The organism is Microbacterium sp., from assembly GCF_052099035.1.
Classification (GTDB): domain Bacteria; phylum Actinomycetota; class Actinomycetes; order Actinomycetales; family Microbacteriaceae; genus Microbacterium.
On sequence record NZ_JBQDSX010000006.1, the window covers coordinates 1 to 90,306 of the forward strand.

88 protein-coding genes are annotated in these 90,306 nt (G+C 66.4%); 34 read left to right on the top strand and 54 right to left on the bottom strand.

Going from position 1 to position 90,306, the window contains the following annotated elements:
- The 10 genes from rpoB to ACTIAO_RS03095 all read right to left on the bottom strand — a co-directional run.
- A partial coding sequence (gene rpoB, locus ACTIAO_RS03050) for a DNA-directed RNA polymerase subunit beta (protein WP_441904792.1) occupies window positions 1–3,190 on the bottom strand: 3,190 nt, incomplete at its 3' end.
- 217 nt (window positions 3,191–3,407) lie between these two features.
- On the bottom strand, window positions 3,408–5,246 hold the full coding sequence (locus ACTIAO_RS03055; RefSeq protein WP_441904794.1) for an ABC transporter ATP-binding protein: 1,839 nt from the start codon (window positions 5,244–5,246) through the stop codon (window positions 3,408–3,410).
- A 1-nt stretch (window position 5,247) separates the two neighbouring features.
- Window positions 5,248–6,195 (bottom strand): ABC transporter permease, encoded by a 948-nt coding sequence (locus ACTIAO_RS03060; protein WP_441904795.1) that lies wholly within the window; start codon window positions 6,193–6,195, stop codon window positions 5,248–5,250.
- On the bottom strand, window positions 6,192–7,196 hold the full coding sequence (locus tag ACTIAO_RS03065; protein ID WP_441904796.1) for an ABC transporter permease: 1,005 nt from the start codon (window positions 7,194–7,196) through the stop codon (window positions 6,192–6,194). The genes ACTIAO_RS03060 and ACTIAO_RS03065 overlap by 4 nt, the downstream gene beginning before the upstream one ends.
- Window positions 7,197–7,273: 77 nt before the next feature.
- Window positions 7,274–8,953 carry an ABC transporter substrate-binding protein gene (locus tag ACTIAO_RS03070; protein WP_441904797.1) on the bottom strand — a complete coding sequence of 560 codons (1,680 nt, stop codon included), beginning with the start codon at window positions 8,951–8,953 and terminating at the stop codon, window positions 7,274–7,276.
- Window positions 8,954–9,121: 168 nt separating this feature from the next.
- Window positions 9,122–9,493, bottom strand: a complete 372-nt coding sequence (locus ACTIAO_RS03075) for a helix-turn-helix domain-containing protein (RefSeq protein WP_441904798.1) — start codon at window positions 9,491–9,493, stop codon at window positions 9,122–9,124.
- A 380-nt stretch (window positions 9,494–9,873) separates the two neighbouring features.
- Window positions 9,874–11,352: a glycoside hydrolase family 3 protein gene (locus ACTIAO_RS03080; RefSeq protein WP_441904799.1), complete on the bottom strand. Its 1,479-nt coding sequence runs from the start codon at window positions 11,350–11,352 to the stop codon at window positions 9,874–9,876.
- Complete coding sequence (locus ACTIAO_RS03085; RefSeq protein ID WP_441904800.1) at window positions 11,349–12,185, bottom strand: carbohydrate ABC transporter permease; 837 nt, start codon at window positions 12,183–12,185, stop codon at window positions 11,349–11,351. The genes ACTIAO_RS03080 and ACTIAO_RS03085 overlap by 4 nt, the downstream gene beginning before the upstream one ends.
- Window positions 12,182–13,162, bottom strand: coding sequence for a carbohydrate ABC transporter permease (locus tag ACTIAO_RS03090; RefSeq protein WP_441904801.1), 981 nt, complete (start codon window positions 13,160–13,162; stop codon window positions 12,182–12,184). Before ACTIAO_RS03090 ends, ACTIAO_RS03085 begins: the two co-directional genes overlap by 4 nt.
- A 42-nt stretch (window positions 13,163–13,204) precedes the next feature.
- The gene (locus ACTIAO_RS03095) at window positions 13,205–14,491 is read right to left on the bottom strand and encodes a sugar ABC transporter substrate-binding protein (protein ID WP_441904802.1); all 1,287 of its coding nucleotides are present in this window, start codon (window positions 14,489–14,491) and stop codon (window positions 13,205–13,207) included.
- Window positions 14,492–14,627: 136 nt separating this feature from the next.
- On the opposite strand from ACTIAO_RS03095, the gene ACTIAO_RS03100 reads away from it, so the two are divergent.
- The 3 genes from ACTIAO_RS03100 to ACTIAO_RS03110 all read left to right on the top strand — a co-directional run bounded on the left by ACTIAO_RS03100 (window position 14,628) and on the right by ACTIAO_RS03110 (window position 16,620).
- Window positions 14,628–15,488, top strand: a complete 861-nt coding sequence (locus ACTIAO_RS03100; RefSeq protein ID WP_441904803.1) for a spermidine synthase — start codon at window positions 14,628–14,630, stop codon at window positions 15,486–15,488.
- Between the two features lie 76 nt (window positions 15,489–15,564).
- Window positions 15,565–16,092, top strand: coding sequence for a hypothetical protein (locus ACTIAO_RS03105; protein ID WP_441904804.1), 528 nt, complete (start codon window positions 15,565–15,567; stop codon window positions 16,090–16,092).
- Window positions 16,093–16,131: 39 nt separating this feature from the next.
- The gene (locus ACTIAO_RS03110) at window positions 16,132–16,620 is read left to right on the top strand and encodes a SprT-like domain-containing protein (protein WP_441904805.1); all 489 of its coding nucleotides are present in this window, start codon (window positions 16,132–16,134) and stop codon (window positions 16,618–16,620) included.
- A gap of 99 nt (window positions 16,621–16,719) precedes the next feature.
- Here ACTIAO_RS03110 and ACTIAO_RS03115 read toward each other — a convergent pair whose 3' ends face one another.
- The 8 genes from ACTIAO_RS03115 to ACTIAO_RS03150 all read right to left on the bottom strand — a co-directional run bounded on the left by ACTIAO_RS03115 (window position 16,720) and on the right by ACTIAO_RS03150 (window position 24,709).
- On the bottom strand, window positions 16,720–17,394 hold the full coding sequence (locus ACTIAO_RS03115; RefSeq protein ID WP_441904806.1) for a 2-phosphosulfolactate phosphatase: 675 nt from the start codon (window positions 17,392–17,394) through the stop codon (window positions 16,720–16,722).
- Between the two features lie 32 nt (window positions 17,395–17,426).
- Window positions 17,427–18,887, bottom strand: a complete 1,461-nt coding sequence (locus ACTIAO_RS03120) for an FtsX-like permease family protein (RefSeq protein WP_441904807.1) — start codon at window positions 18,885–18,887, stop codon at window positions 17,427–17,429.
- Window positions 18,884–19,663: an ABC transporter ATP-binding protein gene (locus ACTIAO_RS03125; RefSeq protein ID WP_441904808.1), complete on the bottom strand. Its 780-nt coding sequence runs from the start codon at window positions 19,661–19,663 to the stop codon at window positions 18,884–18,886. The genes ACTIAO_RS03120 and ACTIAO_RS03125 overlap by 4 nt, the downstream gene beginning before the upstream one ends.
- Before the next feature lie 201 nt (window positions 19,664–19,864).
- Window positions 19,865–20,500 (bottom strand): response regulator, encoded by a 636-nt coding sequence (locus ACTIAO_RS03130; RefSeq protein ID WP_441904809.1) that lies wholly within the window; start codon window positions 20,498–20,500, stop codon window positions 19,865–19,867.
- Complete coding sequence (locus ACTIAO_RS03135; protein WP_441904810.1) at window positions 20,497–21,699, bottom strand: sensor histidine kinase; 1,203 nt, start codon at window positions 21,697–21,699, stop codon at window positions 20,497–20,499. Before ACTIAO_RS03135 ends, ACTIAO_RS03130 begins: the two co-directional genes overlap by 4 nt.
- A 64-nt stretch (window positions 21,700–21,763) precedes the next feature.
- Window positions 21,764–22,555 carry a class I SAM-dependent methyltransferase gene (locus tag ACTIAO_RS03140; RefSeq protein ID WP_441904811.1) on the bottom strand — a complete coding sequence of 264 codons (792 nt, stop codon included), beginning with the start codon at window positions 22,553–22,555 and terminating at the stop codon, window positions 21,764–21,766.
- Between the two features lie 111 nt (window positions 22,556–22,666).
- Window positions 22,667–23,803, bottom strand: a complete 1,137-nt coding sequence (locus tag ACTIAO_RS03145) for an AMP-binding protein (protein WP_441904812.1) — start codon at window positions 23,801–23,803, stop codon at window positions 22,667–22,669.
- A 6-nt stretch (window positions 23,804–23,809) separates the two neighbouring features.
- Window positions 23,810–24,709: a 1,4-dihydroxy-2-naphthoyl-CoA synthase gene (locus tag ACTIAO_RS03150; RefSeq protein WP_441904813.1), complete on the bottom strand. Its 900-nt coding sequence runs from the start codon at window positions 24,707–24,709 to the stop codon at window positions 23,810–23,812.
- 63 nt (window positions 24,710–24,772) lie between these two features.
- Here ACTIAO_RS03150 and ACTIAO_RS03155 point away from each other — a divergent pair, with 63 nt between their 5' ends.
- Complete coding sequence (locus tag ACTIAO_RS03155) at window positions 24,773–25,483, top strand: peptidylprolyl isomerase (protein ID WP_441904814.1); 711 nt, start codon at window positions 24,773–24,775, stop codon at window positions 25,481–25,483.
- Between the two features lie 15 nt (window positions 25,484–25,498).
- Here ACTIAO_RS03155 and ACTIAO_RS03160 read toward each other — a convergent pair whose 3' ends face one another.
- Both ACTIAO_RS03160 and ACTIAO_RS03165 read right to left on the bottom strand, forming a co-directional pair.
- A complete protein-coding gene (locus ACTIAO_RS03160) occupies window positions 25,499–26,515 on the bottom strand; it encodes a permease prefix domain 1-containing protein (protein WP_441904815.1) in 1,017 nt (338 codons plus the stop codon).
- Between the two features lies 1 nt (window position 26,516).
- Window positions 26,517–26,849, bottom strand: a complete 333-nt coding sequence (locus tag ACTIAO_RS03165) for a PadR family transcriptional regulator (protein WP_441904816.1) — start codon at window positions 26,847–26,849, stop codon at window positions 26,517–26,519.
- A 77-nt stretch (window positions 26,850–26,926) separates the two neighbouring features.
- On the opposite strand from ACTIAO_RS03165, the gene ACTIAO_RS03170 reads away from it, so the two are divergent.
- Entirely contained in the window at window positions 26,927–28,003 is a 1,077-nt protein-coding gene (locus ACTIAO_RS03170) for a GNAT family N-acetyltransferase (protein ID WP_441904817.1), read from the top strand.
- A 37-nt stretch (window positions 28,004–28,040) separates the two neighbouring features.
- On the top strand, window positions 28,041–29,018 hold the full coding sequence (locus ACTIAO_RS03175; RefSeq protein ID WP_441904818.1) for an o-succinylbenzoate synthase: 978 nt from the start codon (window positions 28,041–28,043) through the stop codon (window positions 29,016–29,018).
- Window positions 29,019–29,091: 73 nt separating this feature from the next.
- On the opposite strand, the gene ACTIAO_RS03180 is transcribed toward ACTIAO_RS03175, so the two are convergent.
- Window positions 29,092–29,721 carry a TetR/AcrR family transcriptional regulator gene (locus tag ACTIAO_RS03180; RefSeq protein WP_441904819.1) on the bottom strand — a complete coding sequence of 210 codons (630 nt, stop codon included), beginning with the start codon at window positions 29,719–29,721 and terminating at the stop codon, window positions 29,092–29,094.
- Window positions 29,722–29,861: 140 nt separating this feature from the next.
- Here ACTIAO_RS03180 and ACTIAO_RS03185 point away from each other — a divergent pair, with 140 nt between their 5' ends.
- Both ACTIAO_RS03185 and ACTIAO_RS03190 read left to right on the top strand, forming a co-directional pair.
- Window positions 29,862–32,729, top strand: a complete 2,868-nt coding sequence (locus ACTIAO_RS03185) for an efflux RND transporter permease subunit (protein ID WP_441904820.1) — start codon at window positions 29,862–29,864, stop codon at window positions 32,727–32,729.
- Window positions 32,726–34,687: a YhgE/Pip domain-containing protein gene (locus ACTIAO_RS03190; protein ID WP_441904821.1), complete on the top strand. Its 1,962-nt coding sequence runs from the start codon at window positions 32,726–32,728 to the stop codon at window positions 34,685–34,687. Before ACTIAO_RS03185 ends, ACTIAO_RS03190 begins: the two co-directional genes overlap by 4 nt.
- Before the next feature lie 140 nt (window positions 34,688–34,827).
- On the opposite strand, the gene ACTIAO_RS03195 is transcribed toward ACTIAO_RS03190, so the two are convergent.
- The 6 genes from ACTIAO_RS03195 to ACTIAO_RS03220 form a co-directional block, all read right to left on the bottom strand.
- Window positions 34,828–35,226, bottom strand: a complete 399-nt coding sequence (locus tag ACTIAO_RS03195; protein ID WP_441904822.1) for an SHOCT domain-containing protein — start codon at window positions 35,224–35,226, stop codon at window positions 34,828–34,830.
- A 102-nt stretch (window positions 35,227–35,328) separates the two neighbouring features.
- Window positions 35,329–36,330 carry a c-type cytochrome biogenesis protein CcsB gene (ccsB, locus tag ACTIAO_RS03200; protein WP_441904823.1) on the bottom strand — a complete coding sequence of 334 codons (1,002 nt, stop codon included), beginning with the start codon at window positions 36,328–36,330 and terminating at the stop codon, window positions 35,329–35,331.
- Window positions 36,331–36,339: 9 nt separating this feature from the next.
- Window positions 36,340–38,094 (bottom strand): cytochrome c biogenesis protein ResB, encoded by a 1,755-nt coding sequence (gene resB / locus ACTIAO_RS03205; RefSeq protein ID WP_441904824.1) that lies wholly within the window; start codon window positions 38,092–38,094, stop codon window positions 36,340–36,342.
- Entirely contained in the window at window positions 38,075–38,830 is a 756-nt protein-coding gene (locus tag ACTIAO_RS03210) for a cytochrome c biogenesis CcdA family protein (protein WP_441904825.1), read from the bottom strand. Before ACTIAO_RS03210 ends, resB begins: the two co-directional genes overlap by 20 nt.
- Window positions 38,827–39,426, bottom strand: coding sequence for a TlpA family protein disulfide reductase (locus ACTIAO_RS03215; protein WP_441904826.1), 600 nt, complete (start codon window positions 39,424–39,426; stop codon window positions 38,827–38,829). Before ACTIAO_RS03215 ends, ACTIAO_RS03210 begins: the two co-directional genes overlap by 4 nt.
- Before the next feature lie 61 nt (window positions 39,427–39,487).
- Window positions 39,488–39,892, bottom strand: coding sequence for a MerR family transcriptional regulator (locus tag ACTIAO_RS03220; protein ID WP_441904827.1), 405 nt, complete (start codon window positions 39,890–39,892; stop codon window positions 39,488–39,490).
- A 55-nt stretch (window positions 39,893–39,947) separates the two neighbouring features.
- On the opposite strand from ACTIAO_RS03220, the gene ACTIAO_RS03225 reads away from it, so the two are divergent.
- The gene (locus tag ACTIAO_RS03225; RefSeq protein ID WP_441904829.1) at window positions 39,948–40,838 is read left to right on the top strand and encodes an NAD(P)/FAD-dependent oxidoreductase; all 891 of its coding nucleotides are present in this window, start codon (window positions 39,948–39,950) and stop codon (window positions 40,836–40,838) included.
- 12 nt (window positions 40,839–40,850) lie between these two features.
- Here the strand turns inward: ACTIAO_RS03225 and ACTIAO_RS03230 are convergent, their stop codons facing one another.
- Genes ACTIAO_RS03230 through ACTIAO_RS03245 form a run of 4 tightly spaced genes read right to left on the bottom strand, consistent with a single transcriptional unit; the run spans window position 40,851 to window position 43,014 of the window.
- On the bottom strand, window positions 40,851–41,474 hold the full coding sequence (locus ACTIAO_RS03230) for a histidine phosphatase family protein (protein ID WP_441904830.1): 624 nt from the start codon (window positions 41,472–41,474) through the stop codon (window positions 40,851–40,853).
- 1 nt (window position 41,475) lies between these two features.
- Window positions 41,476–41,841 (bottom strand): DUF5684 domain-containing protein, encoded by a 366-nt coding sequence (locus ACTIAO_RS03235; RefSeq protein ID WP_441904831.1) that lies wholly within the window; start codon window positions 41,839–41,841, stop codon window positions 41,476–41,478.
- Between the two features lie 32 nt (window positions 41,842–41,873).
- Window positions 41,874–42,176 carry a winged helix-turn-helix domain-containing protein gene (locus ACTIAO_RS03240; RefSeq protein ID WP_441904832.1) on the bottom strand — a complete coding sequence of 101 codons (303 nt, stop codon included), beginning with the start codon at window positions 42,174–42,176 and terminating at the stop codon, window positions 41,874–41,876.
- The gene (locus ACTIAO_RS03245; protein ID WP_441904833.1) at window positions 42,157–43,014 is read right to left on the bottom strand and encodes a hypothetical protein; all 858 of its coding nucleotides are present in this window, start codon (window positions 43,012–43,014) and stop codon (window positions 42,157–42,159) included. Before ACTIAO_RS03245 ends, ACTIAO_RS03240 begins: the two co-directional genes overlap by 20 nt.
- 118 nt (window positions 43,015–43,132) lie before the next feature.
- On the opposite strand from ACTIAO_RS03245, the gene aspS reads away from it, so the two are divergent.
- Window positions 43,133–44,905, top strand: a complete 1,773-nt coding sequence (gene aspS, locus ACTIAO_RS03250) for an aspartate--tRNA ligase (RefSeq protein WP_441904834.1) — start codon at window positions 43,133–43,135, stop codon at window positions 44,903–44,905.
- A 99-nt stretch (window positions 44,906–45,004) separates the two neighbouring features.
- Here the strand turns inward: aspS and ACTIAO_RS03255 are convergent, their stop codons facing one another.
- Window positions 45,005–45,835, bottom strand: coding sequence for a sulfite exporter TauE/SafE family protein (locus ACTIAO_RS03255; RefSeq protein WP_441904835.1), 831 nt, complete (start codon window positions 45,833–45,835; stop codon window positions 45,005–45,007).
- 49 nt (window positions 45,836–45,884) lie between these two features.
- On the opposite strand from ACTIAO_RS03255, the gene ACTIAO_RS03260 reads away from it, so the two are divergent.
- The 5 genes from ACTIAO_RS03260 to ACTIAO_RS03280 all read left to right on the top strand — a co-directional run bounded on the left by ACTIAO_RS03260 (window position 45,885) and on the right by ACTIAO_RS03280 (window position 50,591).
- Window positions 45,885–46,397: a GNAT family N-acetyltransferase gene (locus ACTIAO_RS03260; protein WP_441904836.1), complete on the top strand. Its 513-nt coding sequence runs from the start codon at window positions 45,885–45,887 to the stop codon at window positions 46,395–46,397.
- A gap of 252 nt (window positions 46,398–46,649) precedes the next feature.
- On the top strand, window positions 46,650–47,795 hold the full coding sequence (locus ACTIAO_RS03265) for an ABC transporter substrate-binding protein (protein WP_441904837.1): 1,146 nt from the start codon (window positions 46,650–46,652) through the stop codon (window positions 47,793–47,795).
- Window positions 47,796–47,803: 8 nt separating this feature from the next.
- Window positions 47,804–48,718 (top strand): ABC transporter permease, encoded by a 915-nt coding sequence (locus ACTIAO_RS03270; RefSeq protein ID WP_441904879.1) that lies wholly within the window; start codon window positions 47,804–47,806, stop codon window positions 48,716–48,718.
- Entirely contained in the window at window positions 48,715–49,509 is a 795-nt protein-coding gene (locus tag ACTIAO_RS03275) for an ABC transporter permease (RefSeq protein ID WP_441904838.1), read from the top strand. The genes ACTIAO_RS03270 and ACTIAO_RS03275 overlap by 4 nt, the downstream gene beginning before the upstream one ends.
- A complete protein-coding gene (locus ACTIAO_RS03280; RefSeq protein WP_441904839.1) occupies window positions 49,506–50,591 on the top strand; it encodes an ABC transporter ATP-binding protein in 1,086 nt (361 codons plus the stop codon). Before ACTIAO_RS03275 ends, ACTIAO_RS03280 begins: the two co-directional genes overlap by 4 nt.
- 30 nt (window positions 50,592–50,621) lie before the next feature.
- Here ACTIAO_RS03280 and ACTIAO_RS03285 read toward each other — a convergent pair whose 3' ends face one another.
- The 9 genes from ACTIAO_RS03285 to ACTIAO_RS03325 form a co-directional block, all read right to left on the bottom strand.
- Entirely contained in the window at window positions 50,622–51,377 is a 756-nt protein-coding gene (locus ACTIAO_RS03285; protein WP_441904840.1) for an amino acid ABC transporter ATP-binding protein, read from the bottom strand.
- Window positions 51,374–52,171: an amino acid ABC transporter permease gene (locus ACTIAO_RS03290; protein WP_441904841.1), complete on the bottom strand. Its 798-nt coding sequence runs from the start codon at window positions 52,169–52,171 to the stop codon at window positions 51,374–51,376. The genes ACTIAO_RS03285 and ACTIAO_RS03290 overlap by 4 nt, the downstream gene beginning before the upstream one ends.
- A gap of 34 nt (window positions 52,172–52,205) precedes the next feature.
- Complete coding sequence (locus tag ACTIAO_RS03295; protein WP_441904842.1) at window positions 52,206–53,036, bottom strand: transporter substrate-binding domain-containing protein; 831 nt, start codon at window positions 53,034–53,036, stop codon at window positions 52,206–52,208.
- A gap of 126 nt (window positions 53,037–53,162) precedes the next feature.
- Window positions 53,163–53,465, bottom strand: a complete 303-nt coding sequence (locus ACTIAO_RS03300) for a Dabb family protein (protein ID WP_441904843.1) — start codon at window positions 53,463–53,465, stop codon at window positions 53,163–53,165.
- Window positions 53,462–53,719 carry a glutaredoxin family protein gene (locus ACTIAO_RS03305; protein ID WP_441904844.1) on the bottom strand — a complete coding sequence of 86 codons (258 nt, stop codon included), beginning with the start codon at window positions 53,717–53,719 and terminating at the stop codon, window positions 53,462–53,464. The genes ACTIAO_RS03300 and ACTIAO_RS03305 overlap by 4 nt, the downstream gene beginning before the upstream one ends.
- On the bottom strand, window positions 53,716–54,018 hold the full coding sequence (locus tag ACTIAO_RS03310) for a rhodanese-like domain-containing protein (RefSeq protein WP_441904845.1): 303 nt from the start codon (window positions 54,016–54,018) through the stop codon (window positions 53,716–53,718). The genes ACTIAO_RS03305 and ACTIAO_RS03310 overlap by 4 nt, the downstream gene beginning before the upstream one ends.
- A 104-nt stretch (window positions 54,019–54,122) precedes the next feature.
- Window positions 54,123–54,221 carry a 30S ribosomal protein bS22 gene (locus tag ACTIAO_RS03315; protein WP_003792170.1) on the bottom strand — a complete coding sequence of 33 codons (99 nt, stop codon included), beginning with the start codon at window positions 54,219–54,221 and terminating at the stop codon, window positions 54,123–54,125.
- Between the two features lie 138 nt (window positions 54,222–54,359).
- Window positions 54,360–54,551: a helix-turn-helix domain-containing protein gene (locus ACTIAO_RS03320; RefSeq protein ID WP_441904846.1), complete on the bottom strand. Its 192-nt coding sequence runs from the start codon at window positions 54,549–54,551 to the stop codon at window positions 54,360–54,362.
- A gap of 88 nt (window positions 54,552–54,639) precedes the next feature.
- Window positions 54,640–55,056, bottom strand: a complete 417-nt coding sequence (locus ACTIAO_RS03325; RefSeq protein WP_441904847.1) for an ArsR/SmtB family transcription factor — start codon at window positions 55,054–55,056, stop codon at window positions 54,640–54,642.
- A 94-nt stretch (window positions 55,057–55,150) separates the two neighbouring features.
- Here ACTIAO_RS03325 and ACTIAO_RS03330 point away from each other — a divergent pair, with 94 nt between their 5' ends.
- The 3 genes from ACTIAO_RS03330 to ACTIAO_RS03340 are packed head-to-tail and all read left to right on the top strand — an operon-like array spanning window position 55,151 to window position 58,337.
- Entirely contained in the window at window positions 55,151–56,581 is a 1,431-nt protein-coding gene (locus ACTIAO_RS03330) for a TrkH family potassium uptake protein (protein WP_441904848.1), read from the top strand.
- Window positions 56,574–57,245, top strand: a complete 672-nt coding sequence (locus tag ACTIAO_RS03335; RefSeq protein ID WP_441904849.1) for a potassium channel family protein — start codon at window positions 56,574–56,576, stop codon at window positions 57,243–57,245. Before ACTIAO_RS03330 ends, ACTIAO_RS03335 begins: the two co-directional genes overlap by 8 nt.
- 18 nt (window positions 57,246–57,263) lie before the next feature.
- Window positions 57,264–58,337, top strand: a complete 1,074-nt coding sequence (locus ACTIAO_RS03340; RefSeq protein WP_441904850.1) for an alpha/beta fold hydrolase — start codon at window positions 57,264–57,266, stop codon at window positions 58,335–58,337.
- A 129-nt stretch (window positions 58,338–58,466) separates the two neighbouring features.
- On the opposite strand, the gene proC is transcribed toward ACTIAO_RS03340, so the two are convergent.
- On the bottom strand, window positions 58,467–59,306 hold the full coding sequence (gene proC / locus ACTIAO_RS03345; protein WP_441904851.1) for a pyrroline-5-carboxylate reductase: 840 nt from the start codon (window positions 59,304–59,306) through the stop codon (window positions 58,467–58,469).
- Between the two features lie 78 nt (window positions 59,307–59,384).
- Here proC and ACTIAO_RS03350 point away from each other — a divergent pair, with 78 nt between their 5' ends.
- Window positions 59,385–59,696 carry a hypothetical protein gene (locus ACTIAO_RS03350; protein WP_441904852.1) on the top strand — a complete coding sequence of 104 codons (312 nt, stop codon included), beginning with the start codon at window positions 59,385–59,387 and terminating at the stop codon, window positions 59,694–59,696.
- Between the two features lie 6 nt (window positions 59,697–59,702).
- On the opposite strand, the gene tadA is transcribed toward ACTIAO_RS03350, so the two are convergent.
- On the bottom strand, window positions 59,703–60,158 hold the full coding sequence (gene tadA, locus ACTIAO_RS03355) for a tRNA adenosine(34) deaminase TadA (protein WP_441904853.1): 456 nt from the start codon (window positions 60,156–60,158) through the stop codon (window positions 59,703–59,705).
- A 101-nt stretch (window positions 60,159–60,259) separates the two neighbouring features.
- Between tadA and ACTIAO_RS03360 the strand changes: the two genes are divergently transcribed.
- Window positions 60,260–60,406: a hypothetical protein gene (locus tag ACTIAO_RS03360; protein ID WP_441904854.1), complete on the top strand. Its 147-nt coding sequence runs from the start codon at window positions 60,260–60,262 to the stop codon at window positions 60,404–60,406.
- Window positions 60,407–60,454: 48 nt separating this feature from the next.
- Window positions 60,455–61,087: a uracil phosphoribosyltransferase gene (gene upp / locus ACTIAO_RS03365; protein ID WP_441904855.1), complete on the top strand. Its 633-nt coding sequence runs from the start codon at window positions 60,455–60,457 to the stop codon at window positions 61,085–61,087.
- Between the two features lie 201 nt (window positions 61,088–61,288).
- On the opposite strand, the gene ACTIAO_RS03370 is transcribed toward upp, so the two are convergent.
- Both ACTIAO_RS03370 and nadE read right to left on the bottom strand, forming a co-directional pair.
- The gene (locus ACTIAO_RS03370) at window positions 61,289–64,756 is read right to left on the bottom strand and encodes a TM0106 family RecB-like putative nuclease (RefSeq protein WP_441904856.1); all 3,468 of its coding nucleotides are present in this window, start codon (window positions 64,754–64,756) and stop codon (window positions 61,289–61,291) included.
- Between the two features lie 198 nt (window positions 64,757–64,954).
- Window positions 64,955–65,773 carry an ammonia-dependent NAD(+) synthetase gene (nadE, locus tag ACTIAO_RS03375; protein WP_441904857.1) on the bottom strand — a complete coding sequence of 273 codons (819 nt, stop codon included), beginning with the start codon at window positions 65,771–65,773 and terminating at the stop codon, window positions 64,955–64,957.
- A 104-nt stretch (window positions 65,774–65,877) separates the two neighbouring features.
- Here nadE and ACTIAO_RS03380 point away from each other — a divergent pair, with 104 nt between their 5' ends.
- Window positions 65,878–66,828: an aldo/keto reductase gene (locus tag ACTIAO_RS03380; protein ID WP_441904858.1), complete on the top strand. Its 951-nt coding sequence runs from the start codon at window positions 65,878–65,880 to the stop codon at window positions 66,826–66,828.
- Between the two features lie 122 nt (window positions 66,829–66,950).
- Here the strand turns inward: ACTIAO_RS03380 and ACTIAO_RS03385 are convergent, their stop codons facing one another.
- The 4 genes from ACTIAO_RS03385 to ACTIAO_RS03400 all read right to left on the bottom strand — a co-directional run bounded on the left by ACTIAO_RS03385 (window position 66,951) and on the right by ACTIAO_RS03400 (window position 73,156).
- Window positions 66,951–69,932, bottom strand: coding sequence for an AAA family ATPase (locus tag ACTIAO_RS03385; protein ID WP_441904859.1), 2,982 nt, complete (start codon window positions 69,930–69,932; stop codon window positions 66,951–66,953).
- On the bottom strand, window positions 69,932–71,086 hold the full coding sequence (locus ACTIAO_RS03390; RefSeq protein WP_441904860.1) for an exonuclease SbcCD subunit D: 1,155 nt from the start codon (window positions 71,084–71,086) through the stop codon (window positions 69,932–69,934). Before ACTIAO_RS03390 ends, ACTIAO_RS03385 begins: the two co-directional genes overlap by 1 nt.
- A gap of 58 nt (window positions 71,087–71,144) precedes the next feature.
- Window positions 71,145–72,656, bottom strand: a complete 1,512-nt coding sequence (locus ACTIAO_RS03395; protein ID WP_441904861.1) for an MFS transporter — start codon at window positions 72,654–72,656, stop codon at window positions 71,145–71,147.
- 191 nt (window positions 72,657–72,847) lie between these two features.
- Window positions 72,848–73,156: a GNAT family N-acetyltransferase gene (locus ACTIAO_RS03400; protein WP_441904862.1), complete on the bottom strand. Its 309-nt coding sequence runs from the start codon at window positions 73,154–73,156 to the stop codon at window positions 72,848–72,850.
- Window positions 73,157–73,484: 328 nt separating this feature from the next.
- Here ACTIAO_RS03400 and ACTIAO_RS03405 point away from each other — a divergent pair, with 328 nt between their 5' ends.
- The 5 genes from ACTIAO_RS03405 (at window position 73,485) to ACTIAO_RS03425 (ending at window position 76,718) form a co-directional block, all read left to right on the top strand.
- Window positions 73,485–74,198, top strand: a complete 714-nt coding sequence (locus ACTIAO_RS03405; protein WP_441904880.1) for a winged helix-turn-helix domain-containing protein — start codon at window positions 73,485–73,487, stop codon at window positions 74,196–74,198.
- A gap of 47 nt (window positions 74,199–74,245) precedes the next feature.
- Entirely contained in the window at window positions 74,246–75,202 is a 957-nt protein-coding gene (locus tag ACTIAO_RS03410) for a DNA-3-methyladenine glycosylase family protein (protein ID WP_441904863.1), read from the top strand.
- 36 nt (window positions 75,203–75,238) lie between these two features.
- Window positions 75,239–75,448, top strand: coding sequence for a hypothetical protein (locus ACTIAO_RS03415; RefSeq protein WP_441904864.1), 210 nt, complete (start codon window positions 75,239–75,241; stop codon window positions 75,446–75,448).
- Between the two features lie 31 nt (window positions 75,449–75,479).
- A complete protein-coding gene (locus ACTIAO_RS03420; protein ID WP_441904865.1) occupies window positions 75,480–76,244 on the top strand; it encodes a siderophore-interacting protein in 765 nt (254 codons plus the stop codon).
- 129 nt (window positions 76,245–76,373) lie between these two features.
- A complete protein-coding gene (locus tag ACTIAO_RS03425) occupies window positions 76,374–76,718 on the top strand; it encodes a hypothetical protein (protein WP_441904866.1) in 345 nt (114 codons plus the stop codon).
- Window positions 76,719–76,731: 13 nt separating this feature from the next.
- Here the strand turns inward: ACTIAO_RS03425 and ACTIAO_RS03430 are convergent, their stop codons facing one another.
- Both ACTIAO_RS03430 and ACTIAO_RS03435 read right to left on the bottom strand, forming a co-directional pair.
- Window positions 76,732–78,192, bottom strand: coding sequence for an MFS transporter (locus ACTIAO_RS03430; protein WP_441904867.1), 1,461 nt, complete (start codon window positions 78,190–78,192; stop codon window positions 76,732–76,734).
- An 8-nt stretch (window positions 78,193–78,200) separates the two neighbouring features.
- Window positions 78,201–79,535, bottom strand: a complete 1,335-nt coding sequence (locus ACTIAO_RS03435; RefSeq protein WP_441904868.1) for a M20/M25/M40 family metallo-hydrolase — start codon at window positions 79,533–79,535, stop codon at window positions 78,201–78,203.
- 69 nt (window positions 79,536–79,604) lie between these two features.
- Here ACTIAO_RS03435 and ACTIAO_RS03440 point away from each other — a divergent pair, with 69 nt between their 5' ends.
- The 5 genes from ACTIAO_RS03440 (at window position 79,605) to ACTIAO_RS03460 (ending at window position 84,701) form a co-directional block, all read left to right on the top strand.
- Window positions 79,605–80,351 carry an SDR family oxidoreductase gene (locus ACTIAO_RS03440; RefSeq protein ID WP_441904869.1) on the top strand — a complete coding sequence of 249 codons (747 nt, stop codon included), beginning with the start codon at window positions 79,605–79,607 and terminating at the stop codon, window positions 80,349–80,351.
- 134 nt (window positions 80,352–80,485) lie between these two features.
- Entirely contained in the window at window positions 80,486–81,493 is a 1,008-nt protein-coding gene (locus tag ACTIAO_RS03445; RefSeq protein WP_441904870.1) for an FUSC family protein, read from the top strand.
- Window positions 81,494–81,568: 75 nt separating this feature from the next.
- On the top strand, window positions 81,569–82,051 hold the full coding sequence (locus ACTIAO_RS03450) for a helix-turn-helix domain-containing protein (RefSeq protein ID WP_441904871.1): 483 nt from the start codon (window positions 81,569–81,571) through the stop codon (window positions 82,049–82,051).
- A gap of 239 nt (window positions 82,052–82,290) precedes the next feature.
- Window positions 82,291–83,109, top strand: coding sequence for a phospholipase (locus ACTIAO_RS03455; protein WP_441904872.1), 819 nt, complete (start codon window positions 82,291–82,293; stop codon window positions 83,107–83,109).
- Between the two features lie 80 nt (window positions 83,110–83,189).
- Window positions 83,190–84,701, top strand: coding sequence for a class I adenylate-forming enzyme family protein (locus ACTIAO_RS03460; protein WP_441904873.1), 1,512 nt, complete (start codon window positions 83,190–83,192; stop codon window positions 84,699–84,701).
- Here the strand turns inward: ACTIAO_RS03460 and ACTIAO_RS03465 are convergent, their stop codons facing one another.
- The 3 genes from ACTIAO_RS03465 to ACTIAO_RS03475 form a co-directional block, all read right to left on the bottom strand.
- The gene (locus tag ACTIAO_RS03465) at window positions 84,702–85,169 is read right to left on the bottom strand and encodes a DUF6790 family protein (RefSeq protein WP_441904874.1); all 468 of its coding nucleotides are present in this window, start codon (window positions 85,167–85,169) and stop codon (window positions 84,702–84,704) included. It abuts the gene before it with no gap.
- Between the two features lie 66 nt (window positions 85,170–85,235).
- The gene (gene arr / locus ACTIAO_RS03470; protein ID WP_441904875.1) at window positions 85,236–85,664 is read right to left on the bottom strand and encodes an NAD(+)--rifampin ADP-ribosyltransferase; all 429 of its coding nucleotides are present in this window, start codon (window positions 85,662–85,664) and stop codon (window positions 85,236–85,238) included.
- Window positions 85,661–86,149 carry a dihydrofolate reductase family protein gene (locus tag ACTIAO_RS03475; RefSeq protein ID WP_441904876.1) on the bottom strand — a complete coding sequence of 163 codons (489 nt, stop codon included), beginning with the start codon at window positions 86,147–86,149 and terminating at the stop codon, window positions 85,661–85,663. The genes arr and ACTIAO_RS03475 overlap by 4 nt, the downstream gene beginning before the upstream one ends.
- A gap of 171 nt (window positions 86,150–86,320) precedes the next feature.
- Between ACTIAO_RS03475 and ACTIAO_RS03480 the strand changes: the two genes are divergently transcribed.
- Both ACTIAO_RS03480 and ACTIAO_RS03485 read left to right on the top strand, forming a co-directional pair.
- Entirely contained in the window at window positions 86,321–88,390 is a 2,070-nt protein-coding gene (locus ACTIAO_RS03480) for a heavy metal translocating P-type ATPase (protein ID WP_441904877.1), read from the top strand.
- Between the two features lie 386 nt (window positions 88,391–88,776).
- Complete coding sequence (locus ACTIAO_RS03485; protein ID WP_441904878.1) at window positions 88,777–90,213, top strand: hypothetical protein; 1,437 nt, start codon at window positions 88,777–88,779, stop codon at window positions 90,211–90,213.
- The last annotated feature ends 93 nt before the right edge of the window (window positions 90,214–90,306 follow it).

Here is a 90,306-nt window from a genome sequence, read left to right on the forward strand (position 1 = left end):
CCCACACCTCCATCTCACCGAAGCGCTGTCCACCGAACTGCGCCTTACCACCGAGCGGCTGCTGGGTGATCATCGAGTACGGACCCGTCGAACGCGCGTGGATCTTGTCGTCGACGAGGTGGTGCAGCTTCAGGATGTACATGTAACCGACCGCGATCGGGTACGGGTACGGCTCGCCGGTGCGTCCGTCGATGAGCTTCGCCTTGCCGGTTCCGTCGACCAGAGTCTGGCCGTCGCGGCGGGGCTTCGTCGACTCGAGAAGTCCGCGGACCTCGACCTCCTCGGCACCGTCGAACACGGGCGTCGCGACCGGCGTGCCGGCCTCGACATCGCGGTACTCCTCGGGAATGTCGACAGCCCATTCGGGGTTGCCTTCGATCTTCCAGCCCTGCTGGGCGATCCAGCCGAGGTGCACCTCGAGAACCTGACCGAAGTTCATGCGGCCCGGAATACCCATCGGGTTGAGGACCACATCGAGCGGCGTGCCGTCCTCGAGGAAGGGCATGTCCTCCTCGGGCAGGATGCGCGCGATGACGCCCTTGTTGCCGTGGCGGCCCGCGAGCTTGTCGCCCTCGGTGATCTTGCGCTTCTGAGCGATGTAGACCACGACGCGGCGGTTGACGCCCGAGCCGAGCTCGTCGTCGCCCTCTTCCGCGTCGAACTCCTTGACCGCGATGACGGTTCCCTGCTCGCCGTGGGGCACCTTCAGCGACGTGTCGCGAACCTCGCGGCTCTTCTCGTTGAAGATCGCGCGGAGCAGGCGCTCCTCGGCCGACAGCTCGGTCTCGCCCTTGGGCGTGACCTTGCCGACGAGGATGTCGCCGGGGCGAACCTCGGCGCCGATGCGGATGATGCCGCGCTCGTCGAGGTCCTTCAGCAGCTCAGGGCTGACGTTGGGGAGGTCACGAGTGATCTCCTCCTTGCCGAGCTTCGTGTCGCGGGCGTCGACCTCGTACTCCTCGATGTGAATCGATGAGAGCGTGTCGTCCTTCACGAGGTCCTGGCTGAGGATGATCGCATCCTCGAAGTTGTAGCCCTCCCACGTCATGAACGCGACGAGCAGGTTCTTACCGAGTGCGAGCTCGCCGTTCTCGGTGGCGGGGCCATCAGCGATGACCTCGTTCACCTCGACGCGCTCACCGGCCGAGACGACGACCTTCTGGTTGTAGGACGTGCCCTGGTTCGAGCGGTCGAACTTACGCAGGTGGTACTCCTGCGTGCCGCCCTCGTCGAGCTGGAGCACAACGCGGTCTGCGGAGACCTCGGTGACGACACCGGCCTTGTCGGCGGTGAGGACATCGCCGGCGTCGACGGCTGCATAGCCCTCCATACCGGTTCCGACCAGCGGGGAGTCGCTGCGAAGCAGCGGCACAGCCTGACGCTGCATGTTGGCGCCCATGAGCGCACGCTGAGCGTCATCGTGCTCGAGGAACGGCACGAGCGAGGTCGCCACCGACACCATCTGGCGCGGAGAGACGTCCATGTAGCCGATCTCGGCGGGCTCGAACATGTCGACCTCACCGCTGCCGCCCTTCGGGCGTGCCAGCACGTGGCTCTCGACGAACTTCTTGTTCTTGTCGAGCTTCGCGTTCGCCTGAGCGATGTTGAAGTCATTCTCCTCGGACGCGGTGAGGTAGTCGATGTCGTCCGTGACGACACCGTTCTCGACGCGGCGGTACGGGGTCTCGATGAACCCGAAGGAGTTGATGCGTGCGAAGGTCGCGAGCGATCCGATCAGACCGATGTTGGGGCCTTCAGGAGTCTCGATGGGGCACATGCGGCCGTAGTGCGACGGGTGAACGTCACGCACCTCGACGCCGGCGCGGTCACGGGACAGACCACCAGGGCCCAGCGCCGAGAGGCGGCGCTTGTGGGTCAGACCCGCGAGCGGGTTGTTCTGGTCCATGAACTGCGACAGCTGCGACGTTCCGAAGAACTCCTTGATCGCGGCGACGACAGGGCGCACATTGATCAGGGTCTGCGGCGTGATGGCCTCGATGTCCTGCGTGGTCATGCGCTCGCGGACGACGCGCTCCATACGGGACAGACCCGTGCGGACCTGGTTCTGGATGAGCTCGCCCACAGCGCGGATACGACGGTTGCCGAAGTTGTCGATGTCATCGGTCGCGATGCGGATCTCGGCCTTCTTGCCGCCGCGCAGACCCGGGAAGGTCTCGTCGCCGCGGTGCAGACGCACGAGGTACTTGATGGTTCCGACGATGTCTTCGACGGTGAGCACCGACGAGTCCAGCGGCTGGTTCAGGCCCAGCTTCTGGTTGATCTTGTAGCGGCCGACCTTCGCGAGGTCGTAGCGCTTGGAGTTGAAGTAGAAGTTGTCCAGCAGCGCACGAGCGGCCTCGGCTGCGACCTGCTCGCCCGGGCGGAGCTTGCGGTAGATGTCGCGGAGGGCGTCTTCCTTGGTGAGGATGGTGTCCTTGGCGAGCGTCTCCTCGATGGAGGGGAAGCCGGCGAACTCTGCGAGGATCTCCTCGCTGGTCATGCCGAGAGCCTTGAGGAACACGGTGACGGACTGCTTGCGCTTGCGGTCGATGCGCACGCCGACCTGATCGCGCTTGTCGACCTCGAACTCGAGCCATGCACCACGGCTCGGGATGACACGTGCGGAGACGATGTCCTTGTCAGAGGTCTTGTCGGGCGTCTTGTCGAAGTAGACACCGGGCGAGCGCACCAGCTGGGAGACGACGACACGCTCGGTGCCGTTGATGATGAAGGTTCCCTTGGTGGTCTGCAGGGGGAAGTCACCCATGAAGACGGTCTGAGTCTTGATCTCACCGGTCTGGTGGTTCATGAACTCGGCCTCGACGTACAGCGGGGCGGCGTAGGTCTTGCCGCGCTCCTTGCACTCGTCGATCGAGTATTTCTCAGGCTCGAGGTACGGGTTGGTGAAGCTCAGCTGCATCGTCTCGCTGAGGTCTTCGATCGGGGAGATCTCCTCGAAGATCTCCTCCAGACCGCTGAACTCGTTGAGATCCTTGCGGCCGGCCTTCTTGCCTTCGGCGAGGCGGGCCTTCCACGTGTCATTGCCGACGAGCCAGTCGAATGACTCGGTCTGCAACGCGAGAAGGTCAGGGACCGTCAGCGTGTCGGAGATCTTGGCGAACGAAAGACGCGATGCTCCGCGTCCGTTCTTGTTGGTGGTGGATGTGGATGCGTTGGGAGCAGCAGCCAAGGGAATAACCTCCGTGAGCCCCGCGGGGCTTCTCGATTCCTTTGTGTCAGGTGGAGTGCGCACTCACATGCTCAACGTCTGCCGACCACCATATGAGGGCAGGGAGAAAGGAGGCGCAAAGAACAACTATACGTCTGATTTCCCGACATGGCAAGCTCAATCCTTGACCAATTCCGGATGCTGCGGTACAAGCCCCTTCGACAAGCTCAGGGAGCGGTCAGGAGGCGATGCCCAGTTCATTGCCGGGGATCGAGGCGAGCAGGCGACGCGTGTACGGATCGCGGGGATTCGTGAAGATCTCCTCGCTCGTCGCCGCTTCCACCAGCGCGCCGTCCTTCATGACGCACACGTAGTCGCTGATCAGCCGCACCACCGCGAGGTCGTGCGAGATGAACAGATAGCTCAGGCCGTATTCACGCTGCAGATCGCCGAGCAGCGTCAGGATCTGGTCCTGCACCAGAACATCCAATGCCGATACCGGCTCGTCGCAGACGATCAGATCGGGTGAGAGCGCGAGAGCCCGTGCGATCGCGACGCGCTGGCGCTGGCCGCCGGACAGTTCGGACGGATACCGCCGCAGCATCGACTGCGGCAGCGCCACATCGTCGAGCAGCTGCCGCACACGCTTGCGGCGTTCGGCACTGCTGCCCCGCTTGTAGAAGTCGAGCGGTTCGCCGATCAGGCGCTCGATCGTGAACATCGGATTCAGGCTCGAATACGGATCCTGGAAGATCGGCTGCACGCGCTGCCGGAAATCCCGGGTGTCCGCACGGTTGAGTGACTGGATGTCCTTGCCCTCGTACCGGATCACGCCCTCGGTCGGATCGATCAGCTTCAACAGCATCCGCGCCGTTGTCGTCTTTCCGGAACCGGATTCGCCGACGATCGCGACGGTTTCGCCGCGCGGGATCGTGAGCGAGACATCCTTGACCGCCACGAAGTCCGCGCCGCGTCCGCGCACCGGGTACACCTTGGTGAGGTGCTCGATCTCGACGATGTTGTCGGGGGATGGCTTCGACTCGCCTTCGGCTCGCTCAACCCGTTTCGTCTCGCTGCGCTCGCTCAACGACCCGTCAGAAGGTTTGTCACTCCCCGCGGGTCGTTGAGCGGAGGCGGCGGAGCCGTCGGAGACGAAACGGGGTGAGCGAGCGGTGTTCGTTGAGCGAGCCGAAGGCGAGTCGAAACGCAGAGTCGAAGCCTCCCCAGCGGGCGTCGCGAACGCATCGGGCTGCAGGCGCGCGACGGCGACGGACGGTGCGGCCGCGACCAGAGACTTCGTATAGGGATGCTGCGGATCCTCGAGGATCTGCTTCGCGTCGCCCTGCTCGACGACCTTGCCGCGGTGCATCACGATCACGCGCTCCGCGCGCTCGGCGGCGAGTCCCAGGTCGTGGGTGATGAGCAGCACGGCGGTGCCGAGCTCCCGTGTCATCGCACCGAGCTGGTCGAGGATCGTCTGCTGCACCGTGACGTCCAGCGCGCTGGTGGGCTCGTCGGCGATGAGCAGGCGGGGCTTGCACGCCAGCCCGATCGCGATGAGCGCACGCTGACGCATGCCCCCGGAGAACTCGTGCGGATACTGCTTGGCCCGCTTCGCGGCATCCGGAAGCCCTGCCGCCTCGAGCGCCTCGACGACCTTCTTCGACACGTTCTGGCGGTTCGCCAGCCCGTGCGCGAGCAGCGTCTCAGCCACCTGCGTGCCGATCTTCGCGACCGGATTGAGGTTCGACATCGGGTCCTGCGGGACGAGCCCGATGTCCCGGCCCCGGATGCCGCGCAGCTCGCTCTCGGACGCGTTCGAGATGTCGCGCCCGTCGAGGCTGATGCTGCCGCCGGCGACGCGCCCGCCACTGGCGAGGAGTCCGATGATGGCCATCGCGGTGGTCGACTTGCCTGAGCCCGACTCCCCCACGATCGCGACGGTCTCCCCCGCAGATATCTCGAGGTCCACACCCTCGACGGCGTGGACGACCCCGTCCATCGTGGTGAAGTCCACCGCGAGGTCGCGGACGGACAGCAGCGGAGCATCCATGCTCTTCTCTTCCTTCTCAGCCATCTCAGCGCGCCCTCGTTCTCGGGTCCATGGATTCTCGCAGCGCCTCACCGAACAGCGTGAAGCCGAGCGCGGTGACGGCGATGCAGATGCCGGGGAAGAACGCCAGCCATGGGGCGATCGCGAGCTCGCTCTGCGCGTAGGTCAGCATCCGGCCCCATTCGGCCGTTTCGGGGCGTCCGCCGCCGAGTCCGAGGAACGACAGCGCCGCGGCGTCGATGACGGCGGTCGCGAGAGTCAGCGTGCCCTGCACGATGACGGGACCGATCGCATTGGGCAACACGTGCGACATCGTAATGTGGCCGCGGCCGAGGCCGAGCGTCTGCGCCGAGAGTACGTAGTCGCTCGAGCGCTGCTGCAGCATCGATGCCCGCAGCAGTCGGGCGAAGATCGGCACCTGCGAGGCACCGATGGCGATCATCACCGCGAACGGCGTCTGACCGAGGATCGCTGCGATCGAGACGGCAAGCAGCAGGTTCGGCACCGACAGGATGATGTCGACGATGCGCATGATGAGCGTGTCGACCCAGCCGCCGAAGGTACCCGCGAGCAGCCCGAGCACCATGCCGCCGACGAGCCCCAGCGCGGTGGAGATGACACCGACCAGAAGGGATGCCCTGGCTCCCCAGATGAGCTTGGACAGCACGTCGCCGCCGAAGCGGTCGAGGCCCAGCGGGAAGCCCGCGATCTCGCCGGGACCGGGAATGTGGGTCGGGGTGATGTCGCGTGCTCCGGGAAGGGCGGTCTCGGGGTACGGCGCCAGGAGAGGCGCGAGGACCGCGACGAGCACGAACAGCACGACGATGACCGCGCCGATCCAGGCCGTCGGGTTGCGGCGGAGGCGTCGGAAAACGTCGCGCCAGAATCCGCCGCCGCCATCTTTCAGATCGGTCTGCAGCATGGTGGCGGTGTCGAGGGTGCCACCCTGCGCGGGAGGAAGTGGAATGCTCATTGGACCCTCACTCTCGGGTCGATCAGGCTGTAGGAGACGTCGACGGCGAGGTTGATCAGCGCGTACGCGATCGCGATGAAGATGATGAAGCCCTGCAGCACCGGGAAGTCACGGGTGAAGATCGCGCGCGCCAGGAACGATCCGATACCGGGGTAGGCGAACACGGTCTCCGTGAGCACCGCCCCCGAGATCAGCAGGCCCGTCTGCAGACCGATCGTGGTGACGACCGGAAGCAGGGCGTTGCGCAGGATGAAACGTCCGCGCAGCGTGGAGCTGGAGACGCCCTTGGCTCGGCCGGTGCGCACGTAGTCGGCGTTCTGCACCTCGAGCACGCTGGCCCGGGTAATGCGGACGATGATCGCCAGCGGAATGGTGCCGAGGGCGACCGCCGGCAGGATCAGATGCAGGATGGCATCCCATGAAGCATCGAACTCGCCCGTGATGATGCCGTCCCACACATAGAACCCGGTGGGATGAGTGGCGTCTATTCGCGGGCTCTGCCTGCCGTCGGCGGGGAGCCAGCCCAGTTGCACCGCGAAGATGTATTTCAGGATGAACGCGAGGAAGAACACCGGGATCGTGATGCCGACCAGGCTCAGGATGACCGCGGAGTGGTCGCTGAACTTGCCGTGCCGACGTGCGGCCCAGTAGCCCAGCGGAACGCCCACGCCGATTGCGATGATCAGCGCCGCGATCGACAGTTCGATCGTTGCGGGGAATCGCCGGAGGAACTCCTCCAGCACGGGGCGGTTCGTCTGGATCGACGACCCGAAATCACCCTGAAGGAGCCGTCCGATCCAGATGAAGTACTGCTCGATGAGCGGCCTGTCGAACCCGTAGAGCTCGTTCACGCGCTCGATGGCTTCCGGGGTCGCCTTCTCTCCGAGAAGAGCGACGGCGGGTCCACCGGGGAGAGCTCTGACCCAGGCGAACAGCAGGATGCTGAGCCCGAACAGAGTGGGAATGAGAAACAGCAGTCGCCTGCCGATGGTGCGCAGCAAGAAGTACTCCGTCTATTTCGGGTAAGGGCGTCACACCCCTCCGACGCAGAGCGCGGAGGGGTGTGACGCGAGAACCCTTACTTCGTGAGGACGATCTCGTTGAAGACCTCGTCGTTCACCGGGCTCGCCGGGAAGCTCTCGACCCTGGGGTCGAAGGCCAGCGTGGGTGCCGGGTGCGCGAGCGGGACGCCGGGGATGAACTCCGCGACCATCTCGTTGATGTCCTGGTACAGACCGGTCTGCTCGTCGAGGTCCGCGACGCCGCGGGCATCAGCCAGGGCCGTGAAGAGCTCAGGATTGTCGAAGCCCCACTCCGAGCTCTGCGCACCGAAGAAGACGCCGACGAAGTTGTCGGTGTCGTTGTAGTCACCGGTCCAGCCGAGCAGGTGGATGCCGTGGTCCGACGTGCCGGTGGTGCGGTCGAGGTACTCGACCCACTCCTCCGAGACCGGGGTGGTCTCCACGCCCACCTCGGCGAGCTGCGAGGAGAGCACCGTGAAGATCTGCTCGGGGTCCGGCATGTACGGGCGCGAGACGTTGACCGGGTAGTTGAAGTCGAGCTTCAGCGGGTTGGACTCGTCGTAGCCGGCCTCAGCCAGCAGCGCCTTGGCCTTGTCGACGTCGTAGTCGTACGTGGTGACGTCCTCGTTGTAGCCGTTGACAACCGGCGGGATGAACTGGGTCGCCTTCTGCGTGCCCTCCGGGAGCACCTGGCTGATCAGTGCATCCTTGTCGATCGCATACGAGAGCGCCTCACGGACCTTCGGGTCCTGCAGCTCGGGAACCTGCTGGTTGAACGCCAGGTAGAGGATCGTGAACGGCGGACGCGACACCATGGTGAAGCCGTCCTCTTCGAGAGCCGCCGTGTCGGCGGGGCCGACCAGGTCGTAGCCGTCGATGTCGCCAGCCTCAAGGGACTGGCGGCGCGCGGTCGGGTCATCGATCGTGCGGAAGATGATCTCGTCGATCTGCCCCTTGTCGCCCCAGTAGTCGCCGTAGTAGCTCAGGGTCAGCTGCTCACCCGGTGCCCATTCGTCGAACTGGAACGGGCCGGTACCGACCGGGTGGCCCATGGCGTACTCGGACAGCTGCGGCGCCTCTGCCGAACCGCCGACCTCGTCAGCGCCGAACTCGGCCAGCGCGGCCGGGCTCTGCATCGAGAACGCGGGGAGCGAGAGCGCGGGGACGAACCCGGCGAACGGCTTGTTCAAGTCGATGGTGACCGAGTAGTCGCCGTCGGGCGTGCAGGACTTGTACACGGCGTCTTCGGGGGAGTCCGCGTAGCCGTGGAACAGCTTGTTGTAGTAGTAGCCGAACGCCTCGGAGGCGGCAAGGCCGGTCCAGTTGTACCAGCGGTCGAAGTTCGCGCAGACGGCCTCGGCGTTGAACGGGGTGCCGTCGTGGAAGGTCACGTCCTCCTTCAGCGTGAAGGTGTGCGACATGCCGTCATCGGCGGACTCCCATGACTCGGCGAGGAGCGGAGCGGGGTCGGCGGTGCCGGGCTCGGTGCCTACGAGGCCCTCGAAGATCTGCCGGGAGACGCGGAAGGTCTCGCCGTCCTGCGCGAAGGCGGGGTCAAGGCTGGCGGGGTCCGAGGACGCCGCGAACACGAAGGTGCTGTCGACGTCGGCGCTTCCGCCGTCGCCGGAGTCGTCTCCGCGGTCGCTGGCGACGCAGCCCGCGAGCAGCATCGCCGCGATCGCGGTGCCGGTGACGGCGGTGAGTCCTCGTCGCCTGCGCATAGATGTAGTGATCATGCTGTGTGTACCTTCCCTAGTGGGGCGCTTCCTTGCGCGTTCCGAGAGCGTCGTCGTTCTCGTGACACGTGATGCATCGACGCTACCCAGCCCGCACCTGGAATCCAAACGTATTCGTGTTGCGATCCGGTATCAGCTCGGTAACGCTCTCGCTCCACGCCTCACTGCTCAGGCTGCGCCAGCGACCATGCTCTTCTCGCCAACCGTCGGCCGCCGATCGCGTTTCACACCAATGCTCTTCACAATGGTGCCCTGGCGCTTGACCTGCACTTCGATCACACCGGCGCGAGCCAGACGTTGCAGGGACTCCAGTGAGGGTGTCACATCGCCGCTCTCAAGCCGGGCGACGTGGGGCTGCTTCCAGCCGAGCTTCTTCGCGAACTCTGTCTGCGAGAGCTTGTGGTTCGTGCGATAGCGCACGACGGCAACGCTCACTGCGTCAGCAAGCGCAAGGCGATCTGCCTCAGCTGTGTACTCAGGATCGGTCGCGCGGCGATCTTCTTGAATGCTCTGGTGGCTTTCCAGGTTGGACAAGTTCATGACGATCCTTTCTTAGTCGTGATCTGATTGAGTCGAGCAACCGCGTCCTTACAGGCCTTCTTGAAACCCTTCGGGTTGTGTTGAGCCTCTGGACCATAGGCTCCGATGACGAAGGTGTCCTCGAATTGCCGATAGAAAGCCCGAACAGGACTTCTTCCGCCTCGTGGTCGGAGCTCACGGAGCTTCTCCGTATGCTTTACGTCGCTGCTGTGCGGGTAGCCGAGAGTCGGACCCAGGGTCCGGAGCTTGAGCACCGCGTTATCGATTGCCACGGCTTCCCGCGCATTGAGGGCAATGTACTCTCCCTTGGCGTCTGGGTGATCAACAACTTTCCACACGCTCCAATATAACACGCGCGTTATAAGAATGGTGAAGGTGTGTCAGGGTGTCAGGAGGCGTGAGCGGGCCGCCTCGGCGCCGACGCGGCTCGCGGCAGCGACCTCGATCACGGGCAACGGCAGTGGATGCTGCGCGGCGAGCCCCACGTTCACGACCACGGCCTCCGGGGCTCGGGCAGCTGCGAGCTCGATGAGGGCGCGCTGGTCGGCATCCACATCCGGGCGGTCGATGAGCAGCACGAGCCGCCCCTCTGCCGCAGTGGCGGCGATCGCCGCATCCAGCGCGGCATCCCGTTCCGTCTCGGTCGCTCGCGTGACGTCGAGGCGCACGCGGAAGCCGTCGCCCGCCAGGGCATCGGCGACGTACGACGCGGCGCTGTCGACCGCGAGAGTCGAACGTCGGCGCGCATCGATGACCGAAAGAGCGGATGCCGCGGCATCCAGCTCGCCCGTCACGCCCAACGAGCGGGCGACGATTGATGCTCCATCGAACGGCTGCGCCTGGGCGGGTGTGGCGGCACGTAGCTTCGCAGCCAGCGCACGCACGCGATCACGGGCCTGCTCGACCCGCTCGCGGGCGAGCGTGCCGTCACGCAATGCAACCACGATCGCGTCGCGCGCGGCGAGGAAGTCGCGTTCGTCCTGGTCGGATGCGGCGGCGTCTCCCGGATTCGTCGGGTTGCCGATGCAGAGCAGGTCGGCTCCCGCAGCGAGGGCCTGCACGGCTCCGCCGCCGAGACCGACCGATTCGCGGACGGCGGCCATGTCGAGCGCATCAGTGATGATGACGCCCTCGAAACCCATCTCGCGCAATCGTCCGAGGACGACGGGGTTCAGCGTCCCGGGCTGCTCGCCCCACGCGGGAACGACGATGTGCGCGGTCATGATCGTGTCCGCACCGGCGGCGATCGCGGCGCGGAACGGCTCGAGATGCACCTCCTCGATCTCGGACGGATCGAGCGTGATGACCGGCAGCGCATGGTGAGAGTCGAGATGGGTGTCGCCGTGGCCGGGGAAGTGCTTCACGCACGCAGCAACCCCGCCGTTCTGCAGCCCCTGCACGGTCGCTGCGACGTGACGGGAGACGCGCGCAGCATCCGCACCGAAGGAACGCACGCCGATCACGGGATTTCGCGGGTCGGTGTTCACGTCGGCGACGGGTCCCAGCACCACGTCGACGCCGACTTCACGGGCGCGCCGGGCGAGTTCCGCGCCGGTGCTCGCGCTCGCACCGATGTCATCGAGGATGCCGAGCTGGGCTGCACCAGGAAGGGTCGAGCCGGTCGCGACCTCGAGGCGTGTGACGCTGCCGCCCTCCTCATCGATCCCGATGAGGGCATCCGGATTCGCCGCGTGGATCTCGCCGCTGAGGAGCGCGAGATCGGACGAGACGTTCTGGCCGAAGTAGACGACTCCGGCGAGCTCCTGCTCGAGTGCGTCGCGCAGCCAGGCCGGCATGCGGGTCCCGAAGAAACCCGGCCACAGCACACTGTTGGCCAGCCGGGTGAGCTCGTCGGTCATCCCTTCACAGCTCCCGCCGTCATGCCGCTGGCAAGACGCCCCTGCACGATCACGAAGAAGATCATGACCGGAATCGTGATGATCGTGGATGCCGCCATGATGCTGCCCCAGTCATTCGAGTGCAGGCCGAAGAACGACTTCAGACCGATCGCGACCGTGAACTGGTCTTCGGCGCCGCCGAGCATCGTCATGGCGAAGATGAACTCGTTCCAGGCGGTGATGAAGCTGAAGATGGAGGTGGCGACCAGGCCCGGCATCACCAGCGGCAGCAGCACCGAGCGGAACATCCGCCACCAGCTCGCACCGTCGATGTACGCCGCTTCCTCGAGTTCGACCGGGACGGCGGCGACGAAGCTGCGCAGCATCCAAATGCCGAAGGCGAGCGAGAGCGCGACGTAGACGACCATCAGACCCAGGATGCTGTTGAGCAGGCCCAGGCTCTTCACCTGCAGGAACAGCGGGATGACGAGCGCCTCGAGCGGCACCATCTGCACGATGAGGATCATCATCAGGATCACGGTGCGGAACTTGAACTTGAAGCGCGCCACGGCGACCGCCGCGAGCAGGCACACCAGGGCGCTCACCAGCACGGTCACCAGCGCGACGATCGCGGAGTTTCGCAGGTACGTGCCGAACCCGCCTTCTTGGAAGACGAAGACGAAGTGATCGAGCGTCCACTCCGCGGGGATGAACGAGCGTCCACCGCTGGAGGCGTTCTTATCGAATGCGCTGGAGATCATCCAGTACGCCGGAAAGAGCGTGAAGGCGAGGACGACGGCGACGGCGATCCCGATACCGAAGCGGGAGAGGAGGGACTTCTTGTTCGCGTTCACAGTTCGTCCTCCTTCATGAGCGAGCGGATGTACACGATCGTGATGCCGACCAGCACGAGTGTCAGCAGCACGGCGAGTGCCGCACCGAAGCCGTAGCGGTTCTGGCCGAACGACTCGACATACGACCAGACACCGAGGTTGAGCACTGACCGGTTCGATCCCGATCCGCCAGGCATGAGGTACACCTGCGCGAACACCTTGAAGTCCCAGATGGTCGACAGGATGATCACGACGGCGAAGACCGGGCGCAGAGTGGGGAAGACGATGCTCCAGAAGCGACGCCAGGCACCTGCGCCATCGAGGGCGGCTGCTTCCAGCATCTCCTTCGAGACCCCGAGGAGACCGGCGAGCACGGTGATCGCGACGAACGGGAAGCCGTGGTGCACGACGTTCAGCAGCACGATCGCGTAGAAGGACCACTGGTTGGTGAACCAGTTGACCGGCCCGTCGATGAGGCCGAGGCTGAGCAGGACGTCGTTGAAGATGCCGCGGTCGGCATCGAAGATGAAAGTCCAGACGTAGGTGCCCGTGACCGCGGGCATGGCCCAGGCGATCATGATGCAGCTGGAGACGATGAGACGCCAGGTCTTGCCGAGCCGCTGTAGCAGAAGGGCGACGAGCGTGCCGACGGCGACTGTTGCGAGCACCGAGACGGCGGCGAATCCGACGGTGTTGGGGAGGACGACGGTCCACAGCGTGGAGTCCGTGAGCGCCTCGATGTAGTTGGCGAACCCGATCCAGTTGTTCTCACCGGTGTTGATCTCGCGCAGGCCGTAGTCCTGCAGCGAGAAGATGAACACCTGCACGAGCGGCCACAGCATCAGCCCCGCGAGGATGATGAGCCCGGGCGCGAGAAGCAGCCACGGCCGTGACTTGGCCATCAGAGTGAACCGATTGGATCGGCGGCCACCGGCCACGGAGGCGGGGGTCTTCCCCGCCTCCGTGGGTGTCGGCAGCGGTGCATGCACCGTCGACATCAAGGGATACTGCCTAACTTGTCGTTACTGGGTTACCCAGTCTTATTTGTTGAGCAGCTCGGTCATCTCGGCTGCGGCATCCTTCGTCGAGGTGGCGACGTCCTTCTGCCCGCTGAGGATCGACTGCATCATCGCGTTGGTGGTCTTCTTCGCCTGGACGGCGCCGAAGTTCGGGGTGACCGGAACGGACGCGCCGCCCTCGACCATCTGCTCTGCGAACGGTGCGACCAGCGGGTCGGTCGAGGCGAGCGCCTCTTCCATCGCCGAGGCGACGCCCGGGAAGTAGCCGGTCTGCGCCGCCCACTCCTCAGCGAACTTGCCCGTGGTCATCATCTTCGTGAACTCCCACGCGAGGTCCGGGTTCTTCGTGTTGTTGAAGATCGACAGGTGCGATCCGCCGAGAACGGACGGGGCGATTCCGCCGTCCTTGCCCGGGATGACCGCGGCGCCGATCTTGCCCTCGAGGTCGGGGTTCGCCTCGATGAGGGATGCCGGAGTCCATGAGCCCGAGAGCATCATGCCGACGTTGCCCTGCGAGAACGCGTCACTGAGGTCGGTCTCCTTCCAGGTGGTGGCACCTGCGGAGGAGAAGCCGTGCTCGGTCGCGAGGTCGGTGTAGAACTGGATGCCTTCCTGCGACGCGGCGCTGTCCAGCTCGCTGGTCCACTCGCCGCCGTCTTCAGTGGCGATCTCGCCACCGGCACCCCAGACCCAGGGGTACACCTGGAACTCGGCGTCACCGGGAACCGGGAATGCCATCATCTCGGGGTGTGCTGCCTTAATGGCCTCACCCGCGGTGACGATGTCGTCCCAGGTCTTCGGGGCCTCAAGACCCAGCTCCTCGAAGATGTCCGTGCGGTAGACCATCGCGCGAACGCCCGCGTACCAGGGCATGCCGTAGAGCTCGCCGTCGTAGGTGCCTGCGACCTCGAGGCCCTCGACGAGATCATCGCGGAGGCCGGCTTCGGCGTCGACGTAGTCGTTGAGCGGGAGGAGTGCGCCTGCGTCGGCGAACTCAGCCGTCCACGTCGTGCCGGTCTCGGCGACGTCGGGGGTCGTGCCACCGGCGATCGAGGTCACGAAGCGGTCGTGCGCGTCGGCCCACTGGACCTCTTCGATCTCGACCTTGGCGCCGGTCTCTTCTTCGAAGGCCGCGGAGACCTCGTCGTAGAAGGCCGAGGCGTCGGGGTTGGTGCCCTTCATGATCCAGACGTTCAGGGTCTCCCCCTCGCCGTCTGCTCCGCCGTTGCCGGTGTCGCCGGCGCAGCCGGCAAGGCCCAGTGCCGCCGTGACGCCGAGCGCCACGATCGGAAGAATGCGCTTCTTCATCTGGTGAATCTCCTCATTGAAAACTGCCTTCGGCCACAAAGTTTGCACGCCGACTCCGGAAAAGTATTCATCACTAACAAATTCGACGCAAGTTGAGTCGATGATCGTCACACAGCTGTAACGTAGGCTCGATCACGTGGGAAGAACACGCGCTCGAGACGCCGAACATCCGGTCACTCGCCTCGATCACGGCGGCACAGCGAGCATCACTCCGTCCGAGTTCACCTCGGGGTTCGAGCTCGTCGTCGACGGCACTCCGCAGTCGCATGTCGACCTCGATGATCCGACCCACCTGCACTTCGAGTACATCGTGCGCATGGGGGCGGTGATCGACCAGCTGCCCGCCGGCCCGCTCACCGCCGTGCACCTGGGCGCAGGCGCACTCACCATCCCTCGCTATATCGAAGCAACGCGGCCCGGGTCGCGGCAGCAGGTGATCGAGCTCGAGGCTCCCCTGGCCGCTCTGGTCCGCGAACATCTCCCGCTGCCGCGCGGAGCATCCATCCGCATCCGGATCGGCGATGCCCGCGCGGGCGTTTCGAAGCTGCCGGGCGCCCTCATCGGCGCCTGCGATCTCGTCGTGTCCGACGTGTACTCCGGTGCGCAGACGCCGGCCCACCTCACCAGCGTCGAGTTCTACCGCGAGCTGTCGACCCTGCTCGCACCCACCGGTGTGCTGCTGGTGAACGTCGCCGACGGTCCTGGGCTCGCGTTCGCCCGGCGCCAAATCGCAACCGTCGCGCATATCCTGCCTGAGGTTGCGCTGCTGGCCGATACGCAGGTGCTCAAGGGCCGCCGGTTCGGCAACCTCGTCATCGCGGCATCCGCATCTCCCCTGCCGACCGAATGGTTGCCCCGGATGCTGGCGGCCGGCCCCCATCCGGCGAAGATCGCCCAGGGAGCCGAGGTCGACGCGTTCGCTCAGGGGGCTCGGATCGTGACAGATGCGGATGCTGTGGCATCCCCCAAGCCCGATGCGTCGATCTTCCTGCGCTGAAATCGGACTACGGGGCGTGCCGAGCGCTCTTCTTGACGGGCCCCAGGCAGACTGAGGGTGCGCGAGAGGAGAGCACATGGGTTACATCAAGGGTTACGACTCAGAGACTCTTCGTGAGCAGGTCGACCGCATCGAATGCGCGGAACGGCTCATCGAGATCGAACAGCAGCGGAGCCTGCCGGCCATGCTCGAGCGAGTGTGGCTGCTGAAAGTGCTCGACAGTCTCGATGACGCGATGGCTCTCGCCGAAGAAACCGTGCGCCTTGCGCGCATGGCCGGAACGCGCAAGGACGTGCTGCGCTCGCGGGTCCTGCACGCGACGATCCTGCAGTATCGCGGCGCGCACGCGGCCGCCGAGCAGGAGCTGACGACGTGCATCACCGAAGCCGAGGGTCAGGGCTGGGGTGGGATCGCCGCGTTCGCGCATCAGCATCAGGGCCGCAACGCCTTCGAAGCCGGCGACTTCGATCTCGCACGCCAGAGCTTCAAGCAGGAGCTTTTCCTCCGCCGTGAGTCGGGAGCTGCCGATTCAGAACTGGAAGTGGTTCTGCTCGCGATCGAATCCGCCGAGCGTCGTCGAAGCGGACAGCTCGTCGTCGGCTGAGCCACACCGAATGTCACCGGTGTGCTCTATTCTGAGCGAATGGCGGATCTGAACCGTGTGCGCGTGTGGGGCGAGGCGCTGATCCAGATGCACCTCGACGAGTCGTGGTCGTTCGGCTTCGACAACGCGAAGCGGCGGGCCGGTCAGTGCGACTTCCGCGCGAAGCGGATCACCGTGTCGCGCTACCTCGCTGCCCGGTTCGAAGATGACGACATCCACCAGGTGCTGCTGCATGAGGTCGCGCACGCTCTTGCCGGGCACCGCGCCGCGCACGGCGTGAAGTGGAAAGGCATCGCCCGCGAGCTCGGCTACGTCGGCGGCACCACGCATCACGGTGAGACGGCAGAAGAGCTCGCCCCCTGGGTCGGCACGTGTCCTGCCGGACACATCACCTATCGTCATCGCCGCCCCAGCCGCACGACATCGTGTGCCAAATGCTCCAAGTCGTTCGATCCGCGGTTCGAGTTCAGCTGGGTCCGCCGCGAAATCACTCCGACGGCAAAGCTCGCCGCCCGCACCCCGCGCTAGGACTCCCCTCCCCTGCGGGGCGTTGAGCGAGCGGAGCGAGACGAAACGGGTTGAGCGAGCGCAGCGAGTCGAAACCTCCTCACACGCACCGAAACCCGCTCACGCAAACGCGACGAATTCTCCACCTTCGAGCACCGGCACGACATCGGTCGCGTCGACCTCCGCGGCCGCTGCCGGTGCCGTCGGCACGAGTCCGGACGACTCGATCTTCGCGGTCGCTCCGACTCCCGCCGCGATCTCCTTCGCCGATCCGGATGCCGTCAGCAGATGCCGCATAGCCCGGCGCAGCCCGCGCGCGGATTCGCATGCCGCCGCAGCCTCGGGCGAGGTGTGATCGAGTCCGAGGTCGCTGAGTGCGGCGATGATCGTGCCTGCGCCGAGCTGATCTTCGACGGCGAGGCGGAGATCCCCGGCGTCCGTCAGCTCGCCCGCGGCGATCACGTTCACCGACGTGCGCGCCTGACGACGGTTCTGGATCTCGAGCACGGTGCGAGCCACCGCTGAGGCGTTGCGCAGCGACCCGATGAGAACGGCCCCCTCCCCCACGGATGCCGCGGCCGCCGCGGCATCAGCCACCGCTGCGCCGTTGCGGGACCAGGTCACGGTATCCGCCAGCGGTACCGCATGGCCGGATGCCACGGCATCCACCACCGTCGATGAGAAGCGCAGCACGTCGACGACGACCACCACGTCGGCGGGAGCGAGGCGATGCAGTCCCGCGACGCCCCACTCGAAGCGGACCTGGTACGCGGATTGATCGAACGGATGCGGCATCCGCCCAGCTTAGGACCGCCGAGGCAGTCGCCTCAGTCCACGGCGAGCGCCTCGACCGGAGCGACCCGTGTCGCCAGGCGCGTCGGTGCTGCCGCGGCGATCAGCGTGAGCGCCGCGGTCGCGAGGATGATCACGACCACCGGCACCCACGGCACAGCGGGTGCGACCAGCCCGGCCGTCTGTTCGAAGTCGGGCGGCATCTGCACCGATCCGAGCAACGACTGCGCAGCAATCCAGCCGTAGAGCACGCCCAGCACGAGTCCGGCCGCCGTCGCGGTGACCGTGATGTGCAGCGCCTCGAGCAGGATGACCCGCCGCACCTGGCCGTTGGACAGACCGATCGCGCGCAGCAGTCCGAGCTCGCGCCGACGCTGCACCACTCCGATCGTCAGCAGGTTCACCAGTCCGACCCCGGCAATGACCGCCGAGACCCCGACAAGGACCATCATGACCGCGGAGAAGCTGTCCAGAACGGCGGCGAACTCCAAATCGACTTCGCCGCCGGCGGCCTTGGTCAGCAGAACCTTCACCGATTCCAGCGCGACGGCGAACATCGTCACGAGGGTCACACCCATCACGACGCCGATCGCCATGCGGCTGGAGCGCTCGGGATACCGCAGGGCATTCTCCGCAGCGAGCCGCGCCGTCGCCGACCGGCCGAAAAGACGCCCCACGAGCCGCAGCAACGGCGGCATGACCAGGACGGCCGAGAGTGAGAGCCCGGTGAACGACAGCAGCCCGCCGAAGAACGCCACGACCACTCCGAGTGGTGTCACAAGTCCCCCGAGAACACCGAACACCAGCAGCGCCGCCCCCAGGATCAGCAGGAGCAGAGCACCGATGTGGCGGGCGGGGCGAGACGCGGCATCCTCGTGCGAACGCTCCACCGAGCCGGCGATCGCCTGGAGCGGCGTCACCGTCAGCACCCGACGGGAGCCGATCCAGGCCGCCGCCCACGTCGTCAGCGCGACGCCGACTGCAGGAATCAGAATCGTCGGCTGCGCCAGCGTGAACTCCGGCACGGGTGCGAGGAGTTGCTCGGCGAGATACACGCCGGATGCCGCGACCAGCAGCCCCACGATCACACCGGTCACAGCGCCGAGCGCCCCGACGATGAACCCGTGGCCGGCGACTTCAGCACGCTGCGAGCGCGCCGTCGCCCCGATCAAACGCATCAGGGCGATGCGCCGCGTGCGTCCGGCGACGATCGTCGCAAAAGTGTTCGCCGTCACGATCGCGGCGACGTACAGCGCGACGCCGATCAGCAGCACCGACAGAATGGCGACGACAACGGCGAGGGTGCCGCTGTCTCCGATGTACGGGTCCGAGCGCAGCATGACTCCGATGTACGCGGTCGCTTCGACGAGCACGACGCCGAAGGCAGATGACAGCGCTGCGACCAGGATGCTCGCCCCCATGCCCCGCTCGCGCAACCAGCCGAACCGAGGCCCTGTGGCAGTGGATTCGGGGACGAAAGTCGCGACGGCGCTCATGCTGCCGCCTCCGGCATCCCAGCGACCTCGGCGGCGAGCATGTACGCGGCGATCTCCTCCGCACTCTGACGCGGGTGGTCCGCGACGATGCGTCCGTCCCCGAGGAACAGCACGCGATCAGCATGACTCGCGGCGATCGCATCGTGGGTGACCATCGCGATCGACTGGCCGTGATCACGACTTGCAGTGGCGAGCAGCTGCAGCACCTCTCGTCCGCTGCGGGAGTCGAGGTTGCCCGTCGGCTCGTCGGCGAACACGAGGTCGGGGGCAGTGGCCAGCGCACGGGCGATGGCGACACGCTGCTGCTGACCGCCCGAGAGCTCATGCGGACGATGCTTCAGCCTGGTCGCGAGCCCGAGCCGCTCGACGAGCCCGTCGATGCGTGCCCGCTCGATCGCGCTCGGGCGACGGCCGTCGAGATCGAACGGCAGCAGGATGTTCCCCAGCGCGTCGAGCGTCGGCACCAGGTTGAACGCCTGGAAGATGAATCCGACGCGGCGCCGGCGCAGGATCGTGAGCTCGAGGTCGCCGAGGCCGGTGATGTCGGTGTCGCCGATCCACGCGTGGCCCTCTGTCGGAGCATCCAGCCCCGCCATGATGTGCATGAGGGTGGACTTGCCCGAGCCGGATGGCCCCATGATGGCGGTGAACTGTCCGCGGCGAATGCCGACGCTGATGTCTTCGAGCGCATTCACAGCGCCGTCACCGGCACCGTAGGTCTTGGTCAGATGCTGAACGCGGGCGGCGAGCCCGAGGTCGGTGGTCGTGATCTCCATACCTACGACGCTAATTCGGCGCTGCACATGGCCACATCGCCCGTCCGAAGCATCCGCCTACATCCGAAGGATGATCCTCACCCCTGTCACAGATAGCGGACGGTGTCCCGATCTGCTGACGAATTCGGCAAAAAGCTCCGGCAAACGTGACACCGTCCGCAGATCGGGACACGTGCGAGCGTGAGTGCGGGCGCGGGCGCGTCAGTTCAGGCCGTGTTCGAAGGCGAAGACGACCAGCTGCACGCGGTCACGCAGGGCGAGCTTGCTGAGTATGCGGCTGATGTGCGTCTTGACGGTCGCCTCGCTGAGGTATTCCCGCCCGGCGATCTCGGCGTTCGAGAGCCCGCGGGCTGCGAGCGCGAAGATCTCCTGCTCGCGCTCGGTGAGAGAGGCGAACGAGTCCGGCACGGGCCGGGTGTCGGGTGTGAAGTGCGCGAACAGCTCACGAGTGGCGGATGCTGCGATCACACTCGACCCGGAGTGCACGGTGCGGATGGCTGCGAGCAGGAACTCCGGATCGGCGTCCTTGAGCAGGAACCCGCTCGCGCCCTGTCGGATCGCCCGTGCCGCCGCCTCGTCGAGATCAAACGTCGTGAGCATGACGACTTTCGGCGGATCGGTCTGTTCGAGCAGGTGCCCCGTCGCCGTCAGCCCGTCCATCACCGGCATCCGGATGTCCATCAGCACGACGTCGGGCCGGTGCGCGGCGACGGCATCCAGCGCCGCCTGACCGTTGCCTGCTTCGCCGACGATCTCCATATCGGGTTGGGATCCTACGAGCATTCGGATGCCTGCACGGAACAGCGACTGATCATCCACCAGCAGCACCCGGATCATGCCACGCCCCCCGAAACAGACGACCCGTTCCCAATGGGGAGTGTGCCACGGACCACGAATTCCTGCCCTTCTCGCGCGGCGGTCAGTGACCCGCCGATCAACTGCGCCCGCTCGCGCATGCCGACCAGGCCGTGCCCGACGGACCCGCTTGCCGCTGAAGCCCCGGTGGGATTGCGCACTTCGAGCTCCACACGGTCCGGCATCCACGCCAGGTGCACATCGACGATGCCTCCCGAGCCGTGCCGGATCGCGTTCGTGAGTGCTTCCTGCAGCACGCGGTACACCGCGAGCTGCACGGCCGCGGGCGGTTCCCCCGGCGGAACGGGGTCGACCGTGATGCGGGGTTCGAGCCCCGCCTGTCGCACATGCTCGAAGAGCTGCTCGAGGTCGGCGATCGTCGGCTGCGGGCCGTCGCCCTGCCGGTGCCGCAGTTGGGAGAGCAGCATCCGCACGTCCGACAGCGCGGCGCGCGCCGTCTGCGAAACCGTACCCAGCGTCTCGATCGCGATCTCCGGTGAGGATGCCGCGGCGTACCGCGCACCATCGGACTGCGCGACGATCACGGCAAGTGAGTGCGCGACGACGTCGTGCATGTCGCGGGCGATGCGCACGCGCTCCTGCTCTTCGGCCGCTGTGACCTCGGCCAGCGCCTGTGCCGCCCGCGTCGTCCGCCAGCGCAAGACCATCCGCCATCCGAAACCGCCCAGCCACGGCGCTCCGAGAACCAGGACGCCAATGATGCTGAACAGCACGATATTGACGGCGGTACTGAGTGCGCTCACCCCTGCCAGCAAGCCGTTCGCGAAGACCATGTACGCGCTGGCGACGACCCCACCGACAAGAACGGAGGCCAAGCCTGCCCAGAAGGTCCGCGTCGCGCCCCACGCGGCCGTGGCGTAGAGGACACCGAGGATTGCCATATTGATCGGTAAAGGCCCCAGTCCCGCCGCCATCTGTACGAGTGCGCCGACCCAAACAACTCCCAACGCGACACCCGGCGCGAGCCTGCCGATCGCGACGGCACCGAACTGCAGCAGCCCCGCGACGACGACGACGGTGATCGATACCGGCTCCTCGGCGATCGTACTCAGGTTGTTCGGAGCGTAGAACACCAGGGAAACGGGAACCGCCAACGCGAACAGCACGAACGCCCCGACGATGTCGAGGACGAGGGAGGCGCGAGACAGTGGACGGGTCACGCTTTCACGCTACGCGAGCGCGCTGGCCGCGGCATCCGCCTGGAGATGTATTCCGAAGCCCGCTTCAAGCGCGCGCGAGGATCTCGCCGTGCGGCAGGAGGAACCAGCCGTCGCCGTCATCCGCCCACGCGCGCCATGCGTCGCTGATGCGCAGGAGGTCCGCACGACTCGCCATCGCGGAGTCGACCAGCTGACGCGCGAGCGCGGATTCGAGAATGCGGTCGGCCCACATGCCGCCCCACCATGCGCGCTCTTCCGGCGTCGCATAACACCACGTGGATGCCGTCGCCGTGACCTCCTCGAACCCGGCGGCCCGCGCCCAGGAGAGCAAGCGCCGTCCGGCATCCGGTTCGCCTCCGTTCGCTCGTGCGGCCTCGCGGTACAGGCGCAGCCACTCGTCGAGTTCGGGCAGCAGAGGGAACCAGAAGAATCCGGCGTAGTCGGCATCGCGGGCCGCGACTATGCCACCGGGCTTGGTGACGCGGCGCATCTCGCGCAGTGCCTGCACGGGATCGGCGACGTGCTGGAGCACCTGATGCGCGTGGACGATGTCGAAAGAAGCGTCGGGGAAGCTCAGCGCGTGTGCGTCTTCGACGCCGAAGTCGATGTTGCTCAGACCGCGTTCGGCGGCGAGCGTCTGCGACAGTGCCAGTTCGGACTCGCCGATCTCAGTCGCGGTGACATGCGCGACGTGCGCGGCAAGGTCCACGGTGATCGTTCCCGGGCCCGCGCCGACGTCGAGCAGGCTCGCGTCAGGGGTGAGATGCGGACGCAGGTACTCCGCGGAGTTCGCGATCGTGCGGTTGTTGTGCGAGCGCAGCACCGACTCGTGGTGTCCGTGGGTATATGTGGCCATTCTTCATCGTCCCACGTGATGGGGTGGGCCTTCGCCCCGAGCGCGGGCTGGAAAACACGCCGGAAAACGCGCCCACAGCCGCGAAAAGCATCCCGCGCCCCGAGCGCGGGGTCACCTCACGTCGGCGACGACGCGGCGGATGGCCTCGCGGTCGGGTTTGCCCGAAGACAGAGTGGCCAGCTCATCGACAAGGATCAGGCGGGCCGGTCGCGCGGGCTTGCCGATCTCGTGCGCCACTGCCGCCCGCGCCCGCTCGAGCTGTTCGGAGTCGCTCCGGCGCAGCGCTTCGCCGCGCACAGCGACGATGACGGATGCTTCGCCCCACCGCTCATCGTCGACGCCGACGACCACCGCCGAGGTGAGCCCCGGAATGCCCCGGACGATCCGTTCGACCCGGTCGAGCGAGATGTTTATGCCACCGGAGACGATCACGTTGTCGGCGCGGCCGTGCACCCGGACGACCCCGTCCTCGACGATGCCGAGATCACCGGTGCGGTACCAGCGGATGCCGTGCTCATCCCTCGTGAACGTGCGCGCGGTGAGGTCCGGGTCCTCCAGATAGCCGTCGGCAAGCATGGGACCCGCGATCTGCAGCTGGCCATCCACGATGCGGGCGGCGACCGTGTCGAGCGGGATGCCGTCGTACACGCATCCGCCGCTCGTCTCGGTCGAGCCGTAGGTGCGCACGAGACGCACACCGAGCTCTGCCGCGCGGTCTCGCACCGGTTGCGGCAGCGCCTGCCCGCCGACGAGGATCGCCGCATAGGCCTGGAGCGCGGCGAGAACGGCCGTGTCATCGGCTGCATCCAGCAACGTCGAGATCTGCGCGGGGACGAGCGAGGTGAACAGGGGCTCAGCCCCGATCATCGGGAGCGTCGCCTCGGCGAATACCCGCGGTGAGAAGCCCCCATCGAGCACGACCGGGGTCGTACCGGAAACGATCGAGCGGACCAGCACCTGCAGCCCCGCGACGTAGCCCGCGGGCAGGGCAAGAAGCCACCGCCCCGAACCGATCCTGTTCGCCGTCGCCTCGGCTCCTGCCCGCAGCGCTTCAGCACTGAGCACGACACGCTTGGGGATTCCGGTCGAGCCAGAGGTACCGATCACCACGGCCGTGCCGTCTTCGACCTCGGACGGCTGCTCCCCCAGCATCCCGAGCCCGAGCGCCGGGCCCCCGTCGAGAGCACGCTCGAGGTCGTGCTGCAGCTGGGCCGCGTCGTCTGCGGTGGTGGTGATGAGCTCAGCCATGGCAGATCAATAGTGGTACGGGAACGACGACCAGTCCGGGTCCCGCTTCTCGAGGAACGAGTCGCGCCCCTCCACGGCCTCATCCGTGCCGTAGGCGAGGCGGGTGGCTTCACCGGCGAACACTTGCTGGCCGACCATCCCGTCGTCAGCCGCGTTGAAGGCGAACTTCAGCATCCGGATCGCCGTGGGGGACTTCGTCAGCACCGTCCGTGCCATCGAAAGCGCCTCGCGCTCGAGCTCGACATGCGGCACCACACGGTTGACCGCTCCCATCTCGTAGGCGCGCTGCGCGGAGTACTCCTCGGCGAGGAAGAACACCTCGCGAGCGATCTTCTGGCCGGTCTGGCGCGCCATGTACGCCGAACCGTATCCGGCGTCGAAGCTGCCGACGTCAGCATCCGTCTGCTTGAATCTGCCGTGCTCGGCGGACGCGATCGACAGGTCGCAGACCACGTGCAGCGAGTGTCCGCCGCCGGCGGCCCACCCGGGAATCACGGCGATGACGACCTTCGGCATGAACCGGATCAGTCGCTGCACCTCGAGGATGTGCAGGCGTCCCGCGCGGGCCGGGTCGCCCACCTCGGTGGTCGAATCGGAGTACTTGTACCCGTCCCGCCCGCGGATGCGCTGGTCGCCGCCCGAGCAGAACGCCCAGCCGCCGTCCTTCGCGCTCGGCCCGTTTCCGGTGAGCAGTACCGCGCCGATCTTCGGGTCCTGACGGGCGATGTCGAGTGCCCGATACAGCTCGTCGACCGTGTGCGGACGGAAGGCGTTGCGCACCTCCGGCCGGTTGAACGCGATGCGGGCGACGCCACCGTCGTGCGTGACGTGCGCGGTGATGTCGGTGTATGAATCGGCGCCGGGTGCGAGCACCCATTCCGCGGGATCGAAGAGATCGGAGACCATGGCTCCAGCCTATGCCGCGCGCTGCGCGCGACTGGTGCGACCACACTCACGTACGATCAACGGGTGCGCACCTCACCTCTGATTCCCTCTCGTCTTCGTCTCGCCCTCCTGGCAGCGACCGCGGTGACAGCGCTGGCTCTCGCCGGATGCGCCTCGGGTTCAGATGCCGACTCCGACGCCAGCGCAGAGCCCACGTCCTCGGCATCCGCCCCTGCCGCTGACGGAACCTGCACCTACCCCACGGACTCCCGTCCGGCATCGAAGCCGGTCGACGCGCCGGATGCTGAGCCGACCGCCTCTGGCCAGGTGGCCGCCACGATCGCGACGAACGCCGGTGACCTTGCCGTGACGCTGGATGCGGATGCCGCGCCCTGCACCGTGAACAGCTTCCTCTCCTTGGCAGATCAGGCGTACTTCGATGGAACCACGTGCCACCGCCTGACCACGCAGGGAATCTTCGTGCTGCAGTGCGGCGACCCGACGGGCACCGGAACCGGCGGCCCCGGATACTCGTTCCCCGACGAGCTGTCGGGAACGGAGACCTATGAAGCCGGCGTGCTCGCGATGGCGAACGCAGGAGCGGACACCAACGGCTCACAGTTCTTCATCGTCTATGCCGAAAGCCAGCTGCCTCCCGCGTACACCGTGTTCGGACACCTTGACGAGGCCAGCACGAAGGTCGTCGCAGACATCGCGGCCGCCGGCACCGATAACGGCAGTGCCGACGGCGCCCCGAAGACCCCGGTTGAGATCACGTCCGTAACCGCGAACTGAGACTGCCGCTCGAACCTACTGCCGGCGCGTCTTGCGCCAGCCATCGATGATGTCCCAGGCCGCGATGCCGATGATGACCACTCCGGTGAGCACCGCGAGGATGCGGAAGATGCCGCCCTCACCGGCCGCCTCGGCGTCGCCGGCCGCAAAGCCTTCTCCGCCAGCATCCGCAACGAACGCGAGGAAGTCCGGGTTCAACAGCTGCCCGGTCACAAGCAGGTACAGCGCACCGGCGGTGAACACGACCGCGAGCACGGTGTTCGCCACAGCAAGTCCCGGCCGCCATCCTCGTCGTGCGTACACCGCGATCGCGAGCGCTGCTTCGAGCACGATGAGCGCCAGAGCCCCACTCAGCCACCAGGGCCACAGCTCCGGATTGAGGAGCGACATCGTGCCCGTCTGCCCGTCCAGTCCCCGGTTCACGTCGAGATCGCCCGTCGCGAAGACGACGAACCCGACGAAGTGGTCCCACAGCAGCGCGGCAGCGACGATCCCGAGGAACACCAGCGAGGCGATGAGGTCTCCGCGGCCCACGCCGCTCTCCTGCGGCTCCGGCAGCGAGTCCACCGACCATTTCATGCCCGTGTCGGCACCGGTCCGCTCGAGCATGAAGAACACCAGAGTGGTCCAGAAGCAGAGGTGCACGATCACGGAGAGCGCCACGGCGATCGTCTGACCGATGATCTCCCCCACCGGAGCATTCGAGACCGTCAGCCCCAGCGCCACGGCTGCCGCAGCGGTCACCGGGACGATCCACAGCAGGAGCTTCAGCAGCCGCCACCAGGTGAGGAAGTACTTCGGCCCGATCAGATGCAGCGGACGGTCGGCGTAGCCGGCCGCAAGAACCGCGGGGTCGCCGAGGTCGGTGAGGACGGTGCGCTCAGCATCCATCTGGCCCTCGCCCTGATCGACACGCGCCTCGACGGCGTCGGCGATGGATGCTTCGAGCTCGACCCGAACGTCATCCTGGGCAGTCGGGTTCAAGGATTTGGTGACGGCGGAGATATACCGCTCTGTCAGCGTGGCAGTCATGTCAGTGCTCCTGTTCTGCGAGCGAGGCGATGGCGCCCGTGAGCGCGGCCCATTCGGTGGTGAGGGTTTCGGCGAGCCGGATGCCCGCGTCCGAGGTGCGGTAGAACTTGCGAGGCCGTGCCTCTTCGGTGTTCCACTCGCTCGTGAGGTATTCCTGCTTCTCGAGCCGACGAAGCAGCGGATACAGGGTGTTCGCGTCGGTGGCGAACCCGTGACGCTCGAGGTCTTCGAGGAGGCCGTAGCCGTACCCCGGAGTGCGCAGCAGCTGCAGACAGGCGAGCACCACGGTGCCGCGCCGCAGCTCCTGCAGATGCGTATCGAGCGTTTCGTTCATGTCGATCACATTACTGTGTGTCACACACTAATGTCAACCAGCCAATGCTGGCACTGAGCGCGGAGTACGGTTGCAGAATGCTCGAGCTCACCCACATCGACCCGTTCGACACCACCGCGGTCGACCAATGGTGGGATATCTACGCGGCGGCTGAACGCGCCGATCGCGGAGCCGACACGACGGTGTGGACGCGCAACGAATCACGGCACGAGCTGCAACAGAACACCGAGGCGATCGAGCGTCGCGCCTACCTCGCTCGTATCGACGGCGAGATCGTGGCCAGCGCGCGACTCGCTCTGCCGCAGCGAGACAATATGCGCACCGCAGCTCTCGGTGTGCACGTCGCACCGAGCCTTCGTCGGCGCGGCGCCGGAACAGCGGTGCTCAGCGCGCTCGAAACGGCCGCGCAGGCCGCGGGGCGCAGCATCCTCACCTCCAGCGCATCCTGGCCGTATGCGGCCGGCGACGACGGCGACGGCATCCCTGGTCGGGAATTCGCCCGACGCCACGGCTACGCACTGGCACTCGGCGACGTGCAGAGCCGTCTGCGCCTGCCGGTCGACACCGAGCTGCTCGACGATCTCGAACGCGAAGCATCCGCCCATCGCGGGGAGTATGCGCTGAGGTCCTGGATCGGCAGCGTCCCGAAGGCGCTCGTCCGCGAGTGGGCGGAGCTGGATGCCGCGCTCGAGACCGAGGCCCCCATCGGGGACCTCGACATCGAGCCCACATCAGTCGATGTCAGCGAGGTGCGCGAGAACGAGGCACTCCTGGCCCGGCAGAATCGGCGCAGCTACGGCACAGCGGCGGTGGATGCCACCGGCCGCGTCGTCGCCTACACGCAGCTCGTGGTCTCCGGGGACGACGGCAACGCGTACCAGTGGGGCACGCTCGTGCGACGCGAGGCCCGTGGGCACCGCCTCGGAATCGCCGTAAAGATCGCGAACCTGCGGATGCTGCAGCAGCATGCGGCCAGCACCCGCTCGGTCTACACGTACAACGCCGGCGTCAACACGCACATGCTCGACATCAACCGCGCCCTGGGCTTCGCCCCGTTCGAGCACCTGGCCGAGTTCCAGAAGCACGTGCAACGCCGTTCAGGTCGCGATTTCGGTCGCTCTGAGAGCGCCACAGCGACCGAAATCGCGACCTGAACCGGGGTTACGGCGCGTCACGAGGCAGAATGAGGACATGACGCCGGGACTGGACGAGATACTGCAGACGGCACGCGTAGTCGCGCTGCCGATGACGACGCGCTTCCGCGGGGTCACGACCCGCGAGGCGCTGCTGTTCGAGGGGCCGCAGGGGTGGGCAGAGTTCTCGCCGTTCGTCGAATATGCGGATGCTGAGGCATCCGTCTGGCTCGCAGCATCCCTCGACTACGCCTGGAATGCGCCACCCGCGCTGATGCGCGAGAGCATCCCGGTGAATGCCACCGTGCCTGCGGTCGAGGCCGCACGCTTGCCCGAGATCCTCGCCCGCTTTCCCGGATGCCGGACCGCCAAGATCAAGGTCGCAGACCCGGGGCAGCACCTCGCCGACGACGTCGCGCGCGTACGAGCCGTGCGCGACGCGCTGGGCCCGGAAGGGCGGATCCGCGTCGATGCCAACGCCGCCTGGAACGTCGATGAGGCCGAGCGCGCCCTGCACGCCTTCGCCGAGTTCGACCTCGAATACGCCGAGCAGCCGTGCGCGACCGTCGACGAACTCGCCGAACTGCGCGCACGCGTGAAGTACATGGGCATCCCGATCGCGGCCGATGAGAGCATCCGCAAGGCCGAGGATCCGATCGCCGTTGCTCGCGCGGGAGCTGCCGACCTCATCGTCATCAAGGCGCAGCCGCTGGGCGGCATCCGGCGAGCGCTCGAGATCGTCGCCGAGGCCGGGCTTCCGGCTGTCGTCTCCAGCGCCCTCGACACCGCGGTCGGCCTCAGCCAGGGCGCGGCCCTCGCCGCAGCCCTCCCCCAGCTCGACTTCGACTGCGGCCTCGGCACGGGGGCGCTGTTCGTCGAGGACGTCGCCGACCTTTCACCGAGCGAAGGCGCGATCCCCGTCGGCCGGGTGACACCGGCTGCGGCACGGCTCGACCGGCTCGCGGCATCCGACGAGCGGCACGACTGGTGGCTCGACCGTCTGCGCCGCTGTCACGCGCTGCTCGACGCATCCTGACCGCGAGAATTGTCCTACGCGATGAGAATCGTGTTGCCAGCGCGAGTTTCGCACGGCAAAGCAATTCTCGCGGTTACTCAACCGGCGCGATGATCAACTCGACGAGCTGACCGAGCGCCTCGGCGCCGGCGCGGTGCAGCCTGTCTCCGTCCCATCCCGACACGGCGGCGCGGGACATGCACCCCTCCCACTGGACCATCAGCATCTGCGCGGCCACGGCGACATCGACGCGCAGGGCGAACACTCCCGAGTCGACGATTCCCTGGATGATGCCTTCGATACTCGCCGTCATCGCGCGATCCTGTGCGAGATAAGCCTTGCCGAAGGTCTCATCGCGCAGCGCCCTGATGCGGATCTCACTCATCATCAGGACGCTCAGGCGATCGTCGACCCCGGAGTCCATGACCTTCTGCACGAGTTCGATCGGGTCGGCATCCCCGCCGAGCACTCCTGATGCGACGAACTCATCGATGCGGCTGCGCACCGATGCCAGCCGCTGCTCGGCCACGGACGACGCGAGCTCGAGGAAGAGCTCGTCCTTAGACTCGAAGTTCGAGTAGAACGCTCCGCGCGTGAAGCCGGCGCGCTCGCAGATCGCCTCGACGCTCGCGCCCTCGAGCCCGACCTCGGCGAAGACCTGCGCGGCTGCGTCGAGGAGGCGCGCCCGCGTGTTCTCGCGGCGTCTGGTCACAGGAATCGTCATCGTGTCTCTATTCTGGCCGCTCGGCGTCGGATTCACATCCTGCGCACAGTTTCATGCCCGTTAACGACCGTAGGATACACATGTGTATCGGATACATCACTGTATCCATTCTCCCGTGCAGATTCTTCGGAGGATCCCTGGTGTCCACTCTCCTGTCGTCGCTCGGACGCTGGTCATTCCGCCACCCGTGGCGCGTTCTCGTCGCGTGGCTGATCATCCTCGCGGCCGCGGGCGGCGGCGCCGCCGTACTGCAGCAGGGCACGGACAACTCGTTCAGCATCCCCGGCACCGAGTCGCAGGACGGTCTCGAGCAGCTCTCGCGCTCCTTCCCGCAGGTGAGCGGCACGAACGCGCAGTTCATCGTGGTCGCCGCCGACGGCGACAAGGTCACCGATGCTGATTACCAAACGCCGATCGAGGATGCTGTCGACGAGCTCGCCGATCTCGACGGCGTGCTTGCGGCAACCTCTCCCTACGACGACATGATCGAGGGAATGATCAACGCGGATGCCACCGCCGCGATCGTCCAGCTGCAGTTCGACGGCCAGGCCACCGATGTGTCCGATGAGACCAAAGACAACCTCACCGCGATGGTCGATGACCTGCGCGGCGAGCTGCCAGAGGGCACGCAACTGAAGCTCGGTGGTGATCTGTTCGCCATTTCAATTCCCGGTGTGACGCTGACCGAGGCCGTCGGCCTCGTGATCGCGCTGCTCGTGCTCGTCGTGACGTTCCGCTCGTTCGTGGTCGCAGGTCTCCCCCTGCTGACCGCCGTGCTCGGTGTCGGCATCTCGATGGCCGGCATCTTCGCCGCGACCGCCTTCGCCTCCGTATCGTCGACGACGCCGCTGCTCGCACTCATGCTCGGGCTCGCGGTCGGCATCGACTATGCCCTGTTCATCATGGCCAGACACCAGGATCAGGTGCGCGACGGCGTCGACCCGGAGGAGTCCGCCGCACGCGCTGTCGGCACTGCGGGGTCCGCTGTCGTGTTCGCTGGCATCACGGTGCTCATCGCGTTGATCGGGCTCGGCTTCGCCGGTATCCCGTTCCTGACGACGATGGGTATCGCAGCATCCGTGGCCGTAGCCGTCGCCGTAGCCATCGCCGTGACGCTGACTCCTGCCGTGCTCGGGTTCCTCAAGGGACGCATCGCCGGGCGGCCGAAGAAGGTGCGCCCTGCCACGAAGGGGAAGAGTCCGCGCCGCAGGTTCAGCGAGCGCTGGGTCGGCGGCGTGACCAAGCATCCGATCGTCACTTCCCTCGCGGTCATCATCGGTCTCGGAATCGTCGCGGTTCCGGCGCTGAGCCTGAACCTCGCGCTGCCGAACGCTGGCGTTCTCCCCCAGGATTCCGAGGCCCGCCAGAGCTATGACCTCACAGCCGAGGAGTTCGGCCCCGGATTCAACGGGCCCCTGGTCCTCACCGGCACGATCGTCACCTCCACCGATCCGCTCACCCTGATGGAAGATCTCGGGGATGCCGTGGCGAAGGTCCCTGGCGTCAAGGAAGTGGCTCTGGCCACGCCGAACGAGACCGCCGACACCGGCATCGTGCAGGTGATCCCCGAGACCGCGCCGGATGATCCGGCCACGAGCGATGTCGTCCGCGAGCTGCGCTCCCACCACGACGAATGGCTCGACGAATTCGGCATCGATCTGAAGGTCACCGGCTTCACCGCCGTCGCCATCGATATCTCCGACCAGCTCGGCGGTGCGCTGCTGCCGTTCGGCATCTTCGTGATCGGGCTCTCGCTGATCCTGCTGACCATCGTGTTCCGCTCGCTGTGGGTACCGATCACCGCTGCGCTCGGATACCTGCTGTCGATCATCGCCGCATTCGGCGTCATCGGCGCCGTGTTCGAGTGGGGTTGGTTCGCTGATCTGCTGCACGTGGCGAAGGTCGGGCCGATCATCAGCTTCATGCCGATCATCCTCATGGGCGTGCTGTTCGGCCTCGCGATGGACTACCAGGTCTTCCTCGTCTCGCGCATGCGCGAGGACTTCGTCCACGATTCGGATTCGAAATCCCCGAACCGCGCCGAACGCCGTGCCGCCGCTCAGCGCGCGGTGAAAAGCGGATTCACCGGCTCGGCGAAGGTCGTCACGGCTGCCGGCCTCATCATGTTCGCCGTCTTCGTTGCGTTCGTGCCGGAGGGCGACTCGTCTCTCAAACCGATCGCGCTCGGGCTCGCCGCCGGCATCGCGATCGATGCCTTCCTCGTGCGTATGACGCTCATCCCCGCGCTGATGGCGATCCTCGGCGAACGCGCCTGGCAGCTGCCGAAGTGGCTGGAGAAGATCCTGCCGAGCGTCGACGTCGAGGGCGAGGCGGTGGAACGCGAAAGGCATCTCGCGGAATGGCCCGGTGACGACTCTGTCGTCGCGGCCGATGAGCTCACGCTCAGCGCGGATGCTCCGGTCATCGAGGGGCTGTCGCTGCGCCTCGCCCCCGGCGAGGCCGTCATCGCGACGGGCCGCGACAGTCGCGTTCGCCGGGCGCTCGCCCTCGCGATCGCCGGCCGACTGACACCGGATGCTGGAAAGCTGCGCGTCGTCGGGCACCTGCTGCCCGGTCGGGCAGCCTGGGTGCGCCGTCACGTCGGCAGCGTGCTGGTCGATGATGCGGATGCTGCGCTGCTCGACCTGCGCGAGGCACTGCGCGGACGCTCGAGCCTCGTCGTCATCGACGGCATCGACCGCTTCACCGGTGGGCAGCGGGATCAGGCGACGACGATGCTGCAGCGTGCTGCGGCATCTCGTCCGCTGGCCGTGTTCGCGACAGCATCCGATCCGGCGCAAGCCCGCCTCATCCTGCAGGAGGCCGCATGGCCCGCCGCGCGCATCCTGCCCCTCCCCCTATCCGCCGACGCCCGATCCGCCGAGGCCCCCTCTGGCGGTCGACGCCCCCTCTCAGATACGTCGCCCAGCGGGGGCGTGGACGATGCGAGGGGGCCTCGACACACATCTGACACGACCGAGACTCACAATTCCGAGGTGGACGCATGAACCTCTCCATCGAACGGGCACGATCCCGCAAGCCCATCACCCTGCTGACGGTCATCGGTGTGCTGCTGCTGCCGGCGATCATCGGCGGCATCCTCGTCGCGGCGCTCCAGAACCCGACCGAGCGGCTCGACACCATGACCGCGGCGATCGTCAATCTCGACGAGCCAGTCACAATCGACGACCAGTACACCCCGCTGGGGCGCCAGCTCGCGGCAGGTCTGGTCGAGGGCTCGGACGACATGGATTCGAACCTCATGTGGGTCATCTCCAACGAGAAGGATGCCGCGACCGGCCTCGCCGACGGCGACTACCAGGCCGTCATCACGATTCCCTCGGAGTTCTCAGCCGCGGCCACCTCCGCCGGGCAGAAGATATCGAGCGGCAGCGGAACGCCCGAGCAGGCGACGATCCAGGTCACCACGCCCGATGACGGCCTCGTCGCCGACGACCTCATCACCTCGCAGATCGCCTCGGTCGCCGCCAGCAGCATGGGAACGATGCTGAGCGAAGCGACCATGGAGAACGTCCTGGTCGGCTTCACGACCATCGGCGACCAGATCGGGGAAGCTGCCACCGGAGCAGACGAGCTCGCGAACGGTGCACGCTCGGCAGCGGATGGCGCGGCGGAACTGCCGGACGGCGCGACGAAGCTCGCCGACGGCGCGGGACAGCTGGGCGCCGGAGCATCGGAGTTGGCGTCGGGGCTGGGAACGATCGCGTCAGGGACGCGGGATGCTGCGACCGGCGCGAGTGCGCTGGGTAGCGGGCTGACGGACGGCGCTGCGGCGCTCGAGGCGAGCGGCCTCGTGCCGGAACAGCTGCTCGCCGCCGCGAACGGCGCGCAACAGGCGACCGCGGGTGTCAAGACTGGCGTCGACGAGCTCTCCGTCGGTATGACGGAGCTGCTCGCCGCTTGTGCGGGTCGTGAAGCTGACCCGGTTTGTGCCGGCCTTCAGCACATGGTCGACGATATGCCACAGCTACAGGGTGGCGCTGGAGCTGCTTCGCAGGCGGCTGCAGGCACAGCAACAGGCCTATCCGCTCTCAACACGCAGGCAACCACAACGATCGCCGGCCAGCTCCGTTCTGCGGGCGAAGGCGCAGCCGGTCTCGCCGGCGGCCTGTACCAGCTCGCCAGCGGCGTCGACCAGTCGGCCGCCGGAGCATCCGCTCTGAGTACCGGAGCAACCGGTCTCAGTGACGGCGCCACGGCCCTCGCCGATGGAGCGACCGAGCTGGCATCGGGCCTCGACGACCTGGCCGGCGGCAACAAGGAACTGGCCGGCGGCCTCCACCAGGCAACCGAGCAGCTCCCCTCGTTCAGTGACGAAGAGTCGACATCGCTGGCATCCGTGATCGCGGATCCGGTGTCATCGAACGCGCAGGCGAACACGATCTTCGGGCCGACGGCGATCCCGCTGCTCGCAGCCGTGGTGCTGTGGTTCGGCGGTCTGGCGTCGTTCATCGTCATGCGGGCGCACACCGCGCGCACTCTGACATCGCGCCGACCCTCGGCAGGACTCGCACTGCGCGCGTTCTGGCCGGCAGCGGCGATCGGTGCAGCTCAGGGTCTGCTCGTCGCATTGATCGTGCAGATCGTTGCCTCGTACGATGCCGCGACCTGGTGGGCGTTCGCCGGGACCGCCGTGGTCGCCGGAGTCGCATTCGCCGCGGTGAACCAGGCGCTGGTCGCAGTGTTCGGCGGGGCCGGACGCTGGGTGAGCGCGCTCGTCGGCGTCGTCGCGGTCGCCACTGGACTCATCTCGACGGTACCCGGATGGCTCTCCTCGATCGGGGCCGCGCTCCCCACCGCGCCGGCGTTCACCGGACTGATCGCCGCGAACGGCAGTGCGGTTGCCGGGCTCATCGTGTGGGGTGTGCTGTCGCTGGTCGTTACGACTATCGCGGTCGCCCTGCGCCGGACGACCTCTGCCAAGGCGGTGCTCGCCACGGCGTAGCATCCACCTCACTGTCTCGGGCGAGCGTTAGCGGCGCCCACGACTTCGAAAGGGCAGTTCAGCACGGTGTCCGACGGACGGACCGTGCCGAACTGCCCTTTCGTAGATCAGGTACAGCTCACATGCCAAGCACGCGCCAATCAGGCGCGGCTGAGTGCCGACTGCTTGAGCTTCTCGTACTCGTCCGGGGTGATCGCGCCGGAGTCGAGGAGCTGCTTCGCGTGCGCGATCTCCGCCGCCGGAGCCGGGGCCCCGCCCGACACGGAGCGGATGTACTCATCGGTCGCCGACTGCGCAGCAGCAGCCTGCTTCTGCGCACGCTCTGACATGCCGCGGCCGCGCGCGATCAGGTACACGATGGCCGTGAGGAACGGGAGGAAGATCAGGAAGATGAACCAAACCGCCTTCGCCCAGCCGTTGAGCTTGTGGTCGCGGAAGAGGTCGCTGATGATCGAGAACAGCGCCATCAGGTAGGCGATGAAGACGAAAATCGTCAGGAACCACCAGATGACGTCCCAGATCTCAGTCCAAAATGACATATTTCTCCTTGTTATCGGGCGCGGGCGACCACGAAAGCGCCCACTTCGCTGAGCATAGCGAAGTGGGGTCGCTCAGCGAAGCACAAACTGCTGCAGCGCGAGTCAGCTCAGGCCGCTGTACGCGTGCAACCCCTTGAAGAACACGTTGACGATCGTGAAGTTGAAGATGACGGCGGTGAAGCCGATGATCGACAACCACGCCGAGGGGGTTCCGCGCCACCCGCGAGTCGCACGTGCGTGGAGATACCCGGCGTAGAGCACCCAGATGATGAAGGTCCAGGTCTCCTTGACGTCGAAGCCCCAGTAGCGGCCCCAGGCGTCCTGGGCCCAGATGGAGCCGGCAATGAGGGTGAACGTCCAGAGGATGAATCCGATGATCGCGAATCGGAACGCCGTGCCCTCCAGACGGTCGGCGGCCGGGAGCGTGGCGAGGAAGCGGGGGCCCGGCTTCTCGGCTGCTTCGACGACGCGGCGCTCGCGCCGGGTCTGCATCAGCTGCAGGATCGACAGCGCACACGCGAGTGCGAAGAACGCGGTGCCGAGCGACGCGACGAACACGTGAATGACGAGCCACACGCTCTTGAGCGGGTCCATCAGCGGCACGACGCCGACGTAGAAGCTGATTGCCGCTGCTCCCAGCAGCACGACGACGAGTCCCGTGATGAACGTGCCGAGATATCGCAGATCGATGCGCGTGTTGACCAGCAGGTAGACGAACATGATCAGCAGCGTGCCGATCATCGCGAACTCGTAGAGGTTCGCCCACGGCACGCGCTCGGCGGCGATTCCACGCGTCACGACCCCAGCGAGGTGGAACAGGAATCCGAGCCCCGCAAGCACGGTGCCGATCCGGGCCATCACGTAGCGCGGCTTCGCCGGCGGGTCGGATGCTTCATCCTCAGCATCCACGCCGATATCGGCACCACCGGTGACGGAGGACGAACCTGCCCCGACCAGCTCCGCCTGACGTTCGCGGACCAGACGTGCATCCGAGCTCACTTCGGAACGGCGTGCCAGGTCGAATGCATACGCGATGAAGGACGCCGCGTAGATCGCAATCGCCGTCCAGACGAACAGGATCGAGAGAGAATCGAGATCGGGCATGGGGCCAGTCTACTTTCGGGTGGTTTCGGAGGAAGGGGCATCCAGGAGACGCGCATGCCCGGTCACGAGGTCATCGACGGCAGCCCCCAGGGTCGGGTCCTCGCCTCGGGCAAGGCCGGCGTACTCCAGCCGCACCTCTCCATCAGCGGCGGATGCTTTGACCCACATGCGGCGGCGCGGGATGAACAGGGCGAGCATGAGGCCGGCGAGGGCAAGCAGTGCGAACACGAGCACCCAGACGGCGGATGCATCGTGATGCACCTGCAGCGATACGAATCGCTTGACCGACTGCGTGAAGTCCACAGCGCCGGCAGGCGACTCATCCTCGAACGTGATCGATCCGCGTCCGCCGGGTAGCTCGGCTGTCTCCCCCGGCTGCAGCTCGAGTGATGCAGTGTCGCTGCCATCGCCGGCGATCGGTGTGAGGTCATCGGTGTCGAGCACGTAGACGGACTTCGGCGTGCCGTCGTCGATGCCGAGATCGCCCTCGTAGACCCGAAGGGTGAGGAGCGGGGCGAGCAGATCCCCGTGCGCAGAGGCAAACGCACCGTTTTCGTTCTTCACCGCGCTCGGGTAGAAGAATGCCGCGATGCCCAGTTGCTCCGGCATCCCATCTGTGACCTTGATGACGCCGAGCGAGGTGAGTGAGGTGTCCTGCGGGAGGAATGGCACCGAGTTGCTGAAGACGACCTCGTCGTCGGCGTTTCGCACGGTGACCGTCGGGGCGTAGCCGTTGCCGAGCAGGTAGACCTTGTCGCCGGCGATGTTCAGCGGGTGATTGACGCGCACCGAATCCTCGTGGGATTCGCCGTTCTGACGCACAGTCATGTTCGCCGAGAAGTTCCCCGCCTGCCCGGACGCCGCCGAGCCGTACTCCTGGTAGGTCACATCGAATGAATCGAGAGTCATCGAATACGGGCTGAGGGCGTCGTCGCCCACGAAGCGTCCACGGTTCATCGACTCGTAGTCCAGCAGGGTGTTGACGAATGTCTGCCCTTCGACGACCACGCGCTGACCGGTGTAGGCGAAGCTGCCGCCGAGGCCGACAGCGAGGAGTACACCGACGAGCGCGATGTGGAAGATGAGATTGCCGGTCTCCCGCCAGTAGCCGCGCTCGGCCGAGACGGAGTAGGTCCTCCCCTTGTCGTAGCGCTCGACGCGATAGCCGAGGGCTTTCAGCTGCTTCTGTGCGACATCGACCGATCGGGATGCCTCGGCGTCAGACGCTTCGACAGCCTCAGCGACCGAGACGTCGAGAGGGCGCACGACCTCGCGATAGTCCTCGAGGCGCTTCAGACGAGCCGGAGTCCGCGGCGGACGCGCCCGCAGCGCCTTGATGTGGTGCTTGACGCGCGGGATGACGCAACCGACCAGCGAGATGAACAGCAGCAGATAGATCGCGGAGAACCACGGCGACAGGTAGACGTCGAACATGTTCATCGCGTCGAGCACGGGGAACAGGTCGGGGTTGTCTGCCTCCCACTGGGTGACGCCGTTGGGGTCGGCCATCCGCTGCGGGAAGATCGAGCCCGGGATCGCCGCGATCGCGAGCACGAGCAGCAGCACGATTGCGGTGCGCATCGATGTCAACTGGCGCCATCCCCAGCGCAGCCAGCCGACGAATCCGAGCCGCGGCTGAGTGATCGCGGTGTCGTCACCGTCGATGTGGTCGGACGGGCGGAGCGGATCGGAACTCGTCACGGCATCCTTCTTGTGAGCGGCATCCTTCTGGGGAGCGGGGGAATCAGAGCGGGAGTTGGACACTGCCCATCACCGCCGTCAGGCGAGACATGATGTCGGTCCACAGGCCCGAGACCATCAGCACACCGAGCACGATCAGCAGGGCGCCGCCGATGATGTTGACGACGCGGATGTGCCGGCGCAGGAAACCGATCGTCTTGGTCGCCCAGCCGAAGCCGAGCGCAACGAGCAGGAACGGGATGCCGAGGCCGAGACTGTATGCGAGCCCCAGGAAGGCCGCACGCCAGGGGTCGCCGATCGTCCAGGCGACGCTGGTGATCGCGGCGAGAGTCGGGCCGATGCACGGCGCCCACCCGATACCGAGTGCGAAGCCGAGCAGCGGTGCGCCGATGAGGCCCGTCTTGGAGGTGACGTGCATGCGCCACTCGCGCTGCGCGAAGCCGAAGAGCCCCAGGAAGACCAGCCCCATCGCGATGATGACGGCGCCCAGGATACGAGTGATCAGCTCACCCCGCTGCAGGAAGAAGACGGATGCTGCGCCGCCGATGACGGTGAACGTGATGAACACGATGCTGAAGCCGAGGATGAACAGCAGCACGCCCAGCACGAGTCGGCCGCGGCCGCTCTTCGCGGGCCCTGTCGCGGCGCCTCGCGGCGTGACCGCTCCCCCGATGAATCCGAGGTACCCCGGAACGAGCGGGAGCACGCACGGCGAGAGGAACGACACCAGCCCCGCGAGCATCGCCACCGGGATCGCGAGCCAGAGAGCGCCGGAACCGATCAGTTCGGGAGCGTTCACGCTTCCTCCGCGAGCGCGTCTCCGACGAGGGTCGCGAGGATGCTGGGACCGTCGAGCTGTCCGATGATGCGAGCAGCGACCCGCCCCTGCTTGTCGAGCACGAGAGTGGTCGGTGTCGCCTGGATCGGGGTCGCATTGGCGAATGCGAGCTTGGCAGTACCGCTGTCGACGTCGATGAGGCTCGGGTAGGTGATCCCGTACGTCTCGGCGAATGCCTTCGCCGTATCGGCCTGGTCGTACGTATTGACGCCGATGAACGACACGTCATCGTCCGCGTACTTCTGCCACACGCTCTCGAGGTCGCCGGCTTCCGCCCTGCACGGCGCGCATCCCGCGTACCAGAAGTTGACGACCGTGACGTCGCCGGCGATCTCAGCACTGTCGAACTCCGCGCCCGCTTCGGTCACGCCGCTGAAATCGACCGGTTCACCGCGTTCTGCGACCGGGATCTCTTCGACTGCGCCATCCGCCGAGATGTAGCCCTTGCCGTCACCGTCGAGGTACTGCTGCGCCACGGGATCAGCAGAGCAGCCAGCCAGAGTGAGGGCGAACACCGCGGCGAGCGCGGCTGTAAGCAACGAGCGAGAACGGGGCACATTCCCAGTCTACGCAGGGCTTTCTATGGGTGATCTGGAAGGTTCTGGGCACGCACGCACATCAGAACTTCGCGAGCACGTCCTCGACTCCGGCGCGGAATCGAGGGCACGTGGTGATGTCGTGGGCGGTGCAGCGCACGGCGTGCTCGGTCATCTCTTTCGAGAGGCGCATCTCCTCCATGCGCTGGTCGAGATCGGCCAGGTGGGCGAAGAGGACCTCGTGTCGACCGCTGCGGCCGTCATCGAGCAGGATCCCGATCTGCTCGAGGGTCATTCCCGCGGCTTTGCTGCGCTGGATCACGGCGATGCGCACGATCTCCTCTTCGCCATAGCGTCGGCGTCCTGCCTGGTCACGCTCAGGACGCAGCAGGCCGACGGACTCCCAGTGCCGGAGCACATTGGTGGGCAGGCCGACGCGTTCGGCGACCTCTCCGACGGACCAGGGATGCTCGGCGCTTGACTTCATGTTGACATGAAGTCACACACTGTGTGAGAAAGCAAGCTCGGGAGAGGAATTCACTATGTACGACGCGATCGTGATCGGGGCAGGACCCGCGGGGCTGCAGGCAGGACTCACGCTGGGGAGAATGCACCGCAAGACGCTCGTCCTCGATTCGGGCGAGTACCGCAACGGCACCGTGGCACACATGCACAACGTGCTCGGCGACGATGGGACGGCGCCCGACGATTATCGTGCGCGGGCGCGCAAACAGCTCGCGGAGTATCCGGATGTGGAGTTCAGCCCCGGTACCGTCGCGCGGATCTCGGGAACCGTCGACGACTTCACCGTGCACTTTCCCGACGGCCACAGCGAGGACACCCGACGCATCGTCCTCGCCACCGGCGTCGTCGATGACCTCCCCTCCGTTGTCGGCCTCGATGACCTCTGGGGCCGCCGCGTCTTCGCGTGCCCGTTCTGCGACGGGCACGAGTTCGACGGCGAGGAGATCGGAGTCATCGGCGCAGGTCCGCGCGCGGCGCACCTGATCGGGATGCTCGGACGCATCGCCGCGGGCATCACGGTGTTCCCGATCGACACCGACCTCCCTGAAGATCTGGCGGCGCTCGGGACGACAGGGGTGCAGGTTGCCCCAGCCGTGGAGGCAGTCGCTGCGGCAGGCGAAGGTGTGACCGTGACCGCTGGTGGCAAGGAGCATCCGCTGGCCGGCCTTTTCGTCGCGGCAGGCACGTTCCATCAGCGCGGCGCCTTCATCGCGGACCTCGGGCTGCGCATGCTCGACAGCGGCGGGATCGAGATCGACGACTTCGGACGCACCTCTGTTCCCGGCATCACTGCAGCGGGAGATCTCGCGCACCGCGCATCCATGCCCGGGCCGATGCCCTCGGTCATTCAAGCCGCAGCGGCAGGGCAGCTGGCGGCATCCGCCGTCGTGCAGGAGCTGAGCGTCTGAGGTTGCGCAGGCCTACACAGCGCCGAGGTCGATGCCGCCGGCTGCGGGCTCGGCGTAGCCGACCTCGCGCCACACGTCGCCGACGCGCTCGAACGAGGTGACGCTGGAGAGCGCGCAGCGCCGGGTGCGCGGATCGTGCGGAAGTCGGAGACCTGCAACGTGCAGGTGCGTGATCCAGATCGGCGCCTGGTGGGAGACGATCACGATGTCACCGCTGTCGGTCTCATGCCAGGCGTCGTTCATCGCGGCTTCCACCCGCTCGGCGACGGCGACATATGGCTCGCCCCAGCTCGGCACCGAGGGCCTGCGCAGATGCCACCAGTTGCGCGGGTCGCGCAACGCCCTGCTCATGCGCGTCCCCTCGAACACGTTCGTGGGTTCGATGACGCGTTCATCGAGCACCGGCTCCAGCCCGAAGATCTCCGTGAACGGCTCGGCGGACTCCTGCGTGCGCTGCAACGGTGAACAGCGCAGGGACGTCACTGCACGCCCCTGCTGCTCGATGTACTCCGCGGCGGCCCGGGCCATCCGTCTGCCGTCCTCGCTCAGGCGGTAATGCGGAAGCCGCCCGTAGAGCACCCGTTCCGGGTTGTAGACCTCGCCATGCCGGACGAGATGCAGACGCTCTGCCGCCATCTCAGACCTTGCGGTAGGTTGCCGAGCCGAATCCGATGATCAGGTGGCCGATGAACGGGAACAGCCAGAGCAGGAAGAACGAGAACGCCCCGCCCTTGCCGAAGTTCTTACCCTCCTTTATCGCCACGACGATCGCGAAGACGATGTTCACGATGGGGATCAGGTAGAGCAGCGCGAACCAAGCGGACATGCCCGCGATCTTCACGAGGAAGACCCAGTTCACGATGGGAATGATCGCCAGGATGCCTGGATACCCCGCCTTCGAGAAGACCTTCCACATCGTGATCGCATAGATCACGTAGACGATGATGCTCACCCAGACGTTGGTCGCCGAGTACACCTGTTCGCTGAGCAGATTCGAATCCATGCCCCCGACTCTAGCGGTGGGCGCGAGCTCGATCAGGGATCTTGAGGACCGGTGATCGCACGCAGGGCGCGCACGTGGCGGTCGTATGCGCGGCGGCCCTTCGCCGTCGACCGCACCCAGGTACGGGGGCGTGCGCCGACATAACCCTTCGTGACCTTCACATAGCCGAGATTCTCCAGGTGCGAGATGCCCTTGCTGACCGCCGAGTCGTCGGCTTCGATGAGGTCGCGGATCGCGCCGAAGTCCAACTCGACGTCGTCCGCCAGTGCGGCCATGACGGATAGGCGCACCGGCGTGAGGAGCGCCTCGTCGAGGTCATGCCGGGGATGAGACACGAGCGCGCCCTGGAAGGAATGCCGAGACGATGAGAGACGCTGCCACCAGCACTCCGGCAGCGGTGGCCATCGGCGGGGTGACGAGATCTGTGGCGATGATGAGCACGACGAGCGCGAACATCAGGAGTGCGGCCACCCCGAACCCCGCCCACTGGACCCATTGCCACTCATAGCCGGTGCGCAGCAGACCCCAGGATTTCGTCCGCGCGGAGATACCGACGAGGGCGACCATGAGACCGAGCATCATGACGAGCCAGGCGAGAGCCGGAACGAGGACGACCGCGCACGCCAGTCCGAAGAAGAGCCCTATGAATACTGTCATGAGCCGCGCTGGCACAGGCAGATTCCGTGGTCGCCTCTCACGGTCCTCAGCGCCGACGGGAGCGCGCAGGACGACGCGAAGAGGGCGGATGCCGAAGACCAGCAGTGTGATCGCGAAGGCGATCAACGCCACCCACCAGGGGTATCCACCGCCCGCGATGCCCCAGATGAGCAGGATCACGAGGATGAGTATGAAGAAGCCGAGGGCGATCCAGTACCTCGGCGTCGCACTCAGGCGCTCTCTGAAGCGTTCACTGGCGCCGCTGACGAGGACCGACGACACGATGATCGGCGGCAGCGCGAGCGTCATCGTCGTTCCTCCGAACGCACTCGCGCCGCCCTCGACCGAACCGGTGAAGACGAACACGGCCATGTAGGCGGCCAGCAGGACGGTGTAGGTGAGCTGCAGCAGTGCATGACCTCGAGGCCTCCGTGCCTCCCGCGCACGGATCGACTCCGCATCGCGAAGAGCTCGCCTCTGGCGGTCATCCACATCGCTTCCAAATTCACTTTCCATATGGCAAGTATGTGCCTATGGGCAAGTGCTTGCAAGAGACCACCTCGGTCGCACACGCCCGCCGGACGCGCCCACGTAGAATGGGCGAGTTCCCTTTTCTGAACTGGAGGAATCTTCCGTGCTTCGCACTCACACGACCGGCTCTTTGCGAGCCGAGCACATCGGTCAGACCGTCACCCTCACGGGTTGGGTCGATCGTCGTCGTGATCACGGAGGAGTCGCGTTCATCGATCTCCGCGATGCCTCGGGCATCGCCCAGGTGGTCATCCGCGACGAAGAGACTGCGCACCCGCTGCGCAGCGAGTTCGTCTTGAAGGTCACCGGCGAGGTCTCCCGTCGCCCCGAGGGCAACGCGAACCCGAACCTCCCCTCCGGCGAGATCGAGGTCATCGCGACCGATGTCGAGGTGCTGAACGAATCCGCGCCTCTCCCGTTCCAGGTCTCCACCGGCCTCGGCGACAGCGAGACGATCGGCGAGGACGTGCGGTTCAAGTACCGCTATCTCGACCTGCGACGCCCGTCCGCAGCATCCGCTCTGCGCCTGCGTTCGAAGGTTTACAGGGCGGTGCGCGAGGTGCTCGACGCACGCGAGTTCGTCGAGGTCGAGACTCCGACGCTCACCCGCTCGACGCCCGAGGGCGCGCGCGACTTCGTGGTGCCCGCACGCCTGCACCCGGGCAGCTGGTACGCCCTGCCGCAGAGCCCACAGCTGTTCAAGCAGCTGCTCATGGTCGGCGGCATCGAGAAGTACTACCAGATGGCTCGCTCCTACCGCGATGAGGACTTCCGCGCCGACCGGCAGCCGGAGTTCACGCAGCTCGACATCGAGATGAGCTTCGTCGACCAGGAAGACGTCATCGAGATGATGGAAAGCGTCCTGGTCGCGATGTGGGCAACCATCGGTGTCGAGGTGCAGACCCCGATTCCGCGCATCACCTACGCCGACGCGATGGCCAAGTACGGCTCGGACAAGCCCGACCTGCGCTTCGGGCTCGAGCTCGTTGAGGCGACGGAGTACTTCGCCGACACCACGTTCCGCGTGTTCCAGTCCGAGTACGTCGGCTCTGTCGTGATGCCCGGCGGCGCATCGCAGCCTCGCAAGAAGCTCGACGCCTGGCAGGACTGGGCCAAGCAGCGCGGAGCCCGCGGACTCGCCTATGTACTCTTCAACGAGGATGGCTCGCTCGGCGGCCCTGTTGCCAAGAACCTGTCCGAGAAGGAGCAGTCCGGACTCGCCGACCTTGTCGGCGCGAAGCCGGGCGACTGCGTCTTCTTTGCCGCGGGCTCGGCGAAGGACTCGCGCGCACTGCTGGGAGCCGCCCGCGTCGAGATCGGTCGCCGACTCGACCTCCTCGACCCCGACACGTTCGCCTTCACCTGGGTTGTGGATGCTCCGATGTTCGAGCCTGCGGCGGATGCCGTGGCATCCGGTGACGTCGCCGTCGGCGCCGGGACCTGGACCGCCGTGCACCATGCCTTCACGGGCCCGAAGCCGGAGTTCGCGGACACCTTCGACACCGACCCCGGGTCTGCCCTCGCGTATGCGTACGACATCGTCTGCAACGGCTCGGAGCTCGGCGGCGGTTCGATCCGCATCCACCAGGAGTCCGTGCAGAAGCGCGTATTCGAGGTCATGGGCATCTCGGATGAGGTCGCGAACGAGCAGTTCGGCTTCCTGCTGGACGCGTTCAAGTTCGGCGCCCCGCCGCACGGCGGAATCGCGCTGGGCATGGACCGCGTGCTGCAGCACCTGACGAAGACTGAGTCGATCCGCGAGGTCATCGCGTTCCCGAAAACCGGCAACGGCTTCGACCCGCTGACCAGCGCCCCCGCCCCCATCACCGACGCGCAGCGCGCCGAGGCCGGCGTGGACTTCGTCCCGGAGGACTGACTCCCCGTCCGTCGAGGCCCCCTCTGAGCATCCGCGCCCCTCTGGGACGCGCGAATCAGAGGGGGCCTCGACGCTGCAAGGGGGCCTCGGCGCTGGTGATCACCCAGCGAGCAGCGCGAGCGCGGGGGCGATGTTCTCGTTCCACACGTCGACGCCGAGTTTTCCGATGAGAGCGACCACGACGACGAGGAAGACCACGCGGATGAACTTCGTGCCGCGAGAAATCGCCATGCGCGAGCCCAGGTAGCTGCCCGCCACGTTCGCAACCGCGAGGATGCCGCCGAGCACCCACAGCACCGAGCCGTGCGGGATGAACAGCAGCAGCGCACCGAAATTCGTGGCGAGATTCACGATCTTCGCCTTCGCACTGGCCTGCAGGAAGTCGTAGCCCATGAGCGCTACGAGCGTGATGACGAGAAATGTCCCGGTACCCGGCCCGATCATCCCGTCGTAGAAGCCGATCACGAGCCCCGCCGCCCCCGCCATGATGTGGTGTTTGTGACCAGCGAAACGCAGCTTCGTCGCCGCACCCATTTCGGGCTTGAACACCGTGAAGATCGCTACCGCGAGCAGGGCTATGACGATGATCGGCTTGAAGGCTGCGGGTGGCAGCACGGTGGCGACAGCTGCGCCGCCGAAGGAGCCAGCCAAGGCGATTCCCGCCATGGGCAGCGCCGTACGGATGTCGGGTTTGGCCCGCCGGTAGTAGGTGACGCTACTGGTGGCGGTCCCGAACACCGAGGCGAGCTTGTTGGTTGCGAGTGCCTGCACCGGCGCAATGCCGGGAATGAGCAGCAGCGCCGGAAGCTGCAGCAACCCGCCTCCGCCGACGACCGCGTCGATCCAGCCCGCCGCGAACGCCGCGATGACGACGAACACCAGCATCCCCCAGGTGAGCTGTTCGAGCCCGAGCATCTCACCGATTTCCATTGCTTCATTATCGCGCGATGCGGGTGCGCCCGAATGACAGACTGTTTTCATGCTCGATGCTCTTCCGCTGCCGCATCCGTTCGAATGCCGCGCTGGTTCCGCAACACTCCGCCGCGCCACGGGCGACGACCTCGACGTGCTGATCGCACTGCTCTCCGACGACCCGATCAGCGCCTCCCGCGGCGATGTCGCATCGGCCGCCGACCGTGAGACCTACGCGACGGCACTGCGCGAAGTCCTCGACGAGCCGTCGAACGACCTGCTCGTCGTCGAACTCGATGGAGCTGTCGTCGGCACGCTGCAGCTCACCTCGATTCCCGGGATGGCGCGCCGCGGAGCGCGCCGTCTGCTTGTCGAGGCAGTGCGAGTGAGCAGCAGCATCCGCTCGTCAGGCATCGGGTCGGCCGTCATGCGCTGGGTGTCGGATGCCGCGGCTCCCGCCCTCGGCGCCGCCCTGGTGCAGCTCACCTCGGATGCTGCGCGCACCGACGCGCATCGGTTCTACGAGCGCCTCGGATACGCCGGCTCGCACGTCGGCTTCAAATACAGCATCCCCCGCTGACACATCCCTCTCCTCTCCACCGGCGCCCCCTCGCAGCATCGACGCCCCTCCTGAAACACGCGACTACGCGGGGGCCTCGGCGACCAGAGGGGGCGCCGGCGCTAAGAGGTGAGTACGCACCGCCTCGGCGTTCGCACGCGCGACACCGGGCGTTCACCCTGCCCGTCAGAGCCGGTAACTCTCGCGCCGTAGCGTCCTGTGGCAACCCGACTCCGGCGCGCCGCGCCGGGCATCCGAGAGGAATCCACCCTGATGGCAACCATTAATCGCCGCACGCGGCTCGTCGCCGGTATCGCCCTGGCAGCCACGGCGGCCCTGGCTCTGACCTCCTGCGCCGCAGACAGCAGCGCAGGCGCCGGATCCGATGGCGGCGACGCCACCGATGCCGCATCCGCCACCTCACTCGCCGACTTCGGCACCCTCGCCGACCTCGAGGCCGCAGCCAAGGCCGAGGGGGCACTGAACGTCATCGCGCTCCCCCGCGACTGGGCGAACTACGGCGAGATCCTCGATCTGTTCGCCGACCGCTACCCCGAGATCACCATCAATGAGGCATCCCCCGATGTCTCCAGCGCCGAGGAGATCACGGCCGCCGAGACCAACCAGGGACTCGACACCGCACCCGACGTGTTCGACCTCGGCCTCGCGGTCGCCCTGCAGAACACCGACGTGTTCGCGCCCTACAAGGTCGAGAACTTCGACGAGATCCCCGACGCGCTCAAGGAATCGACCGGACTGTTCGTCGGCGACTACGGCGGATACATGTCGATCGGCTACGACTCCTCGAAGTTCGACGAGCCCACCGCGCTCGACGACCTCAAGGGTGCCGACTACAAGGGTGCTGTCGCGATCAACGGCGACCCGACCCAGGCCGGTTCCGCCTTCGCCGCGGTAGGACTGGCAGCCGTGCAGTCCGGTGGGGACCTCGATGACTTCACTCCGGGCATCGAGTACTTCGGGGAGCTGCAGAAGGCCGGCAACTTCCTCAAGGTCGACGTCACCCCCGCGACCATCACCAGCGGCGAGACCCCGGTCGTCTTCGACTGGGACTACCTGAACGCCGCCGCTGGCGCGGACAACGAGAACTGGAAGGTCGTCGTCCCCGACGGCACCGGATATGCCTCATACTACAACCAGGCCATCAACAAGGATGCTCCGAACCCGGCCGCCGCGCGCCTGTGGCAGGAGTTCCTCTACAGCGACGATGTGCAGAACCTGTGGCTCAAGGGCGGCGCACGCCCGGCACGCATGGAGGCCATGACCGAGGCGGGCACGATCGACGCCGACCTCGCAGCCGCCCTGCCCGAGGTTCCCACAGATACGGTCGTCCCGACCGAGGAGCAGTCCACGGCAGCCGGCACCCTGCTCGGCGAGAAGTGGGCCGCGGCCGTCCAGTGACCGCGATCATGACGGGGGTGGATGCTGCGGCATCCGCCCCCACCACCGCCGGGCCGCCACGTGCGGCCCGGCGTTCCGGCACGTCTGCGGCATGGCTGGGTCTCGTGCCGTTCGCCGCCTATGTGCTGCTGTTCCTCGCCGTGCCGACGATCCTCGCGATCGGATCGGGCTTCTTCGACGGTGAGGGCGCGTTCACGTGGACCAATGTCACCGCCCTCGCAGATCCGGTCGTGCTGAACACCTTCGCGAACTCCGCGTGGGTGTCCCTGCTCACCGCCGTCATCGGTGCCGTCGCGGGCGCGCTCGTCTGCTACGCCATGCTCGGAATGAACCCGCAGGGCGCGGTACGCCAGAGTGTGGATGCCACCGCCGGCGTCCTCGCGCAGTTCGGCGGAGTCATGCTCGCGTTCGCGTTCATAGCGACGATCGGGGCCCAGGGTGTCATCACCGTGCTCCTCAAAGACAGCTTCGGGATCAACATCTTCGAGAACGGCATGTGGCTGTACGAGGTGCCGGGGCTGATCTTTCCCTACATCTACTTCCAGGTGCCGCTCATGGTGATCACCCTCATGCCAGCGCTTGCTGGTCTCAAGCCGCAGTGGGTCGAGGCGAACCTGACCCTCGGCGGCACCCGGCTCGGGTTCTGGACCCGCATCGGCATCCCCGTGCTCGCCCCGTCGTTTCTCGCGAGCCTGCTGCTGCTGTTCGCGAACGCATTCTCCTCGTACGCGACCGCGGCGGCCCTCGCCAGCCAGGGATCGCAGATCGTCCCGCTGCAGATCCGTGCTGCGCTCACCAGCGAAACCGTGCTCGGGCGCGAGAACCTCGCCGGCGCCCTCGCACTCGGCATGATCGTCATCGTCGGCGTCGTGATGGCGCTGTACTCACTGATCCAGCGGCGGGCTGCGAGGTGGCAGTCATGAACACACTCGCCCCCTCTCGCACGACGCGCTGGGTCATCGGCATCCTGATCGGCGCGTTCTTCGCGATCCCGCTGATCTCGACCTTCCTCTACACGCTGCGCGGTACCGACGGCGGGCTCTCGTTCGAACGCTGGGCCGCGCTGCTGGATCCCGCGGCATCCGCGGCGATCAAGCCGATCTGGACGGGCCTCGGCAACTCCCTGGTCCTCGCCCTCGTCACGGTTCTGATCGTGCTTCTGCTGCTCGCCCCGACGATGATTCTGGTGAATCTGCGGTTCCCGAAGCTCAAGCCGATCTTCGAGTTCACCGCTCTCCTACCGATCTCGATCCCAGCGATCGTGCTCGTGGTCGGCCTCTCCCCGATCTATCTGCAGATCGGACGCACCCTCGGCACCGGCACCTGGACCCTCGCCTTCGCGTACGGCATCACCGTGCTGCCGTTCGCATATCGCTCGATCCAGGCATCCATCGACGCCGCGGACCTCCGCACGCTGTCGGAGGCAGCCCGCTCGCTCGGGGCGAACTGGCCGACCGTCGTGCTCAGGGTGCTCGCCCCGAACCTGCGTCAGGGGCTGCTCTCGGCATCCCTCATCTCCATCGCCGTCGTACTCGGCGAGTTCACCATCGCATCGCTCCTGAACCGTCAGGTGTTCCAGACTGCGATGGTCGTCGTCGGCAAGCAGGACGCTTACGCACCCGCGATCTTCACGCTGCTCGCGCTGCTGTTCTGCTTCCTGCTGCTGCTCATCATCGGCCGCACCGCACGCGGCAACCGAAAGGCCTCGCAATGACCACTGCACTGCCCGCGACCAAGGACAACGTGCTGCTCGCCGATGCCGGAGACGGCACACGCGTGCAGTTTCAGGGCGTCGAGAAGAGCTACGGCGCGAACCGGGTGCTGCACGGCGTCGACCTCGACATCGCACCCGGAGAGTTCGTCTCGCTGCTCGGGCCATCCGGCTGCGGCAAGACCACAGCGCTGCGGGTGCTCGCCGGGCTCGAGCACGCTGATCGCGGCGCCGTGCTGCTCGGCGGCCGAGATGTCTCACGCGTTCCGACGAACAAGCGCGACATCGGCATGGTCTTCCAGTCGTATTCGCTGTTCCCGCACCTGAGCGTCGCCGACAACACCGCATTCGGGCTGCGCCGTCGCGGCGCATCGAAAGCGAGGGCCGGCACGCGAGCACTGGATGCCCTCGCGCTCGTTGGCCTCGAAGCCTTCGCCGACCGATTCCCCCATCAGCTCTCGGGCGGGCAGCAGCAGCGTGTCGCGCTCGCCCGTGCCCTGGTCACGGAGCCCCGCGTACTATTGCTCGACGAGCCGCTGTCCGCCCTCGATGCCAAGGTGCGCGTGCAGCTGCGTGACGAGATCCGTCGCCTCCAGCTGCGGCTGGGAATCACGACGGTATTCGTCACGCACGATCAGGAGGAGGCGCTGGCCGTCTCGGATCGGATCGCAGTGATGGATGCCGGACGCATCGACCAGATCGACACTCCCGAAGAGCTGTATCTGCGCCCCGCCACTGCGCACGTTGCATCCTTCGTCGGCCTATCCAGCGTCGTCCGGGGCATGGCATCCGGCGAGCACGTCGTGGTGTGGGGCCGAGAGCTGCCCGCGGCATCGGCCATCACCGGGATCGTCGATGTGCATCTGCGGCCCGAGAATCTGCGCTTCACGGGAGAGGCGGATGCTGCGATCAGCGGCACTGTCGAGGAGAGCACCTTCCTCGGCAGCATCCGACGCACGCTCGTGAAGACCGAGTCCGGCGAGCTCGTGCGCGTGCAGCACGACGCGCAGTCCCATCCGAGGTTCGGCGAGCTCGTGCACCTGACGATCGAACAGGTCCCGGTCGCGGTTCGCGCCTGCGGCTGATTTCACCGACCGCCGGCACGACCGCCAGCGCTACAGAACGCGCGCCAGGAAGTCCTGCGTGCGCGGATGCTGCGGATTGGCCAGCACCTCGCGCGGATCGCCCTGCTCGACGATCACGCCGCCGTCCATGAAGATCAAGCGGCTGCCGACCTCGCGCGCGAAGCCCATCTCGTGGGTGACGACGAGCATCGTCATGCCCTCGTCTGCGAGCCTGCGCATCACCTGCAGCACCTCGCCGACGAGCTCGGGATCGAGCGCAGAGGTGGGCTCGTCGAAAAGCATCATGTCGGGGTTCATGCACAGCGCCCGTGCGATCGCCACGCGCTGCTGCTGGCCGCCCGAAAGGTGCCCGGGAAATGCATCCGCCTTCTCGGCCAGACCCACTCGGGTGAGCATCTCGCGCGCGACCTTCTCGGCCTCCACCTTCGAGCGCTTCTTCACCCGGCGCTGCGCGAGCGTGAGGTTGCCCATCACATCGAGATGCGGGAACAGGTTGAAGCTCTGGAACACCATGCCGATACGGGTGCGCACCCGATCGATGTCGGTGTCCTCATCGGTGATGTCGATGCCCTCAATGAGGATCTTGCCGCCGGTGGGCTCTTCGAGCATGTTCACCGAGCGCAGCAGCGTCGATTTACCCGAACCCGATGGCCCGATGACGCAGACGACTTCGCCGCCGAGGACCGTCAGGTCGATGCCCTTGAGTACCTCGTTGTCGCCGAAGGTCTTCACGAGGCCGCGGACCTCGATGGCGGGGGCATGGATGTCGATCAGATCAGTGCTCATCGCTGCCTCGCCATTCGTCGCTCGAGCCACGCGCTGAATCGCGTGAGGGGAATCGTCACGACCAGGTAGAGCAGCGCCGCCATGATCAGCGGGGTCGCGTTGCCGTTCTGCGTCGTCGCGTCGCGGGCGAAGGTGGTGAGTTCCTTCGACCAGATGAAGCTTCCGGCGATGAACAGCAGTGAGGTGTCCTTCAGCAGCAGCACGAACTCGTTGGTGAGTGGCGGGATGATGATCCGGAAGCCTTGCGGGATGACCACCCAGAACGTGGTCTTCATCGGCGACATGCCGAGCGAGCGCGACGCTTCGGTCTGCCCCTTTGGCACCGCCTGGAGTCCTGCCCTGATGGTCTCTGCCATGTACGCAGAGGCGACGAGGATCAGGCCGACGAGGCCGAGGACGACCGGACCGCCGAGATCTTGATTGCGCACGCCGACGGCGATCGGCAGGATGTAGGCGATCGCGAAGATCGTCAACAGCGCGGGGAGCCCTCGGAAGAGCTCGATCCACACCGTCGCGATCCACCGGAACGGTGCGATCACCGACATCTTCATCAGCGCCAGCACGATGCCGAGCACCAGCCCGCCGATGAACGCGACGGCTGTGAACCACAGCGTGTTCACGAGTCCGGTCGTGACGATGCCGGGGAGCATCTTGAGCGCGACCTCGGGGTTGAAGAACAACGGTCCGAGTCGTGCCCAGTCCGCTGTCGCCAGCGCCCACACCGCCAGGGCGATCAGGATCACATATACCGCGTAGCGATACAGCTTCTGCTTCTGCGTGCGCCTCAACGCCATCGTCAAGGTCCTCCCGGCCGACGTTTCCTACCGGTCAGTTCGCGGCGAAGTAGGTGTCGTAGATCGTGTCGTAGTCGCCGCTGTCACGCAGATCCTTCAGCGCACCGTTGATGGCATCGAGCAGGGCTGCCTTCTCGCCCTTCGAGAACGCGAAGCCGTACTGCTCGTCGGTGTTGTACTCCTCGACGATCTTGTAGTTCGGGTCGGCCTTCTCGTGCTCGATGTTCACCGGCTGGTCCTGCAGGATCGCGTCGATCGTGCCGGCCTGGATCGCCGGCCACAGCTCGCCATCGGACGGGAGCTGGAGAAGCTGCGCGCCGGGTGCGTTCTCGGTGGCGTAGGCCTCTCCGGTCGTGCCCTGCTGAACGCCGACGATCTTGCCGTCGAGGTCGTCGATGGAGGTGATGTCGGAGTCGGCAGGCACGAGCAGCGACTGCAGCGAGTCGTAGTACGGGTCCGAGAAGTCGAGGTTCGCCTTGCGCTCATCGGTGATCGTCATGGCCGACGCGCCGATGTCACAGGTACCCGAGGCGAGGGTCGTGCCGGACTGCAGTGCGTCGAATCCGACGTCCTGCACCGAGAGCTTGAGGTCGAGCTTCTTGGCGATCGCGTCGAGCAGGTCGATGTCGAAGCCGGTGTAGCCGGTGCCGTTGTCGCCGCCCTCGAACTCGAAGGGCGCGTAGGGGATGTCCGAGCAGACAGTCAACGCGCCGGCTTCGACCAGCCCGTAGTCGTCGCCTGCGGACGTCGGAGCCGTGTCATCGCCCCCTGCGGTGTCTGAACCGCTGCCGGCGCAGCCGGACAGCGTGAGGGCGGCGGTCGCGGCGAGTGCGAGACCGAGGATGAGGTGACGGCGACGGGTCATGACCGCTCCAAGCTGACGGGGCCATAAGGCCCGCTGACGGGTGTGAGGTTCATCCTGACACGGAGGAGCGCTCAATTCCCAACATTCGCGGGTTACGTTTGCGTTTCGCTCCGCGCCGCGTGCGCCTCAGACTTCGAAATCGACTGCGACTCGAGATGCTACGACGGAGCCGATGTAGACCGCGACCTCTTCATGCGCCGGATGCACCGCGTACTGCTCGAGCGCCTCGACGGAGTCGAAGTCGGCGACGAGGGTGACGTCCCAGTTCACGTCCGGGTAGATCGAGTTCACGCCTGCCGAGATCGAACGCAGCTGTGGCACGACGCCGTGCAGTGCGTTCAGTCGGCGGGCGACTTCTGCAGCCTGGGCAGCGCGCTCGGCGGCATCCTCGCTCGCGAGCTTCCAGGTGACCACGTGACGAAGCGTCATTGTTTCTCCAGTCTCTCGCGCAGCCGGTCGGGCGATACCCGCCACTGCGCATGGAATTCGTCGTCGATGAGGACGACGGGAATCTTCTCCCACCACAGCTCGTGCAGGGCGGGGTCGTCATCGATCGATCGCTCGATGATCTCGATCTCGTCACCGAGCTCGTCCGGCAAGTCGGCGACAACGGTCTCGACGATCTCGAGCGCCGTCGGGCACAGGTGGCATCCCGGCCGTCCGATGACGGTGATGGTGGTCACGCCGAGGGAACCTCGACCGGGTGGCCGGAGGCGATCCACTCGCCGGTGCCGCCGTCGACGTTGGTCGCGTCGTAGCCGCGCGGCTCGAGTGCCTCGACCACGCGCCCCGAGCGGCCTCCGGCCTGGCAGATGACATCGAATGGCTCGGCGGGAAGCTCGTCCAGACGGTTGCCGATCTCAGACATCGGGATGTTCACGGCGCCGGGCACATGCCCGCGGGCGAACTCGTCCTTCTCGCGCACATCGATGAGCGGCGTGCCCTCACGGGTGGCGAGTTCGGCGATGGTGATCGACTTCATGGCATCCTCACGATGATTCGGCGACGAAAACAGCCATAGCTACACGAAGCGCCCCCTTTCGACATGCTCGAGGAGCAGGTCGGGGGCGCTCTGTGTCTGGCCGCTTACTTCTTGTTGCGACGCTGGTGGCGAGTCTTGCGAAGCAGCTTGCGGTGCTTCTTCTTCGCCATGCGCTTACGGCGCTTCTTGATGACTGAACCCACGGAAACCTCACTAAGTCAGGGGCTGGGTGCCGCAGAAAATCGGACACCCGGGTGCGCGGCATGGAAAATGCCTCAGATCAGTTTAGCAAACGACAGACCGTGCGAAGTGCACGTTTCGATCCGCCGGCTGCGACAGGCTCAACCGACGTCGGCGATAGGGCGTTGCAGCGCTTCGGTGACTGCGGTCTCCGGCACACGATAGCTGCGCCCGAACCGGATCGCCGGCAGATCACCAGAGTGCACCATCCGGTAGACGGTCATCTTGGACACGCGCATGAGGGCCGCAACTTCGGCGACCGTCAGGAATCGAACTTCAGGAACATCGGGCATCCCACGTACCCCTTTCTGGTGATGCCCAACTCTATGGGGAAGGCGGGACCCCTGTAAACCCATGGGGTGAATGTGATCTGTGTGACTGCTATGCGCCGAGACGCTTGAGTGCAGTGGTCACGACGTGCTTGGCGGATGCGGCAGCGCGACCGACGACCTCCGCGGCGTGGCTTGCTCCCTCGGGAAGCGGAACGAGCGAGAAGTCGATATCGGGCGCACTGTCTCCGAACGCGTCGACGAGGAACGGGACGAGCCAGTCATCGACAGCCCCGAGCGGGTCGACCTCGATGCTGTAGAACCGGCGCTGCCCGTCCTCACGGACGCTGACCAGTTCGGCATCGCGCAGCACCTTCAGGTGCTTGGAAACGGTGGGCTGGCTGATGCCGAGTTCGCTGACGATCTGCGAGACGCTCGTGCCAGCATCCTCTTCGGTCGACCGCCGCAGCAGGAGCTGGAGGATGTCGCGCCTCGTTCCGTCTGCGATCACGTCGAAGATGTCCGTCATGAAGATCAGGGTAGTCGCCCCGCGCCCGGAGTACCATGACGAAGGCTCGCCGCGATCCGCGTCGGGCCTTCGCAGACGAGTTCGGGGGGCCGCGATGTCGAGCATCAGCGGGTCTGCGTCGTCCCGTAAGCGCGCGAGCGATCTGTGGCATTTCGGCCGTCGTTTCATCACGTCCTCGCCGTCTCGCTTCGCAATTCTCATCTTCGCCGCGCTGATTCTGGTGTTCACGGCGCTCTTCTCGCTCCCGATCGCGTCCACGACCGGCACGGTCACGCCTCTCAGCGACGCGCTGTTCACCGCCGTGTCGACGATCTGCGTGACGGGCCTTGCCACGGTCGACATGGCGGCGCACTGGTCGCCGTTCGGACATGTGCTGATCTTCCTCGGTGTGAACATCGGCGGTATGGGAGTGCTGACCCTGGCATCCCTGCTCGGCATGATCATCTCGAAGAAGCTCGGTCTGCGCGCGAAGCTGCTCGCCGCCGGTGACAGCAACCCGCTGCGCGCGCACGGCGGCGTCGTCAACGAGGGTCAGACCGTGCGGCTCGGCGAAGTCGGACAGCTCCTGACGACCGTCGCCATGTCGCTGCTGGTGATCGAGCTGGTCCTCGCGCTGCTTCTCTACCCGGGGCTGGTGATGGCGGGCATCGACCCGCTCACGGCGCTCTGGGAGGCGCCGTTCTACTCGGCCATGGCGTTCACGAACACCGGATTCGCGCCCAATGCCACCGGCGTCGTGGAGTTCGTCGACGACTACTTCGTGCTGTCCGTGCTGATGGTGGGCGTGTTCCTCGGCAGCATCGGCTTCCCCGTCATCTACACGCTCGCCAAGCACCATCTGCATGTGAAGCGCTGGTCGCTGCATTCCAAGCTCACGCTGATCACGACGCTGATCCTGCTCGTTGCCGGTGCGGCCGTGTTCATCATCCTCGAGTTCAACAATCCGAAGACCTTCGGATCGATGGATGCCGGCGACACCGTGTTCCAATCCTTCTTCCTATCCGGGATGACCCGCTCCGGCGGCTTCAGCGTCATCGACATCAGCGATCTGAACGGTTCGTCGAAGCTCACGATCTCGATGCTGATGTTCGTCGGCGGCGGGTCGGCATCCACCGCGGGCGGCATCAAGGTGACCACGCTCGCCGTGCTCGCGATCGCCGTCTGGTCCGAGGCGCGCGGGCGTCAGAGCGTGCAGGCGTTCGGCCGTCGCATCCCGAGCGATGTGCAGCGCGTCGCTCTGAGCGTCGTCGCGTGGGGCGCGACGATCGTCGCTCTGTCGACCATCGTCATCACGCAGATCACCAAGGCATCCACCGAGGATGTGCTCTTCGACGTGATCTCGGCGTTCGGCACGGTCGGCCTCACGACCGGCTTGACGGAGAGCCTTTCGGATCCCGCGGTCTACGTCATGGCGCTGACGATCTTCATGGGGCGCGTTGGTACAGTGACACTCGCCGCGGCCGTCGCCGCGACGAGCCGAACGCAGCTCTACTCGCTGCCCGTTGAAAGGCCGATCGTTGGTTGAATCTCTCCGCAGCGACGCCCCCGTCCTGGTCATCGGGCTCGGACGCTTCGGCGCCGCGTGCGCGGGCGAGCTGGACCGGCTCGACCGCGAGGTCCTGGCCATGGATGAGAACCTCGAACTCGTCCAGAAGTGGTCAGAGCGGGTCACGCACACGGTGCAGGGCGACGCTCGAAACATCGACGCGCTCAAGCAGATCGGCGCGCAGGACTTCCAGGTGGCCGTGGTCGCCGTCGGTTCCCTCATCGAAGCATCCGTTCTCATCACTGCCAACCTCGTCGACTTGAAGGTGCCGCAGATCTGGGCGAAGGCCGTTTCGCAGTCGCACGGCAAGATCCTCGCCCGCGTCGGCGCCAATCACGTCATCTACCCGGAACGCGAGGCCGGCGAGCGCGTCGCGCATCTCGTGAGCGGGCGGATGCTGGACTTCATCCGCTTCGACGACGATTTCGTGCTGGCGAAGATGTACCCGCCGAAGTTCATCCGCGGCGTGAGCCTGGAGGAATCCGGTATGCGGACGAAGTACCGGATCACGGTCGTCGGCGTCAAAAGCCCCGGCAAGCCCTTCCGGTACGCCGAGGCCAACACTGTCATCACCAATCACGACCTCATCATCGCCTCGGGCACGAACAGCGACATTGAGCGCTTCGCCGGCCTTGATCGCTGATCGCACGGAGGCTCGGGCATGACCAGCATCCAGGATTCACTTCTCGAGGGCGTCACCGCCCGCGTGCTCGACACGCCCCGGCTGCGCGTGAATATCCTCGAACGCGCTTCGGATGCTGCGACCACCCCGGCAGAGCGCACGATCGTCTTCGTGCACGGCAACGTGTCATCCGCACTGTTCTGGCAGGAGACGATGCTCGCCCTCCCCGCCGATATGCGGGCGATCGCCGTGGACCTGCGCGGGTTCGGCGACACCGAGGTGCTCCCGGTGGATGCCACCCGCGGGCTCAGCGACTTCAGCGATGACGTGCACGCCGCACTGAAGGTGCTGGGGCTCGAGACCGCGCACCTGGTCGGCTGGTCGATGGGCGGTGGCGTGGTCATGCAGTACGCGCTGGATCACCCCTCGCTCAGCCTGACGCTGCAGGCGCCGGTCTCGCCGTACGGATTCGGCGGCACGCGCACAGACGGCTCCCGCCTGTCCGACGACGACGCCGGATGCGGTGGTGGCGGCGCGAACGCCGACTTCGTCGCACGTCTGCGACAGGGCGACACTTCGGCGGATGCCGCGACCTCGCCCCGCAGCGTGTTCCGAGCGACCTACGTCGCCCCGGGCTACGAGACCGATCACGAGGACATCTGGGTCGCGTCGATGAACAGCACTGCGACGGAGCCGGGCAACTACCCCGGCGACAGCGCAGAAAGCACGAACTGGCCGGGATTCGGCGCCGGTCGCGTCGGCGTCCTGAACACCATGGTGCCGAAGTACTTCAACGTTTCGCCCATCACGTCTTTGGCGACGAAGCCGCCGATCCTCTGGGTGCACGGCACGGCGGATGCCATCGTCTCCGACGCCTCGTTCTTCGACCTGAACCACCTCGGCGCCGTCGGTGCGATCCCCGGATGGCCGGGCGAGGCTGTCGCACCCGCACAGCAGATGGTGACGCAGACGCGGAATGTACTGTCGGCCTATCGGGACGCTGGTGGAACGGTCACCGAGCTGGTGCTCGAAGGCGTCGGACACTCGCCGCACCTCGAGCGCCCGGACGAGTTCCTCGCCGCGCTGCTCGCGCACGTCGTTTGCCAGGCCTGATCCCATCGCGGGCCGGTTGCCCGCCTGTTCCCATCGCGGGTCGTTGAGCGAGCGGAGCGAGTCGAAGCGGGTTGAGCGAGCGCCAGCGAGTCGAAACCGCTCCCCACTCCCGCTACCTTCCCGCTCCCGCTACTTCCCGCTCGCGAGTTCCTTCGCGCGCTCGAGCGCAGCATCCGTCGCTTCGGCGAACACCTCGTCGAGGTGCGCGTTCTGCAGGACGGTGACGGCACGCTCCGTGGTGCCCTTAGGGCTCGTCACGCGTCTGCGGAGCTCGGCAGGATTTTCACCGGATGCTGCGAGCAGCGCCGTCGCACCGATGAAGGTCTGCTCGGCCATCAGCCGCGCATCCCCCTCGTCGAAGCCTTTCCCGATGGCAGCTTTGGTGAGTTCCTCGATCAACAAGAACACGTAGGCGGGCCCCGATCCGGAGATCGTCGAGAGCGCATCGATCTTCGCTTCGGGCACTTCGACGACGGCTCCGACGAGCTCAAAAAGCTGCTGCACGAGAGTGAGGTCCTCGGTGCTCGCGGCGGCTCCGCGGGCAAGACCCGTGACCCCCTTCCCGACGGTGGCAGGAGTGTTCGGCATCGACCGGATGACCCGCGTCTTCTCGCCCAGCCCCTCGGCGAAGGTAGCCAGGGTGACACCGGCGGCGAGACTCACGACGATGGCATCGTCGCGCAGTACCGGCGCGATCTCGTGGAGCAGATCCGGAACCATCGCCGGCTTCACACCCACGAGAATGATGCGAGCAGATGAGGCGGCATCCGTGTTTCCGCTGGGATCGTCTTCCAGCGCAATGGCCGTGACGTTCTCGAGGCCGTCGAGCGTCGCGGCCTTCTCTGCCGTTCGGTTCGTGGCGACGATGCCGCCGTCGACCTGGATGCCGGAGGCGACGACTCCGTGCAGAATCGCACCCCCCATCGAGCCTGCGCCGAGGAATGCGAGGGACGGAAGAGAGTCAGCCATGCGGCAATCCTACGCGCGGCCACCGACGCTACCGCGGTGCCTCATGCGGATCATAGCGACCGGAACTAGACTCACGGCATGAGCGGATCCGCCAGCAAACACGACCTCGACCTGATCATGGATGCCATCCTGGGATGCTCCGACGTCGAAAAGCTCATCAGCGTCAAGACGTTCACCATCGACGATGATGACCTCCTCGTCGCGGCGAAGATCGCCCTTCCCGCGGAGAAGACCGTCCGAGACGTCGCCCAGTGCGTGAGCGAGATCGAAGAACAGATCTACAAGACCGTGCCCGCCGTGCGTTCGATCTACATCCAGCCCGACATCTACCGTCCTTCGCTGGATCCCGAGCCCCCGACGGACGTTTTCGTCCTCAAGTCCGAGGACTGAGCGCGCTCAGCGTCGCTGGGCGAAGAAGTCGCGCAGCAGTGCCGTCGCGGCATCCTCTGCCACACCGCCGATGACCTCGGCGCGGTACGGAAGCCGGCGATCGCGCAGCACGTCGTACATCGAACCGGCCGCTCCTGCCTTCGCGTCCCATGCTCCGAAGACGACCCGGCCGATGCGTGCCTGCAGAATCGCGCCGGCGCACATCACGCAGGGCTCGAGCGTGACGACGAGGGTGTGACTCTCGAGGTTCCACGACCCGAGGGATGCTGCCGCCTCTCGCAGCGCGACGACTTCGGCGTGACCGGTGGGATCGTGGGTCTCTTCGCGGTTGTTGCGTCCTTCGCCGATGATTCGGCCGGCATCGTCGAGCACGACGGCACCGACCGGGATCTCTCCCGCGGCGGCGGCTTCTTCGGCGAGCACGAGTGCGCGCAGCATCGCCTGCTCGTCGGGGCTGGTCATGCGTCGAGTGTAGTTCGCCGTTCCCTCCCCCTCACGGCGGATGCCGAAGATCAACCACCCGGCGGATCCGCCAGCGCCGTATTCTCGGCAGGATCGAAGACATGGAAACCTTCGCCCCCATCGCCCTCATCTCCCTCGGTCCGATCCTCGTCGCCGTCATCACCTCGATGAACGCGAAGAAGACGAACGAAATGTGGCGCCGGCGTCGCGCCGAGCGTCTCGCGGTGCGCCGAGCATCCGACGCCTGATCCGCGTTCGCGTCGTGGCTGAGCGGTGCTGAGCATTACCCTGTAGTCATGCGTGTTCACGTCGCCGACCACCCCCTCATCACTCACAAGCTCACGGTATTGCGCGATGAGCGCACTCCGTCACCGGTATTCCGTCAGCTGACCGAAGAGCTCGTCACCCTGCTCGCTTACGAGGCGACACGGAACGTCAAGGTCTCGCCGGTCGAGATCACCACCCCGGTCACGAAGACCATGGGTGTGAAGATCTCTGAGCCGCGCCCGATCGTCGTTCCGATCCTGCGCGCCGGTCTCGGGATGCTGGAGGGGCTCGTCAAGCTCCTCCCCACCGCAGAGGTCGGCTTCCTCGGCATGGTGCGCGATGAGACGACGTACGAGCCGACGACATACGCCGAGCGCCTGCCCGCCGACCTCAGCGATCGGCAGTGCTTCGCCATCGACCCGATGCTCGCCACCGGCGGCTCTCTCGCGGCGGCGATCCAGTTCTTCTTCGACCGCGGGGCGAAGGACGTCACCGCAATCTGCTTGCTCGGCACACCCGAGGGGCTCGAAGCCATCGAGAGGCTCGTCGGCGACCGCGACGTCACGATCGTGCTCGGGGCGTTGGATGAAGGTCTCGATGAGAACCGCTACATCGTCCCCGGTCTCGGCGACGCCGGAGATCGGCTGTACGGCACGGTCTGATGCTCCGCGCGCTTCGCGCCGTCCATCCCGCCACCCCGCGCGCTTCGCGCTGTCCATATCTGTTGACGCGGCCGAGTTTTCTGCAGCACGAACAGCGAACAGCAGCGCGACGGCGGCGATAAGCAGCGCGAACAGCGATCGGCCGCGCGACGCCACGAAGGGCAGCGCGACGCGGCGAGAGGCAGCGCGGGGCGCAGCCGCTCAGTCGCGGTCGGCGCCGACGAGCCGAGCGAACGCGCTGAGTCGGGCCACTCCCTCGGGCGTGCGGGGGAGGTCGTCGAGCAGTGCTGGCGAGTACACCAGGAACGCGGCAACCTGCGCGCGTGAGATCGCCACATTCAGTCGGTTCTGCAGCAGCAGGAACCCCGGGCCGCGTGGTGCGTCACGTCCGCTGGACGCGGCGAGCGTCGTGATCGAGACCACGGCCTCCTTGCCCTGGAAGTTATCGACCGTTCCGACAGGAACTCCACCCAGCCCCGCCGCGGCGAGAGCATCATGGACGAGCTGCTTCTGCGCATTGTAGGGAGCGACCACGATGATGTCGGACTCCACGAGCGGGCGCGCATCGGCACCGGGTTCGGCGAACTCCCGCCCCAGCAGATCGCGCACGAGTCGCACGACTTCGGCCGCTTCCTCCGGCGACTGGGTCGCGTTGCCACGGTGCCGCAGCGGGACGACGTGGAGGCCCGGATCGACACCATCGATCGCACGCAGCTCGGTGCCGGATGCCGAGGCCAGCTGCCCCGCATATGACAGCTTCGACACCGGGCTCGCCACGGCCGGATGCATCCGCCAGCTGCGATCCAGGAAGTAACCGTACTCCGGACGGATCACCGCGTCACCGGCCATCACCCAGCCGAGAGCCGATGTGTCGACCGGCTCCGGGTGCGCGCCCTGACTCACCTGCGGAAGCTGTTGCGGGTCGCCGAGGAGCAGCAGTCGTTTCGTGGCTGCGGCAACGGCGATCGTCGAAGCGAGTGAGAACTGGCCCGCCTCGTCGATCACGAGCAGGTCGAGCCCGCCGCGCTCGATACGCGTGGTGTTACTGAAGTCCCAAGCCGTGCCACCGACGACGACCCCCTGACCCGCTCGCTCAGCGAGGAACGAGGCCATTCCCGCCTTGGGAATCGGCGTATAGCCCGGGTCGGTGCCCTTCTCCTTCGGCGCCTTCGCCACCTGCCCCGCGGGAACTCCTGCTGCGACGACGCGCTCCAGCAGCGTCTCAATGATCGCGTGCGACTGCGCGACGACACCGACGCGGAAACCGTACTCGTTCACGAGCCGCGCGATGACGTGCGAACCCGTGTACGTCTTGCCCGTCCCCGGGGGCCCCTGCACGGCGAGGTAGCTGCGATCGAGATCGCGCACGGCGTGGACGATCGCATCGATCACATCAGCACCGGCGGGCGCAAGCGCTCCCCCGGACCTTGTGCGCGGCGGAACCCTGCGAAGAATGTCGGTGGCGGCATCCGCCGGGAACGATGGAGCGGCCTGGTGCACGGCATCCGCCCACTCATCGATTGCGCCCTGCAACGCGACGACGCGCGGCGGGGCCGCGGGAGTGAGCGCGACAGGGAAGTCGTCCCAGGTCTGTCCCCGGACGGCGTTCTCGGCGATCACATAACCGTCGTCGAGGACCTCGACGATCTTCACCCCATGCGGGACGTGCACCGCCCGCGACGGCGCCTCGGCATCGAACGGTGCGGGGAATGGGTACAGCGCGAACGGCTCGCCGCCCTCGCCGAGCGTCGTACCCGGTGAGATCTCGCCGCGGATCTCGATCTCGCGCGACATGACCCGTCGTCCCTCTTCGACGCTCCAGTCCCGGCGCAGCACGGATGCTGCCGGATCCACCCGCACGACATCACGGGTCTGGTCCCACATCGAGAGCGGCTCACGCAGTCGCTGAAAATGCCCGACCCAGAAGCTTTTCGCCTCGCGCGGGTAGTAATCGATCGCTGCCGCGGCGACGCGATGCGCCTCGCCGTCTCCACCGCCTTCGACGTCTCGTTCGGCATCGGCGAACAGCGCGACCGACCGGGATGACGGCGCGTAGACCAGCTCCTCGGGGTCATCCGGAGGAGCAGGGTTCACCCCCTTGTCCTTCGCGATCTCGATCAGCCAGTTGCGCAGCCGGCGGGTCGATACGCAGTCGTAACGGTTGTAGTCGGCGAGATCGGTGAGCACGGCTTCCGCTTCTTCGGCCTCCCCCGCCGCGGCGAGCTGGCGCGCGGTGACGTACTGCACGATCGAGTCGTCGCCCTTCTGGACATCGCTCGTGCGCACCTCATCGCCCATGTACAGGGGCTCGAGCTTCTTGATCGAGTAGGACCGTGAGCCGACGCGGACAGTGCGCAGCACGAGCGGATATAGATCGACGAAGACGCCCTCGCGCAGGAGCTTGTCGACCTCGGCCTCACGGATGCCGTAGCGCGCGGCCATCGCGACCAGATGCGAGGTCTCGTACGGCGCGTAATGATAGATGTGCATGTCAGGATGCGCACTCCTGCGCGCATTCACGAAGTCGAGGAACAGCTCGAGCGCCTTCTTCTCGCCAGCGAAGGTGTGCGCCCACAACGGCGTGTACTGGTCGTCGTTGTCGACCCAGCCGAACAGGTAGTCGATCCCCCATTGTGCCTCGCCATCAGCAGCCCGTTCGGTGTAAAGAGGGTCGCCCTCGAAGTCGAAGAAGATGTCACCACGGCTGGGCCGCGGCAGCGTGTGGATCGCCTCGGGGTGGTAGACGTCGAAGGTCGGTTCGCCGTCGGCGTCCGCTCGCAGCTGCAGTCGCGCCTGCGCTCGGAGAGAGTCGAACGGGTCGAAGTTCATACCCGCCGGGACATCCGTCGCCGCGGCCAACGAGTCGATCGTGTCGATGCCTGCGGCGCGAAGGCGTGCCCGCTGGACCGGCCGCATGCGCGCGACCATGAGCAGGTCTCGCGCAGCGTCTACTTGCTCTGTGCAGGTCGCACAGCGCCCGCACGCGATGATCTCGAGGTCGCCGCGATCGTCGCCCCAGGCCAGTGGCGCGCCCGCTGCCCCGGCAGCGACATCGCGATCGGCGATCAGAGCGCGCAGTCGTGCCCGTCGCACGTGGAACAGCGGCAGTAGATCGTCGACGTCATGAGTGCTGATCGTCCCGTCTCCGAGAAGCAGGTCAACCTCGTCGGAGCGGGGGATGCCGAGACCATCGAGCTGATCGACATATGCCGCAAGCTGCATGAGTGCGGTGACGCGTGCGGTGCGGGCGAGCTTGGAGTCCTGTACACGCCATCGACCATCGTCTTCACGCAGCAGGAAGTCGGCGAACCCGACGAACTCGTCGGTGGCGAACGCAGCCTGGAACAGGAGCCGGGCATCGGATCGCAGCGCGTCACGCGTCTCCGCGACGACGGCGGCAAGAGCCTCCGGCTTCGAGGAATTGACCTTCGCCACCTCGTAGACCGCGTCTGCCCCGAGCCGCTCGCGATACGCCTCGAGCACCTTCACCTCGTGCGCATCACCGAGCCTCGCCGCGCGGGCAAGTGTCGCGTCCTCGGGCTCGTCGACCGCGGCGACACGACCGAGCTTGGCGTCGATCGCGCGCGCCCACGCGAACTCGCACTCGGCGGCCGCTTTCAGGTCGCTGGCGCTCCATATGACGCGCTGCGCCTGAGTGTCGATCCGCATGCTTCGAGAGTAGCCGGGGGTACGGACAGTGGGTGGCGAGGGGGAGACGTTTCGACTCGCCTACGGCTCGCTCAACGCGTTTCGTCTGCGGGCTGCGCCCTCCGCTCAACGACCCGCAGACGGTACTCCGTCCTCACTCAACGACCCGCAGACGGTACTCCGCCCTCACTCAACGACCCGCAGGAAGGAGTACCGAGCTCAGCGCCACCAGTTGTCGCTGGGTGCGACCGGGAGGTGGCGCTTGTGCTCGGATGCCCGATACTTCTGCTCGATGCGGGCTGCGGCAGCAGCATCCACCGGCCTGCCCTCGAGGTAGTCATCGATCTGCTCATAGGTGATCCCGAGCTCGTCCTCGTCGGCGCGTCCGGGCTGGTCATCGAGCAGGTCAGCGGTCGGGATCTTCATCCACAGTCGCTCGGGTGCCTGCAGCTCCTGCAGCAGCTGTTTCCCCTGGCGCTTGGTGAGCCCCGCGAGCGGAAGCACATCAGCCGCCCCATCGCCGAACTTCGTATAGAAACCGGTGACCGCCTCGGCGGCGTGATCGGTGCCGACGACGAGGTGACCGTCGTGACTGGCGAGCGCGTACTGGGTCACCATGCGGATGCGGGCTTTGATATTGCCGCGGTTGAAGTCCGAGATGGAGGCTCCCGCGGCCTGCTCGATATCCTTCTCGACGCCGTCGACGCCGTGCTGGATGTTCACCTCGACGACGCGATCCGCGGCGATGAAGGCGACAGCGGCCTCCGCATCGTCCGCGTCGTGCTGCACCTTGTACGGCAGACGGACGGCGATGAAGTCGACCGTCCCGCCATCCGCACGGACGCGCTCGACTGCGAGCTGGGCGAGACGTCCGCCGAGCGTGGAATCCTGCCCACCGGAGATGCCGAGCACGAAGCCTTTAGCACCGGTCTTCGCGAGGTAGTCGGCGAGGAACTGCACTCGGCGCTCGATCTCGGCGGCGGGGTCGATCTCGGGCTGCACGCCGAGCGTCTGAGCGATCTCCTGCTGAAGCGTCATGCCTCCAGTATCGCCCCCTCCGTGTTACGCGGGTATGACGCGGCGGGAATGGTCCGGCATCCAGGAGACTTGGCATCAGTAAACCTCAGATGAAAGTGAGAACAATGACTCTCCTCGGCCGCAGCAACCTCGAGGTCTTCCCTCTCTCCCTCGGCGGGAACGTGTTCGGTTGGACGGCCGACCGCGACGCATCGTTCGAGATCCTTGACGCGTATACCGCCGGTGGTGGCAACTTCATCGACACCGCCGACGGATACAGCGCATGGGTTCCGGGCAACAGCGGCGGCGAGAGCGAAGCACTCATCGGAGAGTGGCTTGCTGCGCGGAAGCCCTCCGGCATCACGGTCGCCACGAAGGTGAGCAGCCATCCGGAGTTCCGCGGACTTTCGGGACGGAATGTGCGCGCCGCTGCCGAAGCGTCGCTGAAGCGCCTCGGCATCGAGACGATCGACCTCTACTACGCGCACTTCGATGATGTCGAGACCCCGCTCGAAGAGACCGTCGCGGCGTTCGGGCAGCTCGTCGCCGACGGCCTCGTGCGCAACATTGCCGTGTCCAACTACTCCGCAGACCGCATCCGGGAGTGGATCTCGATCTCGCAGGATGCTGGCATTCCGCTGCCGGTCGCGATCCAGCCGCACTACAACCTCGTGCACCGCAACGACGTCGAGGAGAGCGTCATCCCTGTCGCTGAGGAGTTCGAGGTGAGCCTGGTGCCGTATTACGCGCTGGCCAGCGGATTCCTCACCGGAAAGTACCGAACGACGGATGCTGCGGGCTCATCGCCGCGCGCCGCCGGAGCGTCCAAGTACGCCACCGCAGAGGGACTTGCCGTGATCGACGAGCTCGATCGCATCGCTGGGGAGCACGACGCATCGATCACTTCGGTCGCGCTGGCGTGGTTGCGCGCTCAGCCGACCGTGGCTGCGCCGATCGCCAGCGCGTCACGCGTCGAGCAGGTCGCGGATCTGCTCGCGAGTGCGACGCTCGAGCTCACTGCGGACGAAGTGCAGGCTCTGGATGCCGTGTCGGAGTGGAGCCCGGCCAGCGTCTGAGTTCGCTGGGTGAAGGAGGCTTCGACTCGCGGAGACCCGCGCTGAGCGAGCGCCAGCGAGTCGAAGTGTCGCTCACCCCGTTTCGGCTCGCTCCGATCGCTCAACGACCGGGGCAAAACGAGTCAGCGGATGCGGCTCGGGCCCTCTGGCGTCTGCTCGACCATGAGCTGGGCGGGGATCTGCTCCTGCATGGACTCGACGTGGCTGATGATGCCGACGGTTCTCCCGCCCGAACGCAGCTCGTCGAGGGTGCGCATCGCGACCTCGAGCGTGTCGGCATCCAGAGACCCGAAGCCCTCGTCGATGAACAGGGTGTCGAGCTGGATGCCGCCGGCACGCGCCGTGACGACCTCAGCGAGCCCCAGGGCGAGAGCCAGTGAGCTCAGGAACGTCTCTCCTCCGGACAGCGACTGCGCGGGCCTCGTCTGTCCGGTGAATGCGTCGAACACGACGATGCCGAGCCCGGATGCTGCCCCCCGTGACGCGAGCGCGTCGGAATGCTGCAGCTGATAGCGCCCGGTCGACATGTCGCTCAGGCGCCGGTTGGCCGCGTCGACGATCTCTTCGAGCTCTGCCGCGAGCACGAATGTCTCCAGTGTCATCTTGTGCGTATTGCCCGCGCGTCCAGCGATGGTGTCGGCGAGCCCGCGGAGCACTTCATGTTCGGCCTGCTGCTCTGCGCTACGCGCGTGCTCGGATGCCGCGGACTCGATGAGGCCAGCAAGCTGCTCGGCCGTGTTGGCGGCCCGCCCTGCGACATCGACAGCAGCCTTCCACGCGGAACGGGCTTCAGCGGCTGCGTGCTCGGCGGGAGCGAGATCGATCGGCTCCTCGGGCAGCGTGCGCAGCTCGAGTTCGAGCAGCGTCGCCCGCTCCTTCTCGCGGTGCGCGCGGTGCGCGGCGATACGCCCCTCGATCGTCTCCTGCTCGGATGCGGAGCGCATCGCGTCCTGCGCCGCGGAGACGTCGTCGAAGTCGGATGCCGCGAGCGCGGCATCCTGTTCTTCTTTCGCCGCCGAGAACGCCTTCGCACTACGTGCCAGCTCGGTGAGCGCGGATGCCAACGCGCGCGCCACTGCGATCTGCGCTGTCGCCTCGGTAGTCCGCTCCGCAACCGTTTCGAACGTTCCCCGTGCTTCGCTGATCTGCGCCGCTGCCTGCTGCTCTCTCTGCGCGACGAGCGCGAAAGATTCGCGTGCGGCGGCAAGGGCTGTGGCGGACTCTGTTCTTTTCTGCTCCAGTGCGGCGATCGCGTCCGTCGTCTGCGCGACCTGCGCCTCGAGTGCCGTGAGCTCACTCGCGGCGGCGTCGGACTCGGCATGCGCCTTCGTCGCCGCCGCGACGTGGGATTCTGCGATCTCCGCCGTCCACCCGTCAGCGATAGCCGATGCCCCAGCCAGTTGCGCTTTCACGTCGGCGACCCGGTCCTGCGCTGCCCGCTCGTCGACCTGCGCGGCATCACGCACGGATTCCGCAGCCTCGATGTCATCGGCGGATACCGGGTCGCTGTGCTCCGCGGGCGCGGGGTGCGACGTCGACCCGCACACTGCGCAGGGCTCCCCCGACACGAGGGCCGACGCCAATTCACCAGCGAATCCCTCGAGGCGTCGCCGGCGCACATGAGCGAGTGCCGTCTGCGCATCGGCCGAGGCGGTGCTCGTCTCGACCAGCTTCCGCTCGGCCGTCTCGAGATCACCGCTGATCGTCACGACAGCGACTGCTGCCTCACGACGGGACTGCGCTGAGGCGAGAGCGCGCGCCAGATCATCGATGCGGTCGGCTTGCCGTCTGGCAGCATCGCGCTGTTCGGTCAGCTCGCTGAGCCGGGCTGGCAGCTCGGCACGTTCGGCATCTCCGGCGTCGACCAACGCGGAGGCCGCCGCGACCTGCATCCGCGCGTCGTCAAGTTCTGCGGAGAGTGCCACCGCGCCCTTCTCAAGTTCTGCCGCACGTTCCCATCCGCCGCTCTCACGGGTGCGTTCTGCAGCCCATCGCTCCAGGCGCTCGACCGACACCTGCTCGATCGAGATGCCGGTTTCTTCCCATTCCGATCGGGCGGATGCCTCGGCGGCAACCGCAGATTCATGGGCCTGTTCGGCCCGAGTCGACGCCGTGATCGTCGCGCGCAGTGCTTCGGCGGCCCGCGCCCGCTGGAGCGCGAGCTGAGCCGCATCGATCTCCGGTTGTTCGGCGTCGAGCTGCACCATCGCCGCGCGCGCCCGGTCGCGTTCCCGCTGCGCCTTCTGTTCGTCGCGGACCGTCGACAGGGCAGCATCCGCGGAGGTGAGGAGCTTCTCGGCATCGTCACGCTCCGCGCTGCGGCGCTCGACCCGGTACTCGGCGCGCGTAAGGGCTGCGCGGAGCGCCTCGATCCGCTCCGGTGTCTGCGTCGCGTCCTCGTCCACGGCGCCAGAATCACCCCAGAGATCCGCATGGGTGACGACGCGCTCGGCCTCCTCGATGCGCGCGCCCACCCGGGCGATGACGCCGGCGAGCGCATTCTCTGACGCGCGACGACGATCGTCGAAGCGGACCTGGACGTCTTCGAATCGCTCGGTGCCGAACAGCCGCCGCAGCAGTCCCTGCCGCTCCTTGCTGTCGGCGAGCAGGAACCGTGCGAACCGGTTCTGGGCGAGCAGGATCACCTGCAGGAACTGCTCGCGGCTCAGCTGCAGGATCTCATCGAGCTCGTCTGCGACACGCTTCTCTTTCGCCGCGAGGGTGACCCAGTCCCCTTCGGTCGAACGCACGTCGAGCTGCACCCCGGAGGCCTGTTTCGTCAGTCCTCCGCCGCGCTTGGCCGGACGCATGTACTCCGGCGAGCGCGTGACACGGTAGCGCCCGGAGCTGGTGCTGAACTCGACGACGACCTCGCTCGGGTCATCCGGTTCGCAGTGATCGCTGCGCAGCCGCTTCTCGCCGCCCTCGTAGCGAGGGACTGATCCGTAGAGACCGAAGCAGACGGCATCCAGAATGCTCGATTTGCCCGCCCCGGTGCGTCCGGCGATCAGGAAGATGCCGTCGTCCGCGAATCCGTCGAAGTCGACGGCCTGGCGGCGGAGGAACGGACCGAACCCCTCGATCTCGAGACGGTGAAGACGCACTAGACGAGAGCCTCGGCGACCACGCGCTCGTCGAGCACCTCACGGATGAGCTCGCTCTCACGCTCGCTCGGTCCCTGGCCTGCTCGCACGTGCTCGAGGAACGCCTCGATCCGCTCGGTGTCGGTCACCGCGGACTTCAGCCGCGCGGCATACGAGTGCTCTTCTGGCTCGCCGCTCAGCACCGGTGCGTGCTGCACAATCGCGCAGTGCGGGAAACGCTCCTTGAGCCGGCGCATCGGCTCGGCCTGCGGCAGTGCATCGGTGTACACCGCGCACACCCAGTCATCCGCGTGCTCTGCGACGTTCTCGGCGGAGAGGATCTCATCGAGAGGCCCGGTGAGCGTCACGAGACGCCTCGGCACGGGCAGTGCGAGCCACACGGCCGCGGCGAGTCCGGTGGCATCGAGGTCGATCAGCCAGGAACCTCGCTCCTTGTGCTGCTCGCCGAAGCTGTAATGCAGCGGCGCCCCCGCGTAGCGCACACGCTCGCTGATCTGCTGGCGACCATGGATGTGGCCGAGCGCGACGTAATCCGGGCCGTCGAAGACCTCGAGCGGGACTACGTCGAGGCCGCCCTGGCGCACCTCGCGCTCGAGGCCGGTCGTAGCATCCACCCCGGCGGCGAAGCAGTGCGCGATCGCGACCGAGCGTCCGTCATGCGTTGCCATGCCCGCACGCACCAGATCCATCGCGTGCGCCATGGTCTGCGCCTGCGTCTTCAGAGCCACGCCATCCCAATGCTGGCGCACGATCGCGGGCTCGAGGTACGGGATGCCGTAGAAGTGCACCGGTCCATCGGAATCGTCGATCGTCACCGGCGTGCCGATCGAAAGCGGGTCGGTCACGACGTGGATGCCATCGCGCAGCAGACGAGCCTGGAATCCGAGTCGTGCCGCCGAATCGTGGTTGCCACTCGTGACGATCACACGGGCGCCAGTGTCGTGCAGTGCCACGAGCGTGTCGCCGAGCAGCGTGTAGGCGGGCCCGGCCGGCGTCGCAGAGTCGAACACGTCGCCGGCGACGATGACGACGTCGACGGAATTGTCACGGACCTGCTGCACGAGGGCGCCCAGGACCTCGGCCAGCGCGTCCATGGTCGAGTTGCCATGGAACGTGCGGCCGATGTGCCAGTCGGAGGTGTGCAGGATTCGCATATTCACACCGTACGGAGGGCCTCAGACATTCGAGCCTAGGCCCGCCGCGGCATCCGGATCAGTGCACCAGCGAAACCGTGTCCGTGTCGTCCGAGACCGGCGAAACCGGCACGTCGTCCGATGACGAATCGTCCGAGACCGATCCCCTCGGCAGCAGGTCTTCCTTGCGCCCACGCACCATCGTGATCGCGATGACGGATGCCACCAGCATCCCGACCGCGGCCGCGACGAAGACGCCGCTGTAGCCATCCGTGAGCAGTTCCGACGAGCCCTGGGCGTTGCGACCGACCACTGCGGCGTAGACCGCAGTGAACACCGACAGTCCGATGGACCCGCCGATCTGCATGGCCGAGTTGGTGACGGCCGAGGCGACACCGGCGTCGTGCGGCGCGACGCCGGTGAGTGCGACGTTCTGCAGCGGAATGAAGACGAATGCCATTCCCATGCCCATCACCAGAAGTGCGGGAGCGACCTCGACGAAGTAGTTGCCGCCCGGTGTGATGAAGGACAGGTAGATCAGCGCCGCTGCGACGACGAGCGGACCTCCGATGAGCATCGGGCGCGGGCCGATTCTGCCCAGCATCTTGGTGGCGAGCCCGGCGAGCACCATTGTGCCCAGCGGCAGAGGCAGGCTCGCGATACCGGCCTCGAGTGCACCGAACCCGAGCACGATCTGCAGGTGGAAGGTGAGGTACAGCGTTGCGCCGATCATGACGCTGCCGGCGACGGCCTGGATCAGGAATGCTCCGCCGCGGACCTTGTGCGTGACGACGCGCAACGGCAGCAGCGGATTGCTGACCTTCATCTCGACCCACACGAACACGGCGAGCAGCACCACTCCGAGCGCGATGAAGGTGATGGTCAGCGGGCTCCCCCAACCGGTCTCCGCGAGGCTGAAGCCGTAGACGAGAGCCCCGAGGCCGGCGGTCACGAATAACGCACCCCACATGTCGTAGCGGTTGTCGCCGTCCGCCTTGCTCTCTGTGAGGAAGAGCGCGCCGCCGATGAGGCCGACCGCCACGAAGAAGAGGTTGACGAGCAGGCACCAGCGCCAGTCGAAGAACTCGGTGAGGAAGCCCCCGAGCACCATGCCGACCGCAGCGCCCGCTCCGGCCACGATGCCGAATACGGCGAAGGCGACGTTTCGCTCCCTACCGGAAGGGAAGAGGGTCGTGAGCAGCGCGAGCGCCGCCGGTGCCAGCATCGCCGCGAAGACGCCCTGCAGGGCACGTCCGACGATAAGTTCCCATCCTGCCGCGGCCATTCCGGCGTAGAGCGAAGCGACTCCGAACCCGATCATGCCGACCATGAAGGTGCGCTTGCGGCCCCAGTAGTCGGAGATGCGACCACCGAGCAGCAGCAACGCCCCGAACGCGAGCGCATAGGCGGTGACGACCCACTGGCGCAGGTGGTCGTCCATGTTCAACGCGAGCTGCGCCTGCGGAAGTGCGATGTTGACGATCGTGCCGTCGAGCACCACGACGAGCTGAGTCAGTGAGATGACGAACAGCGCCCACCATTTGGCTTGGGGATGGGAGCGCAGAGTTTGGGAACGCAGGGTCAGAGACATGAAAAAAACCTCCGGTGTCTGATGAGGATGCCGGAGGTTTCAAGCCTCGGACCAGCACCGGAAAGAGGTGCTGACCGCCTCAGCAAACGGCGCTGAGCAGGGCTCTAGTGTATCGGTCTTCCGAAGGAGAACCCTGAATCATCGCGTCGAACGCCCGGGCACGACCCGTAACATTCGGTCACATAGTGACGTCAGCGGCGGCGCAGGATGCCGGCCCGGTCTGGATGCTGCTCGAACCACTCCGCGACATACCAGCACACCGGTTCGACCTTGCGATCCCCGCGACTCTCGATGTCGGCGACCGCGCCGTCGACGACGCAGGCCGCGTACCCTTTTCCGCGGAAAGTCGGGATCGTGAACGCCCGCGTCAGGGCGATCGTCGTCCCGTCGTCGCGGTAGTCCAGCACGCTGACGAGCACCCCGTCGCGTGTGAGCGTGTAGCGCGAAGCATCTTTCTCATCGGTGACGAGGAACCCGTCGACCATCGTGGAATCCGTCATCCCTCCACGCTAGGCCACCCCGTCACGACAGGACTCGTTTTGACACGCGCCGACATTCTCGGACATAATCCCCCCATGACCACCAACGCGCGCCCTTTGTCCGCCCAGGAGGCGAACAGGACTGCCGGGATGATGATGCCCGGCTGCGTTGGCATGTGTTGCCGAATGTGTCGCTGATCACTCAGCCGACCTGTCCGGCTCCGTCCTTCGCTATCTGCGAGGCGTGAGCCCCCGAGCACCCACCCGCGTGCTCGCTCTCGGCCCTCCGGGTCATTCACGCAACACATCCGAGCCGCAACGGCTCACCTTTCCCAAGGACTTCATCATCATGTCGAACATCGCACTCCTCGAGCGTCCCGCCACCCGCACCCCTCACCTGCGTCCCGTCCCGCCGATCGTCGAATCCGCTGCTCCGGTTGCCCCCGCCGACCTTCCGGCGACCCGCTCGCCCCGCGGCTTCGCCCTCTACGTCGGACTCGACGAGATCAAAGCCGCCGAGGCCGGAGTCAGCCTGCCGCTGCTCGTCGACGCCCTGCGCCGCACGCTCGCCGAGCTCGCACCCGGTGCTGACACTCACGCGACCGTGGCGCTCGCTCCGCACGGCTCGGGCGGCCGCGACCTGGATGTCGTGCGTCTCGCCCTGCAGGAGCCGGGAGCTGTCGCACGCGCCAAGGCTGCGACCGAAACCGAGGACAAGGACGAGGACTACGGCGTCACTGTCGACATCTCCCGCAAGCGCGTGCTGATCGACGGAGAGTCCGCCGCGTTCACCTACAAAGAGTTCGAGCTTCTGCAGTACCTCGTCCTCCGCGAGGGGCGCACGATCGAGCGGTCCGAACTCGTCGATGCTCTGTGGCAGTCGCCGGATGACGAGACCCCCGGGGAGCGCACGATCGACGTGCACGTCCGGCGCCTGCGCGCCAAGCTCGGCCGCTACGAGGACATCGTCCGTACGGTGCGCGGCATCGGCTACCGCTTCGACCGCCACGCCGACGTCGTCATCCGCTACGGCCACGGCACGCCTTCGCCCGACCGCTTCTGAGGCCGTCCATCCGAACCGGTGTCAGACCCGGGACGTAGGGTGATGGCATGACGACGACAGTGGATGCCACGGCCACCGCTGCCGCGACCACGCATCCGCTCGAAACGGTCTACCGTCCCGCGCATCCGCTGAATCTGTTCCGTACGGTCGGCGTGCTGATGCGTGGGCCGAAGGACCCGACCATGCTCATCAGCGGTGCCACGCTGTGGCGAGCCAGTCGCACCCCGCTGGGCGTGGCCACGCTCGCCCTACGACAGAGCACCGCGGGAATCCACGCCACTGCATGGGGCCCCGGCGCCGAGTGGGCGTTGGCGCAGCTGCCTGTCCTCTGCGGAGCAGACGATGATGCGACGGGATTCGACGTGTCGCGGCATCCGCTCCTCGCCGATGTCGCCCACCGCACTCGCGCCACACGGCTCACCCGCACCGACCTCGTCTTCGATGCGCTCGCCAGCGCCGTGATCGAGCAGAAGGTCACCTCTCTCCAGGCGTTCGGCGCCTGGCGGGTACTGATCACGCGTTTCGGTGAGCGCGCTCCCGGCCCGACGCCGCGGCCGATGTTCGCTCCGCCCTCGATCGATGGCTGGCACAGCATCCCCTCGTGGAGTTGGCACCAGGCCGGAGTCGAGCCGCCACAGTCGCGTGCGATCGTCCGCGCCGCCGAACGCGGGCAGCGCATCGCGGATGTCGTGCTCTCCGCCCCGAGCAGCGGGGACCGCGATCGCATCCTCACGAGCCTTCCGGGCATCGGCGCGTGGACGTCCGCCGAGACGCGCATCCGCGCCCTCGGAGACCCGGATGCCGTCAGCGTCGGCGATTACCATCTCGCCCACCAGGTCGGTTTCGCCCTCACCGGCTCACGCACCGATGATGACGGGATGCTGGAGCTGCTCGCCCCCTGGGCTGGGCACCGCCAGCGCGTCATCCGCCTGATCCTCGCCAGCGGCCTCACCGAACCCCGCCGCGGTCCGCGCCTCGCGCCCGAAGACCACCGGCGGCGCTGAGCTCGCCCGTGTCAGGGCACCCTCTAAGCTGAGGGCATGGCGGGAACGAAGAAGCAGCGCTGGAGTTGGCTCGGTGGCACGGTCGTGCTCTTCATCATCGGCATCGTGATCGGCCTGATTCTGCAGAACGTGTGGCTCGGGCTGCTGCTCGCGCTGATCGTGTCCGTGGTCTGGCTGATCGCGGTCGAGTCGCGCAAGGGCGGTAATGCCGGGGTCAACGACGAGTCCCACGGCATCGAGTTATAGGGCTTCTCGGAACGTCGCCTAGCCTGGCGTCATGACCAACCCGACTTCATCCTTCTCGCTGGAGCGCCAGCGTCTCGATCTTCAGTTCCGCAATGTCACGCTCACGGCGCGTGAGCAGCTCGCCCCGAACTACGTGCGCGTACGACTCGAAGGCGACGATCTGTACGGGTTCGCCTCGCTCGGCAGCGACGATCACATGCGTCTGTTCTTCCCGACGGAGACCACAGATTCGATCGAGGAGCTTCGAGCGGCACCGAGCCGCGAATACACCCCGTTGGTGTGGGATGAGAATTGGCTCGAGGTCGAATTCGTGATCCATGGCGACGAGGGCGTGGCTTCCCGCTGGGCAGCGACCGCGCCGATCGGTGCGCAGATCGGCGTCGGCGGTCCACGTGGTTCTGCCGTGCTGACGGGCACCCCCGGCTCATGGTTCCTCGCCGGCGACGAGACGGCGATTCCAGCGATCCGCCGATTCGCCGCCCTGATCGGCGACCAGCCCGCACGGATCGTCATCGAAGTGCGCGGGTCCGAGGACGAGATCGACATCGATGCGCCGGTGAAGGTCGAGTGGGTCCGCCGTGGGGACGAACCCGCCGGGTCCGCGTTGATCACTTTCCTCGACGGTCTCGCCGAATCGGATGCCGTGGGTGAGGACCCGTTCGTGTTCGTCGCCGCTGAGCAATCCATCGTCAAACCCGGTCGTGCACTGCTCGCCCGCTGGGGAGTCGATACCGACCACGCCGTCGTCAAGGGCTACTGGAAGCGCGAAGAGGCCGAGTACCACGCCCCGCACTGAGCCGCGAGCTCGTTCTGCACAGCGACGCAAACTCAGCTCTTTTCCACAGCTCGGGGGTTTGCGGCATCTCCTTGGTCGGCAACGCTGGCACGCTGATCGGATCAATGGGACGATGAGGATGTGGGATTCATGAACGACGCGCAGATATGGACGATGATCGGGGCATTCACCGCCCTGATGTTCGGCATGATGACAATCGTGTCGACGTTGTTCATCCGCGTCGTGCGCACTGAGGTCGGTGGCCTGCGCAATGAGATGAACGCTCAGATCGGCGGGATGAACGGCCAGATGGACGGGTTGCGAGGCGAGGTGAACGCCCAGATCAGCGGACTGCGTAGCGAGATGAACGGTCAGATCGGTGGCCTCCGCAATGAGATGAACGCGCGCTTCGATGCCGTGAACACCCGTATGGATGGCCTCGACCGCGACGTGCAGGCGATCGTCAAGCGCACCTTCGGCCTCGACCGCGACTGACGAGTGCGCCTCCTCACACGAGAGGCGCAGCATCGACCTCGCTCACACGATCGGTGAACGCGTGCTTCGGCACGAAAATCAGCAGCACGGCGGCGGCGAACGCGGTCGCGCCGCAGACGATCCAGACCGTGAAGTAACCCTCGAGCGAACCGGCTGTGCCCTCGGTCCCCGCCGCCGTCGAAGCCACCCCGTGCAGCAGCGCGATGCCGAAGACGCACGAAGCGATCGCGCCGCCGACCGTCTTCACCGAGTTCGTGAGTCCTGTCGCGACACCGGTCTGGGTCTCGGGAGCCGCGGATGCCGCAGCCGCCGGCAACGCTGCAACGAGCGCCCCGGAGCCGATCCCGACGATCACGATGTTCGTGACCACCTGCAGGTATGTGGAGTGGAAGGGCAGGAACAGCAGGAACCCGACGCCCACGAGGATCGAGGCGCCCAGCAGCGTGATGCGGGGCGTCGTGATCCGCGCGATCACCGGGAACAGCAGAGCACCGGTGATCATCCCGATCAGGTAGATCCCGATGATGAGCGACGTCGCAAATCCCGTGGTGCCGAGCCCGTACCCGTAGACGTCCGGATCCGTCCGCACGAAGGTCGACAGCGGCGCCTGCGCGCCGAGGACGCTGACCCCGAACAGGCCCGCCGTGAGAAAGATCGGCCGGAGCGCCGGCGAACGGAACATCCGCACGTCGATCAGCGGATCGTCGTGGCGCAGCTCCCACAGCGCGAACGGCACGACCAGCAGCAGTCCGAGCACCACCACGGCCCATGACCACGGATTCGCCAGTCCCCCATCCAGTCGCAACAGGCTGAGCCCGCCAGTGAAGCAGATCAGGGCCATCGAGATGAGCACGAGTCCGACGGTGTCCAGCACGCCGCCGGCCGACTCCGGAGATTCCTTCACACCGAACAGGATCACGAAGAAGCACACCACGATCAGCAGCGCGGGGATCAGCAGCACGACCGTCAGCGGCAGCACATCGATGAGCGCACCGCCCACGAGCGCACCGGCGATAGCCCCGACCTCGAGGGCAGCCACGAGCAGTCCCGCCGCACGCGCGGTGATGACGGATCGTCCTTCCATCCGCCGCGAGCGCGACCAGATCAGGGCGATCTCCAACGGCAGCCACACGACGTAGAAGCCCATCAGGGTCCACGCGACGAGGAACACCCAGAATGAATCCGTGAACGGCAGGGCGAGGGCCGCTAGCGCGGTCAAGGCAGTCGAGATCAACAGCATCCGCTTGTGGCCGACCATGTCACCGAGCTTCGCGAAAGCGGGCACGACGAGAGCTGACAGCATGAGCTGGGTGCCCTCGAACCAGTTCACATCGGCGTCGTGAATCTGAAGATGCCGCGCGATATCGGAGAGCATCGGCGTGTAATAGCCCTGCAGCACGCCGCTGGTGAACTCGACGAACGCGAGGAATCCGACGACTGTGGCGAGCGCGCCAAGGGTGGCTTTACGGGACATCTTGATCCTCAGGTCAGGTTTTCGAGCAGAGCGCGATGAAAAATCTCGCCCCGCTCGAGAGTCGCGATCTCGACGCTCTCATCGACGCCGTGGATAGCCGCGCGCTGGGCGTTCGACATCTCCAACGGCGCGAAGCGATACACGGCGGGAGTGAAACGGTGGAAGTGGCGCGAGTCCGTCGCGGCCATCATGACGTACGGCACCGGCCGCACCCCGGGAAAGGCTTCCTCCAGCGCGCGCCCGAGCAGGCTGAACTGCGCATTGTCGGTGGGCGCCTCCGGCGATGGCTCGCTGCCCTCGACGACCTCGATCGAGACGAGCGGGTCACGGACGCGGCGACGCACCCGCGAAACCACGCTGTCGACGCTCTCACCGAGCGCGATGCGCAGGTTGATCGTGGCGGATGCCTGTGACGGGATGACATTCGCCGCTGTTCCGCCCGACTGCATCGTGGCGGCGATCGTCGTGCGCACCATCGCGGCGGGCTCCCCGCCGAGGGCTGCGAACACTCGCCCGGTCAGCAGCGGCACGGCCGCGAGCAGTTTCAGCAGCAGCCGTGAGGGGCCGGTGGTCTGCTCGGAGAACTGCGACAGCATCCGAGGAATCGCTCGAGGCGTACGCGTGCGGAATGTTCCAGGACCCAGGCGATTGACAGCGCGCGCAATGCGCCGCACTGCGGTGAGGGTCGGGGGCGCCGAGGCGTGTCCGCCATCACCCCGCGTGCTGAGCGTCAGCGTGAGCACGCCCTTCTCCCCCACGCCGATCATCGCGGCGCGCCCGTGCACGAACGACAGCGGCGCATCGACAACAGCGCCGCCTTCGTCGAGGACGAGCCACGGCACGATCCCGCGCTCCTGGAATGCTCTCGAGATCTCGACCGCGGCAGCGCCGAACGTCTCTTCGTTGCCGCCGAACGAGAGGTAGACATCGCGCGCCGGGACGAAGCCGGCAGCGAGCAGGTTCTCAACGGCCTCCAGCACGACGATGAGCGGCCCCTTGTCATCGAGGGTGCCGCGCCCGTACACGCGGCCGTCGGCGATCACGCCCGCGAACGGTGGATGCGTCCACGGGTCGGACTCGTCGACCGGCACGACGTCATAGTGCGCCATGAGCACGAGTGGTGCGGCATCCGAGACACCCTCCCAGTGAAAGAGCAGCCCGAAGTCCGTGTGCAGCTCCAGCCGCAACTGCGAGTGGGTGAGCGGATAGAACTCGGCGATCAGAGCGACAAAGTCGTCGAATGGCTTCATCCCGCGCTCGTCGAGTTCGGCAGACACGGTCGGCAGCTGAATCATGCGGGAGAGCCGCTCGGCGATACCCGGGCGTGCGACGACTGCGTCCATTTCCTCATGTTATCCCTGCAGATCGCACCCACCGTGCCGCCGCCGACGCCGTCGCAGTACAGTCGGTTCATGAAGATCGCCATCGCGGGAGGCACAGGGGTCGTCGGCGCGCCGACGGCCGCGGCGGTACGCACGGCGGGGCACGAGGCTGTCGTCCTCGCGCGCTCGGAGGGTGTGGACCTCCTCACCGGCACAGGGCTGGATGCTGCGCTCGACGGTGTCGACGCGGTGATCGACACGGCGAACGTCACCACCCTGAGTGCGGATGCCGCGACCGAGTTCTTCACGACAGCCACCGGCAACCTCATCGCGGCATCCGACCGCGCAGGTGTCGGCCACATCGTGCTGCTCTCGATCGTGGGAATCGATCGGATTCCGTACGACTACTACGCGGGGAAGCTTGCGCAGGAGAAAGTCGTGGAGGCCTCCCCCGTGCCCTGGACAATCCAGCGCGCGACGCAGTTCCACGAGTTCTCCGCGCAGATGTTCGCGCGGGCCAAGATCGGTCCCGTGCGCGTGGCGCCGCGGGCGCGCACGCAGCCGGTCGCAGCATCCGAGGTCGGTGAACGGCTCGCGACCGTGGCCGCGGGCACAGCGCAGGGCCTCGCCCGTGACTTCGCCGGGCCCCACGAAGAAGCGCTGGATGCCATGGTCAAGGCCTATGCGAAGGCAGTGGGTCACGGCGGGTGGCTGCCGTCGCTCAGCATCCCGACCAAGCAGATGAAGGGGATGCGCCAGGGTCTTGCACTTCCCGGCCCGGACGCCGACCTCGGGCATCAGACGTTCGCCGAGTGGGTGGCTGCGCGGCGCCGCTGAGCGCCACACCACCCGGTTCAGGTCGCAAACTCGGTCGCTCACAGCCGCCCAGAGCGACATAGTTCGCGACCTGAACGGGTCCACGCCACCCGTGGCGACGAACGTGGCAGGCCGGGGCGCGCGAGAATAGACGGGTGAGCCTTTTCGCCTTTGCCCCGTCGCGCGGTCCCCGGTGGCAGTTGGGGCTCCAGGCTGCCATCGGCATGGCGGTGCCGATCGCCGTGATGACGTTGCTGGGCCATCCGACTCTCGGCTACATCGCCGGTTCCGGTGCCTTCACCGTGCTCTTCCTCGGAGCAGCTCCCGTCGTCGAGCGGGCGCGCGTGCTGCCCTTTGTCTCAGCAGGGCTGATCCTGTGCGCTGCGCTCGGAGCATCTGCCGGAGCGAGCCGATGGCTGGTGAGCATCGGGATCGTCGTGATCGCTCTGGTCGCAGCCCTCCTGTGCTTCGGTTTCCGCCTGGGCCCGCCGGGACCGATCTTCTTCGTGCTCGTCTTCGGCCTGTCCGCGCAGATCGTCGCGCATGCGGAGATCTCGCTGCTCACCTACATCGCGGCGATCGCCGCCGGCTGCCTGTTCTCCTACCTCGTTGCGCTGTCGCCGCTGCTGATCTCGCACGTACGCTCGCATCCCGCACGTCCGCTGCGCGAACTCCTCCCCGGCCCGAGCTACGACAACGCATCGCGCCTGCTCCTGCTCCGAGTCGCGATCGTCGCGGTCCTCGGCGTGCTGATCGGCCTCTTCGTGGATCCGGGACGCAGCTACTGGATCGTCGGAGCCGGCATCGCCGTAATCGGACTCGTCACCGAGCGCCGGGCCGCGTTCCAGCGCGGACTGCACCGGATGCTGGGGACGATACTCGGTGTCGGCGTGTACGCGCTGCTGGCGCTGCTGCATCCGTCGGGGCTCTGGATCGCGCTGCTGCTCGGTGTGATGCAGTTCACGGTCGAACTCGTCGTCGTCCGCCACTACGCACTCGCGCTGATGATCATCACGCCCCTCGTGCTGCTGCTCACCGGAGCCGCGACCGGCAAGATCGGCTCGATGGACGTGGCGCTGGAGCGCATCATCGACACAATCGTCGGTGCGGCTCTGGGCGCAGCATCCGGTGTTCTGCATCCGCGTACGACCGCGAGAGAATAGGTGGCGGCATACTGGCGCGCCCTGGCGGGCCATTGGCGTCACCGTGACGTGGTGCTGACGTAAGGGATGAAATCCATGAACAGCACACGAATCATGGAACTCCGACAGGCCCAGGGCTGGACCCAGGAACGACTCGCGAACGAGAGCGGCGTCGGACTGCGCACCATCCAGCGACTCGAAGCGGGGCAGGACGCCAGCCTCGAGCCTCTCTCCCTCGTCGCCGACGCACTGCACGTCCCGGTCAGAGATCTCTTCACGACCATCGAGGATGCCGGCATGAGTAGCAGAGTCGACTCGTTGCAGGATCGAACCGACGAGCAGCAGGCCGCACGCGACCGGATCAGCGGTGCGTGGTGCTGGCTCTACATCGGCATCGGCGTCGTGCTGACGCTGGTCAGCTTCACGTTCCCGTACGGACTGGTGCTGTTCCTCAGCTACTGGGTAGGCGGGTACATCATCCTTGTCGCGATCCGGCGGATCTACCTCGAGCCGCGCCTCGACGAGAAGTACCCGCTGTCGCGCGCGAAGCAGTCGCGCCGCGAACGACGCGCCGCCTGACGACCGTTCAGGTCGCGATTTCGGTCGCTCAGAGCGCGGCATACCGGCCAGAATCGCGACCTGAACTCCGCTACGCGACCCGGCGGAGGTTCCGAGCGCTCACACCTCGCATCCAGCGCGCACGGAGGTCGCGCACAGCAACGATGATGCAAGATCGTTAGCTTGTGCGCTTGACCCGAGAGTGCACGCGCCGCCCCGAAGCGGCCCTCCAGCTACTTGTAAGGATCGTTACGTTCGTCATGCCCGAAACTCAGTTGATACCTTCTGCCCGCCGCCGCGTCGTCGCCCTCACCCTGGTTGCAGGTGCGGCGCTCGGACTCCTCACCACCGCCGGGCTCACGGCCGGCGCACCCGCTGCCGCAGAAGTATCCGGTCGAGCCGCGGTATCCGATCGCAGCGACCTGCGTGCGGAGCTGGCGCAGACGGCTGCCGCCGTCGATACGGGACGCTCCGCCATCGCCACCGCCTCCGCCACAGTCACGGATGCCCAAGCATCCGGCTTCGATCTGGGAGAGGTGACGATCGACGCCACCGGCCTCGCCAAGGCACTGAACGCGCTCTCCGATGACGAGGTCGTCGGAGCTGCCCGTGCCGTCGTGACGGCGAACACCATCGTCCAGACCGAGATCGTCACCGCCGACACAGCTGCGCTCCGCGGCCGGTTGGATGCCGCGATCGCCCAGAAAAAGGCCGAAGAAGATGCCGCGGCCGAGGCTGCCGCCCAGGCCGCTGCCATTGCAACCGCGAACACGCCTGACGGCGCCCGCAGCGCTGCTGCAGCGATCGCCGCCAGCGAGTACGGCTGGGGTGCCGGCGAGTTCTCCTGCCTCGACTCGCTCTGGATGAAGGAATCCGGCTGGGACTACCAGGCCTACAACCAGGACGGCGGCGCGACCGGCATCCCCCAGGCACTCCCCGGCGACAAGATGGCCAGCGCGGGCTCTGACTGGCAGACCAACGCCACCACGCAGATCCGCTGGGGCCTCGGCTACATCGCCGGCTCCTACGGCACCCCCTGCGCCGCGTGGGGTCACTCGCAGTCGGTGAACTGGTACTGAGCCCCCCGAGGCGCCGGGCGGGACGAGCACGTCGCTCAGAACCCCTCGCCCGGCGTCTCCGCGAGTGGTATAGCTGAACCATGTCGCTCATGGAGCTGTACCGGAACGCGCTCGGAGAGACGCCCGACAAGGCCGCTCTCATCTTCAGGAACACGACGACGTCGTATCGTTCGCTCTCGGATGCTGTCGATCGATCGGCCAGACGGCTCCTCCACCTCGGTATCGCGCACGGCGATCGCGTCGCGATCTTCATGCGCAACCGTTCGGAGTTCATCGAGCTCTATCTCGCGTGCTTCCGCATCGGCGCGATCGCCGTCCCGCTGAATCACCGCTTCCAAGCCGATGAGGTCGCCTTCGCCTGCAACCACTGCACGGCGAAGTTGCTCATCACGCATGGGCCGCTGTATCCCCTCATCCGGGATGTGCAGGCCGAGATCCCCTCGCTTGAGGGGATCTATCTCTGCGGCGACGTGCCGCCGCATTCAGATAACGCCTGGGATGCTGTCGACACCTCGGATACGTCGGAGTGGCCGACCATCAACGACGATGATGCGGCCATGATCCTCTACACGTCCGGCAGCACGGGCAAGCCGAAGGGCGTCGTGCACACGCACGGCTCGATCCTCGACACGGCCACGGGGCGCGCGACAACCCAGAAGCTGGTCGCCGACGACATCGCACTCGCTGCGACCGCGATCTGCCACGGCGGCGGATCGATCGGGGTGACCTTCCCGACGCTGTACGCCGGTGGAACGGTGATCATCCTCGAGGAGAGCGAACCCGGCCTGTTCCTCGACGCGCTGGCCGCGCACCGGCCGACGCGCACGCTCCTTCTTCCGGCCCAGCTTCTCGACGCGGTCGAATCGCCCCAGGCTGCGGATGCTGATTTCAGCAGCCTCCGCGAAGTTCAGTGCGGCGGCGATCAGATCTCCCCCGACCTCTACACGCACTTCGCGGATGTCGAAAGCCTCGATCTGAATCAGGCGTATGGCATGACCGAGTGCGAGGGATGCAGCATGAACCCGCCGTTCGGACTGATCAAGCGGGGTTCGATCGGGCTACCGCGCGAGGGTGTCGAATTCCGCGTGGTGCAGGGCGGCACGGATGTCGCCGACGGCGACGTGGGCGAGTTCGTCGTGCGGAGCAAGTCCGTGATGGCGGGCTATTGGAACGACCCCGAGAACACAGAAGCGGCCTTCGTCGATGGCTGGCTGCGCACTGGCGACCTCGGCTGGCGCGACGAGGACGGCTACCTGCACTTCGCGGGTCGGATCAAAGAGGTCATCATCAAGGGCGGCTCGAACATCGCTCCCGGTGAGGTCGAGGACGTGCTCAACGCGCATCCGGGCGTTGAGCTGAGCGGCGTCGTCGGGGCACCCGATGAGCGCCTCGGATCGATCGTGCACGCGTTCATCCAGCCTCACGCAGGACTTTCGACGCCGCCGAGCGAACAGGAGCTGATCGCCTTCGCGTCGGATCGGCTCGCTGCCTACAAGGTTCCCGACCGATGGACCTTCGTCGCGGACCTGCCGAAGAACAACGTGGGCAAGATCGATCGGAAGACCCTGCACGCGCTGGCGGCGGGGCTCTGACTAGGCTCCGCGCATCAGAACGAGCACGACGAAGATCAGCAGCACGACGGCGAGGATCAGATCGGTGATGGTCGGAATCCACTCACGCGCGCTCTTGCCGCTCTTCGCAAGATGGCGGATGCCGGCAAGCAACAGGAAAATCCCTCCGACCGCGGCGACCGGGGCGAGCCACGATGCGAGGAAAGTCGCGATGATTCCCGCGATGCCCATGGCGGTGTTCGCGAACCCAAGTTCCTGTACGATCTGATTCGCGCCGGGGCTGTCGATGCCCAACAGGTTCTTCGCGGTGAACTGCGGGCGGAACATCTGGACGATGCCCGCTCCCAGCAGACGGACGCCCACACCGAAGCCGACGAACCAGGAACCTGCGACCATCAGTGCATCCGCGCCCGGTGAGACGAGCAGTTGGATGATTGTGGCGGCCAGGGGAAGCACGATGGTCGTACCCACGACGAAGATGAGGTACATAGTCCCCTCATAGTGGCGGAATCCGCTCCTCGCGACAAGAGCATCTGCCTCAGGAATCCAGGGGCATCAGAGCTCGTTGAGGATCTCGCCGCGCTCATCGGGGGCCTTCGATATCAGCCGATCACGCCAGCCCTGCAGCGCTTCCGGTGTCAGCCGGGTCCAGTCGGTAACCTCGCGGACGATGCGAAGCGGCTCCGTACTGCGGAAGGACCGCGTCGGATTGCCGGGGAACTTCTTGTCGGTCACGTTCGGATCATTCTCGAACGCCCCTGTCGGCTCAACCTCGTACACGTGTGGCGCTCCGGTGCCGTCGAGCAACTCGACGGCAAGTTCTGCAGCCAATCCAGCGCCATCCGGAAGTGCCGTGAAATACACGTGGTTCATGATCACGTCCGGGCGATAGTTCGATCGGAATCCCGCGGTGAGCAGGTCACCGGTCCGCAGCACGACTGCTGTGCCATGGAAGAAGGGGCCATCGTCGAGCGCGTCACTCACGTCGCCACGCTAACGCGACCACGATGCGGTGTCGGTCGCGTCAGAGTGACGTGGATCACGCCGCTCTCCGCAACTTCCGTGTGGACGTTGTGGGTGAGTTCGACACTATGCAGGTCATCGACCAGCCCGGCGCGCAGGAAGTCACGTGCCGTGCGGTATCCACCACCGATGCGCACGTCCTTGTCACCAGCATCCTCAGTCGCCTCACCGAGGACGTCTTCGATTTCGCCATTGCGAAAATGGAACGTGGTACCGCCCTTCATCGGGATCGACGGCCGCGGAGCGGTGTGGGTGAGGACGTAGCGGTTGTCGATGCCGGTCGTACCCGTACCGCTGAAGTCTCCAAGTTGTTCCCGGAACGCTCGAGTCGCGACAAACGCAGCGGTGAGGCGGTCCCAATCGGCACCCATGGGACTATCGGGCGTCGGGTCAGCGGGCATGTAACCGTCCAGAGAGACAGACAGATCCATACGAACGCGAGTCATGTCAGCTTCCTTTCGAGGCCGCTCAATCATCACGGCGGGCAGAAAGATCTGTCAAGGGTCCACTGCTCAAGCCGTTCGGTATCGACGGTGCGGAATACCCCAATGGGGTATACCGTTGGACATATCGACCTCTCATCCCGGCACGGTTTCAACTCCGAGGAGGATAAGCCCATGGGCAACTCGCACAACGGCGACGCGGGGCACGCCCATGTAGATCACGGTCATGTCGGCCACAACCATAGCGATCACAGCCACAGCGACCACGTCGGGCAGTTCCGTCGCCTGTTCTGGATCATGCTCGTCCTCGCTGTCCCCACGGTCGCACTGTCGAGCATGTTCTCGACGATCCTCGGCTATCCCCTCCCCGATATTCCGGGACTGTCATGGGTTTCACCGGTGCTGGGCACCGTCATGTATGTCTGGTGTGGAAGGCCGTTCCTCGTGGGTGCGGTCGGTGAGCTCCGTGCTCGCAAACCCGGCATGATGCTGCTGATCGGCCTGGCGATCACCGTCGCATTCGTCGCCTCTTGGGGCGCGACCCTCGGCGTGCTCCATCACGAACTCGACTTCTGGTGGGAACTCGCCCTCCTCATCGTCATCATGCTCCTGGGGCACTGGATCGAGATGCGTTCCCTCGCCCAGACCACCTCGGCACTCGATTCACTCGCCGCACTGCTGCCCGACGAAGCGGAACGTGTCGAGAATGACCAGGTCGTCGTTGTGTCGCCTACGGATCTCCTTGTCGGTGACGTCGTCATCGTCCGGCCCGGAGGCAGCGTCCCCGCGGACGGGCGCATCGTCGATGGACGCGCTTCGATGGACGAGTCCATGATCACCGGCGAATCCCGCACAGTGGAGCGCAGCGTCGGCGACCAGGTCACCGCGGGAACCGTTGCCACCGATTCCGGTCTTCGCGTGGAGGTCACCGCCATCGGCGATGACACTGCGCTGGCCGGCATCCAACGCCTGGTCACGGAGGCGCAGAACTCGTCTTCCCGCGCACAGCGCCTCGCCGATACCGCTGCCGGGTGGCTGTTCTGGTTCGCCCTCGGCGCCGCGGCAATTACTGCGCTCGTGTGGACGCTCATCGGATTCCCCGACGCTGCCGTCATTCGCACGATCACCGTGCTCGTCATCGCCTGCCCGCACGCGCTCGGGCTCGCGATTCCGCTGGTCGTCTCGATCGCCACTGAGCGCGCTGCGCGCGCGGGCGTGCTCATCAAGGATCGGCTCGCGCTGGAGAGCATGCGAACCATCGACACGGTGCTGTTCGACAAGACCGGAACCCTCACCAAGGGCGAGCCCGTCGTCTCCGAGGTCGCCGCTCTCGACGGCGCCGATCCTGACCAGGTTCTTGCCCTGGCCGCGGCTGCAGAAGCAGACAGTGAGCACCCGCTGGCGAAGGCCATTGTTCGTGCGGCTGCCGACAAACATCTCACTGTCCCGCGCAGCAGCAGCTTCACCTCCTCGCCCGCCGTGGGCGTCACCGCAACCGTCGACGAAAACAGCATCCGAGTCGGTGGACCGCACCTGCTCACCGAAGAGAACGCCGACGAACTTCCGATCGCCGACCTGTGGCGGACGGATGGCGCCATCATTCTCCACGTCCTCGAAGACGGCCGCGTGATCGGTGCGTTGAAGCTCGCCGACGAGGTGCGCTCGGAGTCTCGCGAAGCCGTCGACGCCCTTCACGCACTCGGCGTGCAGGTGGTGATGATCACCGGCGATGCGGATGCTGTCGCGCAGACCGTTGCACAGGATCTCGGCATCGACCGCGTCTTTGCCGGGGTCCGCCCAGAAGACAAGGCCGCGAAGGTCCAGGAGCTCCAGCACGAGGGGCGGAAGGTCGCGATGGTCGGCGACGGCGTCAACGATGCCCCTGCGCTCGCGCAGGCCGACGTCGGGTTGGCGATCGGAGCCGGGACGGATGTCGCGATCGCGTCGGCCGGCGTGATCCTCGCAAGCTCCGACCCCCGCTCGGTGCTGTCCGTGATCGAGCTGTCGCGGGCCTCGTACCGGAAGATGAAGCAGAACCTGTGGTGGGCCGCTGGCTACAACCTCATCTCCGTGCCTCTTGCTGCCGGCGTCCTCGCCCCGATCGGCTTCATACTGCCGATGTCGGTCGGAGCGATCCTCATGTCACTATCCACAATCGTGGTCGCCCTCAACGCGCAGCTACTTCGCCGGCTCGACCTCCGCCCCGACGCCACCACCCGCCCCCTCCTCGACCGCCGACGGTGAGTCGGAGGCACGGGAGAAGAGCGTCGCTGTTATCCCGTCAGACTCGACACCAGTTTTCTCCGATCTCACGGAAGCTGTCGGAGCGTGAGACACGACTCCAGCGGAATCTCGCGGGAGTCATAAACGGATCTGAGGTCGATCAGTCTCACGAGACTTGTCGGAATTTCGTCGGCGGATGCCTTCTGATGCGCTCGTCATCGCGCGCGGCGTCACCTCCGACGCGTCAGCAATGTCCGCGGCTGCGAGTAGAGTCTGCCCGGTGAGTGAATCGCCCGGCCAACGTCGTGTACGCGCGGTGGTGGAAAGCGTCAGCGGACGCGCGCCAGCGACGGCGCCAACGAAGATCGTGGAACGCTTCGTTCCGCACGCGCGAAGAGCTCATAACAATGGCGATCGGCAACGGCCAGAGCGCGTGTCCTCATCGCCCGGGATCGTGTCCGCGACATCGACAACTCAGACGAGGGAAAATCTTGGCTAGCAACATTCTCGTGGAAGGTGATCCCAGAATCGGATGGATGGTTGACGGCGATCCGACCACTCCGGAGATCGCGGTCATGCTGGAACGTACCGACGAGTCGATTCAGCTCACAATCCCCACAAAAGGCATGTTCGAGCACGACGACCCCTACGCCCGCTGGTTCTCCTCGGGGGTCCAGTACGGAGACGATCCCGACCGAACCCGTTTCCGCTACACTCCACCGTCAAATCTGCTGTTCAACGATCACCGCGGCCACGTAAGCCTCATCGGCTGTCGGCAGGCTGCAGCCTCGTTCGGTTCCAACGGTGCCGGCTTCGGACGAGTGGTCGCCGAGTATGCGGTCCTTGGAGGCCGCAGCTGGGCGAACTTCGAAAAGGTCAACGGCGTCCGCACGGAGATCCCCGGGCTCGCGGATTGGACGGGGATAAGCAGTCGCACGACCGAAGTGAAGAGCGACAAGGCAAACCGCACACTCGAATACACCATCACCATGCGCTCCCCCGCCGCGCAGCGTCTGGCGCGGAACAAGAATCTGACCCTTCAGCCTTCCTGGCGTTCCAGCACCCCTGCGCCGGGAACGATCGCAACCCACGATGTCGTCCAGATCTCTACGACATCCAAGAAGCCCGAGGCTTGGGATGGCCTCCTCGCCCCGCACCGCGCTGTTCAGGACCTCCTCTCGCTATCGGCTTGGAAGCAGTTCGGCTTCTCTCGCATCGAAGTCGGAGTTGCTGAGCAGCCGAATCGGCATGAGACCCCCGCGGACGGCGAGAACAAGATAACGGTGTGGTCCGAAGTCGTCACCCACCGCCTCCGCCTCGCCGATAATGCTCCCGCGGACGTGAACTTCCTGTTTAAGTTCGCGGACATCGGTGCGGCTGGCGTGCAGCGCTGGGTTCGACTGAGGTCTAAGTACGAACGCGCCCTGCTGCCCCTCATCGGGATCGTTGACGAACGCGGCCTGTTCGTCGAGACGCGCGTCGCGCAAACCGGAATCGCCATCGAAGCACTCGGCTTCCAGCTTGCAAGCGACGGAGCGAACGGGGCCGTGCTGAATGCGCGCGGGCAGATCACTTACAACGATGCGATGGAGGCGATCCTCGCAGATATGCCTGTGGTGCCTGTTCCGGAAGTCGAGGCATGGAAGAATCGATCCCGGCTGTCATACATGGGTGTCAAACATGCAGACAACCCGACGCCCGACATTGTGACCCTAGCTAACGCCTATCGCGAGAATGCTCTCGTCCTCCGCTACTGGGTCGCGGGTCGTCTCGGGTGCACGGAGGACGTTCTGAGACGGCGGCTTGACAAGGACCCGCTTAGCAGCGGCTTCGTTGCCGCTTGACCGAGAACCGGCTCATCGCATTCCAGGGTGTAGGCGGAGTCTGAAGCCACCCGCCCCGAGCAGGGATCGGGCGATGCAGTGCGTGAGATCTCG

Excerpts from the sequence above, each read along its gene's own strand:
- ACTIAO_RS03055 (WP_441904794.1), bottom strand. The coding sequence starts at position 5,246 with ATGGCTGAGAAGGAAGAGAAGAGCATGGATGCTCCGCTGCTGTCCGTC.
- ACTIAO_RS03060 (WP_441904795.1), bottom strand. The coding sequence starts at position 6,195 with ATGAGCATTCCACTTCCTCCCGCGCAGGGTGGCACCCTCGACACCGCC.
- ACTIAO_RS03070 (WP_441904797.1), bottom strand. The coding sequence starts at position 8,953 with ATGATCACTACATCTATGCGCAGGCGACGAGGACTCACCGCCGTCACC.
- ACTIAO_RS03075 (WP_441904798.1), bottom strand. The coding sequence starts at position 9,493 with ATGAACTTGTCCAACCTGGAAAGCCACCAGAGCATTCAAGAAGATCGC.
- ACTIAO_RS03080 (WP_441904799.1), bottom strand. The coding sequence starts at position 11,352 with ATGACCGACGAGCTCACCCGGCTGGCCAACAGTGTGCTGTGGCCGGGT.
- ACTIAO_RS03090 (WP_441904801.1), bottom strand. The coding sequence starts at position 13,162 with ATGTCGACGGTGCATGCACCGCTGCCGACACCCACGGAGGCGGGGAAG.
- ACTIAO_RS03095 (WP_441904802.1), bottom strand. The coding sequence starts at position 14,491 with ATGAAGAAGCGCATTCTTCCGATCGTGGCGCTCGGCGTCACGGCGGCA.
- ACTIAO_RS03105 (WP_441904804.1), top strand. The coding sequence starts at position 15,565 with ATGGGTTACATCAAGGGTTACGACTCAGAGACTCTTCGTGAGCAGGTC.
- ACTIAO_RS03110 (WP_441904805.1), top strand. The coding sequence starts at position 16,132 with ATGGCGGATCTGAACCGTGTGCGCGTGTGGGGCGAGGCGCTGATCCAG.
- ACTIAO_RS03115 (WP_441904806.1), bottom strand. The coding sequence starts at position 17,394 with ATGCCGCATCCGTTCGATCAATCCGCGTACCAGGTCCGCTTCGAGTGG.
- ACTIAO_RS03120 (WP_441904807.1), bottom strand. The coding sequence starts at position 18,887 with ATGAGCGCCGTCGCGACTTTCGTCCCCGAATCCACTGCCACAGGGCCT.
- ACTIAO_RS03125 (WP_441904808.1), bottom strand. The coding sequence starts at position 19,663 with ATGGAGATCACGACCACCGACCTCGGGCTCGCCGCCCGCGTTCAGCAT.
- ACTIAO_RS03130 (WP_441904809.1), bottom strand. The coding sequence starts at position 20,500 with ATGATCCGGGTGCTGCTGGTGGATGATCAGTCGCTGTTCCGTGCAGGC.
- ACTIAO_RS03140 (WP_441904811.1), bottom strand. The coding sequence starts at position 22,555 with ATGGCCACATATACCCACGGACACCACGAGTCGGTGCTGCGCTCGCAC.
- ACTIAO_RS03145 (WP_441904812.1), bottom strand. The coding sequence starts at position 23,803 with ATGGCTGAGCTCATCACCACCACCGCAGACGACGCGGCCCAGCTGCAG.
- ACTIAO_RS03150 (WP_441904813.1), bottom strand. The coding sequence starts at position 24,709 with ATGGTCTCCGATCTCTTCGATCCCGCGGAATGGGTGCTCGCACCCGGC.
- ACTIAO_RS03160 (WP_441904815.1), bottom strand. The coding sequence starts at position 26,515 with ATGACTGCCACGCTGACAGAGCGGTATATCTCCGCCGTCACCAAATCC.
- ACTIAO_RS03165 (WP_441904816.1), bottom strand. The coding sequence starts at position 26,849 with ATGAACGAAACGCTCGATACGCATCTGCAGGAGCTGCGGCGCGGCACC.
- ACTIAO_RS03170 (WP_441904817.1), top strand. The coding sequence starts at position 26,927 with ATGCTCGAGCTCACCCACATCGACCCGTTCGACACCACCGCGGTCGAC.
- ACTIAO_RS03175 (WP_441904818.1), top strand. The coding sequence starts at position 28,041 with ATGACGCCGGGACTGGACGAGATACTGCAGACGGCACGCGTAGTCGCG.
- ACTIAO_RS03180 (WP_441904819.1), bottom strand. The coding sequence starts at position 29,721 with ATGACGATTCCTGTGACCAGACGCCGCGAGAACACGCGGGCGCGCCTC.
- ACTIAO_RS03190 (WP_441904821.1), top strand. The coding sequence starts at position 32,726 with ATGAACCTCTCCATCGAACGGGCACGATCCCGCAAGCCCATCACCCTG.
- ACTIAO_RS03195 (WP_441904822.1), bottom strand. The coding sequence starts at position 35,226 with ATGTCATTTTGGACTGAGATCTGGGACGTCATCTGGTGGTTCCTGACG.
- ccsB (WP_441904823.1), bottom strand. The coding sequence starts at position 36,330 with ATGCCCGATCTCGATTCTCTCTCGATCCTGTTCGTCTGGACGGCGATT.
- ACTIAO_RS03220 (WP_441904827.1), bottom strand. The coding sequence starts at position 39,892 with ATGAAGTCAAGCGCCGAGCATCCCTGGTCCGTCGGAGAGGTCGCCGAA.
- ACTIAO_RS03225 (WP_441904829.1), top strand. The coding sequence starts at position 39,948 with ATGTACGACGCGATCGTGATCGGGGCAGGACCCGCGGGGCTGCAGGCA.
- ACTIAO_RS03230 (WP_441904830.1), bottom strand. The coding sequence starts at position 41,474 with ATGGCGGCAGAGCGTCTGCATCTCGTCCGGCATGGCGAGGTCTACAAC.
- ACTIAO_RS03235 (WP_441904831.1), bottom strand. The coding sequence starts at position 41,841 with ATGGATTCGAATCTGCTCAGCGAACAGGTGTACTCGGCGACCAACGTC.
- ACTIAO_RS03245 (WP_441904833.1), bottom strand. The coding sequence starts at position 43,014 with ATGGAAAGTGAATTTGGAAGCGATGTGGATGACCGCCAGAGGCGAGCT.
- ACTIAO_RS03255 (WP_441904835.1), bottom strand. The coding sequence starts at position 45,835 with ATGGAAATCGGTGAGATGCTCGGGCTCGAACAGCTCACCTGGGGGATG.
- ACTIAO_RS03260 (WP_441904836.1), top strand. The coding sequence starts at position 45,885 with ATGCTCGATGCTCTTCCGCTGCCGCATCCGTTCGAATGCCGCGCTGGT.
- ACTIAO_RS03265 (WP_441904837.1), top strand. The coding sequence starts at position 46,650 with ATGGCAACCATTAATCGCCGCACGCGGCTCGTCGCCGGTATCGCCCTG.
- ACTIAO_RS03270 (WP_441904879.1), top strand. The coding sequence starts at position 47,804 with ATGACGGGGGTGGATGCTGCGGCATCCGCCCCCACCACCGCCGGGCCG.
- ACTIAO_RS03275 (WP_441904838.1), top strand. The coding sequence starts at position 48,715 with ATGAACACACTCGCCCCCTCTCGCACGACGCGCTGGGTCATCGGCATC.
- ACTIAO_RS03280 (WP_441904839.1), top strand. The coding sequence starts at position 49,506 with ATGACCACTGCACTGCCCGCGACCAAGGACAACGTGCTGCTCGCCGAT.
- ACTIAO_RS03285 (WP_441904840.1), bottom strand. The coding sequence starts at position 51,377 with ATGAGCACTGATCTGATCGACATCCATGCCCCCGCCATCGAGGTCCGC.
- ACTIAO_RS03290 (WP_441904841.1), bottom strand. The coding sequence starts at position 52,171 with ATGGCGTTGAGGCGCACGCAGAAGCAGAAGCTGTATCGCTACGCGGTA.
- ACTIAO_RS03295 (WP_441904842.1), bottom strand. The coding sequence starts at position 53,036 with ATGACCCGTCGCCGTCACCTCATCCTCGGTCTCGCACTCGCCGCGACC.
- ACTIAO_RS03300 (WP_441904843.1), bottom strand. The coding sequence starts at position 53,465 with ATGACGCTTCGTCACGTGGTCACCTGGAAGCTCGCGAGCGAGGATGCC.
- ACTIAO_RS03310 (WP_441904845.1), bottom strand. The coding sequence starts at position 54,018 with ATGAAGTCGATCACCATCGCCGAACTCGCCACCCGTGAGGGCACGCCG.
- ACTIAO_RS03320 (WP_441904846.1), bottom strand. The coding sequence starts at position 54,551 with ATGCCCGATGTTCCTGAAGTTCGATTCCTGACGGTCGCCGAAGTTGCG.
- ACTIAO_RS03325 (WP_441904847.1), bottom strand. The coding sequence starts at position 55,056 with ATGACGGACATCTTCGACGTGATCGCAGACGGAACGAGGCGCGACATC.
- ACTIAO_RS03330 (WP_441904848.1), top strand. The coding sequence starts at position 55,151 with ATGTCGAGCATCAGCGGGTCTGCGTCGTCCCGTAAGCGCGCGAGCGAT.
- ACTIAO_RS03340 (WP_441904850.1), top strand. The coding sequence starts at position 57,264 with ATGACCAGCATCCAGGATTCACTTCTCGAGGGCGTCACCGCCCGCGTG.
- proC (WP_441904851.1), bottom strand. The coding sequence starts at position 59,306 with ATGGCTGACTCTCTTCCGTCCCTCGCATTCCTCGGCGCAGGCTCGATG.
- ACTIAO_RS03350 (WP_441904852.1), top strand. The coding sequence starts at position 59,385 with ATGAGCGGATCCGCCAGCAAACACGACCTCGACCTGATCATGGATGCC.
- tadA (WP_441904853.1), bottom strand. The coding sequence starts at position 60,158 with ATGACCAGCCCCGACGAGCAGGCGATGCTGCGCGCACTCGTGCTCGCC.
- ACTIAO_RS03360 (WP_441904854.1), top strand. The coding sequence starts at position 60,260 with ATGGAAACCTTCGCCCCCATCGCCCTCATCTCCCTCGGTCCGATCCTC.
- upp (WP_441904855.1), top strand. The coding sequence starts at position 60,455 with ATGCGTGTTCACGTCGCCGACCACCCCCTCATCACTCACAAGCTCACG.
- ACTIAO_RS03370 (WP_441904856.1), bottom strand. The coding sequence starts at position 64,756 with ATGCGGATCGACACTCAGGCGCAGCGCGTCATATGGAGCGCCAGCGAC.
- nadE (WP_441904857.1), bottom strand. The coding sequence starts at position 65,773 with ATGACGCTTCAGCAGGAGATCGCTCAGACGCTCGGCGTGCAGCCCGAG.
- ACTIAO_RS03380 (WP_441904858.1), top strand. The coding sequence starts at position 65,878 with ATGACTCTCCTCGGCCGCAGCAACCTCGAGGTCTTCCCTCTCTCCCTC.
- ACTIAO_RS03390 (WP_441904860.1), bottom strand. The coding sequence starts at position 71,086 with ATGCGAATCCTGCACACCTCCGACTGGCACATCGGCCGCACGTTCCAT.
- ACTIAO_RS03395 (WP_441904861.1), bottom strand. The coding sequence starts at position 72,656 with ATGTCTCTGACCCTGCGTTCCCAAACTCTGCGCTCCCATCCCCAAGCC.
- ACTIAO_RS03400 (WP_441904862.1), bottom strand. The coding sequence starts at position 73,156 with ATGACGGATTCCACGATGGTCGACGGGTTCCTCGTCACCGATGAGAAA.
- ACTIAO_RS03405 (WP_441904880.1), top strand. The coding sequence starts at position 73,485 with ATGTCGAACATCGCACTCCTCGAGCGTCCCGCCACCCGCACCCCTCAC.
- ACTIAO_RS03410 (WP_441904863.1), top strand. The coding sequence starts at position 74,246 with ATGACGACGACAGTGGATGCCACGGCCACCGCTGCCGCGACCACGCAT.
- ACTIAO_RS03415 (WP_441904864.1), top strand. The coding sequence starts at position 75,239 with ATGGCGGGAACGAAGAAGCAGCGCTGGAGTTGGCTCGGTGGCACGGTC.
- ACTIAO_RS03420 (WP_441904865.1), top strand. The coding sequence starts at position 75,480 with ATGACCAACCCGACTTCATCCTTCTCGCTGGAGCGCCAGCGTCTCGAT.
- ACTIAO_RS03425 (WP_441904866.1), top strand. The coding sequence starts at position 76,374 with ATGAACGACGCGCAGATATGGACGATGATCGGGGCATTCACCGCCCTG.
- ACTIAO_RS03430 (WP_441904867.1), bottom strand. The coding sequence starts at position 78,192 with ATGTCCCGTAAAGCCACCCTTGGCGCGCTCGCCACAGTCGTCGGATTC.
- ACTIAO_RS03435 (WP_441904868.1), bottom strand. The coding sequence starts at position 79,535 with ATGGACGCAGTCGTCGCACGCCCGGGTATCGCCGAGCGGCTCTCCCGC.
- ACTIAO_RS03440 (WP_441904869.1), top strand. The coding sequence starts at position 79,605 with ATGAAGATCGCCATCGCGGGAGGCACAGGGGTCGTCGGCGCGCCGACG.
- ACTIAO_RS03450 (WP_441904871.1), top strand. The coding sequence starts at position 81,569 with ATGAACAGCACACGAATCATGGAACTCCGACAGGCCCAGGGCTGGACC.
- ACTIAO_RS03455 (WP_441904872.1), top strand. The coding sequence starts at position 82,291 with ATGCCCGAAACTCAGTTGATACCTTCTGCCCGCCGCCGCGTCGTCGCC.
- ACTIAO_RS03460 (WP_441904873.1), top strand. The coding sequence starts at position 83,190 with ATGTCGCTCATGGAGCTGTACCGGAACGCGCTCGGAGAGACGCCCGAC.
- ACTIAO_RS03465 (WP_441904874.1), bottom strand. The coding sequence starts at position 85,169 with ATGTACCTCATCTTCGTCGTGGGTACGACCATCGTGCTTCCCCTGGCC.
- ACTIAO_RS03475 (WP_441904876.1), bottom strand. The coding sequence starts at position 86,149 with ATGACTCGCGTTCGTATGGATCTGTCTGTCTCTCTGGACGGTTACATG.
- ACTIAO_RS03480 (WP_441904877.1), top strand. The coding sequence starts at position 86,321 with ATGGGCAACTCGCACAACGGCGACGCGGGGCACGCCCATGTAGATCAC.
- ACTIAO_RS03485 (WP_441904878.1), top strand. The coding sequence starts at position 88,777 with ATGGCGATCGGCAACGGCCAGAGCGCGTGTCCTCATCGCCCGGGATCG.